General features: G+C 66.6%; 75 protein-coding genes, 2 tRNA genes, 1 pseudogene and 1 riboswitch. Of the genes and pseudogenes, 47 read left to right on the top strand and 31 right to left on the bottom strand.

Annotation, left to right across the window (positions count from 1 at the left end; genetic code table 11):
* Positions 1-31 precede the first annotated feature (31 nt).
* Positions 32-1,396 carry an IS66 family transposase gene (locus GUI70_RS12255; RefSeq protein WP_161882606.1) on the top strand — a complete coding sequence of 455 codons (1,365 nt, stop codon included), beginning with the start codon at positions 32-34 and terminating at the stop codon, positions 1,394-1,396.
* Positions 1,397-1,468: 72 nt separating this feature from the next.
* On the opposite strand, the gene GUI70_RS24010 is transcribed toward GUI70_RS12255, so the two are convergent.
* A complete protein-coding gene (locus GUI70_RS24010; RefSeq protein ID WP_202630468.1) occupies positions 1,469-1,690 on the bottom strand; it encodes a hypothetical protein in 222 nt (73 codons plus the stop codon).
* Positions 1,691-1,760: 70 nt separating this feature from the next.
* On the bottom strand, positions 1,761-2,927 hold the full coding sequence (locus tag GUI70_RS12250; protein WP_161882590.1) for a pyridoxal phosphate-dependent aminotransferase: 1,167 nt from the start codon (positions 2,925-2,927) through the stop codon (positions 1,761-1,763).
* An 80-nt stretch (positions 2,928-3,007) separates the two neighbouring features.
* Between GUI70_RS12250 and GUI70_RS12245 the strand changes: the two genes are divergently transcribed.
* From GUI70_RS12245 to GUI70_RS12185, 14 genes are all read left to right on the top strand, one after another.
* Positions 3,008-4,273 (top strand): tetratricopeptide repeat protein, encoded by a 1,266-nt coding sequence (locus GUI70_RS12245; protein ID WP_161882589.1) that lies wholly within the window; start codon positions 3,008-3,010, stop codon positions 4,271-4,273.
* An 84-nt stretch (positions 4,274-4,357) separates the two neighbouring features.
* Positions 4,358-6,847, top strand: a complete 2,490-nt coding sequence (gene priA / locus GUI70_RS12240; protein ID WP_161882588.1) for a replication restart helicase PriA — start codon at positions 4,358-4,360, stop codon at positions 6,845-6,847.
* Between the two features lie 96 nt (positions 6,848-6,943).
* Positions 6,944-7,396, top strand: coding sequence for a hypothetical protein (locus tag GUI70_RS24340; RefSeq protein ID WP_237724872.1), 453 nt, complete (start codon positions 6,944-6,946; stop codon positions 7,394-7,396).
* Positions 7,393-7,740 (top strand): RNHCP domain-containing protein, encoded by a 348-nt coding sequence (locus tag GUI70_RS24335; RefSeq protein ID WP_237724871.1) that lies wholly within the window; start codon positions 7,393-7,395, stop codon positions 7,738-7,740. Before GUI70_RS24340 ends, GUI70_RS24335 begins: the two co-directional genes overlap by 4 nt.
* Before the next feature lie 55 nt (positions 7,741-7,795).
* The gene (locus GUI70_RS12230; protein WP_161882586.1) at positions 7,796-7,969 is read left to right on the top strand and encodes a hypothetical protein; all 174 of its coding nucleotides are present in this window, start codon (positions 7,796-7,798) and stop codon (positions 7,967-7,969) included.
* Positions 7,970-8,015: 46 nt separating this feature from the next.
* Positions 8,016-8,894, top strand: coding sequence for an MBL fold metallo-hydrolase (locus GUI70_RS12225; RefSeq protein ID WP_161882605.1), 879 nt, complete (start codon positions 8,016-8,018; stop codon positions 8,892-8,894).
* Positions 8,891-10,159: a phosphoribosylamine--glycine ligase gene (purD, locus tag GUI70_RS12220; protein ID WP_161882585.1), complete on the top strand. Its 1,269-nt coding sequence runs from the start codon at positions 8,891-8,893 to the stop codon at positions 10,157-10,159. The genes GUI70_RS12225 and purD overlap by 4 nt, the downstream gene beginning before the upstream one ends.
* A 74-nt stretch (positions 10,160-10,233) precedes the next feature.
* Positions 10,234-10,315: transfer RNA gene (locus tag GUI70_RS12215), tRNA-Leu, on the top strand.
* A 24-nt stretch (positions 10,316-10,339) separates the two neighbouring features.
* Positions 10,340-10,570 carry a preprotein translocase subunit SecG gene (gene secG, locus GUI70_RS12210; protein WP_161882584.1) on the top strand — a complete coding sequence of 77 codons (231 nt, stop codon included), beginning with the start codon at positions 10,340-10,342 and terminating at the stop codon, positions 10,568-10,570.
* 302 nt (positions 10,571-10,872) lie between these two features.
* Positions 10,873-12,654, top strand: coding sequence for an ABC transporter substrate-binding protein (locus GUI70_RS12205; RefSeq protein WP_161882583.1), 1,782 nt, complete (start codon positions 10,873-10,875; stop codon positions 12,652-12,654).
* A 169-nt stretch (positions 12,655-12,823) separates the two neighbouring features.
* Entirely contained in the window at positions 12,824-13,804 is a 981-nt protein-coding gene (locus tag GUI70_RS12200) for an ABC transporter permease (RefSeq protein ID WP_161882582.1), read from the top strand.
* Positions 13,805-13,811: 7 nt separating this feature from the next.
* Entirely contained in the window at positions 13,812-14,948 is a 1,137-nt protein-coding gene (locus GUI70_RS12195) for an ABC transporter permease (RefSeq protein WP_161882581.1), read from the top strand.
* 143 nt (positions 14,949-15,091) lie between these two features.
* Positions 15,092-16,204 (top strand): ABC transporter ATP-binding protein, encoded by a 1,113-nt coding sequence (locus tag GUI70_RS12190; RefSeq protein WP_161882580.1) that lies wholly within the window; start codon positions 15,092-15,094, stop codon positions 16,202-16,204.
* Positions 16,205-16,233: 29 nt separating this feature from the next.
* A complete protein-coding gene (locus GUI70_RS12185) occupies positions 16,234-17,229 on the top strand; it encodes an ABC transporter ATP-binding protein (RefSeq protein ID WP_272952873.1) in 996 nt (331 codons plus the stop codon).
* Positions 17,230-17,288: 59 nt separating this feature from the next.
* Here the strand turns inward: GUI70_RS12185 and GUI70_RS12180 are convergent, their stop codons facing one another.
* Together GUI70_RS12180 and GUI70_RS12175 are read right to left on the bottom strand one after the other, a co-directional pair.
* Positions 17,289-20,048: a valine--tRNA ligase gene (locus tag GUI70_RS12180; protein ID WP_161882579.1), complete on the bottom strand. Its 2,760-nt coding sequence runs from the start codon at positions 20,046-20,048 to the stop codon at positions 17,289-17,291.
* 35 nt (positions 20,049-20,083) lie between these two features.
* Entirely contained in the window at positions 20,084-20,491 is a 408-nt protein-coding gene (locus tag GUI70_RS12175) for an NUDIX domain-containing protein (RefSeq protein WP_161882578.1), read from the bottom strand.
* A 538-nt stretch (positions 20,492-21,029) separates the two neighbouring features.
* On the opposite strand from GUI70_RS12175, the gene GUI70_RS12170 reads away from it, so the two are divergent.
* Positions 21,030-23,834 (top strand): M16 family metallopeptidase, encoded by a 2,805-nt coding sequence (locus GUI70_RS12170; RefSeq protein WP_161882577.1) that lies wholly within the window; start codon positions 21,030-21,032, stop codon positions 23,832-23,834.
* A 208-nt stretch (positions 23,835-24,042) separates the two neighbouring features.
* Here the strand turns inward: GUI70_RS12170 and GUI70_RS12165 are convergent, their stop codons facing one another.
* From GUI70_RS12165 to GUI70_RS12145, 5 genes are all read right to left on the bottom strand, one after another.
* Positions 24,043-24,855, bottom strand: coding sequence for a hypothetical protein (locus GUI70_RS12165; RefSeq protein ID WP_161882576.1), 813 nt, complete (start codon positions 24,853-24,855; stop codon positions 24,043-24,045).
* Between the two features lie 18 nt (positions 24,856-24,873).
* The gene (locus GUI70_RS12160; RefSeq protein ID WP_161882575.1) at positions 24,874-25,401 is read right to left on the bottom strand and encodes a MogA/MoaB family molybdenum cofactor biosynthesis protein; all 528 of its coding nucleotides are present in this window, start codon (positions 25,399-25,401) and stop codon (positions 24,874-24,876) included.
* Positions 25,402-25,468: 67 nt separating this feature from the next.
* Complete coding sequence (locus GUI70_RS12155; RefSeq protein ID WP_237724870.1) at positions 25,469-26,341, bottom strand: DciA family protein; 873 nt, start codon at positions 26,339-26,341, stop codon at positions 25,469-25,471.
* Entirely contained in the window at positions 26,338-27,408 is a 1,071-nt protein-coding gene (recF, locus tag GUI70_RS12150) for a DNA replication/repair protein RecF (RefSeq protein ID WP_161882574.1), read from the bottom strand. Before recF ends, GUI70_RS12155 begins: the two co-directional genes overlap by 4 nt.
* 229 nt (positions 27,409-27,637) lie before the next feature.
* A tRNA-Arg gene (locus GUI70_RS12145) sits at positions 27,638-27,714 on the bottom strand.
* A gap of 75 nt (positions 27,715-27,789) precedes the next feature.
* Here GUI70_RS12145 and GUI70_RS12140 point away from each other — a divergent pair.
* From GUI70_RS12140 to GUI70_RS12120, 5 genes are all read left to right on the top strand, one after another.
* The gene (locus tag GUI70_RS12140) at positions 27,790-29,673 is read left to right on the top strand and encodes a peptidylprolyl isomerase (RefSeq protein WP_237724869.1); all 1,884 of its coding nucleotides are present in this window, start codon (positions 27,790-27,792) and stop codon (positions 29,671-29,673) included.
* A gap of 123 nt (positions 29,674-29,796) precedes the next feature.
* The gene (locus GUI70_RS12135) at positions 29,797-32,781 is read left to right on the top strand and encodes a GAF domain-containing sensor histidine kinase (RefSeq protein WP_161882572.1); all 2,985 of its coding nucleotides are present in this window, start codon (positions 29,797-29,799) and stop codon (positions 32,779-32,781) included.
* A gap of 257 nt (positions 32,782-33,038) precedes the next feature.
* A complete protein-coding gene (gene gyrA / locus GUI70_RS12130; protein ID WP_161882571.1) occupies positions 33,039-35,501 on the top strand; it encodes a DNA gyrase subunit A in 2,463 nt (820 codons plus the stop codon).
* Positions 35,502-35,844: 343 nt separating this feature from the next.
* Complete coding sequence (locus tag GUI70_RS12125) at positions 35,845-36,444, top strand: helix-turn-helix domain-containing protein (protein ID WP_143719945.1); 600 nt, start codon at positions 35,845-35,847, stop codon at positions 36,442-36,444.
* Between the two features lie 106 nt (positions 36,445-36,550).
* Positions 36,551-36,877 (top strand): HNH endonuclease, encoded by a 327-nt coding sequence (locus GUI70_RS12120; RefSeq protein WP_161882570.1) that lies wholly within the window; start codon positions 36,551-36,553, stop codon positions 36,875-36,877.
* On the opposite strand, the gene GUI70_RS12115 is transcribed toward GUI70_RS12120, so the two are convergent.
* The 3 genes from GUI70_RS12115 to GUI70_RS12105 form a co-directional block, all read right to left on the bottom strand.
* A complete protein-coding gene (locus tag GUI70_RS12115; RefSeq protein ID WP_161882569.1) occupies positions 36,874-37,950 on the bottom strand; it encodes a quinone-dependent dihydroorotate dehydrogenase in 1,077 nt (358 codons plus the stop codon). The two genes, GUI70_RS12120 and GUI70_RS12115, sit on opposite strands and share 4 nt — an antisense overlap.
* Before the next feature lie 107 nt (positions 37,951-38,057).
* Positions 38,058-38,513: an RrF2 family transcriptional regulator gene (locus GUI70_RS12110; protein WP_161882568.1), complete on the bottom strand. Its 456-nt coding sequence runs from the start codon at positions 38,511-38,513 to the stop codon at positions 38,058-38,060.
* 67 nt (positions 38,514-38,580) lie between these two features.
* Positions 38,581-41,595 carry a (Fe-S)-binding protein gene (locus GUI70_RS12105; protein WP_161882567.1) on the bottom strand — a complete coding sequence of 1,005 codons (3,015 nt, stop codon included), beginning with the start codon at positions 41,593-41,595 and terminating at the stop codon, positions 38,581-38,583.
* A gap of 226 nt (positions 41,596-41,821) precedes the next feature.
* On the opposite strand from GUI70_RS12105, the gene GUI70_RS12100 reads away from it, so the two are divergent.
* Both GUI70_RS12100 and GUI70_RS12095 read left to right on the top strand, forming a co-directional pair.
* A complete protein-coding gene (locus GUI70_RS12100; RefSeq protein WP_161882566.1) occupies positions 41,822-42,829 on the top strand; it encodes an ATP-binding protein in 1,008 nt (335 codons plus the stop codon).
* A 1-nt stretch (position 42,830) separates the two neighbouring features.
* Positions 42,831-43,943 (top strand): vWA domain-containing protein, encoded by a 1,113-nt coding sequence (locus tag GUI70_RS12095; protein ID WP_161882565.1) that lies wholly within the window; start codon positions 42,831-42,833, stop codon positions 43,941-43,943.
* On the opposite strand, the gene GUI70_RS12090 is transcribed toward GUI70_RS12095, so the two are convergent.
* Complete coding sequence (locus GUI70_RS12090; protein ID WP_237724868.1) at positions 43,944-44,486, bottom strand: HAD family hydrolase; 543 nt, start codon at positions 44,484-44,486, stop codon at positions 43,944-43,946.
* Positions 44,487-44,544: 58 nt separating this feature from the next.
* Between GUI70_RS12090 and GUI70_RS12085 the strand changes: the two genes are divergently transcribed.
* Positions 44,545-45,978, top strand: a complete 1,434-nt coding sequence (locus GUI70_RS12085; RefSeq protein WP_161882564.1) for a hypothetical protein — start codon at positions 44,545-44,547, stop codon at positions 45,976-45,978.
* A 136-nt stretch (positions 45,979-46,114) separates the two neighbouring features.
* Here GUI70_RS12085 and GUI70_RS12080 read toward each other — a convergent pair whose 3' ends face one another.
* Positions 46,115-49,510 carry a CHASE domain-containing protein gene (locus tag GUI70_RS12080; RefSeq protein ID WP_161882563.1) on the bottom strand — a complete coding sequence of 1,132 codons (3,396 nt, stop codon included), beginning with the start codon at positions 49,508-49,510 and terminating at the stop codon, positions 46,115-46,117.
* On the bottom strand, positions 49,507-50,406 hold the full coding sequence (aroE, locus tag GUI70_RS12075; RefSeq protein ID WP_161882562.1) for a shikimate dehydrogenase: 900 nt from the start codon (positions 50,404-50,406) through the stop codon (positions 49,507-49,509). Before aroE ends, GUI70_RS12080 begins: the two co-directional genes overlap by 4 nt.
* Before the next feature lie 369 nt (positions 50,407-50,775).
* Here aroE and GUI70_RS12070 point away from each other — a divergent pair, with 369 nt between their 5' ends.
* The 5 genes from GUI70_RS12070 (at position 50,776) to GUI70_RS12050 (ending at position 55,825) form a co-directional block, all read left to right on the top strand.
* On the top strand, positions 50,776-51,807 hold the full coding sequence (locus tag GUI70_RS12070) for a PhoH family protein (protein ID WP_237724867.1): 1,032 nt from the start codon (positions 50,776-50,778) through the stop codon (positions 51,805-51,807).
* Between the two features lie 192 nt (positions 51,808-51,999).
* Complete coding sequence (locus tag GUI70_RS12065) at positions 52,000-52,176, top strand: hypothetical protein (protein ID WP_161882560.1); 177 nt, start codon at positions 52,000-52,002, stop codon at positions 52,174-52,176.
* A 144-nt stretch (positions 52,177-52,320) separates the two neighbouring features.
* Positions 52,321-53,712 carry a DUF4129 domain-containing protein gene (locus tag GUI70_RS12060; protein WP_161882559.1) on the top strand — a complete coding sequence of 464 codons (1,392 nt, stop codon included), beginning with the start codon at positions 52,321-52,323 and terminating at the stop codon, positions 53,710-53,712.
* Positions 53,709-54,692, top strand: coding sequence for an AAA family ATPase (locus tag GUI70_RS12055; protein WP_161882558.1), 984 nt, complete (start codon positions 53,709-53,711; stop codon positions 54,690-54,692). The genes GUI70_RS12060 and GUI70_RS12055 overlap by 4 nt, the downstream gene beginning before the upstream one ends.
* Entirely contained in the window at positions 54,689-55,825 is a 1,137-nt protein-coding gene (locus GUI70_RS12050; protein ID WP_237724866.1) for a DUF58 domain-containing protein, read from the top strand. The genes GUI70_RS12055 and GUI70_RS12050 overlap by 4 nt, the downstream gene beginning before the upstream one ends.
* A gap of 20 nt (positions 55,826-55,845) precedes the next feature.
* Here GUI70_RS12050 and GUI70_RS12045 read toward each other — a convergent pair whose 3' ends face one another.
* Complete coding sequence (locus GUI70_RS12045; protein WP_161882557.1) at positions 55,846-56,865, bottom strand: 3'(2'),5'-bisphosphate nucleotidase CysQ; 1,020 nt, start codon at positions 56,863-56,865, stop codon at positions 55,846-55,848.
* 199 nt (positions 56,866-57,064) lie between these two features.
* On the opposite strand from GUI70_RS12045, the gene aspS reads away from it, so the two are divergent.
* Together aspS and GUI70_RS12035 are read left to right on the top strand one after the other, a co-directional pair.
* Positions 57,065-58,399: an aspartate--tRNA(Asn) ligase gene (gene aspS, locus GUI70_RS12040; protein WP_161882556.1), complete on the top strand. Its 1,335-nt coding sequence runs from the start codon at positions 57,065-57,067 to the stop codon at positions 58,397-58,399.
* Between the two features lie 153 nt (positions 58,400-58,552).
* Entirely contained in the window at positions 58,553-58,948 is a 396-nt protein-coding gene (locus GUI70_RS12035) for a hypothetical protein (protein WP_161882555.1), read from the top strand.
* A gap of 23 nt (positions 58,949-58,971) precedes the next feature.
* Here GUI70_RS12035 and GUI70_RS12030 read toward each other — a convergent pair whose 3' ends face one another.
* The 4 genes from GUI70_RS12030 to GUI70_RS12015 form a co-directional block, all read right to left on the bottom strand.
* On the bottom strand, positions 58,972-60,573 hold the full coding sequence (locus tag GUI70_RS12030; protein ID WP_161882554.1) for an aminotransferase class V-fold PLP-dependent enzyme: 1,602 nt from the start codon (positions 60,571-60,573) through the stop codon (positions 58,972-58,974).
* A gap of 68 nt (positions 60,574-60,641) precedes the next feature.
* Entirely contained in the window at positions 60,642-62,099 is a 1,458-nt protein-coding gene (locus GUI70_RS12025; protein ID WP_161882553.1) for a hypothetical protein, read from the bottom strand.
* Positions 62,096-63,724, bottom strand: a complete 1,629-nt coding sequence (locus tag GUI70_RS12020) for a DUF3492 domain-containing protein (RefSeq protein ID WP_161882552.1) — start codon at positions 63,722-63,724, stop codon at positions 62,096-62,098. Before GUI70_RS12020 ends, GUI70_RS12025 begins: the two co-directional genes overlap by 4 nt.
* Before the next feature lie 183 nt (positions 63,725-63,907).
* A complete protein-coding gene (locus tag GUI70_RS12015) occupies positions 63,908-64,471 on the bottom strand; it encodes a DoxX family protein (protein ID WP_237724865.1) in 564 nt (187 codons plus the stop codon).
* Positions 64,472-64,676: 205 nt separating this feature from the next.
* On the opposite strand from GUI70_RS12015, the gene truB reads away from it, so the two are divergent.
* Positions 64,677-65,612 carry a tRNA pseudouridine(55) synthase TruB gene (gene truB / locus GUI70_RS12010; RefSeq protein ID WP_161882550.1) on the top strand — a complete coding sequence of 312 codons (936 nt, stop codon included), beginning with the start codon at positions 64,677-64,679 and terminating at the stop codon, positions 65,610-65,612.
* Positions 65,613-65,709: 97 nt separating this feature from the next.
* Here truB and GUI70_RS12005 read toward each other — a convergent pair whose 3' ends face one another.
* The 3 genes from GUI70_RS12005 to GUI70_RS11995 are packed head-to-tail and all read right to left on the bottom strand — an operon-like array spanning position 65,710 to position 67,285.
* Positions 65,710-66,444, bottom strand: coding sequence for an anti-sigma factor (locus tag GUI70_RS12005; RefSeq protein ID WP_161882549.1), 735 nt, complete (start codon positions 66,442-66,444; stop codon positions 65,710-65,712).
* On the bottom strand, positions 66,434-67,018 hold the full coding sequence (locus tag GUI70_RS12000) for an RNA polymerase sigma factor (RefSeq protein ID WP_237724864.1): 585 nt from the start codon (positions 67,016-67,018) through the stop codon (positions 66,434-66,436). The genes GUI70_RS12005 and GUI70_RS12000 overlap by 11 nt, the downstream gene beginning before the upstream one ends.
* Positions 67,019-67,024: 6 nt before the next feature.
* Positions 67,025-67,285, bottom strand: a complete 261-nt coding sequence (locus GUI70_RS11995) for a hypothetical protein (RefSeq protein ID WP_161882548.1) — start codon at positions 67,283-67,285, stop codon at positions 67,025-67,027.
* Between the two features lie 368 nt (positions 67,286-67,653).
* Between GUI70_RS11995 and GUI70_RS11990 the strand changes: the two genes are divergently transcribed.
* Positions 67,654-68,058: a hypothetical protein gene (locus tag GUI70_RS11990; RefSeq protein WP_161882547.1), complete on the top strand. Its 405-nt coding sequence runs from the start codon at positions 67,654-67,656 to the stop codon at positions 68,056-68,058.
* Positions 68,055-68,297 carry a hypothetical protein gene (locus tag GUI70_RS11985; RefSeq protein ID WP_161882546.1) on the top strand — a complete coding sequence of 81 codons (243 nt, stop codon included), beginning with the start codon at positions 68,055-68,057 and terminating at the stop codon, positions 68,295-68,297. The genes GUI70_RS11990 and GUI70_RS11985 overlap by 4 nt, the downstream gene beginning before the upstream one ends.
* A gap of 55 nt (positions 68,298-68,352) precedes the next feature.
* Here GUI70_RS11985 and GUI70_RS11980 read toward each other — a convergent pair whose 3' ends face one another.
* Positions 68,353-69,006, bottom strand: coding sequence for a pyroglutamyl-peptidase I family protein (locus tag GUI70_RS11980; protein WP_161882545.1), 654 nt, complete (start codon positions 69,004-69,006; stop codon positions 68,353-68,355).
* 78 nt (positions 69,007-69,084) lie between these two features.
* On the opposite strand from GUI70_RS11980, the gene GUI70_RS11975 reads away from it, so the two are divergent.
* The 4 genes from GUI70_RS11975 to GUI70_RS11960 all read left to right on the top strand — a co-directional run bounded on the left by GUI70_RS11975 (position 69,085) and on the right by GUI70_RS11960 (position 72,513).
* The gene (locus GUI70_RS11975) at positions 69,085-69,900 is read left to right on the top strand and encodes a DNA-formamidopyrimidine glycosylase (RefSeq protein ID WP_161882544.1); all 816 of its coding nucleotides are present in this window, start codon (positions 69,085-69,087) and stop codon (positions 69,898-69,900) included.
* Between the two features lie 9 nt (positions 69,901-69,909).
* Positions 69,910-70,563, top strand: a complete 654-nt coding sequence (pdxH, locus tag GUI70_RS11970; RefSeq protein ID WP_161882543.1) for a pyridoxamine 5'-phosphate oxidase — start codon at positions 69,910-69,912, stop codon at positions 70,561-70,563.
* 60 nt (positions 70,564-70,623) lie between these two features.
* Positions 70,624-71,151 (top strand): NfeD family protein, encoded by a 528-nt coding sequence (locus GUI70_RS11965; protein WP_161882542.1) that lies wholly within the window; start codon positions 70,624-70,626, stop codon positions 71,149-71,151.
* A gap of 69 nt (positions 71,152-71,220) precedes the next feature.
* Positions 71,221-72,513: a flotillin family protein gene (locus GUI70_RS11960; protein WP_161882541.1), complete on the top strand. Its 1,293-nt coding sequence runs from the start codon at positions 71,221-71,223 to the stop codon at positions 72,511-72,513.
* Between the two features lie 54 nt (positions 72,514-72,567).
* On the opposite strand, the gene dinB is transcribed toward GUI70_RS11960, so the two are convergent.
* On the bottom strand, positions 72,568-73,620 hold the full coding sequence (dinB, locus tag GUI70_RS11955) for a DNA polymerase IV (RefSeq protein WP_237724863.1): 1,053 nt from the start codon (positions 73,618-73,620) through the stop codon (positions 72,568-72,570).
* A 174-nt stretch (positions 73,621-73,794) separates the two neighbouring features.
* On the opposite strand from dinB, the gene GUI70_RS11950 reads away from it, so the two are divergent.
* Together GUI70_RS11950 and GUI70_RS11945 are read left to right on the top strand one after the other, a co-directional pair.
* Complete coding sequence (locus GUI70_RS11950) at positions 73,795-74,130, top strand: hypothetical protein (RefSeq protein WP_161882540.1); 336 nt, start codon at positions 73,795-73,797, stop codon at positions 74,128-74,130.
* 152 nt (positions 74,131-74,282) lie between these two features.
* Positions 74,283-75,302 carry an NADP-dependent oxidoreductase gene (locus GUI70_RS11945; RefSeq protein ID WP_161882539.1) on the top strand — a complete coding sequence of 340 codons (1,020 nt, stop codon included), beginning with the start codon at positions 74,283-74,285 and terminating at the stop codon, positions 75,300-75,302.
* 237 nt (positions 75,303-75,539) lie between these two features.
* Here GUI70_RS11945 and GUI70_RS11940 read toward each other — a convergent pair whose 3' ends face one another.
* Positions 75,540-75,821, bottom strand: coding sequence for a hypothetical protein (locus GUI70_RS11940; RefSeq protein WP_161882538.1), 282 nt, complete (start codon positions 75,819-75,821; stop codon positions 75,540-75,542).
* 112 nt (positions 75,822-75,933) lie between these two features.
* Between GUI70_RS11940 and GUI70_RS25005 the strand changes: the two genes are divergently transcribed.
* Positions 75,934-76,068 carry a hypothetical protein gene (locus GUI70_RS25005; protein WP_272952872.1) on the top strand — a complete coding sequence of 45 codons (135 nt, stop codon included), beginning with the start codon at positions 75,934-75,936 and terminating at the stop codon, positions 76,066-76,068.
* 214 nt (positions 76,069-76,282) lie between these two features.
* On the opposite strand, the gene GUI70_RS11935 is transcribed toward GUI70_RS25005, so the two are convergent.
* Together GUI70_RS11935 and GUI70_RS11930 are read right to left on the bottom strand one after the other, a co-directional pair.
* Positions 76,283-77,137 (bottom strand): C1 family peptidase, encoded by an 855-nt coding sequence (locus GUI70_RS11935; protein WP_161882537.1) that lies wholly within the window; start codon positions 77,135-77,137, stop codon positions 76,283-76,285.
* A 102-nt stretch (positions 77,138-77,239) separates the two neighbouring features.
* Positions 77,240-77,467, bottom strand: a complete 228-nt coding sequence (locus GUI70_RS11930; RefSeq protein WP_161882536.1) for a hypothetical protein — start codon at positions 77,465-77,467, stop codon at positions 77,240-77,242.
* A gap of 232 nt (positions 77,468-77,699) precedes the next feature.
* On the opposite strand from GUI70_RS11930, the pseudogene GUI70_RS11925 reads away from it, so the two are divergent.
* A pseudogene (locus tag GUI70_RS11925) lies at positions 77,700-78,539 on the top strand (IS5 family transposase).
* On the opposite strand, the gene GUI70_RS11920 reads toward GUI70_RS11925, so the two are convergent.
* Positions 78,491-79,048 (bottom strand): hypothetical protein, encoded by a 558-nt coding sequence (locus GUI70_RS11920; protein WP_161882535.1) that lies wholly within the window; start codon positions 79,046-79,048, stop codon positions 78,491-78,493. The pseudogene GUI70_RS11925 and the gene GUI70_RS11920 overlap by 49 nt on opposite strands.
* Before the next feature lie 264 nt (positions 79,049-79,312).
* Between GUI70_RS11920 and GUI70_RS11915 the strand changes: the two genes are divergently transcribed.
* The 4 genes from GUI70_RS11915 to GUI70_RS11900 all read left to right on the top strand — a co-directional run bounded on the left by GUI70_RS11915 (position 79,313) and on the right by GUI70_RS11900 (position 83,301).
* Positions 79,313-79,936 carry an outer membrane beta-barrel protein gene (locus tag GUI70_RS11915; protein ID WP_161882534.1) on the top strand — a complete coding sequence of 208 codons (624 nt, stop codon included), beginning with the start codon at positions 79,313-79,315 and terminating at the stop codon, positions 79,934-79,936.
* A 346-nt stretch (positions 79,937-80,282) separates the two neighbouring features.
* The gene (locus GUI70_RS11910; protein ID WP_161882533.1) at positions 80,283-80,654 is read left to right on the top strand and encodes a hypothetical protein; all 372 of its coding nucleotides are present in this window, start codon (positions 80,283-80,285) and stop codon (positions 80,652-80,654) included.
* Between the two features lie 112 nt (positions 80,655-80,766).
* Positions 80,767-80,896: riboswitch (SAM riboswitch) on the top strand.
* Between the two features lie 99 nt (positions 80,897-80,995).
* A complete protein-coding gene (locus tag GUI70_RS11905; RefSeq protein WP_161882532.1) occupies positions 80,996-82,315 on the top strand; it encodes an O-acetylhomoserine aminocarboxypropyltransferase/cysteine synthase family protein in 1,320 nt (439 codons plus the stop codon).
* The gene (locus GUI70_RS11900) at positions 82,312-83,301 is read left to right on the top strand and encodes a homoserine O-acetyltransferase family protein (protein WP_202630467.1); all 990 of its coding nucleotides are present in this window, start codon (positions 82,312-82,314) and stop codon (positions 83,299-83,301) included. Before GUI70_RS11905 ends, GUI70_RS11900 begins: the two co-directional genes overlap by 4 nt.
* A gap of 21 nt (positions 83,302-83,322) precedes the next feature.
* Here the strand turns inward: GUI70_RS11900 and GUI70_RS11895 are convergent, their stop codons facing one another.
* Positions 83,323-83,988 carry a DUF402 domain-containing protein gene (locus GUI70_RS11895; RefSeq protein ID WP_161882531.1) on the bottom strand — a complete coding sequence of 222 codons (666 nt, stop codon included), beginning with the start codon at positions 83,986-83,988 and terminating at the stop codon, positions 83,323-83,325.
* 316 nt (positions 83,989-84,304) lie between these two features.
* Here GUI70_RS11895 and GUI70_RS11890 point away from each other — a divergent pair, with 316 nt between their 5' ends.
* Positions 84,305-84,634 carry a hypothetical protein gene (locus GUI70_RS11890; RefSeq protein WP_161882530.1) on the top strand — a complete coding sequence of 110 codons (330 nt, stop codon included), beginning with the start codon at positions 84,305-84,307 and terminating at the stop codon, positions 84,632-84,634.
* A gap of 87 nt (positions 84,635-84,721) precedes the next feature.
* Here the strand turns inward: GUI70_RS11890 and GUI70_RS11885 are convergent, their stop codons facing one another.
* A complete protein-coding gene (locus tag GUI70_RS11885; protein ID WP_438503487.1) occupies positions 84,722-87,334 on the bottom strand; it encodes a U32 family peptidase in 2,613 nt (870 codons plus the stop codon).
* Positions 87,335-87,527: the final 193 nt, after the last annotated feature.

The following is an 87,527-nucleotide window of genomic DNA, read 5'->3' as shown; positions in this document are numbered from 1 at the left end:
GGCGACGTTCTTCGAGTTGAGCTCGGGTGAGGTGCGATGGGAGCCAACGGTCAGTCATCCAATCATTCTACCGTCGTTCACTTCAGCCGAGATCAATAACCAGTTGATCGTACAGAATAAAGCGCTCCAGGCTGAAAATGCCCGGCTCAAGAAGCGCATTGAAGAGCTGGAACGACGTGCCCGCAAGTACGCTGCTCCCTTCAGCCGGGAGACACACACCGCTGATCCCAAACCACCAGGACGGCGGCCTGGTGAGGGCCTGTTCGCACACAAGGCCCCACCCAGGCCGCAACAGGTCACTGCAACCGTGCAGGTCGACATGCCGAACACTTGTCCCCGTTGTGGGTTCACGGGACCGTTGATCTTCACCCGTCACGACAAGGCCTGGGTCACGGAACTCACTCCCCAGAATGCTGTGCCGGTCACTGAATACCACGTGCCCGTCCTGAAAGCCGATCAGGTCGGGAGGGCGGCCCATCGCCTCGGGCCGGTCTTACATGCGACCCTTCAGACCCTACATCAAGAGGTGGGCCTGCCTGTCCGCCGGATTGGTCGGGTCATGAACCTCCTGGGCGGCATCCAGGTCACGCAAAGTGCGATCACGCAAGCCGCACAGCGACTTGCTGCCGACGGCGGCCTCCTGGGCGCTCACGTCGGTACGCTGCAGGTTCAGGTGCAACAGGCTCCGTTCGTGCATCACGACGACACCGGCTGGCGGATTGGCACCCAGAACGCCTGGGTGAGCACGTTCCGCAGCGTAGACACCGTGGTGTTCCGCGCGAACCTGCGGCACACGAACGTGGAACTCCGGGAAGGTCTGGGACAGAACTTTATGGGTGTGCTGATCTGTGACCGCTTCTCGTCATACGACAGCCACTTCCTGGATGGGGTCAAGCAGCAGAAGTGTCTGGCGCACCTGATTCGCAATGCGGATGAAGTCGCCGCTGGGGAGCAGGGTCGCCTAGGGCGCGGTGAATTGTACGGACAGCGGGTGGCACAGATCTTCCGGGATGGCATCCGACTGCACCGAAACGTGACCATGGGCGTGTGTACCCGGGAGGAGTACGTGCAGCAGGGTGAGTCCCTCACCCTGCGCCTGGACGCCCTGCTCAACCGTGCACCGCTGAAGTCGAAAGCGAACGAGCGACTCCGGCTGGGCATCTTGAAGCAGGACGTGCTGGAGCGGTTGTGGCGATTCCTCAAGGACCCGGACATTCCCCCGACGAACAACGCGGCGGAACGGAGCCTGCGGACGGTGGTGATGGTGAGGAAGGTCTCGCAATGCAGCAAGAACGCGGTTGGAGCGCAGACGTACATGCGCATTAAGTCCACAGTGGAGACTGCACGGTTGCGCGGTCAGGACCCTGTCGTAGCTCTGACCAGTCTCAACCGTTAATCACAGACAATCAAACTTCCACCTGCGTTACGTAAAAGTGGAAGCCGGTTTTTGCGTGAAGAAAGCGACGGCTCAGGCCGCCTGAACCCGTGCCAGCACTGCGCCCTCGGCACTCTGCACCACGAACTGGCCCTGCGCCCTCGCCTCAGCCCATTTCAGCAGCTCCAGCAGATCGTCGGACTCGCGCAGCACGTCATTCTGGCCGCTGCCGTCCCACAGCAGACGGTACGCTCTGGCCTCGGCGGGCGCTTCCCAGCGCACTCCACCGTCTTCTTTGGTAAAGGCTCTCGACATGTTGTCAGTATAGTGCTGACAAGTTGACCTCAGGGTAAGAAAGCAGTGTCCAGGACTTCATGAAGGCGGTTCAGCGGCTGTCCAGCAGCATCTTGAGGCGCTCCAGCACTTCCTCGATCTTCTCCAGGCTGGTGGCGTAACTCAGCCGCACCCGGCCCGGTGCGGCGAAGTCGGTGCCCGGTACGACGGCCACCCGCGCCTCATCCAGAATCAGCCGGGCGGCTTCCAGCTCATCGGCACGAATCGGCGTGCTGTCGGTCAGCACATAAAACGCCCCCTGCGGGGTGGGCGTTTCCAGACCCAACCCGTTGAGGCCCGCCACGATGCGGTCACGGCGCTGCCGGAAGGCGGCCCGGCTGCGCTCAATAAAGGCGGAACTGTCGGTGATGGCGGCCACCGCCGCCCACTGGGCGATGCTGTTGGCGTTGCTGGTGCTCTGGCCCTGAATGGCGTTCATGGCCTTGATCAGCGGCAGTGGCCCCGCCGCGTAGCCGATGCGCCAGCCGGTCATGGCATAGGCCTTGCTGGCTCCGTTGACGGTCAGGGTGCGCTCCGGGGCGAAGCGGGCGATGCTGGTCTGCTCGGCGTCATAGACGATGTGTTCGTACATCTCGTCGGTGATGATCAGCAGGTCTTTTTCCTGGGCGAGAGCGGCCACGGCGCGCAGGGTACTTTCCGGAAACACCGCTCCGGTCGGGTTGCCGGGGCTGTTGAGCATGATGATCTTGGTGCGCGGGGTGATGGCCGCCCGCAACACGTCCACGTCGAGCTGGTAACCACTTTCCGGCGTGGTCGACACGGCCACCGGCACGCCGCCCGCGAAAGACACCATCTCGGGATAGCTGACCCAGTAGGGCGAAGGAATCAGCACCTCGTCGCCGGGGTCGAGCAGGGCGAACAGGGCGTTGAACAGCGCCTGCTTGCCGCCGCTGGTGACGGTCACGGCGTCGGGGGGATACGTCAGAGCGTTCTCGCGCTGCAATTTGGCGGCAATCGCTTCGCGCAACTCGGGAATGCCGTTGACGGCCGTGTAGCGGGTCTTCCCGGCGTCGAGCGCGGCCTTGGCGGCCATGATCACGTGCGGCGGGGTGTCGAAGTCGGGTTCCCCCACCGCCATCGAGATGATGTCCACGCCTGCCCGCTGGAGTTCGAGCGCCCGCGAACTGACCGCCACGGTAGACGAGGGCTTGAGGCTGCGGACCTTCTGGGAGAGTGTCAGGCTCAGCGAGGTGGTCATGCAGGCATCATAAAGCGCCGGGCGCACCGTTCACGCTTTCTTCACGCCCGGTGGGCGAAAACTCCGTATGATGCACAGCGATGCCCAACCGCAACAGCAAGAGGGTCGCCGGGCGGACAGCGCGCTCGGCTGATTTTGAAGTCGCTTCTCACCGGCCAGCCGCTCATCCCCGCACCCGCTCCGGCGCGGCCCTGCTGCTGGCCCTGACCCTGGGCTGGAGCGCAGCCCAGACGGCGGCTCCGGCCCCGCTGCCGGCGACCCCGCCCGCCGCTCCGGTGACGACTCCGGTTGCCCCGGCCAAACCCAGGCCGCCCGCCACCAATTATGTGGCGCTGGGGGTGCTCTACTACGACCAGGGCGACTTCAGCAACGCCTACCTGTCCTTCCGCGCCGCCGCCGAGGCCGACCCGATGAACAGCGAGGCGCTGCTGGGCCTGGGCCGCACTCAGTCACGCCTGCGCCTCTATGTTCCGGCGCTCGACACCCTCAAGAAATTGGTGGCGCAGGACCCGCGCAACGTCAGCGGCTACCTGGCGCTGGCCCAGGCGTATCAGGCGCAGTACGTCGGCACTTCTGACCGCAGCACCATCCCCGGCACCCTTGACGCCGCCCTCAAGGTGCTTGACGCCGCCGAGGTGGCCACGCGCGGCGGCGACAGCGACAAGCTCGACCTCAACCTCTCCAAGATCTACAACGAGCGCGGCTCGCTCTACCGCCTCCAGCAGCAAACCACCAAGGCCATCGACGCCTTCAAGCAGGCCAACACACTCAATCCCGACAATGGGGTCATCCTCTACAACATCGGTGACATGTACTACGCCAGCGGCAACATCCCCGAGGCCCTCAACAATCTGCAACTGGCAGTCGTTGCCGATCCCAGTGATCCGTTCAACCGGGCGTACTACGCCAAGCTGCTGGCCCTCAGCGGCAACTTCAGCGCCGCCAAGTCCGAGGCGGCCCAGGCGGCCCGCTTCGCACCGAAAAATCCCTACGCGGTGGGGCAGTACGGGGTCGTGTCGTACCTCGCCAAGGATGCCAAGACCGCCCGCACACAACTGGTGGCCTCGATTCAGCTCGACCCGCTGCGCTACCCGGAGTTCTACTACTACATGGGCCGCCTGGAACTCGACCAGGGCAACCTCAAGGAAGCGCGCAGCAACCTCACCAAGTCGGTGGCGCTGGCCAGCACCAATCCTGAATACCTGTATTACCTGGGGCTGTCGTACGAGCGCTCCAGCGGCAGCGCCTCGCCGGACCGGCTGCGGGCGCTCGACTCATACACCCGCGCCGCCAAACTCGCCCCCGGCTACCAGCTGGCGCTCGACGGTCTCAAGCGCCTGAAGTAAATTTTCCTGCTGACGCTGTGCTGACGGTGGCCCCGGCCTGCGCCACAGACCCCAGCGGGCAGGGCGGGGCATACTTCGTCTCGCATGTCTGCCGCCGCCTCTGCCTCCTCGCCTGCCGTCTGGTCGGTGGCGTTGCCGCTGCCGCTGCCTGCCTACGACTTCGCTGCGCCGCACGGCTTTGCGGGCGACGCGCTGGGGCGTCGGGTACTCATTCCCTGGCGCGGGGATCTGGCGCTGGGCGTGGTGGTGGGCGCGAGCGCGGGCAGCGGTCACAAGCTGCGCGAGGTGGCGGGAGTACTCGACGACTCGGCCTGGGTGGGGCGCGGCTTTCTGGCGGGGGCCGAGAGCCTCAGCGCCTTATCGCGCGTGCCGCTGGGCCTGCTGCTCTCCGACTTGCTGGGGGTGGGGCTGGGTCCGCGCTACAGCCACCAGGTGCGCGCCGTGCAGGACGCCGACCTGAGCATGTTTGCCCACCACACCCCGACCTCGGCCTGGGCCGACGCCAGCACCTTTTCTCCGGTGCTGCTCGACGCCGTGCGCGAACAGGGTCTGCTCGACGAGGCGTTTGCCCTCACGCCGCGCCTGGCAACCTTGTACCAGGCGCGGCCCTGGGCACAGGTGCCGGAAGACCAGCGCCGCCAGACCGCCTGGCAAGCCGCAGCTTCCGGCGCCGCGGCGCTGACGGCCCGGCAGCACGCCGCCTGGGTGTGGCTGCATGAGCACGGCCCGGTGCTGGGCCTGGGCGACTGGGCGCGGCAAGCTGGGGTGGGCGGCAGCGTGGTCACGGCGGTGGTGCAGCGCGGCTGGGCCGAGGCCGTCCAGATAGACGCCGCGCCGCCGTCCGCCTGGACGGTCCTCAAAGAAGCCGGGCCGTTCGAGACGCAGAGCGCCTGGGCACAGGCCGCCGGGGTTCCGGCCAGCCACGTCGCCACGCTGCTGGCCCGCCGCTGGGCCGACAGCATCGAGGTACTGGCCCCGCCGCCTGCCCTGCCCGCGCCAGCAGCGCCGCCCCGCGCTGTGCCGGATGATCTGCCGGAAGAGCTGATCTGGCGGCTGCACGGCGGCCGGGACCGTGAGCGCTTCGCCAAGCTGGCTGCCCGCCTGCGCCGCCGCCTGGAACTGGGGCGCAGCGTGCTGGTCATTGCCCCCGACGCCGCCACGCTGCGCCGCGCCTGGGAGGCGCTGAGCGGGCTGGCGGCAGACACCGGCACCCAGGCCGCAGCGTTTTCGGGCGCGCTCAGCGAGGTGCAGCGCGAACACGTCTGGCAGCTGATCCAGTCTGGAGAAGCGCGGCTGATCATCGGCTCGGCCCTGGCGCTGACAGCCCCGGTGGATGATCTGGCCCTGATTGTGGTGCTGGAGGAAGCCAGCGACGGCTACAAACTGCTTTCCGGGTCGGGGGTGTTCGTGCCGGATCTGGCCGCCCGGATGGCCCACGCACTCCAGACGCCACTGACCTACGTCGGCGCGGCTCCGGCAGTGGAATCGGTGGCGCATCCCGGCGTGGTACTTAGTGCGCCGCGCAGCCGGGTCCATATCGTGGACTACGCCAACCCGGCGAGTCAGCCCGACCTGGGGCCGCTCAGCAATGTGCAACTGCAACAGTCCGGCGCGGGCTATCCGCTGTCGCACGATCTGGCGAAAGTGCTGCGGCAGGTGGCCGAGCGCGGGCGGCAGGCGGTGCTGCTGGCTCCCCGGCGCGGTTACTCGGCGCTGATCCGCTGTCCCAGCTGCGAGCACACCCCGCAGTGCCGCAACTGCGACATTCCCTTGCGGCTGCACCAGCAGACCCGGCAACTCAGCTGCCACCAGTGCGGCTACCACCAGAGCATTCCCGAGCGCTGCGACGTGTGCGGCGAGGCCATGTGGAGCGCCAGAGGCCCCGGTACCGAGTGGATCGCCGCCGAGGTGAGAACCCTGTTGCCCGGCTGCCCGGTCTACCGCTTCGACAAGGACCAGCAAGACGACCTGACGCCGCTGATGCGGGGCGAGAGCGGGGTGGTGGTCGGCACCCAGGCTTTACTGTCGCAAGACGCGCCGCCCAACCTGGCGCTCATCGGGGTGACGCTGGCTGACACCTGGCTCAACTTATCCGACTTCCGGGCCTCGGAGCGGTACCACCGCCTGCTGCGCCAGCTCGTCACCTGGCATCCCGAGCGTGCTCCGCTGCTGCTGGTGCAGACCTTTCAGGCCGAGCATCCGGCGCTGAGAAGCGTGGCAGATGGCCACGATGCCATCCAGTTTCCCAGCGCCGAGTATGAGCTGCGCCGGGCGCTGGGCTACCCGCCGCACGCCTCGCTGGCCCAGGTGCTCATTACCGCCCGCGAACAGGGCCGCGCCAGCGCCGGGGCCGATGAGGTCGCGCAGTCGCTGTTTGCCGCCGGAGCCACCTCGCAGGAAGTCCTGGGGCCAGCGCCCAGCCCGGTCACGCGGGTCAAAGGACTGTATCCGTACCACCTGATGCTCAGGACGCGCGACGAGGCGCGGCTGGCGGCGCTGCTGGAAGTCCTCAACCGCAGTTGGAAGGTGCGGGTGCGTGTGGACGTGACGCCCCGGGGTGGGCTGGGGGTGTGAGCGGACAGCAAGTCGGGCTGGATAACCGGGCAACGAGACACGGCAACGGGACACTGCGCCGCTGAATTTCGGGAGGCCGTGTGCTTGACTGCTCACATGTCCGGCTCTCCTCCCCCGTGCTCCAGCCGCCAGTCCAGCCGCCCGCCGAACCCGCCGATGGGTGGGCAGACCACCACCCGCGCCGTGCTGCTGATGATTCTGCTCACCGCCGCTGTGCCAGTAGTCGCCAAATGGATTCAGGGCGACTTTCTCCGCTGGTCGACCAACGCCCTGAGCCTGCTGGCCTCGGGCTGGCTGCTGTGGAACGTCGACAGAGGCTCGGTGCTGGCCTGGCGCGTGACCACTTCACTCAGTATCGGCCTGGGCGTGCTGGCGATGCTGGTCGGGCTGGTGGCGGGACAGGGAGCCTGGGGCGGCTGGATCGTGACGCTGGTGGGCCTGCTGTTTGTCGGCTGCGGCCTGCTGCTGGTGGGTGTGCCCGACGTGCGCGCCTACCTCGACAGCCGCTGGGCCACCTGGCGGCGCGGCAAGTCTCGGGGTGGGCCGTGAGCAGCGCCAGCCGCCGCTTCACCGTCTCCGGCACTAACACGGCCTTTCGCTGTGCCCACTGCGGCCTGGACGTGCTGCCGCTGAGCAACGGCTCGGTGCGTAACCACTGCCCGGCCTGCCTGCACAGCCTGCACCTCGACGTGTTTCCTGGTGACCGGGCGTCCGACTGCGGCGGTCTGCTGGAGCCGGTGGAGGTCGAGCAGCACCCCAAAAAAGGCTGGATGATCGTCTACCGCTGCCAGAAATGCGGCCACACCGGGCGCAACAAGGCGGCCCTGGACGATCCCCGGCAACCCGACGACTTCGCGGCGCTGACCGCCCTCTCGGCCCGCCAGCACACTTAGCCCTCGTCAGACAGACCCACGACGCAGTCGCCAGTCGCTTGTTAGACTTCACGGCATGATCTTGTGGGCACTCGTGACTCTCATTTTGTTTTCCGCTCTGCTGCTGGGCCTGGCCGCCTTCGGGCCGCTGCGGGGCACCCCCTCGGCCCGGCCACTCAGCTGGACCGCCAGCCTCCAGGCGGTGCTGGCGCTGGCGCTGGTCGGCGCGCGCCTGACGGGGATGGCTTAAGGTGGCCCCACTGGGCGCGGGCGCGAACCTGATCGACCTCGACTTCATGGGCGTGCCGGGCAGCATCGCCAGCTACGTCTTTGACACCGGCGACGGCCTGGCGCTCGTCGATACCGGCCCCAGCAGCACCCTCCCAGCGCTGGAACGCGGCCTTCAGAAACTGGGCGCAGAGTTGAGCGACGTGCGCCACCTCCTGCTGACCCACATCCATTTTGATCACGCGGGCGCGGCGGGGTCGCTGGCCGCACGCTTGCCGAAAGCCCGCGTCTATGTCCACGAGCGCGGCGCGAAACACCTGAGCCGTCCCGAGCGGCTGATCGCCAGCGCCGCCCAGATCTACGGCGACCAGATGCAGACGCTGTGGGGCGAGATGCAGCCGGTGCCCGCCGATCGCCTGATCGTCTTGCACGGCGGCGAGACGCTGGCCTTCAGCGGCCTGCCGGAAGGTGTGAAGGTGCATTACACGCCGGGGCACGCCGTTCACCACGTGTCGTACCACGCTGGCGACGACCTCTACGTGGGCGACGTGGGCGGGGTGCGCATCGCCCTGCCGCAGAGTCCGCGTCCACCCACCCCACCGCCCGACATCGACTTGAATGCCTGGGCGCAGAGTATCGCCCTGCTGCGCGGCCTCACGGCCCGGCGGCTGCACCTGGCGCATTTCGGCAGCTATGTGCAGAGCGCAGCGCACTGGGACGGCCTGATCGCCAACATCCGGACCGACGCCCAGCGGGTCGGGACCCGGCTGGCGGCGGGCGAGGACCTGGAACACGTCACCCGCACCTTCAGCGCCGAGTTGCGAGCCGACCTCGACGCCGAGGAGTCGGGACTGGCCGACAAGTTCACGCTGGCCTGCCCACCCTGGATGAGCGTGCAGGGCCTGGCGCGGTATTTCCACAAGCAGGGGCAAGGCGGGCAGGCGTGAAGGTACTGGTCGTTGGCGGCGGCGGGCGTGAACACGCCATCGTCGAGGCGCTGGGCCGCGCGCCGAGCGTCACCGAGGTGCTTTGCACGCCCGGCAATCCCGGCATGGCCCGGCAGGCCCGGCTGATACGCGGCGACCAATCGCCTGCCTCGGTGACGGCCCTGGCCCTCGCCGAGCAAGCCGATCTGGTCATTGTCGGCCCCGAAGCGCCGCTGGCCGCCGGAGTCATCGACGCCCTGCAAGGAGCGGGCATTCCCGCCTTCGGCCCCACGCAGGCCGCAGCCCGTATCGAGGGCGACAAGGTCTGGAGCAAGGCGTTCATGCTTCGTCACGGCGTCCCGACAGCTGGCCACCGCAGCTTTGCGGAGCTGGATACGGCGCTGGCGTACGCCGGGAGCCAGCCACTACCGTTGGTCGTCAAGGACGCGGGCCTGCGCGCCGGAAAGGGCGTGACCATCGCCCACACCCACGCCGAGGCGCACGCGGCGCTGCACGCCATCTTCGAGGTGCCGCAGGCCCAGGCCGTCATCGAGGAGTTCATGGTGGGGCAGGAAGTCACGGTGCTGGCCTTCTGTGACGGTGAGCGGGCCGTGATGATGCCGCCCGCCCAGGACCACAAGACCATCTTCGCGGGCGATGTCGGCCCGATGACCGGCGGCATGGGCGTGATCTGCCCTTTTCCTGTCTCGGACGCTGACCTCCGCCGGGTGCAGACCGGGATTCTGGACGTGACCCTGCGCGGGATGCGCCAGGAAGGCTACCCTTATGTCGGCGTGCTGTACGCCGGCCTCATGCTGACCGCCGGGGGGCCAAAGGTGGTGGAATTCAATGCGCGCTTCGGCGATCCCGAGGCCGAGGCGGTGCTGCCGCTGCTGGACAGCGATCTGGCCGAGATTGCCCTGGCCTGCGTACGCAGCGACCTGAGCGCCGACCAGGTCCGTTTTCGCGACGAGGCCAGCGCCGTGATCGTGCTGGCCGCACCCGGCTACCCGGCCCAGCCGCAGACCGGCATCCCGCTGCACCTGCCTACTCCCGGTGCGGGCGAACAAATCTTTCAGGCGGGCACGGCGCTGCACGCCGGGCAGCTGGTGTCCAGCGGGGGCCGGGTGCTGGCGGTGCAGGCCTGTGCACCCACCCTCAACGCCGCGCTGGGCCGGGCTTACCGGCTGGCCGACGCCGCGCTTTTTGCCGGAGCGCAACTTCGGCGCGACATCGGAGCGCGGATCGGGGCCGTGCCGGACCCTGCCCCCGACCCGGTGAGTTGACCTCAGCGTGCGCCGCCTGCTAGCATCACGCTTGCCCTCGCTTCAGTGGCAAAGCTGCAGCGGGTTCACGAGTCGCCGGAGTGGCGGAATGGCAGACGCACTTGACTCAAAATCAAGCGGGAAACCGTGTGGGTTCGACTCCCATCTCCGGCACCACAACGATCCAGAGGAACCCTGATTATGACCGCACTGCTCTCCATCTTTATCGCTCTATTCGCGCTGATCTGCGTTGGACTGGTATTTTTCGTGTTACTGCAAGTGCCCAAGCAGGCCGGGTTGTCGGCTAGCCTGGCCTCAGGCGGTGACCTCTTCGGCGGGCGCGGCGTAGAGGGCGGCCTGATCCGCATTAGCAGTATCCTGGGCGGATTCTTCATGTTGCTGGCCCTGCTGATCAACATTCTCTCCCGCTGAAACGCTGCTCGTCTCACACTTAACGCCTGACCTCTTGATGGGGGTTAGGCTTTTCGTTTGAAACAAAGACAGCGTGTCTGGGTTGGCATAGGCTGTCTGGCTTACTAAAAATAAGCTGTTTGCTTGACCCCGGCAAAAAAGCACGCTTATAGTACGGGCGCTGCCGTCCATTCTAATGCGCCTCCCAAGCCGGAGAAGGCTGACCCTCAGATCACATCTCCGTGCTGAGCATTCTGGACCGAAAGCGATCCTTCCTGATTTTTGATTTTCAAGTCCTGGTTTTTGATCCTCAAGGAGAACGAATGAAGAAAGTACTGATGTTTGCCGCCGCCCTGACGCTTGGAGCCGCCAGCGCCACCCCGTTTGTCCACCCGGCGGACCGCACCGTAAGTAAGCCCAGCGACGTCAAGACAGGCGGTACGCTGAGAATGAATGTCGCGGGCGACTTCGATACCTACAACCCGCTGGTGGCCCAGGGCCGGCCCAACATCCCTGAACTCACCGATGCGGGCGGCCTGCTGGGCGTGGATCCCTACACCTACGAGTACATCCCGTATATGGCCCAGAGCTTTACCCAGTCCAAGGACAACCGCACCTTCACCTTCACGCTGCGCCCCGAACTCAAGTGGAGTGACGGTCAGGCCATCACCGCCGACGACTACATCAGCACCATGAAGATCTACTCGACCGACGAGGAAGCCAACCTCTTCTCGTACTTCACCGATGGCGGCAAGCCGGTGACGTTCAAGAAACTCGGCAACTTGCAGCTGAGCATCACCTTCCCGCGCGCCACGGTGCAGAACCTGGAAACCATTTCCTACATCACCCCGCTGCCGGACCACATCTTCGGCAAGGCGTTCGGGGCGGGCGGTGCGGCAGGCGTCAAGGCGGTGCGCGCGCTGTGGGGACCCGAAACCGACCCCAGCAAGCTGGTCGTCAGCGGTGACTTCAAGGTGGCGAGCTACAAGCGTGGCGAGCGCCTGTCGCTGGTCAAGAACCCCTACTACGGCCAGTGGAACAAGGACAGCGCGGGCCGGCCCGTCCCTTACATGGACGGCATTCAGTACAGCGTCGTGAAGGATCTCAACGCCCAGCTCGCGCAGTTCCTGGCGGGCAACGTCGATCTGTTCGCGCCGAGCAACCGCGACCAGCTCGCCCAGATCGTGGCGGCCAAGAACGGCGGCAAGCTCAACGTGGACGTGCTGGCCAACGCCGGACCGCAGGGCAGCGTGGACTACATGTACTTCAACTTTAACAAGAGCAGCGATCCGTTCAAGCAGACGCTCTTTCGCAATCCCAAGTTCCGCCAAGCCATGAGCGAACTGATCAACAAGCCCCAGATGATCGATCAGGTGCTGGGCGGCCTGGGCGTCGCAGCCTGGACCAGCGTCTACCCGCTCTATAGCGAGTGGGTGGCTCCCAACGTGGACAAGTACAAGTACAACGTCGCCGACGCCAACAAGAAACTCGACGAGCTCGGCTTCAAGAAGCGCGGCGCGGACGGTATCCGGGTGGACAGCAAGGGCAACCGCCTGAGCTTTACCCTGCTGACCAACTCGGAGAACAACCGCCGCCAGCAGATGGCCCAGATCTTCTCCGACGAGGCCAAGAAAGCCGGCGTGGAAGTCAAGACCAACTTCATTCCCTTCAACCAGGCGCTTGAAGTCATCTACCCCACCAACGGCGGGTCCACCACCGACCGCAAGTTCGACGCGGCCATCACCGGCCTCAACGGCGGCGGCTTCATCAACCCGGTGGGCGTGGCCTCGATCTTCGAGTGCGGCGGCGACCTCAACGGCTACAACCAGTCCAAGCAGTGCATCGCGCCCTGGGAAACCCAGCAACTCAACCTCTTTTACAAGAGCACGGCCGAGTTCGATCAGGCCAAGCGCAAGGCCATCTCCAACCAAATTCAGCAGCTCCAGGTCGAGAACCAGGGCCTGATCTACCTATTGAGCCAGAACGCCCACTACGTCTGGGATACCCGCGTGCAGGGCGAGTCCCCCAAGAAGATCGCCACCCCGCTGTGGGCCAGCCTCTACTTCGGTGTGCGCGACCTCGACCTGACCTGGCTGAGCAAGTAACCCGCCTTCCCCCGCGCCCAAGCATCTGAGCGCCGCGCGAGATCCCCCGCTGGGTCTCGCGCACTTTATTGAACTCCGCCTTTGATATCCGTGCCGGGCACAGCGCCCTTGCAGGCTTCAGGTCAACTGGCCCAGGAACACGTCTCTTCCAACTCCGCGAGGTGCCCGCTTGCTTCCCTTCTTGTTCCGGCGACTGCTTCAGTTCATTCCTACCTTCCTGATCTCGACCCTGGTGCTGTTTTTCGTCGTGCAGGCGGCTCCCGGCGATTTCCTGACCCAGCTGTCGCAAAACCCGCGTGTCACGCCCGAGAAACTCGCGCAGCTCAAGATCAACTACTCACTCGACCAGTCCGAGTGGGTTCAGTACATTCGCTGGCTGACCAACCTCCTTAAAGGCAACCTGGGCATTTCGTTTGCCGCCAACCAGCCGGTCTGGGATCTGGTCGCTCCCAGGCTGTGGAACAGCTTGATTCTTGTAATCATCTCGACGGTCCTGACCTACGCCATCGGGCTGCTGATCGGGATTTACGGTGCGCTGCGGCCCTACAGCGTGCCTGACCGGATCATCTCGGTGCTGGCTTATTTCGGGCTGGGCATTCCCTCGTTTTTCTTTGGGCTGCTGGTCATCTACGGCCTAGTGGTGCTCAAGCAGAACACCGGCTGGGACGTGCCGATTACCGGCAAGAGCAGCGGGGCGCTGCAGAACGCCGGATTTTTCCGCAACGGCTGGGACGTGTTCCTGCACGCGCTGGCTCCCAGCATCGTGCTGGCGCTGCGCTCGATTTCCAGCGAAAGCCGCTTTATTCGCGGTCAGATGCTGGAGGTGATGGGGCAAGACTACATCCGCACGGCGCGTGCCAAGGGCCTGAACGACAGCATCGTGACCTACAAGCACGCCTTCCGGAATGCCTCTTTGCCGCTGGTAGCCACCCTGGGTAGCCTACTCCCGTTCCTGATTGGCGGTGCGGGCTTCGTCGAGGTGGTGTTCGCCTGGCCGGGGCTGACGCCGCTGCTGCTCGATTCGCTGGGCAATCAGGATCTGTACGTCATCGTGAGTACGGCGGCCCTCACTTCGCTGCTCTACATCATCGGCAACATCCTGGCTGACATTCTTCTCGCGGCGGTCGATCCGCGCATTCGCTACAGCTGAGGCTCGTATGACCACTGCCACTTCCTTGTCTCAATCTGCCGCCGTCAAATCTCAGAGCCTCTACCAGGTGGCGTGGAAGCAGTTTCGCAAACACCCCCTGGCCCGCTTTGGCGTCGTCATTCTGGCGGTGCTGTACCTGCTGGCGATCTTCGCGGGCTTTCTCTCACCGTACTCGCCCACCTCGTACGAAAGTGACAGCAACCGGGTGTCATGGGCCCCGCCCAGCAGCATTCATATCCGCACGGCGGATGGACGCTACACCGCGCCATTTATCTACGGCGTCAAGCGTGAAGTCGACCTGACCACCTTCCGTGACAAGTACACAGAGGATACGGCGCAGGTCTACCCGCTGCGCTGGTTCGTGTCGCGCCCGCAAGCCTCGTACAAACTGCTCGGCTTCATTCCCATGAATGCGCACCTATTTGGCGTAGATGACCCGGCCCGCATCTATTTATGGGGCACCGACAACCTGGGCCGCGATCAGTTTACCCGCGTGCTCTACGGCGGTCAGATCAGCCTCAGCATCGGCCTGGTCGCCACCTTCTTCTCGGTGCTGCTGGGCGTCATCTTCGGCGGCATCGCCGGGTACTACCAGGGCTGGGCCGACGCCTTGATCATGCGCATCGTCGAGGTGCTTTCGGCCATTCCGGAATTGTTCTTGCTGATCACCTTGCGGGCGATCTTCCCCGTCGACGCCAATCCTATTCTAGTACTCTACTTCATTATCGGTATTCTCTCGGTGGTCGGCTGGGGCGGCATTGCCCGCACGGTCCGCAGTCAATTGCTGAGTATCCGCGAACTCGATTATGTGCAGGCGGCCCAGGCGATGGGCGCGTACGACAGCCGGATTATTGGCCGCCACATGCTGCCCAATACCCTCAGCTACCTGATCGTCTCGGTATCGCTGATCATTCCAGGATTCATCTTGGCCGAATCGGGCCTAAGCTTCCTCGGCATCGGGGTGGTGGAGCCCTACGCTTCGTGGGGCAGCCTCATTAAAGTCGCTCAGGACGGCGGTTTCGAGAGCATCACCGGTCGCCCCTGGGTGCTGATTCCCGGCGTGTTCATTTTTCTGGCGGTGTTGGCCTGGCAATTTGTCGGTGACGGCCTGCGCGACGCCTTCGATCCGCGTAAGCGCCAATGAACCTTCAGACAGGGCGGCAACGACGCGCCCTGCCGCTGTCAGGCGCTATGATGCCCGTCATAGCTCACTGCTCCGCTTCGCGCTGAACCGCGCTTTGTCCGTTATTTCCGTTTTGACGTTCACCTTTCTTCCAGGAGCGTTGCATGACCCTGACCAAAGACTCTGCCCTGCCCAACCGCCACGCCGAGACACTGCTCTCGGTGACCAACCTCAAGACCTACTTCTTCACCGACGACGGCGTGGTCAAGTCGGTGGACGGCGTGACCTTTCACCTCGGCAAGGGCGAAACGTTGGCCGTGGTGGGTGAATCCGGGTCCGGCAAGAGTGTCACCAGTCTCAGCGCCATGCGCTTGATTCCCACGCCGCCCGGCAAGATCGTGGAAGGCGAGATGCTGTTTACCGGCAAGGACGGCAAGACCGGCGATCTGGCCAAGATGAGCGAAGCCCAGATGCGCAAGATTCGCGGCAACGACATCTCGATGATCTTTCAGGAACCGATGACGTCCCTCAACCCGGTGTATACCGTGGGTGACCAGATCGCCGAGGCGGTGTCGCTGCACCAGGGCAAGAACCGCAAGGAAGCCATGCTGGCCGCCACCGAGATGCTTCGGTTGGTGGGTATTCCGGCTCCCGAGAAGCGCGTCCACGAATACCCCCACCAGATGTCCGGCGGCATGCGCCAGCGCGTGATGATCGCCATGGCCCTCTCTTGCAATCCGGCGCTCCTGATCGCCGACGAGCCGACCACTGCCCTTGACGTGACGATTCAGGCCCAGATTCTCGATCTGATGCGCAAGCTGCAAAAAGAGATCGGCATGAGCATTCTGTTCATCACCCACAACCTCGGGGTGGTCGCGGAGATGGCCGACAGGGTCGTCGTGATGTACGGCGGGCGGGTGGTCGAGGAAGGCGACGTGGTCGAGATTTTCCAGGCCCCACGCCACCCCTACACCATGGGCCTCCTCAACAGCATTCCGCGCGTGGACCATGCTGCCGAGTACCACGCCGGGCCGGGTCAGAAAAAAGAGCGCCTGGAAGCCATTCCCGGCAACGTGCCCAACCCGCTGAATCTGCCGCCCGGCTGTCCGTTCGAGCCGAGATGCAAGTACGCCATCCCCGAGTGCAGCAAGGCCGTGCCCGCGCTGGAAGACACCGGCGGCGGCCACATGTCGCGCTGCATTCGCTGGAAGGAATTTGAGAATGAGGCCCGGCCTGCCGTCTCGCAGAGCCAGAACGCCATGGGAGAAGCACTGTGACCGCCAATTTCAATACCACCCCTGCCACCGTGCCGGGGGCCGTCGTGTCCGCTGCGCCGCCGCTCCTCAAGGTCCAGAACCTAGAGAAGTACTTCCCGATCCGGGGCGGGCTGCTCTCGCGTGTGGTCGCCAATGTGAAGGCCGTCAACGATGTGTCGTTCGAGCTGGCCAAGGGCGAGGTCGTCGGGCTGGTGGGCGAATCGGGATCAGGCAAGACCACAGCGGGCCGCGCCATCCTGCGCCTCATCGAGCCGACCGGCGGGCAGGTCATCTTCAACGGCACCGACGTGACCAAGCTCAACAAGTCGGACATGCGCGACTACCGCCGCCAGATGCAGATTATTTTCCAGGACCCGTTTGCCAGCCTTAATCCGCGTATGACGGTCTCGGACATCATCGGCGAGGCGCTCGACATTCACAAGCTGCACCAGGGATCGGCGCGCACCGACCGCATCTCCAGTCTGCTTCAGAAGGTGGGACTGCGCCCCGAGCACATGCGCCGCTACCCGCACGAGTTTTCCGGCGGGCAGCGCCAGCGCATCGGCATCGCTCGCGCCCTGGCGGTCGATCCCAGCTTCATCGTGGCCGACGAGCCAGTGTCGGCGCTCGACGTGTCGATTCAGGCGCAGGTCGTCAATCTGATGCAGGACCTTCAGGAAGAACTCGGCCTGACCGTGCTGTTCATCGCCCACGATCTGGCGGTCGTCGAGTACATCTGTGACCGGATCATCGTGATGTACCTGGGGCGCATCATGGAGATCGCCTCGAGCCGCGAACTCAACCGCAACCCCAAGCACCCCTACACAGAGGCGCTGCTGTCGGCGGCCCCGGTGCCGGACCCCACCGTCAAGCGCCAGCGCATCATCCTGGAAGGCGACATTCCCAGCCCGATCAACCCGCCTTCCGGCTGCGTGTTCCGCACCCGCTGCCGCTACGCCATCGATGACTGCGCCAAGATCATCCCGGAGTTGCGCGAGGTGTCGCCGGGTCACTTCAAGGCCTGCATCCGCGACGACGTGCTGTAGTTGCCGAACCAAGAAGCAGGGCCACTCCGAGGTGGGCGGCCCTGCTTCTTGTCTTGCTTCTATTCCTCGAACTGCGCCAGCACCGCCTCCAACCGCTCCTTCTGGGCGCTGAAGTCGGTCACCCGGCGCTTCTCTTCCTCGATGATCTCGGCGGGGGCGCGGGCCACGAAGCTCTCGCTGGCGAGTTTGCCCTGCGCCTGCTTGATCTGCTTGCCGAGTTCGACCAGACGCTTTTGTTGTTTGCCGAGCCAATCGGCACTGTCCACCGTGCCGTCCAGCGGCGCGCGGATAATCACCCCGGCGTCCACCGCGCTGAGGGTACGGCCTTCCAGTGCGTCGACCAGCGTGACGCGGGCGATGCCCTCCACGACGCGGGCATTCTGACGCACCAGTTTGGCGGCCTCGCCCTCCACCGCCACGTGCAGGCGGTCCTGCGGTGACAGACCCAGCTCGTTTTTGAGGACGCGGGCCGCGCTCACGGCGGCGCGCAGGCGGGTGAAGGCCTCGGTGGCCTCCTGGTCTTGCAGCATAGGATTCACATCCGGCCAGGCGTGGACCGCCAGCTGACGGCGGTGGCCGAGCGCCTGATACAGCTCCGAGGTGATGAACGGCATGAACGGATGCAGCAGCTTGAGAATGTGCTCCAGCACCAGCTTGAGGGTTGCCAGCGTGCCGGTATTCTCAGCGCTCATGGCGGGTTTGGCCGCTTCCAGATACCAGTCGCAGTATTCGTCCCAGGTGAAGGCGTAGATCGAGCGGATCGCCGCGCCGAGGTCGAAGGCGTCCAGATGGGCCGTGACTTCCGCCGTCACCGCGTTGAGGCGGCTAATGATCCAGCGGTCGGCCAGGGTCAGCTTCTCTTTGTGCTCGGCCAACGAGAGCAGCAGGTCGCGGCTGCGCGGATTGACGCCCGAGGGCATCTCGGCGGCGGCGCGGATGTACGGCGTCAGCGGGTCGCTCTCGGGCAGGTCGGCCACCACTTCCGATAAGCGCAGGCGCACGAAGCGGGCGGCGTTCCACAGCTTGTTGGCGAAGTTGCGGCCCTGTTCGAAGCGCCGGGCGTCGTGGCGAATGTCCTGCCCGCCGGTCGAGAGGAAGGCGAAGGCGAAGCGCGAGGCGTCCACCCCGTACTGATCGAAGAGTTCGAGCGGATCGAGGCCGTTGCCCTTGCTCTTGGACATCTTCTGGCCCTTGCTGTCGAGGTAGAGGCCATGCAGCATCACCGTATGAAAGGGAGCCTGCTGGGTCAGCCCGTAGGCGGCCATCTGCATCCGGGCCACCCAGAAAAACAGGATGTCGTAGCCGGTGACCAGCACCTGGGTCGGGTAGAACTTGAGGAAGTCCTCGTTGCCCTCGTCAGGCCAGCCGAGCGTGGAAAAGGGCCACAGATTGCTCGAAAACCAGGTGTCGAACACGTCCGGGTCGCGCCGCAGATTCAGGTGGGCGTACTGCGGGTCCTGGTCACAGTCCAGGTCGGGATTTTCGATGCTCGGCACGTAGATGTTGCCCTCGGCGTCGTACCAGGCTGGAATCTGGTGGCCCCACCACAACTGGCGCGAGATGTTCCAGTCGCGGATATTCTCCAGCCAGTCGCGGTTGACCTTGGTGTAGCGCTCCGGGACAAACTGCATCTCGCCTTTGTCCAGGCCCTCCAGCACCTGCTGGGCCAGCGGCTTCACGTTCACGAACCACTGCAAGCTGACGATCGGCTCGACCGGGACCTTGGTGCGTTCGCTGAGGCCGATGGCGGTATCGTGGTCTTTCTCCTCGATCAGATCGCCGCTCTCTGTCAGGGCCTTGACCACTGCTTTTCGGGCGGCGAAGCGTTCCAGGCCGCGAAACGCTTCGGGCACCAGTTCGGAGGTCAGGTTGCCCATCAGGTCGATGACGCTGGGGCGGGAGAGCTTATGCCGCTCGCCGATCTCGAAATCGGTCGGATCGTGCGCGGGGGTGATCTTGAGTGCGCCCACGCCGAAGTCGCGCTCCACGGCGGCGTCGGCAATGATCGGGATCAGTCTATCGGTCAACGGAATGCGCGCCTTCATCCCGATCAGGTGCGAGAAGCGCTCGTCATCGGGGTGAACGGCAATCGCCTGATCGGCAAAGATGGTTTCGGGCCGCACGGTGGCGATCAGGATTTCGCCCGGCTCGCCGTTGCTGGCCGCCGCCGCCGGGTCTTCGAGCTTGTAGCTCAGGGTGGACATCTTGCCCTTGCGGACCTCGCGGTCGATTTCCAGTTCGCTGAGGGTCGTCTGGGCCGCCGGGTCCCAGTTGACGATGCGCTCGCCCCGGTAGGCCAGCCCCTCGTGGTACAGCTTGACGAACTGATGGCGCACCGCCCGGCTCAGGCCCTCATCCATGGTGAAGCGCTCGCGGGTCCAGTCGGCGCTGACACCCAGCCGCCGCAGCTGCTCCAGAATGACGCCGCCGGACTCGGCCTTCCAGTTCCAGACCTTTTCCACGAAGGCCCCTCGGCCCAGGTCGTGACGGCTCACGCCTGCCTCGCGCAGTTGCCGCTCGACCACCACCTGCGTGCTGATTCCGGCGTGGTCCATGCCCGGCAGGTACAGCGCCTCGAAACCTGCCATGCGCTTATAGCGGATCAGGGTGTCGATCAGGGTGTTGTCGAGCGCGTGGCCGAGGTGCAGGTTGCCGGTCACGTTGGGCGGCGGAATGACGATGGTAAACGGTTCGCGGGCACTGGTCGCGTCGGCGCGGAACGGTTCCTCGAACCAGCGTTTGGCCCATCTCGGCTCGGTGGCAGCAGGATCGAACGACTTGGTGAGTTCGGCGGCGGTGTCAGCGGTGGTCTCGGTCATGGGGTCACTCCTGTGAGAAGCAAAGCATCGAAATTTCAGTCTAAATTGAGATGAGACAGCGGTACCCAACGAAAACGAAATCGCTGCCCGTCAGCGGGATGGTCCCAGGTCCCGGGCGAATCGGGCGGAGCCGCGAGGTAAAAGAAATCCCGCCGTTCGTGTTTGGCGTGTTCGGTATTGATCCGGACGGCGCTTCCCAGATAGCGCAGCGGCTTCGGCCCGCCGCGCCCGGTTTCTTCCCTGACTTCCCGACTGGCCGCTTCAAAGGGCGTCTCCCCCACTGCCACGCCGCCCGCCGGAATCTGCGCACCGGAATCGTCGAGTGGAGGGTCAAAGACCAGGAGTTGAGTGCCCTGCGTGACGGAGCAGACGGCTTTCGCGCGCAACTGCTGGCGTTGGGCGTGGGCACGTGCCGGAATGGGTTCTGAAAACAACGTAGCCATGCAAGGTGCTCCTGGGAAAGAGAAAACTGCTGGGCAACAAAAAACGCCCCATCCGCTGAGAGCTGCGGACGAGACGCCGTAAAGGTCGTTTCCCGTGGTACCACCGCGATTCCCACCCATACAGGGCGAGCACTTGAACACGCTGTAACGGGCGCACCCGGAGGAGTCTAATCGAGCCGTCCGAGAACGGTTCTTTCTTCCCTCGTGCTCGCGGGCGACGTTCTCCGGCGGCGTTCCCGGTCTCCTCTCAGTCTAGCGGCGTACCGCTAGAGAGACCTTCCTGTGGGCGCTCACGCACGGGTACTCTTCCCGGTCATCGCAGAGCAAGTATAGCGCGGCCTGGGACGGCGGGAAGTGAAGCAAAGAATCCAGTTTGCTTCGAACATGGCCTGCACATCGTCCGGCGGAAGTCAACAAATCGCTTGCTCGGACTGGCAAGCGGATGCCAAATCTCCTTAAGGCCCAGCAGCCTCGCACAGTCGGTAGAGCGCTTCCCGGCAGCACTGTTTGCGCGCTGAACGCGTGAAATACTCCGCCCATGCCCAACCTCCGCACCGTGACCCTGGCCCTGCTCTTGCTCACGCCCGCAGCCACAGCATTTGCCCAAACTGCCGCGCCCACCGCTGGACAGGCCAACAGCATCCAGACTCTGAACGTCAAGCTCCCGGTGGGCGTCACTTTGGTCAACTCGGCAGAGGGGGTCAGCGAATACCGCCTCGCCAACGGCCTGCGGGTGCTGCTGGCTCCTACCGCGTCCAACGCCCTGCTGACCCTGCATGTCACTTACCTGGTGGGCAGCGTGGATGAGGGCCTCGGCGAGGGCGGCATGGCGCACCTGCTGGAACACATGCTGTTCAAAGGCACGCCCCAGCACCCAGACATTCCCGGCGACCTGCGCGCGCGCGGGGCCAACGCCAACGCCGACACCCACGCCGAGTACACCGATTACCACGCCACCGTCAACGCCACCCAGGACAACCTCGCCTTCCTGACGGCGCTGGAAGCCGACCGGATGGTCAACAGCTTCATCAAACCCGAAGACCTCGCCAGCGAACTGAAAGTGGTCATCAACGAGTTCGACAACGGCGAGAACAACCCCGGCAATCTGCTCTACAAGGCCACCCAGCAGGCCGCCTTCGAATTTCACCCGATTGGCCGCAGCGTCATCGGCAACCGCTCGGAGGTCATCAACGTTCCGGCCAGCCGCCTCAAGACCTTCTACGCCCGGTATTACCAGCCGGACAATGCGGTGGTGACCCTGGCGGGCAACTTCGAACCGGAAGCGGCGCTCGCCAGGATTCAGGCCACCTTCGGCAAGATTCCCAGACCGGACCGCAGCAAAGCGGGCGAGGCGCTGATCGCCGACTACACGGTGGAGCCGCCCCAGAACGGTGAGAAGAAAGTCAGCGTGCGGCGGGTAGGGGCCGCGCCGATCATCATCGACAGTTACCACACGCCCGCAGCCAACAGCCCCGACAACGCCGCGCTGAGCATGCTCTCGTATGTCCTGAGCGAGCAGCCCGACGGACGGCTTTACAGAGCACTGGTGGGCAGCAAACTAGCGGTGGGCGCGGGCATGAGCGTGGACAGCTACAGCGTGCCGGGCCTCAGCAATCTGGTGGTCAATCTGGCGCCCAACGGCAGCGTCGCGGCGGCGCGGGCGGCCTTACAGGGCGTGGTCAACAAGCTGAGCACCAACCCCATCACCGACACCGACGTGGAGCGTATCCGCACCCAGTTGATCGCCGGATTCGACCGCCTGGCCGCCGACCCGGCCGCCACCGCCGAGAACCTGATTCCAGAATTGCCCAGCGGCGACTGGCGCAGCTTCTTCATTCAGCGCGACGCTCTGCTGGCCGTCACGGCGGCGGACGTGAACCGGGTGGCCCAGCTGTATTTCAAGCCCACCAACCTGACGTCAGGGACCTTCTACCCGACGCCCGCGCCGCAAACGGTCACGGTGCCTGCCGCGCCGGACATCACAGCGGCCCTGAACAACTTCAAGCCCCGCGCCGCCCAGGCCCAGGGCGAGAACCTGAACACCGACCCCGCCGCGTTGGAAGCCCGCGTGGAGCGCGTCACGCTGCCCAGCGGCATCAAGGCGGCGTACCTCAAGAAGGCGGTGCAGGGCAACCGGGTCCTGCTGAGCCTGAATGTGGATCTGGGCAACGAGACGACCGAGGCAAGCGTCCGCACCCGCGACGCGGGTGGCTACGTGGCCGCCATGCTGCTGCGCGGCTCTCAGGGGCTGAGCGTGCAACAGCGCCGGGAGGCTCTGGCCAAGCTGAACGCCACCCTGAATATCGGCGGCGATTCGACCGGCCTGAGCGTCAGTCTCTCCGCTCCACCGGAGAATCTGGGCGCCACGCTGGAGATTGCCCGCACGGTGCTGCGCGAGCCACTGTGGCCGCAGAGCGACTTTGAAGACCTCAAGCGCGGCAGACTGACCGGACTGGAAAGCGGGAAAACCGATCCCAATTCTCTGGCCAGCATCGCGCTGGGCCGCGCCTTCATGCCTGCAGATGCCAAGCGCGGTGACCGGCAATACTACCGCAGCCTGGACGAGCGGATCGAAGACCAGCAGGCGCTGACCCTGAACGACGTCAAGGCGGTGTACTCAGGCCTTTGGGGCCTCTCCAGCTCGGCGCAACTGGCCGTGGTGGGGCCGCTGGACAAGGCGGTGGTGGAAAGCAGCCTCGCCAGGTTGCTGGACGGCTTCAAGTCTCCAGTGAGCTACCAGCGCCTGAGCGACCCTCTGGTCACGCCCGCCGCGCAGACGCTGAGCCTCGACGTGCCCGACAAGACTGGAGCGGTGCTGCTGGCCTCACAGAACTTCGCACTCAAAGACACCGATCCCGATTACGCGCCGCTGCTGATCGCCGTGCAGATTCTGGGCGGCGACAGCTTATCCTCGCGGCTGGCGACCCGCGTTCGGCAAAAGGAAGGGCTGAGCTACTCGTCCGGCGCGAGCGTCAGCGCTAGCAGCGAGCAGGCGCTGGCCAGCTTCGACGTGTCGGCCACCGCCTCACCCGCCGACATCGGCAAGGTGCAGACGGCCCTCCAAGAAGAACTCACCCGCGCCCTGGCGGGCGGCTTCACGGCAGACGAGGTGAGCCGGGTGCAGTCGGCCATCAAGCAGGCCACCGCCGCCAACCGCAGCGACGACGGCACTTTGCTGGGCACCCTGCTGAGGCAGACCTACCTGGAGCAGACCTTTGCCAACAGCGCCGAACAGGACGCCCGGTTGCAGACCGTGACGCCCGCTTCGGCGCTGGCTGCGCTGCAAAAGTATGTCAACCCGGCGAAGCTGGTGTTCGTGAAGGCAGGGAGTTTCGGGAAATAAGTTTTTCGGTGAGAGGGAGCTGTCGCTCCGCTCGGGCTGGAGATTCCGGCGTTTCAGCTGGCTGCTTGCGCCGAAGACCTGCCGGGCCAGTCAGGATGAAGAGCAGATGATTTTTTGCAGATCGCAGCAGGTCAGGTCTTCTGTTCCCTCACCCTCCTCTCAAGGGTGAGGGAGCGCCGCAAATATCTCCGACCCACACCCTACAGCCTCAATTCAGAATCCGCTCGCCCAGTTCTTCCGCGCCACCCGGCACCCAGCTGTTGGCCCAGTCGGCGCGAAACAGGTAGGTGGCGTCCTCGCCCTCACGGGCGTACCAGACCCGCACTCCCTCGCCGGGACCACCCGCCATCGGCGACCAGGGGGTGAGGTAGGCAGTTTCGCCCGCGTTCAGGGTGGCCAGCGGCTGACCGTCGGCGCTGCGGGTTCGCAGCCAGGCGTTGCCGCTGGCAGGCGACCATCCGGCCAGGTGCAAGGTCTGACCAGACGTGTTGAGCAACCGGGCAGCATCGACATCCAGCGTGAGTTCGAGGTCAGCCACCGCCGGAAGCTGCGCGCCTTGCCAGCGGCGCAGGAAGGGTTGGACGGGCCGGGATGCAAGCGGCGTCGGCGAGCGGCGCGGGTAGAGTGCGGCGGAAAGGAGGACGGCCAGCCCGTACAGCACGGCTGAGGCCGCCAGCAGCAGCCCGCCCACGCTCTGAAACTGCACCGCCAGCATTACCAGCAGCAGTGCCAGCCCGAGGCCCAGCCAGGCCAGGCCCGTTCCCCGGCGGCCCGGCGCGCTACGCAGCCGCAGCACCGGCCAGTAGGCGGCGATCAGCGCAAAGCCCGCACCCGCACCGAAAAGCGCCGGAACATCGAATACTGGAGCGGCCAGCAGCGCGCCTAGGCCCAGCGGCATCAGCCAGCCCAGCCGGGGCCACAAGCTGCGGCGGGCCGACTGCGCCAGTTGCCACAGCCACGTCAACGCCACGCCGATCAGCACGGCAGCGTAGAGCGGGGTCAGTTGATCGAGGGTGTTCACGGCGCTGCGCTCCCGCCCTTAACCGCGCTGCCCATGCCGGGTCATCTCAAAGACCAGGTGGCCGAGTTCATCTCTTAAGAGGCCTTCCCAGGCGGTCTGCACGGCGTTGAGGCTGCCCGGCAGGGCAAAGATCAGGGTGTGGCCCGCCAGCCCGCCCACTGCCCGCGAGAGCATCGCCGCGCCGCGCACCTCCCCGTAGCTGAGCATCCGGAAGAGTTCACCGAAGCCCGGCATCGGTTTGGTGATCAGCGACTCGACCACCGGAATGGTGACGTCGCGCCCGGTGATGCCGGTGCCGCCAGTCGTGATCAGCACCTCGGCGCCCTCATCATGCCGCCCCCCCATCAGGCGGGTGATGGCCGGGCGAATCTCGGTGGCGTCGTCGCTGACGATGGCCCAGCCGCTGAGGGTGTGGCCTAGGGCAGCAATCTCGCGGCGCAGGTACTGGCCGCTGGTGTCGGTGTCGGGCGTGCGGGTGTCGCTGATGGTCAGCACGGCGGCGCGCACGTTGCCAGGCGCGGCTTGTTGGTGGTCGTCACGGCCCATGCGCGCTACTGTACGCCGCCGCAGGGGGAACGTGGGCGGATTGGAGCACGGTTGACCCGGTTGATGCTCAGCCCACCTCCATCGAACCGGCCCGCAGCACGGCCAGCGCCCGCTCGGGCACAGCCTTCCAGTCGGCCTTGCTCAGCCGGGTGCGGCGGTGGTGCAACTTCAGGTACACCGTCGCCTGCTCTTCCAAGTAAGCCCGGTAGTGCCCGTCATGGCCCGCCTGCACGCATTCGAGCGCCAGACCTTCCAGACGCTCGGCCAGCGCGGCCAGCGCCAGAAAGCGCGCGGCGTCGGCTCCGCTGTGGCCCAGCGTGTCGCTCAGGCCCCCCAGATACGCTGGATCGCGGGCCAGGCGCAGGGATGCGCGCTTCACGTTGGGGTCAGCCAGCGTCAGCTGGCAGGCGCGGCAGGGCTGCTCACGGCTCGGCTCGCCGCACACCGGGCACGGCGCGTAGCCCTGAAGCTCGCGCCAGCGCCGGGCACGGGTCACCGCCTCGGCGGCCTTGAGCGCTGCTTCTCGCAGACTTTCCGGCGCGGCCTGGGCCAGCTGACGGGCGCGGGCACGGTCCGGCGCGGGCAGCGCCTCGGGCAACGGCACGGGGGTGGAGGTATTCAGGCGGCCCACCGAGAAACGCAGCTCGGTCACACTCTGGTCGCCGAGTTTTTCCTGAAGCCGCTTGAGAAAGGCCGGGCGCTGCAAGGTCAGGAAGTGGGCCAGGCTGCTGTCGCGCACCTCGATCATCAGGGTATTGCCCTGCTGACTGCGGGCGCGGGTGAGTCTGGCCAGGTCCACACCCACCACCTCCGGCCACAGCACGATGCTGCGCGCTTTGGCCAGCCCACCCTGCAAGCGGTGCTTGGCGAGGGTGGTGCCCAGCACGTCGCGCAGGCCGCGTGCGCCGCCCAGGCGCGGCCCGCTGCTACGGCGGGTCACGCGCGAACCTGCTCGGCAGCATCTTCCGTTCGGGCATCCAGGAAGCGTCCGGCTTCGGCCCGCAGGCTCTGGGCCGCGCCGGGAGCCTCCTCGGTACCGGTCACGATGGCCTGCGGCACACTGGCAGCCATCGTCAGCAGGAAAGCCCGGCGGGCCGGGTCGAGTTCAGCCGAAAAATCGTCGATGAGGAGCAGCGGCATCTCGCCGAAGCGCTCCTGGAGCAAGTCGAGTTCGGCTTTTCTCAGGCTCAGTGCGATGGTGCGGGCCTCTCCCCGGCTGGCATAGTCGCCTGCCGCGAAGTCTCCCAGCGTCAAGCTCAGGTCGTCGCGGTGCGGCCCGATGACGGTGGAGCCGCGTGCCCGCTCCTCGGCGGCGCGGCGGGCGAAATCGGCCCGGAACGTTTCGGGGGTGGTGGTTTCCGCAAGTTCGAGCCGGAGCGGCTTGGCCGAACCGAGCGCGGCGTTGGCGGCGGCGGCCAGCTCGGCCAGCCGCGATGCGGCGCGGCGGCGTACCTCCATGATCTCGCTGCCGAGCTTGATCAGTGTGTCTTCCCAGATCGGCATGGCCCAGTCTTCTCCGGCCCGCAAAGCGGCGTTGCGCTGCGCCACGGCGCGCTCGTAGCGGGTCAGCTGCTGGGCATAGCGGGCGCTCAGGCGCGAGAGCAGTTCGTCGAGGTAGGCGCGGCGCAGACTCGGCGCGCCGAAAATGAGTTCCGAGTCTTCCGGGCGAATCCAGACGGCGCTGCCGCGCGGCAATTCGAGGCCGCGCACCCGCACCCCATCGGCCTTAAGGGTGCGCCGACCCCGCCCCAGCCCGACTTCCAGCACGCTGAGGCTGCCGCCCTGCAGCAAATCGGCGCGCACGTAGGCTTCCTTCTCACCCTGCAAGACCAGCTGCTCCAATCTCCCCACGTCGCTCAGGCCGGTGAGCGCCAGATAAACCGCTTCCAGCAGGTTGGTCTTGCCCGCACCGTTCGGCCCCCACACCGCGCTGACGCCTGCCGGGAAGTGCAGCGTGGCGGGCGCGAGGTTGCGGTAATTGAGGGTGGTGAGGGTTTGCAGGAGCATGCGGGCATTCTAGCGGGACCGGGGCAAGTCGAACCGGCGGCGGGAGCAAGCGGCCCACCCCCCATCTGCCTCACCTGAGCGTCATATCCGGCAAAAGGCGCGTGCTAGACTTTCGCGCGTGTGCCGGGAAAACAGCGCCGAGTCGCCCAACAACAACTGGCCCAGGAACGGCCCACCCAGGCAACCGAGCGCCAAAAAAACCACGCCGACAAACAACTGGCGTGGTGGGTGGTGCACCCGATAGGACTCGAACCTATGACCTTTGGCTTCGGAGGCCAACACTCTATCCAACTGAGCTACGGGTGCAGAAAAAGCGGGGCAAATGCTTGCCGTGAGGCCGCAAAGCTCAGGTAACTTAGCATGCAGGTAAGGAGGAATCAAGTGAATAAAAAAGTACTCACCAGCGTCCTGCTGGGGTTTCTGGCCGTCTTGCTGGTGGTGGGCCTGATCTATCAGTTCACGCCGAACGTGGGCAGCTTGTTCGGCAGTGCCCAGACCGGCACGCCCGCCATCAAGGTCAACGGCCAGACGATTACCGTGGAAGAATTGCAGGCCCTGCAACGCAGCAACCCGGTGCTGAGCGCCACCACCGAAGGTTCACTCGGCGACGATCTCAAGACCGTGACGGTGGAAAGCCGCATCGAGAACGCGCTGCTCAAGGCCGCCAGCCAGGACCAGGACATCAGCCGCGCAGACGTCAACACCCAGGTGGATCAGGTGCGCAAGAGTAATAACCTGACCGACAACAAGACCTGGGTCGACCGCCTGGCGCAGATCGGCTTTACCGACGCGTCTTACCGCCAGGAAGTCAAGTCACAACTGGCCGTGCAAAAAAAGCAGAAGGCCATCACCGACGCGGCGCGCAAGGCCAGCGCCACCGAGTTGCAGCAGTACTACGATCTCAACAAGGACCAGTTTCAGGACGAGGCGCGCATTGTGGGGCGCGAGATCGTGGTGGCCGATCAGGCCAAAGCCAACGCCCTACTGGCCCAGCTGAAAAGCGGCTCGGACTTTGCGGCGCTGGCATCAAACAACAGCAGCGAATTCAAAAGCCGGGGCGGCGCGCTCGGCCCGGTCACCAATGGCAAGCCCGCCCCCGTGACCCAGGTGACGCTGCCCAGTGAGGTCGGCGCGGCAGCCTTCGCCCTGACCGGCGGCGGCCTGACCGACGTGATCGCCTCGGGCGGCAAGTTCTATATCGTCAAGGTGGAGCAGTTCATTCCGGCGGCCACCAAGCCGTTTGCCAGCGTCAAGACGCAGGTCACCGACAAGGTCAACCAGTTGCTCCAGACCGCCGCCGCCGAGCAGTGGTTCGACGGCCTGCGCAAGAACGCCCAGGTCGAGTACCTGGTGCCTGCCTGGAAGATTCAGAATCCCACTGTCGCAGTGGTGGCGGGCCAGAAGATTCCGTACTCGGACGTGCTCAGCGGCGTGGTCGGCAACCAGCAGTTCGCCGCGCTGCTTCAGCAGGTGCCTGCCGAGCAGGCCGGAAGCATGGTCAACCAGTTTCTCAAGCCCGGCATCACCGACCAGCTCATCGAGCAGTTCGCCGCGCCCAGCATCGTCGCCAGCAACAAGCTGGCCCTGGTCGGCAACCGCGCCAATCTGGCCCAGCAACTGGCGCTCTACGGCTCGCGGGACGTGACCGTCAACGACCAGGACGTGATCAAGAACTACCAAGCCAACATCGCCACCTACTCCACCAAGGCCAGCGCCACCATCAGCGAGGCCGTCTTCACCGACAAGGCCAAGGCCCTGGCCTTCCGGCAAAGCTTTGACGGCAAGAATTTCGTCTCGGCAGCCAGCAAGGCGGGCGGCACCGTTTCGGAGCGCGGCAGCCTGACCCAGGGCGACGCCAAGCTCAACCCAGCGCTGGGTAAGGCCATCTTCGACACCGCCAGCCTGCGCCCCGCCGGAGAGGGCAGCGTCAGCGACGTGATCGAGAACGGCCAGAATTTCAGCGTGGCCTACGTCACCGATCTGGTGCGTGCCAGCGTCAAGCCGCTCAAGGAAGTCGAGTCGGTCATTCGCCCGCAACTGCTGGCCCAGAAGCGCAGCGAGGCGGGGCAGGCGTACCTCAAGGCCCAGATGAAGGGCATCAAGGTGCAAAACGACCTCAGCGCCGTGCTGGCCGCCCAGGACAAGCGCCTGGCCGCCGCGCCCAAGCCTGCGCCGGGCAGCACGGCCACGCCGGGAGCCGCGACGCCGAACAGCACCGCGCCAGCCACCACGACGCCAGCCACCACCCCGCCCGCCAATCCCTGAACCAAAGTTCTCCAATCCTTGAGCTCTGCAATCAAGCCGCCGCCCAGAACGACCGGGCGGCGGCTTTTGAGAGCCGATGTGGCCTGCGCTCGGGGCAAATGCTCTAGGCTGCCAGCTACCGCCATGCTCGACGCCCTCGCTTCTCTCAGTCAGGCCCAGCACGCCAGCGGGTTTTTGCAGCTGCTGACGCAAATCGCCTCGGAGCGCTGCCGGGCGCACGGCGCTCAGGCGCGGCTGGGCGAGGCGCTGGGCGTGCTATGCGCCCACGGACGCGGCCTGGGCCTGAGTGACGGCTCCCTGGCCCGCCAGGCCCTGACGACGGGCCAGCCGCAGCGCAGCGGGATGATCTGTGCCCTGCCGCTGCTGAATGGTTCATTGACCGGCGCTTTATCAACGGGTACTTCACTGGCGGGCGGTTCCGGCGCGGTCCTGGAAATCATCGGCGGCGAGGAAGCGGCCCTGGCCGAGATCGAGGTGGCCCTGCCGCTGCTGACGCTGGCCTTCGAGGGCGCGCTGGCCCGTGAGGCGCGGCGCGGGCGTGGGCGCGTCACCGAGACGCTGACCCAGCTCAACACCCGCATCGGCGGCAGCCTGGATCTGGCCGAAGTGCTGACCGCCACCGCTCACATGGCGGCCCACGCACTGGGCTTCGAGCGGGCGCTGGTGGGGCTGTTCGGGCAGGCGAGCGCGGCGGGCCACCCGGCGGGCGTCGAGCTGGCGAGCGAAGTGTTTACCCACGGCTTTACCGCGCCGTTCAGCGGCGACGTGGGTGTGGGACCGGAGAGCTTCGCGCGGCTGATGGAACGCGGGGAAGTCATCGTCTACGACCATGAGCGCGATCAGGACACGCCGCTGAGCGCCGGGCTGGCCGAGTTCTCACCAATGATCGCCCTGATCGCCCCGCTCAAGGCGCGCGGGAGGCCGCTGGGCATTTTGTACGCCGACGTGCGGGTGCGCCGCCCACTCAGCGAAGGTGACGACGCCCTGCTGCTGGCACTGGCCGAGCAGGCCAGCCTGGCCATCGACAACGCCCGGCGCTACAGCGACGAGACCCGCAAGCGCCACGTGGCCGAGTCGCTGCGCGAGGTGGGCGCGTCACTTTCGCACAGCCTCAATCTGGCCGACATTCTCGCCAGCGTGCTCAGCTACGCCCGCGTGCTGTTCGGGGCCGACGCCTGCGCGGTGCACGAACTCCAGCCGGACGGACGCACGTTGAGCATCCGCAGCGCGGTGGGGCTGTCGAGCGAGTACGTGCTGCGCTCAAGGGCCAGGGTCGGCGCGGGCGTGACCGGGCGGGCCGTCGAAAAAGGCCAACTGGTATTCAGCCACGATGTCAGCCTTGAGGCCCAGGGCGGCGGCTCGCGCTACACCCGGCAACTGCTGGCGGCGGGCAAGTACCCCTACCGGGGCGTGGTGGGGCTCCCGCTCTCGGCGCGCGGCAACGTCTTCGGCGGGCTGAGCCTGTACTACACCGAAGTGCTGCCGCTCGACGCCGAGGAACTGGCCCTCACCGAGGTGTTCGCTGCCCAGGCCGCGCTGGCGATCGAGAATGCCCGGCTCTACGAGGACGAGGTGCGCCGCGAGCGCGAGAGTGCGGTACTACTGAGCGTGGCTTCGCGTTTGCAGTCGCCGATTGCGCCCGGCGCACTCACGGCGGTGGCCCGTGAGCTGACCCTGGCACTGGGAGCCGAGCGCGGCCTGATCGTCACGCTCGGCGGCGGCGAGGACGACCCGGCTGAGGTGGACGAAGCGAACCGGTCACCCGAGCGCATCAGCCCAGGGCGCATCAATCAGATCGCCTGCTACAACCTGCCCGGCGCGCCGGACGCCGCGCAGCTCGGCTGGCTGCTGGCGCAACTGGGCCGGGGACCGCGCCCGCTGACCCGGCGGCATCTGCTCAGCGGCGCGGCCAGCGGTCTCCTCGCGCCGGTCCAGCACCAGGGCAGCTTGCTGGGGCTGTTCTACGCCGACCAGTCGCAAGATGAGGTGCCCGGCGAGCGCAGTCTGCACCTGGCCCGGTCGCTCAGCGATCAGGTGGCCTTATCCCTGAGCCGCGAGAGGCTGCTGAGCGCCCTGGCCCGCGAGGAAGCCCGCTACCGCCTGCTGGCCCACAGCGCCCACGATCTGATCATCGCCGCCGACACGGCGGGCAGCGTGACCTACGCCAACCCCGCCAGCCTGCGTCTGCTGGGGCCGCTGGAAGGCGACAACCTGATGGACCTGATCCGCGCCCCGGCGTTTGTGGACGCCTGGCAGGCCTGCCTGAGCGAGCAGGGCAGCGGAGGACGCTGCGAGGTAACGGTCAACGGCGTCGCGGGCGAGTTGCACCTGGAAATGCGTCTCTCCGCCGTCACCGGCGAGGCGGGGCAGGTGCAGGGGCTGCTGCTGGTGGCGCGCGACCTCAGCGAGTTGCAGACGCTGGCCGAGGAAATCCAGCGCCGGGGCCAGGAACTCGAAGCGGTCTCGGCCCGGCAGGGCGAGTTGCGGCAGTTCCTGTCGCTGTTTACCCAGGCCCAGGAGGAGGAGCGCCGCCGCATCAGCCGCGAACTGCACGACGACACCGCCCAGGTGCTGGTGGCACTGGGCCGCCGGTTGGACCGGCTGGGCCGCAGCCTGAGCGGTGAGAGTCGCCTTCAGGCCGTGGAGATCCGCGAGGACCTCGATGACGCCATTCAGGGCGTGCGCCGCTTTGCGCGCAACCTGCGCCCCAGCGTGCTCGACGACCTGGGGCTGCTGCCCGCGCTGGAATGGCTGGTCTCCCAGGCCTGTACCCCCACCCGCCTGGAAGTGCAGGGAGCCGAACGCCGCCTGAGCACCGCCGCCGAACTCACCCTCTTCCGGGCGGTGCAAGAAGCCCTGAGCAACGTGGACAAGCACGCCGCAGCCGCCAGTGCCGCCGTACGGGTGGTGTACCAGTCCAGCGCGGTGGAGGTCAGTGTCAGTGACGACGGGCGCGGCCTGGACAGCGGCGAGGCCGCGCAACGTGCCCAGGCCGGGCACATGGGTCTGACGGGTCTGCGCGAGCGGGTGGCGCTGGCAGGCGGCGAACTCAGCCTGGACAGCGGAGCGGGGCGGGGCACCCAGGTCCGCTTCGTGCTGCCCGGCTAGCCCTGGCCCTGTTCCCCAATCCGGTCTTTTCGTTTCACCACACAGCCCGTTGGTGCCCCCTCCGGCTGGCCCGAAAATCTGCGCGCCCAGACCCACAAAAGCTCAGTTTTGCGCTATACTGGACAGGTTGCCCGGCAGTCGGCCTATTACGCTCACAGCGTAATATATGCTAGACTCTGCTCACCGCCTGAACGCTTTCAGGTCAGTTCATTTCACCCGCCCGGCCCCGGCTGGACGCGGCTATCCCAGGAGTCACCGTGACTGGAATCCAACCTGTTGACATCACCACCGAAGTCAAGACCAATTTTATCAATTACGCCATGAACGTGATCGTGGACCGGGCGTTGCCGGACGTGCGCGACGGCATGAAGCCGGTGCAGCGCCGCATCATGTACGCCATGCTGCAAGAAGGCCTGCTGAGTAACCACAAGCACGCCAAGTCGGCGGCGGTCGTGGGCGAAGTTATGAAAAAGTACCACCCGCACGGCGACACCTCCATCTACGATGCGATGGTCAGACTCGGGCAGTGGTGGAACATGCGCTACACCCTGGTCGATCCGCAGGGCAACTTCGGCAGCATGGACGGCGATCAGGCGGCGGCCATGCGCTACACCGAAGCGCGCATGACCAAGCTGGCCGAGGAAGTGCTGGCCGATCTGGAAAAAGAAACGGTGCTCTCCAAGCCCAACTACGACGAGACCACCGAGGAACCCAGCGTGCTGCCCGCCGCCTTCCCCAACCTGCTGGTCAACGGGGCCTCGGGCATCGCCGTGGGCATGGCAACCAACATTCCGCCGCACAACCTCACCGAGATCATCAATGGGCTGCTGGCCATCACCGAGAAGCCTGGCGACACTGCCCAGGAAAAGTCGGCGCTGATGAGTCTCGACGAGATGATGAAGCACGTGACCGGCCCGGATTTTCCCACCGGGGGCCGCCTCTCGCAAAGCGGCATCCGTGAGGCTTACCTGACCGGCCACGCGGGCCTCAAGGTGCGCGGCAAGGCCCGCATCGAGGAAAAGAACGGGCGCAACCAGATCATCATTTCCGAGATTCCGTATCAGGTCAACAAGACCAACTTGATCCAGACCATCTCGGCGATGTACAAGGCGGGCAAGATTCCTGACATCTCGGCCCTGCGCGACGAATCCGACCGCAAGGACCCGGTGCGCATCGTCGTGGAACTCAAGCGCGGCGCGATGCCGACGCTGGTGCTCAATCAGCTCTACAAGTACACCCAGCTCCAGACCACTTTCACGGTTATGAACCTCAGCATCGTGGACGGCCAGCCGCGCGTGCTGTCGCTCATCGACACCATGATGTACTTCCTGGCCCACCGCGCCGACGTGGTGACGCGCCGCACCGAGTACGAACTCAAGCAGGCCAAGGCCCGCGCCCACGTCCTGGAAGGTCTGCTCAAGGCCCTCGACCATATCGACGAGGTCATCGCCCTGATCCGGCGCAGCAACACCGGCGCCGAGGCCAGAGACGGGTTGATGCTGCGCTTCGACTTCAGCGAGATTCAGGCCCAGGCGATTCTGGACATGCGCCTGCAACGCCTGACCGGGCTGGAAAGTGGCCGCTTGCAAGCCGAGTACGACGAATTGCAGGCCCTGATTACCCGCCTCTCCAGCATCCTGGGCGACAAGACGCTGCTGTGGCGCGAGATCCGCAAGGAACTGCGCGAGCTGCGCGAGAAGTACGGTGACGAGCGCCGCACGGTGGTCACCCTGCTCGAAGAGGACATCAACAAGGAAGACCTGATCGCCGTCGAGGACATGGTCATCACCATGACGCGGGCCGGCTACCTCAAGCGCACCAACCTAGGGAACTACCGCGAGCAGAAGCGCGGCGGACGCGGCTCGTCGGGCGGCAAGCTGCGTGACGAGGACATCAACACCCGCGTCTTCGTGGGCAGCACCCACGATTACCTGCTGTTCTTCACTGACCAGGGCCGGGTCTTCCACGAGAAGATCTACGATTTGCCGGAAGCGGGCCGCGACGCCAAGGGCAGCCACATCCGCAACCTGCTGCCCAGTTTGCGCGGCGAGGAGAACATCGCCTCGGTGCTGAGCGTCCACAGCTTCGAGGAGCCGGGTTGCTTTGTGTTCGCCACCAAGAACGGCATCATCAAGAAGACACTGATCACCGATTACGGCAACATCACCTCGGCGGGCCTGATCGCCATCAACTTGCAGGCGGACGATGAGCTGATCGGCGTGGGGATCGTGCAAGACGGCGACCACGTGGTGCTGGCGACCCGCAACGGCAAGGCCATGCGCTTCGATTCCTCCGAGGTGCGCGACACGGGCCGCGCCACCCAGGGCGTCATCGGCATCCGGCTGCGTGAGGGCGAGAACGACAAGGTGGTCAGCATGGCGCTAGTCCCGGGCGGCGACGAGGCCAGCGAGTTGCTGGCCGTCAGCGAGTTCGGCCTGGGCAAGCGCACCCCGGTGGGCGACTATCCCGGCAAGGGGCGCGGCGGCATGGGCGTCATCACGCTCGACGTGACCGAGAAGACCGGCGCGCTGGTCACGCTGACCCGCGTGGGCGGTAACGAGGAACTGATGGTGCTAACCCAGAAAGGCACCGTCATCCGCACCCGCGTGGACGACATCCGGGTGACGGGCCGCAACGCCCAGGGCGTCAAGATCATCAACATTCAGGACAAGGACAGCGTCATCAGCGCCTTCTCGATTGCCCGCGAGGACGAACTGTAAAGTTTGAGGAGTGAACATGTAAGAACCATGGGCGGAGGCGGCATGCTTCCGCCCATGATCATGATCAAGTCGGCTTGACTTAGCGAACGCACATGTTCGAGCGGGCCGGGGAAATAGGCCAGCCAGTTCTTCTCATCAAATTCGAGCGCCCAGCGCCGCTTTTTTTGCACGCTTCATAAACAGACAGCCATCGATACGAAGGAGCCTGGGCTGCCCGGTTTGTAGTCTTAGCGCTAATTAAAGATACAAAACTGTTTACAAAATTGTGATGCAGGTATACACTGTGGTCATGGCCAGGATTGACCCGGCTCCCACCCCTCACTCAGCCTCAGGAGGCACAAACATGCTCCTCGAAAAAACCTTTGTTGACACCATCACCTACCGTCCCGGCGTCGTCATCCTCTACCCCGGCAAGTCCGAGATGCTCTACCGCGTCGCCAGCGGCCTGGTTCGCATTCACACTATGGACGACGACGGCAACGGCCTGACCCTGCGCTATGTCAAGCCGGGCCAGTACTTCGGGGAGGAGGCGCTGGCCGGGTCCGACCGTCAGTACTTCGCCGAGGCCGTGACCGACAGCACCGTGGATGTGATCAACCCGGCGCTGATGAGCAACGAGGACAACCTCGAAGTGACCACCCATCTGGTACGCACACTCGAGCGCGCCTACGAGAGCATCTACCGGCTGGTCGGCAAGCGGCTGCGCGCACGCATCGCGGGCGAGTTGCTCGAACTCAAGGACACTGCCCTGGCTTCACAGCTCGACAGCGGCGAAACCATGATCTACGCCACGCACGACGAGCTGGCCGCCGCCGTGGGGAGCGTGCGCGAGACCGTCACCAAGGTCGTCGGCGAACTCAGCCGCGACGGCGTGATCAGCGCGGGCTACGGCAAGATCACCCTGCGCGACGAGAAGGCGCTGGCCCGCATCTCCGCCGAGTAAGTTCCGACTCACTAAAGCCGCTCCCACATCGGGGGCGGTTTTTTTTTGCTTCCGGAAGGGGCAAAACGCTACGATCTCCCCCGCTGGTCTGCGCCATCCTGCCGTGATGGCCCGCCGCCTGCCCCTTTCCAACTGGCCGCCGCCGCCCGCGAGTGAGCCGCGCTGCGGATTGTGCGAGCGGGCCGTGCCGCACCTCACCGAGCATCACTTGATTCCCCGGTCACAGGGACGGCGGCGCGGCGTCAAGGTTCATGAGTTGCCCACCGTGATGCTGTGCGGAGCCTGCCACAAGTTCCTGCACAAGACGTTCAGCAACGCCGAACTCGCTGGAGAGCTGAACTCGGTGGACGCTTTGTTGGAGCAGGAGAGCGTCCAGAACTTTGTGGCCTGGCTGAAAAAGCAGCCCGCAACCAGAAGCGTGAAAGTCCGCTAAGCGTCCACGCCGACGGCTTCGCTGATATGCGTGAACCCGTCGCGGCGCAGCAGCTCCAGCAGCCCGGCATTGATGCGGCGCGGCAGGTCCGGCCCCTCGTAGATCAGCGCGGTGTAGACCTCGACCAGGCTGGCCCCGGCGCGAATCTTGGCGTAGGCGTCCTGGGCCGTGAACACGCCGCCGACACCAACGATCGGCAGCCCTCCCGCCGTCTGACGAAAGGCCCGGCGCACCAGCTCGGTGCTGCGCGCACTCAGGGGCCGTCCGCTGAGGCCACCTGTCTCGGTCCGGTGAGAATGGGTGAGACCGTCGCGGCTCAGCGTCGTGTTGGAGAGGATCAGGCCTGACACTCCCGCCCGCTGCACGGCGTCCAGGCTGGCCTCGAAGTCCGCGTCGCTCAAGTCGGGAGCCAGTTTGACCAGCACCGGCACGGCCCGCAGGGTGCGAACCCACTGCGTTTCGGCTTCATGCAGCACGGCCCGCAGCAGTTCATGCAGCTCGCCCGCGTGTTGCAGCGCCCGCAAGCCCGGCGTGTTGGGACTGCTGACATTGACGACAAACCCATCGGCGACCCCCGCCAGCGCCCGCACCCCGGCCAGGTAGTCGTCTGCCGCCTGCCCGTTGAGCGTGTCCTTGTTCTTACCGATATTGGCCCAGACGGGAACAGCGTGCCGCCCCCGCAGGCGGCCTTCCACCACGTCCAGACCCAGATTGTTGAAGCCCATGCGGTTGATCAGCGCCTCGTCGGGCGGCAGGCGAAACAGGCGGGGCGATTCGTTGCCCGGCTGCGGGCGCGGCGTCACCGTGCCGACCTCCACGAAGCCGAACCCCAGGTTCGAGAACACGCCCAGCGCCTCGGCGTTCTTGTCCAGACCCGCCGCCAGACCGAGCGGCGAGGCGAAGGAGGATCCCCAGAGTTGCTGGCTGAGCTGCGCGGAAATGGGGCGGGTCAGCGAGCCGAGCAGTGCAGGCACACCGGGGAGCTGCCCGGCCAGCGCGCAGGCGGTCATGGTCAGGTGGTGGGCCTGCTCGGCATCGAGGCGAAAGAGCAGGGGCTTAAGGCGAGCGTACATGGCAAGCAGGATAGACGACAGCGCGGCCTGGCAGGTGTCAGGATAAGCGCAGAAAGGGCCATACTTCGAGCAGCGCAGCCCTTAGTTATCTGATGATTTGAAATGCTTTACAAATGACTTGGCATCGGCTCGAACTGCACGAGCTGACCGTGCCTGGCCTGGGCTTCTTCGGCCATCAGGTCGGCCAGGCTGGCGCTGCCCAGCACCCCACGAATAGCCGTGTCCACCCGCCGCCACAGCCCCTCAGTTGAGCAGGTACCGGTGCGATCACAACTGTGATCGTCCTCGATGCAGGCCACCGGCGCGATGCTGCCCTCCATCGCCACAACCACGTCCCAGGCGTTGATCTGCTGCGGTGGGCGCGAGAGGACGTAACCCCCGTGTGCGCCACGCACACTGCGGATAAACCCGGCGCGGCGCAGATTCGAGGCGATCTGCTCAAGGTAGTGCTGGCTGATACCCTGGCGCTCCGAGACATCCTTGAGCGGCACCGCCGCGCCGGGACGCTGGCCGATGTCGATCAGGGCACGCAGCCCGTACTGAGCCTTGGTTGAAACCCACATGAAAAGAGTCTATCCCCAAAACCCGTACAGGTAATGTGGATTTCGGTGGGTTGACCTGAGCCAGCGTTCATTCCGGGTCCGCATTCTTCTTCGGCGTCCACTTCTTGCGGCCCGTCACAGAAGGAGCCTGAGCGTCATCGGCTGGCACTGATTCGGCCCGAATCGGCTCGGCAGCGGCTGGGGCGGTCACTTCATCGGTGGCCCGCGTTCCGGCCCTGGGTGCCCACTTGGGGCGGGTCGCCGGAGCCGGATGTGAGACTTGAACAGGTTCGGGCAAATGGGGCTGAGTTGGCGCAGGCACTTCAGGTTGAGTCTGGACTGGCGCTGACGCCTTGACCGCGCCCGGCTTCCACTTCGGGCGCTCGGACGGCTCAAGAGCAGAGACAGGAGCCTCAGCGGATGCGGGAACGGCGGTAGCTTCAGCTTTCGGTGGGCCCGGCTTCCACTTGGGGCGTTCAACAGGTTCACTCTGAGCGGGAGCCGCCTGAAGAGCTGTCTCCTGCACTGGCGCAGCACTCACGTCGTCCTGGACGGCAACCTTGCCCCACTTCTTGCGGGCCGGGGCAGGTTCAGGGCTGGTTTGATTTAGGTTGGGCTGCCCCGAGCGGGCTGGCTCCGCAGCACTGGCTTCAGCTTCCTGAGCCACCATCTCGGCGCTCACATCATCGGACTTGCCCCATTTCTTGCGGGCGGGCACAGGAGCTTCAGCCAGCACTTCCGGCGCATTCGGCGCAGCGCTCACGTCGTCTTTCTGGCCCCACTTCTTGCGCGGCTGGGCAGAGACTTCCGGCACTGGCCCCGTCTCCGGCTGCGCGTTTATCACTGAGGCGCTCGTCTCCCCCACCACGTTCGGGGGCGCATCGGCACTGATCTCGCCGTGCCCGGCGGCCACAGGTTGCTCGGCAATCGGGACGCTGACCCCTTCCGTCTGCTCCAGCGGGCTGGCGGTGGAGACCGGTCCAGTCGGCTCGGTCCACTCGCCGCTGGCGCGCTGCACACTTTCCAGCAGCAGCTCGGCCACATCTTTCACAATGATCTGGTCCTGGGCCTGCATGGTGGGCGTGGAGTTGAGCATCGACTTGCAAAACGGACAGCCCACTGCCAGCACCTTGCCCTCTTTGGCCGCAGCGGTGGCATTGTCCAAGCGGGCCTGAATCTCCTCGAAGCGGTTGTCGGAGATGCGCCCGTCGCCCTCCTCCTCCTCCTTCCAGAACTGCGCGCCGCCCGCCCCGCAGCAAAACGAGTTCTCGCGGTTGCGTTCCAGCTCCAGAATCTCCAGGCCCATGCTCTGAATGACGTTGCGCGGGGCGTCGTATACGCCGTTGTGGCGACCCAGGTAGCAGGGATCGTGGTAGGTCACCGACACATCCAGCGGCCCCGGCTGGAGTTGCCCACCCGCCACCAGCGTTTCGAGGTAGGTGGTGTGGTGCATGGTCTGGTAGTGGCCGCCGAGTTGCGGGTACTCGTTGCCGATGATGTTCATGCAGTGCGGGCAGGTCGCCACAATCAGCTTGGGACGCACCTGATTGAGCGTCTCGATGTTCTCCTGGGCCAGCGTCTGGTACAGAAACTCGTTTCCGGCACGGCGGGCGCTGTCGCCGGTGCAAGCTTCCTTCTTGCCGAGCACGGCGTAATTGACCCCCGCCTTGTCGAGGAGTTGCACGAAGCTGCGGGCCACCTTCTGTGCGCTGGGATCGTAGCTGGCCGCGCAGCCCACCCAGTAGATGATGTCGGGTTCGGGGTTCTCGTCGATGGTGGGCACTTTCAGACCGTCGGCCCACTCGAATCGCTTGTCACGCGAGAGGCCCCAGGGGTTTTGCGCCCGCTCCATGCCCCGGAAGGCCGACTGAAGCTGCGGCGGGAACTCGCCCGCGACCATCACCTGCTGACGGCGAATGTCGATGATGTCGAGCATCTGCTCGTCCTGGACCGGGCAGACCTGCATGCACGCGCCGCAGGTCGTGCAGGCCCACACTGCCTCCTCGCTGATAGCAAACTCCAGCAGGGGGTGCGTGGTGATGGCCCCGGTCTCGAACGGTGCGGCCTTCAGTGTGAAGGGGCTGGGGCGCGAGGCGATGACGTTCAGCTCCATGCGCTTGTTGATCTCCAGCGCGGCGGGCGACAGCGCCTTGCCGGTGGCGCTGGCCGGGCACACGTCCTGACAGCGGTTGCACTGGATGCAGGCGTAGGCGTCGAGCAGCCGGGGCCATTCCAGGTCTTCGAGCTTTTCCACGCCGAGCTTGGGCTCGTCGGCTTCCATCGCCGCTTCCAGCCCTTTCATCGGCGGCAGCGTGCCGGAGTTGACCGGACGCTTGAAGGTGTAGTTCAGCGGGGCCATGAAGATGTGAACGTGCTTGGTGTAGGGAAAATAGGCCAGGAACGCCAGCACCGAGCCGAGCGCGCCCCAGTAGCCGAAGACGCGCCAGTCGTAGAGCGCCGACTCGGACGCGCCGCCGAAGAAGAGATGGCCGATCAAGGTGGAGAACGGCTGAAAGACGTCGCTGCCCGCTCCTCTCGATTCCAGTTCCAGCTTGGCGGCCTGTCCAATGGCGCGGCTGCCGACGTGAAACAGGATAAACCCACTGACGATCAGCGAATCGCGCAGGATGTAGTTCTGCTTGACGAGTGGGTGCAGCAGGCTCTTGCCGTTGAAGCGGAAGTCGCGCCTGGACGGCGAAAACAGGCGGCGAATCACCAGCGCCACGACGCCCACCAGCACCAGGAAACTCAGCACGTCGGCCAGCAGGTTGTACACCGCCCCCAGCGGCGAGGCCGACGTGATGGCGAATGGCAGGTAGCCTTCCAGTCCGTCAACCAGATTAACCAGCACGTAATACGTGAAGCCATAGAAGATGAAGGCGTGCAGGATGCTGATGGTGGTGCGGCGGCGAAAGGTGCGCTCCTGGGTTAGCGAGGACACCAGGGCCGAGCCGAGCCGAGAGCCCAGCATGTCAAAGCGGGATTCACTGGCAGGCGCGCCCCGGCGAATCCGCAGATACAGGCGGTAAAAGCCCCACAGGCCCAGGCCGCCGAAAACGAGCGCAAACACGAAAAAGAGAATCTTGGAACTGAGCGGCAGCACGGGAAACCTCCGGGAGCGAGACGGGAATTTGAACTGGGTCTAACGAGTCTGGAGCGCAGTATACGCAGCCGCGCAGCACGAATTGGGCGTTGAAGACAGGATAGCGGGGGCGCGGCGGTTCTTTGCCCAAAGCACCCCGCCTCGCCTTTGCGGGAACGTCCAGACGCTAGGCTCGTATGTATCTGGCGGCCCCGAGCGCTGAGGCCGCACCCCGGAGGAAACCCCCTTGAGCCTGACCCCTGTCGAACTGCAACGCTATCTCTCCGCCCTCGTCGACCAGAACCTGCCCTTATCGACCATGATCTGGGGACCGCCGGGGGTGGGCAAATCCAGCATCGTGGCGCAGATCGCCGCCGCCAACGAACTGGAATTCGTGGACGTGCGACTCTCGCAGCTCGCCCCCACCGATCTGCGCGGCCTGCCGGTGGCCGAACACGGCATCTCGCGCTGGTATCCGCCGGAATTTCTGCCCACCGGGGGCCGGGGGATTCTCTTTCTCGACGAGGTCAACATGGCCCCGCCCACCATGCAGGGCATGGCCCAGCAGCTCATTCTGGACAGGAAAGTGGGCAGCTACGAACTGCCGCCGCACTGGTTCGTCTGGGCAGCGGGCAACCGCAAGGAAGACCGCGCCAGCGTGTTCGACATGCCCGCGCCGCTGGCCAACCGCTTCTTGCACCTGACAGTCCGCAGCGACTTTGACTCGTGGCGCAGCTACGCGCTGGGCCGGGACCTGCACGAGCAGATCATCGCCTTCCTGACCTTCCGGCCCGAACTGCTGCACCGCCTCGACCCGACGCAACCCGCCTGGCCGAGTCCCCGCGCCTGGGAGATGGCCTCGGCCCTGTGGCGCAGCGGCCTGGACGTGGCCCCGGCCATCGGCGAGGCAGCAGGCGCGGAGTTCGTGGCCTTCGTGCGCCTCTACGAGCAGCTTCCCGATTTGGGCGACGTGCTCGACGGCGGCGGGCTGGGTCTGCGGCTGCCGCCCGAGCCGAGCGTGCGCTACGCGGCGGTGGTGGGGCTGGCGGCGCGGGCCAGAGACGCGGCGCAGGCCTACAACGCCTTCCGCTGGCTGGCGAACGGCGCGGGGCCGGAGTGGCTGCAACTCTACGTGGCGACGCTGGTGAGCAAGTTTCAGGCGCAGGGCCACCTGGCCGATCTGGTCGAGCTGATGCAGCGCGACCCCGAGCTGGCCGGACTGGTGGGCAGCGCGGCGGAACTGGCGGAAGCCTGAGATGACCCGGCCCGACCCCACCTTCGAGCGCCTCGTTTCCGGCTCGCGGCTCAGGCTGCGCGGCAAGAGCGCCTTCTTCGCCACGCTGCTGCTGCACGCCGACATCGTGCCGAGCCACGAGGTGCTGCTGGCTGGAACCGACGGCGAGCGGGTGTACGTCAACCCCGAGAACGCGGCCACCTTATCCGCCGACAGCTTCGACGGCCTGCTCCTGCACGAGGTGCTGCACGCGGCCCTCTCGCATGTGCCCCGGCGCGGCCCGCGCGAGAAGCAGAAGTGGAACCGCGCCGCCAACCTGATCGTCAACGGCATGGTGGCGCAGGCGGGTCTGCCGGTGCCGCCCGACGCCGCCCGCGACGAGCATCTGGAGCAGCTCAGCGTGGAGGAGGTCTACGTTTCGCTGGGCGAGAGCGAGGGTGACGACGGCGACAGCGACCTGATGGACGGGCCACCGGGCGACGTGCCGCCGAAGGGCGAAAAATCCGGCGACGTCAAGCGGCAATGGGACCAGGCGCTGGCGCAGGCCCGCAGCGTGGAGGCCATGACCGGCAAGGGCGACGACCCCCTCGGCATGCACCGCGAACTCCGGCGGCTGGAGAGTGCGCGGCTCGACTGGAGATCACAGCTGTGGCGGTTCCTGGCGCGGACCCCAGTGGATTTCGGCGGCTTCGACCGGCGTTTTGTCGGGCGCGGGCTGTATCTGGAAGCGCTCGACGACGAGAGCCTGCGCGCCCTGATCGCGGTGGACACCTCCGGCAGCGTGGACGACGACGCGGTTCGGGCGCTCATCAGCGAGGTGCAGGGCGTGCTGGGCGCGTATCCGCATGTGCAGGCCACCCTCTACTACGCCGACACCGAGGCGTACGGCCCTTTTGAACTGCGTCCCGGCGACGAGATTCCCCCTCCCCAGGGCGGCGGCGGCACCGATTTTAAGCCCGTCTTTCTGGCCGCCGAAACCGCCGAGCCGGACGTGATTCTCTACCTCACCGACGGGTACGGCGACTTTCCGGCGCAGGCTCCTCGCGCTCCGACGCTGTGGGTGGTGCCGCCGGGCGGGCTGGAGGACAGCGGCTTTCCATTCGGGGATGTGCTGAGACTCGAAGACGGCCAGTAGTTATCCTTTCGAGCGCCAGCCGCGCTTTTCCAGTCGGCGCAGGTCCGGTTCGCCGGCGATGGACAGCAGGTACGGCGCGAGCCGCCGCAACTCGTCGTCGCCTTCTTCGCCGCGCCACTCGCTGACCCGCACCAGATGGCCGTAGCCGCAGGCGTAGTTCTCGGCCCAGTCATCGACCACCAGAATCCGCTCGGGTGGGTAGCACTCACGAATCCAGCGGGCCTTGAACTTGCGGGCGGGCTTGCAGAAGCTGTAGCCGCCTTCCGCATTGCGGCGAAAGGTGCAGCGCTCCCGGTGCCACAAGAAGAAAGCGCTCGCAGGGAGGTCGAAGCCGGTGGCGGTCCGAAGTTCGGCCAGCCCTTCGAGCATCCAGTCCTCGGTGGCCGCCGTCCAGATAGCCAGATCGTAGGCCGTGGACACCGCCGTCAGAAACTCGGCCAGATGTGGGCGCAGCAGCAACGTCAGGCCGCCCGGCACCTGGACACCGTGCCAGAGGGTTTCGTCCAGATCGAGGACCAGCAATGGGCGGGTGGGGAGGCTCAAGATGCGAGCAGTCTAGCCCTCCCGTTCCGGTGGCCTGCCCTGCTCTAGAATGCCCGGCATGACCGCCGAACCCGCCCACGCCACGCCTGCGGGCCGCCTGCCCAGCTCGGAGGCCGCGCTGGAAGCGGCGGGCCAGCCACGTGCGCTCGCCGGGGAACTGGTGACCCTGGCCGCCCACCCGGACACGCGGGTCCGCGCCGCCGTGGCCGCCCACCCCAACACGCCGCCGCACCTGCTGGGCCTGCTCTCGGAGCGCTTCGCCGCCGAGGTGCTGCATAACCCGGCCCTGACCCTGCTACGACTGGCGCGCCCGCACCTGCTCTCCGAGTTTCCCGATGTGGGCGTAGCCGCACTAGCAGCCCTACCGGACGCCCCGGACTGGGTGCTGGACGCGGCCCTGCGTCATGAGAGTGTGAACGCAGTGCTGGCGGTGGCGCGCCGGCCACAGCTCAGCGAGGCGCGCATTCGGATGCTCTCGGAAAGCGGGCTGTGGCAGGTGCGCGAGGCCGCCGCCCAACGTCCCGACCTGCCGCCGGATCTGCTCGGCAAGCTCGCCAGCGACGACGACTACGATGTCCGCAAGGCGGTGGCGCTTAGAGACGACGTGCCGGAAGGCCTGCTCAGCGGTCTGGTGCGCGATTCGCACAGCCTGGTCCGGGCGCACGTGGCCCGCCGATTGGATTTGCCGCTGGCGCTGATCGCGCGGCTGGCAGGCGACACCGACTCGGACGTGCTCTCGGTGCTGGCCCGCCGCCTTGATCTGCCGCCCGCACTGCGCGAGCAACTGATGAACAGTGACGATGTCAGCGTGCGGGCCGCCACGCTGCAAGCCTGGGCCGTGCCGCAAGACTGGCTGCGCCGCGCCGAGCAGGACCCCGACCCGGACGTGCGTGCCGCCCTGGCCCGCCGCCCCAACCTGGGGCCGGACACCTTGCTGCGCCTCTCACACGACGAGGCCGAACCGGTGCGCCGGGCACTCCTGGAGCGCGACGATTTGCCCGACGAGGCGGTGGTGCGGCTCGCCCACGCGCCCGAGCAGGACATTCGGCTGCACGTCGCCAGCGCCCTCAATCTGCCCGGCGCGGCGCTGGACGTGCTGATGACCGACGAGGACGCCGCCGTGCGGACGGTGCTGGCGGTGCGGCCCGATCTGGGCGAGGTGCGCCTCCTCAAGCTCACCGAAGACCCCAACGCCGAGGTGCGCCGCGCCACCGCCCTGGGCCAGCAGTCGGCTCCCAGCGTGCTGGCACGGCTGTGCAGCGATACCAACGCCGGGGTACGCCGCGCCGCCGCCCTGCACCCGGCCCTGACCCCGGAGCAGCTGAGCCGCCTGGCTGCCGACCCCGATGCGGGCGTGCGCCTGAGTGTGGCCTCGCGCCCGGAGCTGGGTGAAGCGTTTCGCGACCAGCTCCGCCGCGATCCCGACCCGGTGGTAGCGCAGGCAGCCGGGCGCAGCGACCAGCAGGCAGCCCAGCATTTTCTGCACCCCTGATCCTGATTTCGATCAGTAACGCCGCCACTTGCCAGACAAAGGCGAACGCGGCTTTATGCCCGTAAACACGCAGAGTTCTGCACTGGCGCTTCCCGAATGGCCTGCCCGCTCGGCCTGAGAGCAGCCCGAGTGGTTATCAGTCCTCGGCTGTCCTCTCCACACCGGAGGCGACGGCCTGAATCCGATCCTGCTCGGTAGGCTGCGCTGCCGCTGCGCCTGAGTTCTCTGGCGAGCGCGGCAGGGCCACGTAAAAGGTCGCGCCCTCGCCCAGGCGGCTCTCGGCCCAGACGCTGCCGCCGTGGCGCAGCACGATGCGCCGGACATTGGCCAGCCCGATGCCGCTGCCCTCGAACTCATCAGCGCGGTGCAGGCGCTGGAAGACCCCGAACAGCTTATCGGCGTAGAGCGGATCGAAGCCCACCCCGTTGTCGCGCACTTCCAGGGTCGTCTGGGTATCGGTTTGGACGGCCCGCAAGCGCACGGTGGGTTGCTCGGCCTTGGCGCTGTACTTCACGGCGTTGCCGAGCAAGTTGAGCAGCACCTGCCGGAGCAGCGAGGCGTCGCCGCGCACCTGGGGCAAGTCGCCCACGTCCCAGCGCGCTTCGCGGCCCGGCGAGCTGAGCTGGAGTTCGGCGATGACCTCGGCCACCAGCCCACTGAGCGCCACCTGACCCTGGCGCATTTCCTGGCGGCCCATCCGCGAGAATTCGAGCAGGTCGTCGATCAGCTGGCCCATCCGCGAGGCCGCGTCACCGATGATGCCCATGTAACGCTGCCCACGCGGACCGAGCGTGCTGCCCGCATCCTTCTGGAGCAGATCGGAAAACCCGACGATGTGGCGCAGCGGCGTGCGCAGATCGTGCGAGACGCTGTAGCTGAAGGCTTCGAGTTCGCGGTTGGCTTCCTCGAGTTCGGTGGTGCGCTGGGCCACCCGCTCCTCCAGGGAAGCATTGAGTTCGCGCAGTTCTTCCTGGGCCTCGCGCACCCGCCGCGAGAGCTGGGCGCTTTCCAGGGCCACGCTCAGGCGGCTGGCGAGTTCCTGGGCGAGTTCCAGGTCGCGGTCACGGATTTTTTGCCGGAAGCCCAGCGCCAGCAGCATGGCCTCGTTGCCGCCCTGAAGCCGCTTGCCGCCCAGCGGGATCAGCAGCAGGCCCGAGAGGTTACTTTCGAGCAGCGCCTCGCCCTCGACGATCACCGGGTCGGTGCTGGTCAGCGCCTGCTGCGCGCCTGCCCGCACGTCGGCGTGTGAAAGCAGCAGCACCTCGCGCACATGCCCGCGCACCTGACTGATCGGGGAGGCCAGCTGGCCCGAGGCGTACTTGATCCACAAGGCCGAGAGCGACGTGAAGCGCTCGTTCATCAAGCTGAGCGCCGCGCGCAGGCCCGGCACGCCGCTGTCCGGCAGCCTGCCCTCGCCGCCGATGAGCTGCCCGCTGATGGCCGCCAGCAGCCGCGAACTCCACTCGGCGTACACCTGATCGTCGATGTCGGTGCTGGTGCCCACCCATTCGAGCAGTTGGCCCTGTCCGCCGTGAATGGCGACGCTGCGGGTCACGAAGGTGTGGTAGACGCCGCCCGCGCCCAGCAGACGGTGTTCGAACTCGAACAGCTCGTGGCTGGCCAGCGCCTGCGCCCAGCGGCGGCTGAATTCCGGGCGGTCGTCCGGGTGCAGGGCGTCCAGAAAGCTGTCGGTGGCGCGTTCGTCGCCCACGTAGTCGTGCCAGCGGCGGTTGAAATAGGTCGGCTGACCCTGGGCATCGGTCAGCCACACGATCTGCGGCATGCCTTCCAAGACCCCCCGGTAGCGTTCCTCGTTGTGCAGGGCCAGCCGCTCGGCTTGCAGGCGGTCATGCACGTCGCTGACCGAGAAGACCCACTCACTGACCTGCCCGCCCGCATCTAGAATCGGCGCGCCCACCAGCACGAAGTAGCGGTAGGCGGCGGCCACCTGGAGTCTCAACTCCAGCACCATCGTCTGCGCGCCGTTGACCGACGCCTGCCAAGCGCGTTCCAGGGCCGGGCGGTCCTCGGGGTGCAGCACGTCGCGGATCATCGCCTCGCCGAAGGTCTGCTGGTACTTGACGTTGCGGTAGGCCACCTCGTCGCCGTTGCTGGTCACCCACAGCGGGTACGGCACCGCTTCCAGCACGCCCTGGTAGCGCCGCTCCCCGGCCTTGAGGGCACGCTCGGCGTCAATGCGCTCGGTGATGTCGTGAATGACTTCCAGACTGCCGATGACCTCGCCGCGCTCGTTTCTGACGGCACTGCGCTGCATCTCGCCGTAGAAGCGCTGGCCACTGCGGCGGCAGTACACGGTCGTGACCCGCTCCAGGGTGCTGCTGCGGTCCACCCGACCGTCGGCGTGCAGCACAGCGACGCTCTGGCCGCGCAACTCGTGGGGCGCGTAGCCGAACTGGGCTTCCAGGGCGTCGTTGGCGTAGAGCACCAGATTGTTGGTGTCGGTAAAGACGGCGGTGTCGTGCATCGAGCGGAAGATCGCCTCGAACTCGGCCCGCGCCCGCTCCAGGCTGGCGCGCGACAGGGCCAGCGAGCGGCTGACGTCCTCGGCACGCAGCCGGGCGCGCACCTGGGCCTGAAACAGCAGGGCGGCGAAGCTGCCAGCCAGCAGGCCGGCCAGCAGGACCAGCCAGGGCGCGGCGACCGCCCAGTCACGCCCGAAACTGGCGGGCGCGGCGTGCGTTACGGTCCAGGTGCGCCCCGCCACCGCGATGCGGGAAGTGTGCTGAAAAGGCGCGCCGGGCGTGACGCTGCCGTAAAGCGGTAAGGCGCCGTCACGGATCTGGAGTTCGAGGGTGAGGTTGGTGGCCCGGCGTTGATCGCTGCGTAAGCTGGTCACCAGCTCGCTGAGGCGCACCGGGATATAGACGAACCCGTAGAGCGACCCGCCGCGTGGCACCGGCAGAAACAGTATGACAGCAGGCTGGGCCGGACCCCCCAGATCGTTGACGAGTTGCAGCGGCGCGGTGGCGACCGCCTCATTCAGGCGGCGGGCCTCGTCGATGGCGGCTCGGCGCAGCGGCTCACTGTACATGTCAAAGCCCAGCGGCGCGGGGATGCGGCTGGGCGGCTCGGAGAACGTCACCGGCACCTGATTGCCCACCGAGCGCGGATGCACTGTGAAGTCCGGTACACTTCTGCGCTGATCCTGAACGTAAGTGGCCAGCAGGCCAGGCGGCACCCAGCGGGCAAAGCCCAGCGTGCGCGCGCCGGGCAGGCGTTGCGGCAGATCGAGGTCCTTGACATAGCGTCCGAAGGTGGCACGGTCGATGTCGGCTCCGGTACTCCACAGTGCCCGCGTGGAGATCATTACGTTGACGTAGCTGTCGAGCCGCCGCGTCAGGCTGGCGTCGAAGGTCGCGACCTCGCGCTGAAAGCGGGCGCGCTGCTGCTCGGCCACGAAGTAGCCCACCAACATCGCCAGAAACGCCGAGAGCAGCAGCACCAACAGCAGGACCGCCAGCGGCGTGATCCGCAGGGCCAGCCGGTACTGGGGCAGCTGAGGAGCACTCACAGTGTCGGCGTTCCCCGCTTCAGCTCAGCGCCGTCCAGCTCAACTGGGCCCACTTCCTTCTGGCCCACACCATGCTGGCGCAGGGCCTCTACAAACACCTCGACGCCGACCTGACAGCCGGTCCAGGCGACGAACGCCAGGCGTGCCTGCTGGGCCAGCATGCCCAGGCCGTTCTCGGCGCGCAGGCCTGCCGCGCGGGCTTCGCGCATCAAGCGGGTCTCGCCGGGCTTGTAGACCATGTCGTAGACGAGCGCGGTGGGCAGCAGGGCAGCGAAGTCGAATTCCGGCAGCGGCGTCTGGGCCGGGTCGTTCAGGCCCGCGCTGGAGGCGTTGACGATCAGGGCCACCTGCGACCAGGGCACGCTGGCCCGGTCCAGCGCCTCACCGCCCAGCGCCGCCGTGAGCGCGCGCGCCCGCGCCAGGGTCCGGTTGACCACGAACACCTGCCGCTCCTGAAGTCGCAGGGCGTACACCGCCGCCCGCGCCGCGCCGCCCGCGCCCAGCACCACGGTGGGGCCGCCCGGATCGCCCGCTTCCCTGAGCGCTGCGGCCAGACCCGGCGCGTCGGTGTTGTCGCCGCGCAGGTGGCCACCCTGATGGATGATGGTGTTGATGGCCCCGATGGCCCGCGCCGCGCCGCTGAGCGAGTCCATATGCGCCAGCGCCGTTTCCTTGTGGGGAATGGTCAGATTCGCGCCCAGCACGCCCGGCGCTCTCAGCCCGGCGATGGCCGCGCCCAGTTCGGCAGGCGGCACCCGGCGGGCCTGGTACACACCCGGCAGGCGGCAGGCGGCGAAGGCCGCGTTGTGCATCACCGGCGACAGGGTGTGCGACACAGGATCGGCAAACAGGTAGGTCTGCGCTGAGCGACCTGCCACGCTGTCTTCCTCACTCATCACAGCTCCCAGTCTAGCCGCTTACGGCAATCCGGCGTAGGCCACCCGACGCATGGCATTGCTTCACCCTGCCGTCAGAATTCTGGGGGAGTGCAGAGAAGGCAAGACCCGAGCCACAGAAATGTAGATCAGCGCACGGCCCCAAACGCGGCGGCGACGGAAAATGGCAGGCATCAGAAACGCCGCCCTGCCGACTGCCCCCCGCCGCGCACCGGGGGGAGCTTTGCCGTCTGGCCGCCTTGCGCTCTGGCAACTGCTCATCTGGCCATCTTGTCGTCTGGGTGCGCTTCGTTTCTGAGATCTTTCATCCAGTCTTTCCCTCTGCCCTTTCCCCGCCGCTCGGCTTTCCCGTTGCTAACAGGAGCGATTTTGAACGAACAGACCCTGATCACCGCCCAGATTCACCTCAACTCGCCCGAGGAAGCCCTGAACTTGCTCGGGACCAGCGACGCCAATCTGCGCCGGATGCGCGAACGCACGCCTGCACGCCTCACCGCACGTGGCGACACCATCAGTGTCAGCGGTCAGGACGCGCTTCAGGTGGCGGCGGCCGAGCGAATGGTCAAAGACGCGCTTGACCTGGTGCGCGGCGGGCACGAGCTGACCCCCGAAGCGGTAGACCGCATCGCCAACCTGGGCGGCGAGGGCCGCAGCCTGGCCGCCGAGACCAGCAGCGCGCCGAGCCTGCCCAGGGGCATCAAGCCCAAGACGCCGGGCCAGAAAGCGTACCTCGAAAAAGTCGACAGGAGTGACATCACCTTCGGTATCGGTCCGGCGGGCACCGGCAAGACCTACCTGGCTGTGGCGATGGCGGTCAATGCGCTCAAGGCCAAGAAGGTCAAGCGCATCATCCTGACCCGGCCCGCCGTGGAAGCGGGAGAAAAGCTGGGCTTCTTGCCGGGCGACCTCCAGGCCAAGATCGATCCGTACCTGCGGCCGCTCTACGATGCCCTCTACGACATGCTCGATCAGGAGAAGTTCGAATCGTACCTGACCAGCGGCGTGATCGAGGTGGCCCCGCTGGCGTTCATGCGGGGACGGACGCTCAACGACGCCTTCGTCATTCTCGACGAGGCCCAGAACACCACCGGCGAGCAGATGAAGATGTTCCTGACGCGCATGGGCTTTTCCAGCAAGGTGGTCGTGACCGGCGACGTGACCCAGATCGATTTGCCGCGGCACGTGACCAGCGGCCTGGCGATCTCCAAGCGGATTCTGAGCCAGATCGAGGGCATCGCCTGGCACGAATTTACCGATGTGGACGTGGTGCGCCACCCCCTGGTCGGCAAGATCATCCGGGCCTATGAGCAGGCCGAGAACGCCGAGCAGGACAAGCGGGCGGCGCGCCGGGGCGACCTCCAGAGCCTGCCGGAAAACGAAAGGGATATCCCGCAGGGCTGAGACTTTGCTCCGACTGCCCCCGCCCCGCGCGGGGGTGTTTTGCGGTCTGGCTCCAATTCCGCCAAACCGCATGGGTTGATCCTCACTCCGTATGAGCGCTCCCGTGCGGCTGCCTAAACGTCCGGTCAAGGCAGGTGAGGTGGCCCAAACAACTGCCCAGACGCTAGGCTGCGGCGCAGGAGGGACCTTCCCATGACCGACAACCACGGCATCAATTCCGACGCCCCCAAACCGCAGGACCTGCCCGAAGCCCCCGAGAGCGCCCGGAAAAAGGGCCTGGACGCCCACGACGTCGAGGTGATGGGCAGCATGATCACCTCCGATCCGCCCAGCAGCAACATGGGCGAGAGTCAGGAAAACGAGGGCTGAGCCGCTGCTCGCCGAGCGCAGCACTGGAGCGTCCGGGGTCACTCGGGCGCTTCCTTTTGTATGTTGAGCGCGCCGGGCAGCAAACTGCGCTGACGGGCACACTCGACCGGCAACTTCGGCGGCCTGGACAGCATACTGACAGTGATGCCGATACGACCGCTGTTGCTCGCCGGTCTGCCCTGGACCGCGCTGGGCTGGCAACCCTGGTGGTTGTGCCTCCTGCAAAGCCTAGCGGTAGCCCTGGGTGTGGGCCGCTGGAAAGGCGGCGTACCGGCAGGCGTTCTGGCGCTGAGCTTGTTGCTGCTGGCCCTGCTGGCCGCACTGTCCCACTTCCCCGATTTAAAAAGCGCGGCCTTGATGTTCGTGGTGACCGGGCCACTCTCGCTGCTGCTGGCGCTCAGTACAGGCGCAGTCCGAGACGGAAGGCGCTGGGCGCTGGCGCTCCCGGCAGGCCTATTGCTGCTCGCACCCAGCGGGCTGGGACTGCTGGGGCTACTGCTCGGCGCACTGGGCCTGGGCGGCCCGGACGGGTCGGCAGATTCGGGACTCAGGGCGCAAGGCGGGCCGCGTCCGGGCGGCTTACCTCTGGGTTGGTTACGGCAGGGCTGGCCCGTTTTGCTGGGCGTCGCAGCGCTTGTGCTGGTGTTCGCCCTGCTGCCCAGGCCCACGCTGCCGCACCTGGACCGGACCCCGATCGACGTGGTGCAGCGGGTGCCCGCGCCGCCAGCGTCGGTGCGCCCGGCTGCCGGAATAAAAGCGGCGCAGCGGCCCGCCTCCAGAACTGCCCCAGCTCTCCGACCAGACCGCAGCTTGCAGGCCCTGCTCGACGCGGCCAGCCTGCCGCTGCTGGGCGTGGCCGCACTGTGCTCGGCGCTGCTGTGGCGACTGCGGCGGGTTAAGGGCCAGCCGCTGAACTGGTGGGCGCTGCTGCCCACGCTGGGCGTGCTGGCGGCGGCAGGCCTGTTTGTGCTGGGCCTGCTCCTTCAGCCGGAGCAGCTTTACCGGGTGGTGGGCCAGATCGTCGAGCCGGCAGCGAAGCAGGCGGCCCGAACGGGCGGCGGCAGCGAGCGGCAGACCGCACACCTGCCCCTCTCGCTGCCACCCTGGCTGATCTGGACGGTGGCGGGGCTGAGTTTACTCCTGCTGCTGCTGGCCGCCTGGGCCGTGCTGCGGCTCAAGGAACTGCCGGAAGACGACACCGAAGGCCCAGCCTTGACCAGCGCTCCGGACGGCCCGCTGGACGCGCCAACGGGCCGGGTGCGGGCTGCCTACGCCGCCACCCTGCGCCTGCTGGCCCGGCACGGCCTGAATCGCCTGGAGAGCGAGACGCCCGCCGAACTGCTGGGCCGTGCTGCCGTTCGCTGGCCGGGGGCTGCCGCGCCGCTCTCGCAACTGACCAGCGCCTACACGCCGGTGCGTTACGGTCAGGTTGCCGACGACACCCAGGCCGAGGCTGCCGAGCACAGCGCCGCCGAGGTGCAGTCGCTGCTTGACGCCTCCCCCGTTCCCGACTTCCCCCTGCCGAGGCACCCATGACTGAACTTGCTCAACCGTCCGATCTGCAAGCCTGGGCCGAGCGCCTGGAAAGCAACGTGGCCCGCGTGCTGGTGGGCAAGCAGCGCGTCACCCGGCTGGCCCTGGCCGCCGCGCTCGCGGGCGGTCACCTGCTGCTTGAAGACGCGCCCGGCACCGGCAAGACCATGCTGGCGCGCGCGCTGGCGGCCTCGCTGGGCCTCGGCTTCAAGCGGGTGCAGTTCACGCCCGATTTGCTGCCTAGCGACGTGACTGGCGTGAGCGTTTACCGTGGAGGCGAATTCAGCTTCGTGCCGGGACCGATCTTCACCGGGGTACTGCTGGCCGACGAGATCAACCGCGCCACGCCCAAGACCCAGTCGGCCCTGCTCGAAGCCATGGGCGAGGGCCAGGTCACCGAGTCGGGCGTGACGCACCGCCTCCCGCAGCCTTTCTTCGTGATGGCCACCCAGAACCCAGTGGAGTTCGAGGGCACCTACCGATTGCCGGAAGCGCAACTTGACCGCTTTGTGATGCGCCTCTCGGTGGGCTACCCGGCATTGGAAGACGAGGTGGCGCTGCTGGCCCGCCTTCAGGAACGTCACCCCATCGACACCCTGGAGGCGGTGGGCACGCCCGGGGAGCTCCTGGCTGCCCGCGCCGCCGCCCGCCGCATCTACGTAGACGAGACGATCCGGCGCTACATCGCTTCGCTCACAGCGGCCACCCGCGCCCACCCGCAGGTGCTGCTCGGCGGCGGGCCGCGCGCCAGTCTGGCGATGCAGGGGGTGGCCCAGGCGCTGGCTGCTCTGGCGGGACGAAATTACGTGTTGCCCGACGACGTGAAATCGGTGGCTCCCTTCGTGCTGGCCCACCGCCTGAGCCTGGGCACCGAGGCGCGGCTACTGGGCCTGAGCGACACGCAGGTGGTGGGTGAAGTGCTGGCCAGCGTGCCGGTGCCAGCGGAAACCCTGCCCACCGAGGCCATCCCCGCCCGCCCGTGATCTTCGATCCCTGGACCCTGACCTGGCTCGCCGCCCTGCTAGCCCTGCTGGGCCTGATCTGGGCCGCCTACCGCCTACCGCCCGACCTGCAACTGAGCCGCGAGGTGCCGCCAGCGGGCTTCGTGGGTCGCCAGTTGCCCTACCGCGTCACCGCCCGGCTGCGCTCACGGCTGCCGACGCGCTACGTCATCGAGGACGCGCCGCCGCTGCGGATCATCCCGGACCGGCACCTGCGCTGGGGCGGCTGGCTGTGGCAGTCGGGCGAGGCACAGCTCAGCGACGAACTGAACCTCAACACGCGCGGCGAATACCACTGGCCCGAGACGGTGCTGCGCTGGGCCGATCCGTTCGGGCTGTTCTGGCGCAGCACCCGGCTCCGCTTCCCGACCCGGCTTGAGGTGTATCCCGGCGTTCACGGGTTGCGGCTGCCCGATCTGCTGCGCCCGCTGCTCTCGGAGGGTGCGCTCAGCCGCACCCTGGGCTTGGACGACCCGCTGAGCCTGCGCGGGGCGCGGCCTTACGTGCCGGGCGACCCGCCGGGTCGGATTCACTGGCGGCTCTCGGCCCGCACCGGTGAGCTGACCGTACGTGAGCTGGAGCGCACCGCCAGCAGCCGCCTGCTGCTTTACCTCGATTCGCGCGGCGACGAGGTCTTCATCGAGAGCGCCGTGCGGCTGGCGGCCAGCTTGATTCAGGAAGCACTCAAGCTTGACTTGCCGGTCTCACTGAGCACGCCCGGCGGCGCGACACCTTCAGGCCGCACCCCCCAGGCACTGCGGGCAGCCCTCTCGCGGCTGGCGACCTTGCAGTGCCGCCCGGCCAGCGATCCACTGCCGAACCTGGCCGCCGACATCAGCCTTCAGGCGGCAGGCAGCAACCTGATCATGCTGACCCAGCGCGCGCCCGCCGACGTGCTGGGGGCGGCGCTGCGGGCCAGAACCCGCGCCAAACGGGTGGTCATCGTGGCGATGCCGGAAGGTTTTTACCTGGAGCCCGGCGAGTCGCCGCGCCGCCAGTGGGCGGGATTGCCCGACAGCGTGCGAGAGCTGGAAAAAAAGGCGGGCGTACTGGCCGACGCCGGGGTGCTGGTGTTCGTGCTGCGCGGCAACCAGAGTGTGCTGCGACTGGCGTGAGCAAGCCGGGTTTCAGAGCGCTAAGCGCCTTGCAGCGGTCCATACGCCCGCGTCAGATCGCGGGTGAGCACACCGAGGTGCAGGGCGTCGCCTTCCGAGCGCCGCACCCGCAAGTTGTCGTCCAGCAGCACCAGGGCCACCACCTGGCCCGCCGCGTGGCGGATGTGCAGGTGCTTTTCGCCGCGCAGCCGCTCCTGCTCGGCCTGGTCCAGCAGCGCCCATGCCTCGTCAGTGTCGGTGAGTCCGAGCTGCTGCTCCGGAATGGCCAGGCGAAACAGTTCATTTTCCAGCCAGGCCACCACGTCGGGGCGGCCCCCGATCAGGCCCTGGCGAATGGCGGGTTCAGGGGAGTTGAGGGCAATCTTGCCGCCGCCGCGCCGCGTCACCTGACCACCCGCCGCCTGGACGAGCGCCATGCCCGCCGCGATGTCCCACTCGCTTCTGGGCGACATGGTAAACGTCGCGTCGGCCTCGCCCGCCGCGATCAGGGCCAGCTTGAGGGCGATGCTGCCGGAAGGAAGCATCTGCGGCAGCGGGTAGCGGTGCAGTTCGCGTTTATGTTCGGTATCCGAGACGGCGATCAGGAATTCAGCGGGCGGGCGGGCGCTGAAGCCCACCGGTTCGCCGTTCCGGGTCAGGCCCTCCCCCACCACCCCACTGTAAAGGGCCTGCCGGGCGGGCGCGTTCACCACCCCCAGCACCGCTTCGCCGCCTACCCCCAGGCCGATGCTGACCGCGAAATCGGGCGTGCCGTCCACGTACTCTGAGGTGCCGTCAATCGGGTCAATGATCCAGACGCGATGTTTCCCAAGCCGCTCAGCGGTGTCGGTGAGTTCTTCCGACAGAATGCCGTCGTCTGGGAAGGCAGCCCGCAGTCCAGCCACGATCAGTTCGGACGCCTCGGTATCGGCCACCGTCACCGGGTCGTCCTTGGAGGTCTTGTAATCCACCTTGAATCCGGCGGCGCGGTGCTCAAGCAGGAGTGCTCCGGCCTGGCGGGCGAGGTCTTCGGCGGTCTGGCGCTCGTGGGTGTAGGTCATGCTGCGCAGCATACCCACTCCCCTAGCCTTGCGGCTTGCTTGTGGCCGCCGCGCGCCGCTACACTACCCCTCAATGTGCGGCTTCCTGCGTTTTGCCGACAATCTGGATAACGATCCCCGCTAGGGGACGCCCTCAAGTTTGACCGCGCCCCCGACTTCACTCCGGAGTCGGGCTTTTTTTGAGCCACCAGGAGAGAACATGACGGTCCCAACCCAGCCAGCCCAGACCCAGCCGCACCTTCCCCGCACCTTTACCCGCGACCTCGCCCAGCATGACGGCCAGACTGTCCGCTTGCAGGGCTTCGTCCACGCCCGGCGTGACCTCGGCGGGGTGCAGTTCGTGGTGCTGCGCGACAAATCCGGCGTGGCCCAGTGCGTCGGCTCGGGCCTGCATCTGCCCCTGCCCGAGAGCAGCGTGGAGATTACCGGCACCGTCAAGGCCCACAAGAAAGCGCCGGGCGGCTTCGAGGTGCAGGTCGAGACCATGAAGGTGCTGTCGGCAGCGACCCAGGCCTCCCCCTTGGAAATTCCCAAGATGGAGTGGAACGTCAACCCCGAGACCATGCTGGACTACCGCTACGTGTCGGTGCGCGGTCTGCGTGAACGGGCGGCGCTGAAGGTCCAGGGTGAGATCGTCTACGCCTTTCACACCTACCTGCGCAGCCAGGGCTTTACCGAGATCAGCACGCCCAAGATCGTTTCGGCGGGCGCGGAGGGCGGCGCGAACCTGTTCAAGCTCGACTACTTCGGTGAGCAGGCGTACCTGGCGCAGAGTCCGCAGCTCTACAAACAGATCATGGTGGGCGTCTTCGAGCGCGTCTATGAGGTGGCGCCGGTGTACCGCGCCGAGGAGCACGCCACCAGCCGCCACCTCAACGAGTACCTGTCGCTCGACGTGGAGATGGGCTTCATCGACGACGAGGAAGACGTGATGAACCTCGAAAACGGCTTCATGACTTACGCGATGGAGCGCCTGAAGGAAAGCTGCGCCGCCGAGTTCGAGCTGCTGGGCGCGAGTATTCCCGAGGTGCCGGATTACATTCCGCGCATCACGCTGATGGACGCCCGGAAACTGGTCACCGAAAAGTACGGTCATTCGGTGGGCGGCAAGGACCTCGACCCGGAAGCTGAGCGGCTGCTGTGTCAGCACTTCGCCGAAACCGAGAAGAGCGACTTCGTGTTCGTGACCAAGTACCCGCGCGCGGCCCGACCCTTTTATACCCACGCTGACCACCAAGAGGACGGCAGCCTCAACCCCGACTTGACACGCGGCTTCGATCTGCTGTTCCGGGGCATCGAGATCACGTCAGGCGGCCAGCGCATCCACGAATACCAGATGCTGATGGAATCCATCGATGCCTACAAGATGAACCGGGAGGCCATGAGTGGCTACTCGGAAGTCTTCAAGTACGGCATGCCCCCGCACGGCGGCTTCGCCATCGGGGCCGAGCGTCTGACGGCCAAGCTGCTGGGCATCGCCAATGTCCGCTACGCCCGTGCCTTCCCGCGCGACCGCAACCGCCTGACTCCCTGAGGATTAATCAGTTTGGAGCGATTCCGCCACTGTAAGAGAATTTTAAGGCTGAACTGCTTATTCTGAGCGAACTTTCAAGACGTGGGTGGTTGCTGGGCGCTTTGCCGCCTCCGCTTCCCCCTTGACATGGATTCGCATCCCGAAGGAGCGGTTATGAAGCGGTATCTCTACAGCCTTACATTTCTTCTGACGAGCCTCACCCCTGCGGCAGCCGCATCGAATTCAAATATGAACCCCGATATTCTGATTAATATTCAGGTCAGCCCTGCAGAAGCTGCCTGCAGCAAAATCCGCATACGCCTCTGGGAAGAAAACAAGCAGATTCTGGACGTTTATGTATCACCAGACGGGAAAAACAAGTTTATGCTCGGTAAGGTGTTGCCGAAACTCACAAAAGGTGACAATTACCGGGTCGTCTCGGAATGTCTGGACCTCAAGAAGAGCGGCTTCTCCAATTCCGGGGGCCTGAACTTCGTCTACGATGGTCGCCCCCTGATTTTCAACTTCACCAGCAGCAGCTACACCATCAGCCGGGGGAGTGTGCATTAAGAGATCAACCCCATCGAGCCCGGTCAGTACCTGAAAAACACCAGTTCGCCCGGCACCTGGGCCGGAATCACCCTCGCGGTGGGCGCGCTCAGCGAGTGGGCCAGGTCGCGTGCCTCAGCCAGATACACCGCGTAAGGCACCTCGCCCGCCTGCCGCGCCGGAGCTGGGAGACCGAACAGGCCCGGCAGCGGCTGGTCCGCCGGGTGAGTCCAGGTGCCGGTGTGCCAGTCCACCTCGTAGAGCGGCAAGAAGCGCTCACCGTGGTCGGCCACGAATTCCAGAGCGTCAAGCAGGAAGGCGAACTCTGCCTCGCTGGTCCAGGGCGCGAAGTTCAGCCGGGTCCAGCCGGGCTTGAGACCGTCGAAACCACCCATGACGCACGACAGGTAGCGCTCGCTGGTGGCGTCGTCGATGTCGAGCAGCGCGTGGCCGTAGGGACCGGCGCAGGCGCAGCCGCCGCGCGACTGGATGCCGAACAGATCGTTGAGCAGCCGCACCACGAATCGGGGATGCAGCACGGCCCCGTCGCCGCTGCGAACCAGAAACGACAGCACCGCCAGTCTCGGCTCGTCGAGGTTGCCCAGCAGGCGAATGCTGGCGTGGCCGCGCAGCCGGGTGATGGCGCGGCCAATCAGATCGTGCTCACGTGCCTGAATGGCCCCGGTGCCCAGACGTTCCTTGGCCTTGAACGCCAGCGCCGCCCGGATCTTGCCGAGAATGGCAGGAGTTCCAGCGTCCTCACGCGCCTCCACGTCGGTCACGAAGCGGTGGGTGGTGCGGCTGACATAACTGACTGTGCCGCCGCCCGCCGTGGTGGGCGCGCCCGCCGGGTAGAGGTGGGTCTGAAAGCACAGCAGACCCGGCGTGCCGGGGCCGCCCGCGAATTTGTGCGGGCTGAGAAACACTGCGTCGTAGCCGTCGGGGCATCCGGGGCGCATGTCGATCGGCACGTAGGGGGCGCAGGCGGCGAAGTCGAAGAAGGCCAGCGCACCCTGGGCGTGCAGCAGCCGGGCCAGGGTACGGGTGTCGGTCAGGTGGCCGGTGACATTGCTGGCGGCGCTGAACGAGCCGATCTTGCGCCGGTTCCGGTACTCGGGGGCCTTGAGCAGCACCCGCAGGGCCTCCAAGTCGATGCCGCCCCGGGGACACAGCGGCACTTCCACGACCTCGGCCAGACTCTCGCGCCAGGTGACCTCGTTACTGTGGTGCTCGTAAGGCCCGACGAACACCACCGGGCGCTCTGCGAGTGGAGTCACCTGCCGCAGCCGCTCCAGCAGGGCCGGGGGCGCGGCCAGTCCCAGAATCTCCTGCAGGCGCTTGACCGCTGCCGTGCTGCCCGACCCGCACCACAGCAGGGTGCAGCTCTCGTCGGCGCCGAGCTGGGTCTTGACGTACTCACAAGCGTCGTGCGCCAGCCGGGAGGTGATGGCCCCGGTGGCCGAGTCCTCGGTGTGGGTGTTGGCATACAGCGGCAGCACCCGCTCGGTCAGAAAGGTTTCGCTGGAATGCAGGGCACGCCCCGAGGCGACGTGGTCGGCGTAGGTCACGCGGCGGGTACCGAAGGGCGTTTGAATCACCGCGTCCTGGCCGATCAGATCACTGCGAAATTCCGCGAAGGGGTCCATCTGTGTAGTGTAGGCTTCCTGCTCGGAGCGTCAAAGGATCGGGGCCGCCGCTGGCCCGCGTTGATCCTTCAGCGGTAGGTCGTGAGATCACTCAGGGCGTCATCACTCAGCAAGGTCAGGGTGAGGACCAGTAGCAGCAGCGGCAGCCACCAACTCGCCAGGGGCGCGGCCAGCAGCCCCGCGCAAAGCAGCCACAGCCGGGTCAGGCGCGGCCTCTGGCGGGGGTGCCGGGCCAGCCAGGTACTTTGCAGCAGGGCCACGCTCAGCAGCGCGCCGCCACAGGCGCGGCCCAGGGCACCCGGCGCGGCTCCCCCGAGGCCGAACCACTCGAAGCCCGTCCATCCGGAGCCGGGCCATCCGAGAGAAGTCCAGCCCAGTTGCGCCGCTGCCGACCCTGCCGCCACAGCGACCAGCAGCGCGGCAGGCACGCCCAGCACCGGCCAGCGGGCCGCTCGCAGCAGCCGCGCCGGGGCGTGGGGCTGCCCGGCCAGACGGCGCAGGTGCGCCTGCATCCACCAAGCCAGCGCTTCGAGGAGGCCCAGCGAAAGCAGCGCCCACAGCAGCGCTGCCGCGCCTACCCGCCAGGTCAGGACCGCCAGCGCCAGCCCCGAGGCCCAGCCATCGCCCGGCCGGCTGGCCCCGGTCCAGACAGCGCCAGACCGATCACCATCAGGGTCGGTAGGGCTGGGTTCAGCGCCGGGCCGCCCGGCTGCACCCACAGCGGTGACCACCAGTCCCAGCAACACGGCCACCGCCAGCGCTGCGCTCCATCCGTCCGGCGCGCTGCGGCGCAGCCCTTCGCCGATCAGCAGCGCGCTGCCGAAGACCAGCGCCGCCACCCGCCACCTCCCGAGCGCCAGCAGCAGGCCCGCCGCCGTCAGGGTCAGTCCGTAGAGGCCACCCAGCAGCGCGCCCAGACCGGCGGAGCGCCACAGCTCCACCGTTTCCGAATGCGGCGTGCTCGCCGCGCCCAGTGATGCGGCCAGACCCAGCGCCGTGAGTGCGCCTGCCAGCGCACCCAGCACTGCGCCCAGCCGCAGCCGGGGCCACCGTTGCCCGGCACCCGGACCCCACGTCAGCGGTCCCCAGGTCAGCAGCCCCCAGGCCACTGCCGCCGCCGCGCACACGGCCGCCTCGGCCTCGGGCACGCCCAGCCCGCGTGCGCTGCTTAGGGCCGCCAGACCGATCAGGACCAGCATCGGCCCGCGCCACAGCCGCCGCCAGGGCAGCTTGATCGGCGCGGCGACAACCGGACGCGGCCCACCGGTCTTGAGGGCATAGAGCCGCGCGGCCACCTCGAACACGTCGCCCAGGTCGTGCTCGCGCAGCCAGTCGTCGGTGTGGCCGCTCTCTTCGAGCCGGGCCGCCAGTTCCTCGGGGTCGGCGGCCTGGCGGCGCTCCAGGCGCAACTGCCGGGCGAGTTGACGCGGCACGCCCGGCGACGTGGGCGGGCCACTCAGCGGTGCTGGCGGCGGGCCGGGGAGCGGTGCGTCCAGGGTATCGTTGCGGCGCTGACCCAGGCTCACGGCTCGTCTCCGAATTCGAAATCGCCGGGACTGAACTCCCCGACGGGGTTGCCAGCATCAGCGCGGACCGCCTCATTTTTGAGCGTCTCTTCAGTCAGCACCCGGGCGTAGAGCTGCCGGTGCAGTTGTACCCAGGCGTCGGCACTGAACAGGGCCGCGCGCTGCCGCCCCACCTCGGCCAGTTGCCGCCGCAGCGCCGCATCCCCGAGCAGCCGCAGCAGGTGACGGGCCAGCGCCAGCAGATCGTTGGGCGCACTCAATAGCCCCGCCGCACCCAGCACGTCGGGCACACCGCCCACCCGCACAGCGGCCACTGCCCGGCCCAGCGTCATGGCGTCCAGCAGCGCAGCGGGGACTTCCTCGGTGCTGCCGCTGAGCACCACCACCTGCGCCGAGCGGTAGATCTCGGCGCGGTCCGCGGCGCTGTGGTCGGACGGCAGGACCTCGAAGGCGACGCAGCTGCCCAGCCGCAAGCTGACGATCAGCGCCTGACAGCGCGCCAGGTCGTCGGCGTGGCCCACGGCCTGTGCACACAAGCGCAACCGCGCCTCGGGCCGCCGCCGCCGCACCAGATCGAAGGCCCGCAGCAGGGTTTCGAGATTGGCACCCGGCCCCACCTCGCCGCACCAGACCACCACCGCCCCGGTGGGTTCGGGAAACACCGGCTGACTGAGCCAGTCCGGGCGGCTCAGGCGCAGGCCACCGCTGCGCAGGGTGATCTGCGCAGGCGACGCGCCCAACTGCACCTGCCAGCGCCGCACCCGCTCGGACCCGGCGATGAGTGCGCTGGCCCGCCGGTATACGGTGTGGGCCAGCCGCCGCTCGAAACGCAGCCGCATGATCCTGATATTCGCCGTCTCGGCGCGGTTACTTTTCAGACGGTCTTCTTTCAAATAGTGCTCCCGCAGCGCGATCTGCGGCTCACTCAGCACGAACGGCGTGGCATTGCGCCACCATCCGTGCAGCGCCGCCAGCCCCGGCGCGCCGCCACCCACCGCGTGTGCCAGGTTGGCGGCTGGCGGCTGGGCTTCGAGCGGGCGCAGTGCCCGGCACAGCCACCCACACAGCGCCAGCGCCTCGGTCACGCCCGGTTCGCTCAGCCTGGAAGGGTAAGGGCGCGGAGCATCCAGCAACGCATCCGCTGCGGGCTGGAGCGCCCCCCGCCAGGCGTCCAGCACCCGGCGGGCCGCTGAATCGCTTTGCAGCAGCGGCGACAGCGGACGGCCATTGCCCAGATTGCTCAGCGCTGCCAGGGCAGCCTCAAATGTGCTGCCGGATGCTTCTGACACCGGGTCCGGTGCAGCCAGAACCGTCACCAGGTCAGCCAGGGCCGTCTCGAACCGCTCCCGGCGTGCCCCCGCCGCCCGCCGGTCGGCTGCCGGAAGCGGCAGGGGCACGCTAAAGCTGACCGTGCTGGGCCACTGCGCCGTACCGAGCCGCCCCGCCGCCGCCGGGTCCAAGCCTTCAATCTGGAAGCGCGATTCGGGCAGGCCGCCGACCAGCGCCCGAAACCAGGAGTCTTCCCCACTCAGCTCCGCCAGCGCCTCGGTGTAAATGGCCAGATACGGGCGGCTGGCGGTCTGCACCACCCAACGCCGCGCGGCGGCAGCCAGAACCGGCGTCATGGCGCAGCCCCCGGTGCCTCCCCAAATGTGAAAAATTCGACCTGACCCATTAGCGCTATCTTCCCACGTTTCACATCCTTCTTGAAGTGGTGTCGCCGGAGTGCGGCAGGCGAACAGGCGTCCGACGGGGAGCCTAAACGCCTGTGGTGAGGGCTGCGGTAGGAAGACGGGTGGGGCCGGGGTTCAGGGATCGCGGTGGAAGCGGCGGCGAAAGCGCTGGTTGAGAGTTTGTAGGTGCTCGGCCACCGCCAGCGCTTTGGTGTCGTGGATGATATGGCCGCCGCGCGAGGCTGCCCCGATCACTAGGCCCGCCGACACCAGCACCAGATTCTTGATGATGTACTGGCCTTCCAGTGTCGGCACCAGCGGAAACACGTTGAAGGTCTCGTGCCGGAAAAACAGCAGCGGCAGAAAGGTTCCGGCCATCTGCGCCATCAAGAGCAGCAGGGTCAGCCGCAGGAATCTGCCCGAGAGCAACCCCACTCCGATGGCGCATTCCCAGGTTGCCAGCAGCGGCAAGCTGACGGCGGGCGAAATCAGCCCGAAGCTCAGCACCGAGATGGTGTGGGTGGCCAGTTCCTGCGCCACGCTGACACCGGGAAAGAACTTCAGCACCCCGAACCAGAAAAACACCACACCCAGCGATAGCCGCAGCAAAGTGATGCCGTACCGCGCCCACCAGCTGATCATCCGGTCTTCGATCACAATAAATTTCCAGGCCAATTTGCTGGGAACAGCCAGATTCACAGAGGAATTCATTTGTTCTGGCGCAAAGTTGGTGTCCAGGCTTCCTCTGGTACGTTTGACGCGGTTCATATTGGACCTCCGGAGTTTTTCTTGCTTCTGCGAGATGTTCTCTTTTCTGTTCTCTTACCTCTATATAAGCAGCTGGGCCGTCTTTAGATGTGACCTGCTGATTTCGAGCGGCGGACCGTGTGCTAGCCTGACCCGCATGCCGGTGTACGTCGTCGACAAACCGCTGAACCTGACCTCGCACGATGTGGTCAGCCGGGCGCGGCGGGCGCTCCAGACCCGGCAGGTGGGCCACACCGGCACCCTCGACCCACTGGCCAGTGGCGTGCTGGTGCTGTGCGTGGGCGACTCCACCAAGCTGGTGCAGTTCATGGAGCGCGATAGCAAGGACTATCTGGCGTTCATCAGTCTGGGCGCGGCCACCCCGACGCTCGACGCCGAAGGACCGGTGGCCGAGAGCGCCCCGGTGCCGGACTTCAGCGCCGAGCAGGTGCGCTCGGTCCTCTCGGCCTTCGTCGGCCCGCAGCAACAGGTGCCGCCGCAGTACAGCGCCCTGCAAGTCGGCGGCGTGCGGGCCTACGCGGCGGCCCGGGCCGGGGGGCAACTCGATTTACCGGCCCGCGCCGTCACCATTCACGAACTGACGTTGCTCGGCCAGTACGCCGACCTCAGCACCGCGCCGCACAGCTTCGCCCCGGATGCGGACGGACGCTGGGCCGGGAGCGAGACTGGCCTGAATCTCAGCCTGCCGCCCGCGCTGGGCGACTTTCCCACGCTACTGGTGTGGGCGCGGGTGGGCAGCGGCACTTACCTGCGTTCGCTGGCCCGCGACGTGGGCGCGGCACTGGGCGTTCCGGCGCACCTCTCGGGGCTGATCCGCACCCGTGCGGGCCACTTCGGCCTGGCGCAAGCGACCCCGCTCGACCGGCTCGGTGAAGCAGCGGGCCTGTCTGACCTGAGCGCGCTGTCGCTGCCGATCATTGAAGCCGCGCCCGAACTGGCCGTGCAGCTGCGCCAGGGCAAGCGGCCCGCCGATGCCCGCCAGGGCCGCTTCGTGGTGCTGCTCGGCGGTCAACTCGTCGCGGTGGTCGACGGTGACGGCGAACGCCTGACTGTGGTCCGGGCCTGGGCCTAGCGCCGACACAGCAGCCAGAGAGTCCAGGGAGATCGTTGCCCCTGGACTCTCTGGGTGGATGAGGCCTTTGTTGTCTCTGGAGCCACAGAATTTCGGCTTACAGGGTCTGGGCCAGAATCGGCGTGGTCGTCGGCTGCGGGCTGCCGCTGGGCGGCTCCACGCTGACGGCCAGAGTCACCGGCCCGCTCAGCGGCGCGCTCAGAAAGCTGCGACCCTTGAACACGCCCAGCGAGGCGGGGGCCTTGCCGACCACCTGCCAGGCCTGGTATGCCCGGCCCTGCGGCGCGTCGGCCACCAGCAGCACGAAGGCGCGGCCATCCTTGAGGCGCACCGCCGTGCCCAGCGACTGACCTCCCTGGGTCGTCAGCGGCGTGCTGACCGCACCCGGCTGGGTCTGGTACTCGGCCAGTTGCCGCTCCGGGGTGCTGCTCAGGCGCGGCAGAATCAATACGGCGGCCACGGCGGCGACCAGCGCCACGGCCACCAGCCAGCCGAGGTACGGCGAGCGGGTTGGCGCGGTCAACGGCAGGTTGGCCGCAACAGGCGCGGCAGGCGGCACGGGCGAGGACTGAACAAGCGGAGTCTGAGCGGGCTCTGATTGCTCCCGGTCGGCGCGCACCCGCTCGAGCAGGCGCTCAGCGCTGCCCACAGGCACCGGAGCCGGGTCGGCCAGGGCGGCCAGAGTGTCTTGCAGGGCGCGCAACTCGGCTTGCCAGAGCGGCTCAGAGGTCAGGCGGCGCTCGACGCTGGCCGCTTGCGCGCCGTCCAGCAACCCGAACGCGTAGAGACTGAGCTGTTCTTGCCACTCGGTTGATTCGGATTCATTCGGCATCGTGCTGACCTCCTTCGGAAGAATTGGGAGAACGGGGTGAGGTGCTCATGGCCGGGGCCACCGAGGTCTCCAGGTGAACGCGCATCTGGGCGAGTGCCCGGCGCAGGTAGGTTTTGATGCTGCCCAGTGGCAGGCCGGTTCGTTCTTTGAGTTCGCTGTGCGAAAAGCCCTGATAAAAAGCCAACACCACCAGGGTCTTTTCCGGTTCGCCGAGAATGTCCACCGCCCGCTGGGCGATCACCTGCTCGATCCGGTCCGGCGCGCTGGTCGGCGCGTCCCACTCTTCGAGGTCCAGACCCGTCTCGGGGCGGTCTCGCAGCGCCTGAAGCATGCGGTTGTGGGCAATCGTCACCAGCCAGGTCTTGACGCTGGCCCGGGCCGGATCAAAGCGGGCAGCGGCTTTCCAGGCATTGAAGAAAGCGTCTTGCACACAGGTTTCCACATCGTCTTGCTGACGCAGCATCCGGCGACCCAGGCCGTACAGATAAGGTGCGTAGCGCCCGTAGAGGGTACTCAGGGCGGCTTCGTCGCCTCCGGCCATCCGGTTCATCAGGACTTCATCAGTATCTTCCACGCTCCTTTAAGCTACCACCTCGCCTCCTTTGAAAATGCGGTTGGTGGGTTTGTCTGCTGTGACCGGGCGCGGCGGCTTCGCCCGCGCCTGACCCGCTGGAGCGCGAAAATCCACCGGATCGGGGGCCTCGATTTCGGCAGGTGATTTCAGAGAATCCGCCAGTTCACGCGGCCGCAACCGCCACCGCCGGACCCTCAAACCCACGCTGACCAGACCCACCATGCAAAGTCCACCGAGCGCCGACACCACGCACCACACTTGAGTCATAACGGGGTTTGTCCTTTGCGCAGATGACAGATGCGCCAAGACCGCTGACAGCTCAGGGTCCGAAACCAGGAAGTCGAAAGGAAGGGTCAGGCGAGGCCCCTTGAAGAGCTGACCTCGCCTGCTGCCGAGTGCCCAGGGGGGTGGGCGACTCAACAGGTTTTAAGCATGCTGGACTGATTTGGATGTGGAGCCCACGCAGAGAATGTCAAGGGGGATGGACCAAAGGCGAAGCAGGCCGCCGCAGGAGAGCCGGAGACGGCACGTTTCCATTTTTAGTCTGTCCTGAAGTTCGGTCTCCGCTGAATGGACCAAACCCACCGGGGCATCTGTTCTGTCAGCGCTCTAGACCTGACCGCTACACTGGACCCATGAAGAGTGCCGCGCCCCGCCTGCTGGCCGCCCTGGTGGCGGGCCTGGCAAGTGCCCTGATCATGTACGCCGTCTTCCTATCGGACGGTCGGCCCTTTCCGTACCACCACCGCGTGCCGGACACCGAACTGGCCTACAAAATGATTCCGCTGGAACTTCTGACAGGCCTGCTGATGGGAGGGCTGGTCTCCTGGCTGTTCGGGCGGCGTCAGGCCAGCGCGCCGCGCGCCGACGTGCAGGAGCGGATGCTCTACCGCTTCGCGCACCGCCAGGGCGGGGTCTTTACCCTGCCTGAACTCGAAACCCGCTCGCCGCTGAGCGCCGCGCAGGCCCGGCAGGTGGTAAAGGACTTGCTGGACGCAGGCCGCCTGGTCCGTGAAGGCGACACCTACCGCCTGAGATGAACCGCGCGCCCGACGCCCTGTTCGATCTGGCCGTCAACCGGGCCGCCAACAGCCTGCGCGGCCTGCCCGCTGCCGGGCGAGAAGCGGCCCTCGGCGAGTGGCACGCCCGCACCCGCTTTGCCCGCCGGGTGGCGCTGGGCGAGGTGGTGCGCTGTCTGGCGGCCCGGCCCCCCGGCGAGTGGCACTGGGCCGGGGGACCGGGAGGCAGCTGGCAAGCCGGGAAGGCGGCTTTTCCGTGAATATTGGGCCGCTCGCGGCGCTTGATCGGTGCGCTGCGCAGCACTGCCTGAACGCTTATACCCCAGGGGCCTGCTTCTCCCCTTGCGCCGATTCAAGCTGGCCTGCCAGCACGTCCAGCGCCAGTCCGATGCCCCGGTTGATCTCCTGCTGCGGCAGATACGGCAGCGGAGGCTTGCCGGGCGGCTGGGCCAGCGCCAGCGACTCGTCGGCGGGCACGTGGAGAAAGCCGCAGGGCACGCTGGGGCCGAGTTGATGGCGGGCCAGATACATGGCCTGGTTGCACAGGTACAGGCCCGCCGTGTCGCTGACATAGCCCGGCACCCCCGCTGCCTGCCAAGTCCCCAGGATGGCCCGCAGCGGCAGCGTGCTGAGGTAGGCGTCCGGACCACCGGGACAGAGTTCGGCGTCCTGAAACGACGCGCCCGCGTTGTCGGGAATGCGGAAATCGAGAACGTTGAGCGCCGCCCGCTCCAGGCTGAGTTGCACCCGACCCGCCGCCAGCCCGCTCAACAGTACGGCCTGGGGTTGAAGTCGCCGCAGCACCTCTTCCAGCACCCCCGGCATGCGGGCAGCGTCGACCGGCAGCGCCTGGGTCAGCACCTGCGCACCCGCAATCCGCTGACCCTCAAAGGCCGAGAGCGCGGTCAGGGTCGGGTTGCTGGGATGGTCGCCAAAAGCCTCGAAGCCGGTGAGCAGGATGCGGTTCATGGCCCGAGTCTAGCCGCGTGCCTTGAGCCGGGGCCAGCAGGCACGGTTGAGAGCACTTCCCGGCGCTAGCCTGAAGGCATGCCCGAACTGCCGGAAGTCGAGACCACCCGCCGCAAGATCGAGCCGCTGCTCTTGGGCCGCACCCTGACGCGCATCGAACACGACGCGCCGCACAAGTATACCGACACGCACAGAGCCGAGGGGCGCACCGTGACCGGCATCGGGCGGCGCGGCAAGTATCTGCTGCTGCAACTCGCCGCCGCCGACGCGACTGAGGATGATCTGGAGCTGCTCGTTCACCTGGGCATGACCGGCGGCTTCCGGCTGGAAGCGGGGCCGCATACTCGCGTGACCCTGCACACTGACCAGGGCGCAATTTATTTCAACGACGCCCGGCGCTTCGGCAAGGTGGCGGTGGTCCGCAAAGGCGAGTACGTCGCCTTCCCCACCCTGCACCAGATGGGGCCGGAGCCGCTCTCAGAGGCGTTCAAGGAAGGCGACTTCGTGAAGGCGGCGGCCAGCGCGGGGGCCGTCAAGCCCTGGCTGCTGTCGCAAAAGCCGGTGTCGGGCGTGGGCAACATCTACGCCGACGAGAGCTTGTGGACGAGCCGCCTGCACCCCGCGCAGACGCGGCTCAAGCCTGCCGAGGCGCGCCGTCTCTATGCAGCCATCCGCGAGGTGATGACGGCGGCGGTGGCGGCGGGCGGCAGCACCCTGGGCGACGGCACCTACCGCCAGCACGACGGCGAGGCCGGGGCTTTTCAGGTCCATCACCACGCCTACGCCCGCGCCGGGGAGCCGTGCGAGCGCTGCGGCACCCCCATCGCCAAGATCGTGCTGGCCCAGCGCGGAACGCATTTTTGCCCCAATTGTCAGCCCCTCAAGCCGCGCTAACGTAGCGCCATGAGCGATTCACCCGATCTCACCGCCCTGCGCGTCTCGTACACCCAGGGCGAACTGCGCCGCACAAACCTCGCGGACGATCCACTCACCCAGTTTCAGGGCTGGTTCGAGGCCGCCCAGCACGGCCAGGTGCGCGAACCCTACGCCCTGAGCCTGGCCACCGCCGACGCTCAGGGGCGGCCCAGCGTCCGCACAGTGCTGCTGCGCGGCGCAGACGAGCGCGGCCTGACCTTCTACACCAACTACGGGTCTCACAAGGGCCACGACCTGGCCGCCAACCCCCAGGCCGAGCTGCTGTTCTTCTGGCCCGATCTGGAGCGGCAGGTGCGGGTTTACGGAGCGGTCGAGCGGGTCGGCGCAGCCGAATCGGACACCTACTTTCACAAGCGCCCCCGCGAATCGCAGCTCGCCGCCCACGCCAGCGACCCGCAGAGCGCGCCGATCGAGAGCCGTGCAGCGCTGGAAGCCAAGCTCAGCGCCCTGGAAGCCCAGTATCCGGAAGGCCAGACGGTGCCCAGACCCGACTTCTGGGGCGGCTACCGAGTAGCACCGCAGGAGTGGGAATTCTGGCAGGGACGAGCGAACCGGATGCACGACCGCTTCGTGTACCGCCGGGCCGGAGAGGGCTGGACAACCGAGCGGCTGATGCCCTGAGCGCCGCCTGCACCCGCAACTTCTGAGCCGCTGACCCCGTACCTGCTTTCAGGAGGCGTCATGCTGATGCTGTATCTGTTTTGCTTCATCGTGGGCGGCGGCCTGCTGGCCTTCTCGGTCATCGGCGGCCACGACCATGATCCCAGCGGCGCGGGGGCCGATCACGGTCCGGACACCCACGGCGCGGACAGCTGGGCGAGCTACTTCTCGCTGCGGGCCGCCGTCAGCTTCGCGGCCTTCTTCGGGCTGGGCGGACTGGCGGCGCGTGGGCTGGGCCTCGGCGGGCTGGCTCAACTGGGATTTGCGCTGATCTGCGGGCTGCTGGTCGGCGCGTTCGCGGCGGTGGCGCTGCGGCTGGCGCGCACGCGCGGCGAGACGGCCACCCAGGCCCTGGCCCTGACGGGCCGCACCGGCAAGGTGACGGTGGCCCCGGTGGGCGGGCAGCCCGGCAAGATCGAGCTGATCGTGGCAGGCCAGACCGAGCAGCTCCTGGCACGCAGCGGCGACCCCCTGCACCCCGGCGACCGGGTCATCGTCATCGGCGTGGACGGCGGCCTGCTGGACGTGAAAGCCTGGGAAGGCAGCTGACGCCGCCCGGTCCTGATCTTCCTCTCGCCCAGCGTTGACCCGCCTCCATCCTTCTTTTCGAGGTTCACCATGACTGGAACCGTTGTTCTCGCCCTGATCGTCTTGTTCGGCATCTTCGTCGTGCTGCTGATGATCCGCTCTCTATTGATCATCGTGCCGCCCAACAAGGTCGTGGTCATCTCAGGCCGCTCGCGCACCACCCAGGAAGGCGACTCGGTGGGCTACCGGGTCATTCGCGGCGGGCGGGCCTTCCGCATTCCGCTGCTCGAAAAAGTCGCCTGGATGGACCTGACGACCATTCCACTCGATCTGCGCGTCGAGAACGCCTACTCCAAGGGCGGCATTCCGCTGACCATCCATGCGGTTGCCAACGTCAAGATCAACGCCCACGAGCCGCAGCTCTCCAATGCCATCGAGCGCTTTCTCGATACCGACCGCAAGCAGCTCACCAATATCGTGCGCGACACCCTGGAAGGCAATTTGCGCGGCGTGGTCGCCACCCTCACACCCGAGGAAATCAACCAGGACCGCCTACGGTTTGCCGAGGGGTTAATCGGCGAGGCCGAGCACGACCTGGGCAATCTGGGCATCAAGCTCGACACCCTGAAGATTCAGAACGTCTCAGACGCCTCGGGCTACCTCGACAGCATTGGCCGCCGCCAGACCGCCGACGTGCTCAAGGAAGCCCGCGTGGCCGAGGCCGAGCGCGACGCAGAGGCGACCCAGGCTGAGGCCCAGGCCCGCCAGCGTGCCCAGGTGGCCCAGGCCATCAGCTCGCAGGCGGTGCTCGAACAGCAGAACATGCTGCGGATCCGCACCGCCGAACTCGGCGCGGTGGCCGCCTCGAAGGAAAACGAGGCCAGCGTCACTGCCGAGCGTGCCCGCGTGGTGGCCGAGCAGCAGCTCGAGCAGGAGCGCGTCATTCTGAACGCCAAGCGCTACGAGGCCGACGTGGTGGCTCCCGCCCGTGCCCAGCGCGAGGCCCGGCTGCTCGAAGCCCAGGCCGCCGCCGCACCGATCATCGAGGAGGGCCGCGCCAAGGCCGAGGCGGTGCGGCTGATGACCGAGGCGTTCCGACAAGCGGGGAGCGAGGGCGAGCGGGCCTACATCCTCAATATGCTGCCCGGCATCGTCTCCGAGTTTGCCGAGGCGGTGCGCGGCATGCAGATTGATAAGATCACGGTGCTGGATTCGGGGTCGGGCCAGGCCACCCGCAGCGCCATCGGGACGCTGCCCGGCAATATCGTGTCGCTGATCGAGCAGGTCGAGAACGCCACCGGGGTCAACCTGCTCAGCGCCCTGACCCTGCGCGCCGCGCCCATGACCGTGCCGGGCACACCGGTCAGCTCGGCCAACGACTGACGAAAAGGCGGGTGAGCGGGGGCAAAGGCCCACTTCAGCCCCCGCCCCAGTCTTTTACGGCCCGAACAGTGGCGGCTGCGCCCCGGACGCGGGCGCGGCGGGCTGGTTGTGAACGCTGAGGCCCAGCAGCCGCACCGGGCGTCCAGAGAGCAGTTCCGGCGTCAGCAATTGGCGGGCCAGGGGCAGCAATCTTACCAGGTCAATCAGTGGCTCGGGGCTGGTCAGGCGGCGGGTCAGGATCATGCGGTTCGCGAACTTGACTTTCAGCACCAGGCTGCGCCCCCGGTACTCGGCACGCGTCAGGCGCGGCGTCAGCAGTTCGATCAGCCCCGGCAGGGCGGCCTGCACCTCGGCGAAGCGCGTCAAGTCGTCCTCGAAGGTGCGCTCCACGCCCACGCTTCGGCGCTCCCGGTCCGGATTGACGGCGCGCTCGTCAATGCCGTGGCTGATCCGGTGAAAGTGTGCGCCCTGCGCGCCGAACCAGCGGGTCAGGTCAGCCAGCGACTGACGCCTGAGGTCGGCCCCGGTAAAGAGCTGGCGGTCGTGCATCCTCCCGCGCGTGGCCGGGCCGACCCCGTGGAAGGCCTCCACCGGCAACCCCGCGATCAGGGCGTGCGCCTCCTCGGGGCGGATCACCGTCAGGCCATCCGGCTTGTGCATGTCGGAGGCGAGCTTGGCCAGAAACTTGTTGAAGCTGACCCCGGCGGAAGCGCTGAGACCGATTTCGCGCCGGATGTCGGCCTTGATCGCCTGAGCGATGCGGGTGCCGGAGGGGTGCTGGCTCACGTCCAGATACGCCTCGTCGAGCGAGAGCGGCTCAACCAGATGGGTGTAGCGCAAGAACACTGCCCGGATGAGGTCCGATACCTGCTTGTACACGTCCATCCGGGGCGGAACAAGGAGCAGGTGTGGGCATTTTTGCAGGGCCAGGCTGGTGGGCATGGCGCTACGGACGCCGTAGGCGCGGGCCTCGTAGCTGGCAGTCAACACCACGCCGCGCCTGCTCTGGTGCGCCACCGCGACGGCCTGGCCGCTTAGGCTCGGCTGATCGCGCACCTCGACGCTGGCGTAGAAGGCGTCCATGTCGATGTGAACGATCCGCCGCACACCGCCATGATGGCGCTTGGCCCGGACGGGCCGCAAGGCAGCCGATCCGAGTAGAGGAACCCAGGCACAGGAAGGCCATCTCGTAGCCAGAGATTCAAGTTGAGCGCGGAAGTTTGAGATAAAGTCCACTATGGACAACCGAACACCGCCTGACCGAGCTGCCCAGGAGCATTCATGTTGCCGCTGACGGCCGACCTGCTGTTGCTGGCGCTGATCAGCTTACTGCTCTCGGTCAGCGCCCGCCGACTGCACTACCGCGACGCCCCCTACCTCCTTTCCCGGCGGTGGATTCTGCGCGGCAGCTTGAGCCTCCTTCTTCACGGCGCAGTCCTCGTCTGCATCTGGCTGATGCTGCTGGAACTGTACTCGGCGGCGTGGTGGGCCGCTGTCGCAGCGGGCAGCCTCCCGGTGGCGCTGGCCCTTCGCTACGCTATTCAGGTGATGAACAGCCCGCGCAAGGTAGTCGAGCGTAACAAACGCGAGTGGAAAGGTCCCGAACTCGTGCCCTGAGCGCAACCGGGACGGCATTCTGCTGCAGTGAACCGCCGGGGCCTGCCAATACCGTTCGGGCGGGTGGGGCCATCCAGAAACCGAGCAGCCCGACACTTCAAACCGTAGCCTAATTCACAGTTGAGCGGACAGTGGGGCGGCCCAATACCGGCATGACTTCTATCCAGCGCACCATTTCTCGCGAGATTCAACTGGCCGCCCGTCCCCAGGGTGCACCGAAAGACAGCGACTTCGCGCTCATCGAGAACGAACTCGGTCAGCCGGAGAGCGGTGAGGTGCTGGTGCGCAACCTTTACCTGACGGTCGATCCCTACATGCGCGGCCGCATGAACGACGTCAAGTCGTACACCCCGCCCTTCGCACTGAACGAAACCATGACTGGCGGCGCGGTGGGCGAGGTGCTGGCCTCGGGCGCAGACGACCTCAAGGTGGGCGATCTGGTGCTGCACGACCGGGGCTGGCGCACCCACGCGCTGCTGCCCGCTCAGGCGGCGCGCAAGCTCGACGTGCAGGCCGGTGTCTCACCCAGCGCCTATCTGGGTGTTCTGGGCATGCCGGGCCTGACCGCCTACGCCGGGCTGCTGGAGGTTGCCGCCTTCAAGCCGGGTGACGTGGTGTTCGTATCGGGCGCGGCGGGCGCGGTGGGCAGCGCCGCAGGTCAGATCGCCCGGCTTAAGGGGGCCGGGCGGGTCATCGGCAGCGCCGGATCGCCGGAGAAGGTGGCGCACCTGACCGGCGCACTGGGCTTTGACGCCGCCTTCGACTACAAAGACGCTCCGGTGCTCAGGCAGCTGCGCGAGGCCGCGCCGAACGGCATCGACGTGTACTTCGACAACGTGGGCGGCGAGCATCTGGAAGCGGCCCTGAGCAGCTTCAACACCTTCGGACGCGCGGCGCTGTGCGGGGCCATCAGCCAGTACAACGCGGCTCAGCCGGTGAGCGGCCCGCGCAACCTGGCGTTGGCCATCGGCAAGCAATTGACGCTCAAAAGCTTTATCGTCGGCAGCTATAGCCACCTGTTCGGGGCGTTCGTGCAGGAGGTCGGCGGCTGGATCGCGTCTGGCGAACTGCACCACGACGAGACCGTCGTCGAAGGCATTGAGAACACGCCGGGGGCCTTCATGGGCCTGCTCAACGGCCAGAACACTGGCAAGATGGTGGTCAGACTGTAAAGCGGCCAGCAGCATCAGTCCAGGCACCCTCCACCGAGGGCGATTCAGAAACCGGCTGATGGCTGCAGGTGACTCGGTCATACAAGCTGCCGGGAACAGACGCAAGCAGCACCTGGATACTTCCCAGGTGCTGCTTGCGTTGAAAGTATTCGCCAAAGAAGAAGCGCTTTCTCGACCGGGCAGGCCGTGGGGAGGATGGAGGCCTGAGCCGAGAGCACGCCCAGTCCTCCCTGGCCATCAGCCGATCACGGCCTGAATCACCGCCACCGTCCCGCTGGCCGATCCCTGGGCCGCACCGTTGGTGTAAGTGGCGGTCACGGTATACGTCCCGATCGCCATATCGATCTTGGGAGCGCAGCCGGTGGCGGTGTAGGTGTGGGCGGTGCTCACCGCTTTCCACACCAGCGTGGCACACGACGCCGAGACATTGTCGAGCGTCACCGATCCGGCAAAATTGACAATCGCGCTGGAAGCGTAGGTCCTGACGCTGTAGGGCAAGGTGGGCGCGGTGATTTTCACTGACACCTTGGGGGTGGGCGGAGCCGGAGCCTGCGCCACCATGATCGCCACCGACTTGGTGTCGGTGCGGCCATCGTAGGTCAGCTTGGCCGTCAGGGTGCGCGGACCGGACGTGGCGAAGCTGACGCTGGGCGAGCAGGCTATCCAGGGGCCTTCGGTGCTGTTGCTGCTGGTTCAGATGGTCGGCGCGCAGTCGATGGCCTGGTCGTTGCCCTGGCCGCCCAGGAACTGCACTGCCGAGGCCTGAAGTTGGGTGGGCGTCTTGAGCGGCAGGGTCGACCGGGCGTCGGATAGAGCAGGGTCAGCAGCGGGTAGCCGCCGTCATACACCGTGAGGCTGAGCTGGCCGGGGTTGCCGTCTGAGTCCTTGGCCGAAACGGTGATTGTGTCGTTCGCACCGCTGGCCGCCAGGTTCAGATTGACGCTGCTGCCAGTTCCAACTTGCCCGAGTTTGGAAGAGGTCTACACCACACTGCTTGAGCAGCAGTTCTGGCCGTCGGTCTGGTCGGCCACGCGGGCGGTGAAGGTCTTGGGCTTCTGGAAGTTGAAGTAGACGGGAAACTGAATGCCGCCGGAAAAGCTGATCGGCGCGGTGAGGCTGACCTGCGGGCCGCTGCTGCCGCCGCCCTGCACGACCTCGGTGTTCCACTTGGCCGATCGGGTGGAGGGCATGTTGAGCCGCGAGAGATCGGAGAAGTACTTGGTGACGTAGTCCACCGGCAGGTAGTAGTACCCGGCGTCACCCGCGCCGCAACCCCAGGAATTCTTGATAATGAAGTAGCCGCCGCCCGATCCTGCAGGAGCATTGGGCAGGCGCTGGGCCAGCCGGGCGTTCGAGATGTAGCCGGTCATCAGCACGACGTGGCCGCGGCGCCCGCCGGTTTTGCTGAAGTTGGTCACGAAACCGCCGGTCGCCCCGGCACTGTCCCAGCCCTTGTAGACGCCGAACGAGGCCAGCAGCGGCTGACCGTTGGCGAGCAGCGCCCGCAGGGTATTGACCGGAAAGTGGTTGCGGCGGTTGTGGGCCGAGGAGCCGGACCAGAGGTTGTGCCAGACGGTGGTGCTGCCGACCACGCCGCCCCCCACATTGTTGACGGTGTAGTATCCGCAAAAGGTACCCAGAATCGGCACGGTGGTGCAGTAGCGTGGGCTTTCGTGGGGCGTCTTGGAGCAGTAGCCGCTGTAGTTGGAGCAGGGATTGGCGTACGAGGCGGCGGTTCCGGCCACGCCCGAATCGAAGGCGGTGCTGGGCCGGCCGTAGGCCTGATTGTAGGTCCAGGCTCCCTCGCCCGGCACCTTGTCGTTGTGGCTGAGCATGTTCTGGAGGGCCGACTCGGCGCTGTAGCCGTCCCAGAAATCGCTGGGATCGTAGTTACGCTTGTTCTTGTTGACCAGGTACTGCTCGCTGAGGTTGAGCGTCTAGCCATTGACGACCAGTTCGCGGCTTTCGAGGCCGGCGACGGCGGCAAAGCCCCAGCGCATGCCCTGCTGCTTGATGGGCGTGGTGAAGCGCTTCTGGGGCCACCAGAAGTTGCTGGTGATGCCGCTGGCCGAAGGCGTGCAGGTGCCCGCCGTGTCCACGCCGTTGCCAGGTCCCGATCCGGCCTGCGGCGTCAGCGTCTGGGCCCCGATCCCGCCGAGGTTCATGCAGCTCCAGGCGGGTGTTGTCGAGGTTCTCGACACTGGCGAGCAGATCGTCCAGGCTGTCGAGCGCGTCGGTCACCTCGCCGACCGACTTGCCGCTCAGGCTGCCCGGCGCAGCGGCCCGGCGCTGAATGTCCACTGGCGAGGCGTCGTAGGCGGCCTGGTAAGTCGCGAGCGCGTTGTCGGCGCTAAAGTGCGTTTTGAAAGTCCAGAGGATGCGGCTGTAGGCTGATGAATGACGCGCCGGACGTACAGCAGTGATTTGAGCGATGAGGAATGGGCCGTGCCGGAACCCCTCTTACCGCAGCCATGCCAAACAGGGCGACCGCGAATGTGGTCGCTCCGCGACATTTTGGATGGGATGTTCTATGTTCTGCGGGGAGGGAATGCTTGGCGACTGATGCCACATGATCTTCCACCCTGGGAAACGGTTTATGGATATCACCGGAACTGGCGTATTGCTGGGCGGTGGGAACAACGCCATACGACCTTGCGAGAACGGGTCCGTGTGGCGCTGGGTCGTGATCCCACGCCAAGCGCGGCCATCATTGATCGCCAATCAGTGCGGACCACCGAGGCCGGTGGTTCTCGAGGCGACGACGGCGGCAAGAAGGTCAGCGGTCGCAAACGTCACGTGCTCGTCGATACCTTGGGGTTGGTGATGGGTGTCGTGGTCCACGAAGCGGACATTCAGGACTGCGCTGGCGCGGTCCTCCTGTTTGATAAGGTGCGGAATGTGTTTCCTCCTATGCAGCACGTGTGGGCAGACGCAGGCTATACCGGAAAGCTGATCGCCGCAGTCAAGCAGGTCATGGGATGGACGGTAGAGATCGTCAAGCACCCCTGGTCTGGAAACCTCTGGACCTGGGTGGAGAAAGGGCAACCTGCACCCGTGATTGAAAAACCAGTTGGCTTCGTCATGCTGAAGCGGCGCTGGATTGTTAAGCGCACCTTCGCTTGGTGAGGGAAATCCAGACGAATGAGTCGGGGCTTTGAAGCACTCCCCGCGACATCGGAGAACCTCGTCTACCAAGTCATGATTCGCCTGATGGTCCGCCGTTTAGCAGCGTTTTGAATCCCACTAGAGCGAGTTTCAAAACGCACTTTACTGGCCTGCTTGTAGGTTTCGACAATCTGGCGCATCCGGCTCTGCTTGCCCAGAGTGATGGTGTTGAAGGTGGTGCCGTCGTTGTTGGACACGGTGATGATGTAGTCGCCGCCGGGCGTCTGCGGCAGATCGGGCGTCTCGCTCAGCAGCGCGTCCACATCGGGGCTGCGCTGGTCCAGGGGAATGGCGTTCAGAAACGCCTGATCCCGAGCGTACTGGTCGCGCCACTGCTTTTCCTGTCCAGCCAAGTCTTGGGCGCTGACCAGTTGCAGCGCCCCACTCTTGACTTTGACCGCGAACTCGTCTTGCGCCAGCAGGGTGGCGTCGTCCGGCACGCTGCCCGGCCAGGCGTTGGCCGCCGTGAACAGCGACGTGTCGCCCGGCGGCGGTTCGGGAGTGACACTTCCCTTGGAGCAGCCCACCAGCACGGCGCTCAGCAAAAAGACTACGGCGACTACGGCAAATGGATGTTTCATCATTCCCCTTTGAAGCCTGCGGCTCTTCTGTGCTCCTCGCCCGTTGCCCCACCCTCCTCGTCCAAACGCTTTCCCCCGGCCCTGTGCAGCCTGCTCCCTGATCGGGCGGGAGCACTTTGCCCCGGAGCGTAGAGAGGGGGCGTCAAAGACCTGTCAAAACTCCCCCTGCCGAAACAGGCTGCCAGCAGCGCGGCGCCCCGGACTGTGAAGACCACCTCAGCCTGTTTTCAGCACGGCGCTCGGCAGGTGGGCCAGGGTAGCGGTATGCACGCCGTCCGCTCGTCGCTGACGCTGGTTGCCCTCAGCCTCGCGGCTGCCGCCAGCGCCCAGCCAGTCAGCACCCCACCCGACACTGCCCAGCCGTTTGCCTCGCCCGGTGCCGCTTTCAGTTCGCCGTTTCTGAGCACGGTCGAGGTTGGCCTGACCGGGGGCTACGCGGCGGGCGGCAGCATTCAGGTCACGGTCAGCCGCGCCGATCTGCTGGGGCCGCTCGGCGTGCGCCTGAGCCTGGGGCGCAGCGGCAGCGACCCATCACCGGTCGGCGGGCAGCAGGCGCACCTGACCCTGCTCACCTACGGCCTGGACGCCACCTACAATTTCGGCCAGCCGGTGCCGGGCGTGGCGACCAGTGTCTACGGCGGGCCGCGCTACGGGCAACTTATCCTGCGCCCAGACGGTTCCGGCGACCCGAGCAACGAAGCAAACGCTGGCGCGCTGGGTCTGGGCGTGGGCGCACAGGTCGGCTACCTGCTCACCAATGCCTTCAGCTTCATTGCCGAACTGGGCCTGGATCAGTACCTCGGCACTGCCAAGGCGGTGAGTCAAGCCGCTCCGGAGCGCCCCGGCACGGTGTTCAAGGCGCTGCTGGGCGTCAAGTACCGCTTCTGATCCCGACGCCGATAAAACTCGTCTCTGGACACCGGTTTCATCTGACTCAGCGGGCAGGCGGGTCTAGGAACGAGAGGAAAAGTAGAACATCCTTCCAGACGAGGAGAATGCGAATCGGCTTCCCTACCCATCCGAACAGACCCTGCCCAAGCGCGCCTACATGGCTGAGACACCCATTCCAGCGGCGCGGTCTATCCACCGAGCTGCGCGGTAGGTCCGCCCGGCGGGCCCGACGTCTCCTCGCAGGGCAGCGAACGTCCCTGATTTCCCCGGCGGCGAGCGCTTACCATGAGTCCGGTTTTCCCGCCTCTGCACTTCAAATCCCCCGTCCCCACAGGAGTCCGTCATGAACACTGCCATCCCCATTCTCCGCTGGATCATTCGCATCGCCGGTCTCGTCGCCCTGGGCCTGGGTCTGACCTTCTGGAGTGGCAGCGGCTACGGCCTGCTGAGCGCCCACCAGGGGCTGGGGTATCTGGTGTCCATCGCCCTGTTGCTGATGGCCGTCCTCGGCTTCGGGCAGCGCGTCTCTCCGGGGCTGCTCATCCTGGCCATCATCTGGAGCCTGGTCGTGCCGGGCGTCGGCAGCTCGCAGCTCAAGATGCTGCCCGGCGACCTGCACTGGGTTATTCAGGTGTTTCACCTGCTGCTGGGCGTCGGGGCCATCGGCCTGGGCGAGGCGATCGCGGGCCGGGCACAACGGGCACGCGTCGCCTGAAGAGTGGATTCTTCCGCCCGGTTGACCCCTCCGCCCCCACACGCTAAGATGCCCGACGTTCCTGACCACCCGGCAGCCCTGACTTCGTGCAGATTGCCCGGCGGCGAGAACACTCTTATCCAGAGCGCCCGAGAGACATGGCTCATTGATCGGCGCAGCAACCGGCCCTCATCACGGCAACGGTGCTCTCCATACCCCCCAGCGCAGCGTTAACGATAACGGCGCGGCGGGAACGATAAGGGCAGGGCTCCTAGCGTACAGCGCTTCCCTCCCTCCAGTCAGGCGAGGGGCTTTTTGTTGGCCCCGGCGAAACTCTTCAGACCCACCCGGAGGTCGACACCATGACGAACACCCAGCGCTTCGAGACCCTGCAAGTTCACGCCGGACAGAAACCCGACCCCGCTACCGGCGCTCAGGCCGTGCCGATCTACAACACCAACAGTTACGTCTTCGAGTCGGCGGAGCACGCCGCCAAACTGTTCGGCTTGCAGGCTTTCGGCAACATCTACTCGCGCATCATGAACCCCACCACCGACGTGTTCGAGCAGCGCATCGCCGCGCTGGAAGGCGGGGTGGGCGCGCTGGCCGTCGCCAGTGGGCATGCCGCGCAGTTTCTGGCGATTACCACGCTGGCCCAAGCCGGGGACAACATCGTCAGCACGCCGAACCTCTACGGCGGCACCGTCAACCAGTTCAAGGTGACGCTCTCGCGGCTGGGCATCGAGGTGCGCTTCACGTCGAGCCAGGAAACCCCCGAGGAATTTGCCGCCTTGATCGACGACAAGACCCGTGCCGTGTATCTGGAGACCATCGGCAATCCGGCGCTCAACGTCCCCGACTTTGAACCGATTGCCGCCGCCGCGCACGCCCAGGGCGTGGCCGTGATCGTGGACAACACCTTCGGGGCGGGCGGGTACTTCTGCCAGCCGCTAAAGCACGGCGCAGACATTCTGGTCGAGAGCGCGTCCAAGTGGATCGGCGGGCACGGCAACGGCATCGGCGGCGTCATCGTGGACGGCGGCCACTTCGACTGGGGCAACGGGCGCTACCCGCTGATGACCGAAGCCAGCCCCAGCTACCACGGCCTGAACTTCTGGGAAGCCTTCGGTGAGGGCAATGCGCTGGGCCTCCCCAACCTGGCCTTCATCCTGCGCGCCCGCACCGAGGGCCTGCGTGACCTGGGGCCGACGCTCGCACCGCAGCAGGCCTGGAACTTCATTCAGGGCCTAGAAACCCTGTCGCTGCGCGGCGAGCGCCACGCTCAGAACACCTTGAGCCTGGCCCGCTGGCTTCAGGAGCAGCCGGAAGTCAGCCAGGTGACCTATCCGGGCCTGGAGGCGCACCCCCACTTCGAGCGGGCCAAAAAGTACCTGCCGCGCGGCGGGGGCGGGGTACTGACCTTCGAGCTGAAGGGGGGCCGGGCAGCCGGAGAAGCCTTCATCGAACGGGTCAAGCTGGCGCAGCACGTCGCCAACGTGGGCGATACCAAAACCCTGGTCATCCACCCGGCCAGCACCACCCACTCGCAGCTCGACGAGGGTGCGCAGACCTTGGCGGGCGTGACCCCCGGCCTGGTGCGGGTGTCGGTGGGCATCGAGCACTTTGAGGACATCAAGGAGGACTTCGCCCAGGCCCTCGTCCGTGTGCCGGAGCCGGTGTGACGGCGGCGGCAGCGGTGGCCCCCACTGCCGCCCCGCCGCCGGGCGAAGCGCCGCAGCGATGTTCGGTGGTCCTGTTTCGCACGGCCCCGCTGCTGCTCGACAGTGGGCAGGTCGTCAGCGACGTGCGGGTGGCCTACCACAGCTACGGCACTCCCAGCCGCGAGGCCGTGCTGGTGCTGCACGCCCTGACCGGCGACAGCGCCGTGCATCAGTGGTGGCCGGGGCTGTTCGGCGCGGGCAAGGCGCTCGATCCGGCGCGCGACTTCATTGTGTGTAGCAACGTGCTGGGGGGCTGTGCGGGCACCAGCGGCCCCACTGAGCTGGGCACGGATGAGCTGTCCTTGCGTGACATGGTGCGCCTTCAGCGCGAACTGCTGCGTCACCTCGGCGTGGAGCGCGTCAGCGTGGTAGGCGGCAGCATGGGCGGCATGCAGGCGTATGCCTGGCTGAATACTTTTCCCGATCTGGTGACCAAGGCAGTCATCATCGGCGCTCCGGCGCGGCACTCGCCCTGGGCCACCGGGCTGAACACCGCCGCCCGCAGCGCCATTCGGGCGGCCCCCGGCGGCGCGGGGCTGCAAGTCGCCCGCCAGATCGCCATGCTGAGTTACCGCAGTCCGCAGAGCTTTGCCCAGACCCAGGCCGGGCCGAGTGCGCGCCGGGTGGGGCAGGCGGCCATCAGCACCTACCTCGAGTACCAGGGGCAGAAACTGGCCGACCGCTTTTGCGAGCGCAGCTATCTGGCGCTCACCAATGCGATGGACCGCTTTCAGCTGACCGACGCCGAGCTGAAGCTGATGCAGACGCCCACGCTGGTGGTGGGCATTTCCAGCGACCAGCTCTATCCGGCCTGGGAAGTGCGCGAGCAGGCCGGGCGACTGCCCCGGGCGACCTACTGGGAACTGGAGAGTCCACATGGCCACGACGCCTTTCTGATGGACGCCTCGGTGCTGGAGGAGCGGGTCCAGGCGTTTCTGGAACGTTGAGCGCCGCCAGACAAAGCGGGCTCAGCCCTGGCCTACCAACGTTCTGCCCAGCTCCCAGCTCCTGTCCGCCTCGAGCTGGTCTGCTGCGCTCCAACCTGCTCTGTCCTGGTCAATCCACTTTAGATGCACGCCCTGGGCTGCCAGATACGCCTGAAGATCGTGGCCATGTTCGGCCAGCCCGCGTAGAAGCGCCTGGGCCTGGGCTCGCACGGCGCTTGCCTGCGTGGCGCTGAGATACCCGGCCTGCACCGCCGCCAGAAATTCGTCCTCATCGATCAGTTCGGCGCGTGTGCCCTCCCAGACCAGCACGTCCAGGTAGTGATCGGTCAGGGTCCAGACACCGCCCGACTCGCTGATGGTCGCCAGATCGATGTAGTAATCGTGCTCACGCGGCCCGTGAAACTCGTAGCGGCAGATTTGCAGCCCCAGCGCAGGCAGCAGGTGGGCCTGCCAGGCGCGGATGCGCGGGTGGGCCTTGAAGGGGCGAACCACCGCCAGCCCCGCCGCATGCACCTCGTAGCGCTCGACGGCCCGGATTCCGGTATTGGTGTGATGTTCGCGCCGGGCGAGGTCGTGGCGCTCGACTTTGGGGGGCTTGGGTGGAGCAGAGTCGATCAAATCTACAGCTTGCCTGGCGGGTGCGCCCGCGTCCGGATGGTGGGTTCTCGGCGGCGCGTCAATCGGCATGACCCACACTACAGGTCACCCTCAAGGCCACGTGACCCGGCAGGGCAAAGCTGTGTAGACCTCCAGCCAACCATGAACAATTCGGCGTCGTAACACCGCAGCACCGTTGGCGGGCAAAGTGAAGATCGGCTCTGGTGAGCGCCACGCTCAGATAAAGCTGCGATGGAATTCTTTCGTCCCTCGCGGGAGGCTCGGTCAGCATAACGGCATGAACAAGACCTTGCTACTTTTACTGACCTGTGGCCTGATAGCGGGCTGCACTCCCAGATCCAAAACCACCACCGATACGACTACGACTGACACCAGCAGCACGCACTTGACCGCTCCCAACTCGGCTGTTCCCGGCACAGCGGACACAAACGACAGCAACCTAGCCAACGGCGACACCGCCTGCACCAGCCGACATGGCGACGGCCTGGAAGGCACCCTCAGCGCCTTTGACGGGGCCGCCAAGACTACGACCCTCGACGAGGATGACAAGAACTACGTCGTCAACGTTAGCGACAACACGGTGTACGAGGGCGTGGACAACGTGGCCAGCACCGCCGACGAGTTCTGGGGCACCAACCGCACAGGCCAGAAGCTCGCCATAGAGGGCCGCATCACCGAAGGCACCCTGTCGGCCGATAAGATCACCTTGCAGTAAGCACTTCACCAAAAAAGGCCAACACCACCTGACTTGCTCGGTGGTGTTGGCCTTTGGGTGTGCTTGCTCTTCGTCCTGTCTCTCTGTTCAGAGAACCGGCAGTGCCAGCAGTCCGGCGAAGGCGTCGGGCGCAGGCAGACCAGCCCCGAAGTCGCCTGGCACGTAGAAGCTGCCCTCGGTGCTGCCGGGGCCGACGGCGGCCAGTTGCCCGGCCAGTTCAGCCGCGCTGAGACGGCCCGCGAAGAAGGCGCGGTGGGCAGCGACGACCTGCGCGACCTCGGCGGCGCTCTCATGGACGAATTCGAGGCGGAAGTCGCGCAGACCCCCGGAAAGCCAGTCCCCGAGGTGCGCCGCCCCGCTCTGGGCACGACCCTCGAACACGGTGTTGCGGCAGCCCACGTCGGCCATCACCGGATGCAGATGACCGCGCTCGTCGCGCAGGGCCAGTTGATGCGTCTCGCACGGGTGACCGCAGTTGGTGTAGTCGGTGCCGCTGCTCAGGAAGCGGCAGAACACGCAGTGCTCGGTGTGAAAGACCGGCAGGTGGCCGTAGGCGATCACCTCGAGCTTCTCCGGTCCCACCAGCCCGGCCAGATCGCTGATCTGCTCGGCGTTGAGGTCGTGGGTGGGCGTGACCCGCTCCAGGCCCAGCGCCAGCAGCGCGCGGGTGCTCAGGGCGTTGGCGGCGTTCAAGCTGAAGTCGCCCACCAGAGCAGGCCGGTTCGGAGCGTCCTGCAAGCCTTCCAGCAAGCCGCCGGAGCGCACCAGCAGCTCGGCCCCCAGTGACAGCAGGAATTTCTCGAGGTTCTGCTCAGTGGGCTTGAGAATACGCGGACTGGCGACCCGCACCGCGATCCCGGCTTCCCGCACCTGCTCCACGCTGGGTTTGAGACCGTAGAGTTCGAGGTAATCGAGCGTGATGCTCCCCGGCCGCGCCGCGATGGCCGCTTCGAGCTGCGCCGGGGTGCGGACCAGCAGGTGCAGGCGCGGCCCACGGCTGACCGCACTACTGGACGCAGCACCGCTGCTGATGTCCAGCAGGGGGTTGGCGCGGCGCTCCGGCACTTGCCCGCGCAACTCGCTGAGGCAGGCCGTGGCCTCGCGGCGCAGGGCGTTCAGGGCACTGACTGGCAAGAAGCCCGCGCCGGTCAGCTCCACCGTCAGTTCGCTCAGGTGGTGCGGGGTGCTGCCCAGCTTGCCGAGCTGTTCGCGCAGCGTCGCCTCGTCCAGCGCCCGGTTTCTGGCTTCCGAGAGCACCGTCTCACCCGTCACGGTAACCTGGCGGCCCACTTCGTCGGTGAGCGTCAGGCGGGGCCTCTCCCCCACCCGGCCCACGAAATGCATCGCCAGCGGGCGGGTATACAGCGGATCGGCGCTTTCGAGTAGCGGACGCACACGGGCGTCCAGGGCCGGGTCGTGGGTTCGCCACACCCAGTCGCCAGGGCGCACCCGCTCGGGGTTGACGGCTCCCTTGGCAAAGCGCAGCTCGATGTCCTGCCCAGCGCTCAGCACCTCCATCGGTTGCCCGGCCTGCCCGCTGCTATTCTTGCCGCCAACACTCCAGCCACCGTAGAGAAAGCCGCCCTCCTCGCGGCCCTCGGGGGCACGCCAGTTGGCCGCATCAAATACCAAGCCGTCGCCGGGCTTGAGGGCCTCGCTCAGCGACACGACCACCCCACGCGGCGTCAGTGCCTTCACGGTGCCGACCCGCACGCCCCGGTGGCGCGGTGCGCGGCCCCGCACGACGGTCTGGTGGTTGGTTCCGGCCATGAAGTGCGGCCCCAGACCCCGTGAATAGACCTGCGCCAGATCCTGCTCCTGCTGCGGCGTGACGCTCAGTGGCAGCCCGGCCCAGGCCTCGTCCACGGCCTGACGGTAAGCGGCAGTGGTGAGCGCCACGAATTCGGCGTCCTTGTAGCGGCCCTCGATCTTGAGGCAATGCACCCCGATCTTGACGAGTTCCGGCACCTGATGCAGCGCGTAGAGGTCACCTGGCGAGAGCAGGTAGCGGGCGTCACCGAGATCGCGGCGCACGCCGTCGACGAACAGGTCGTAGGGCAAACGGCAGGCCTGGGCGCACTGGCCCCGGTTGGCGCTGCGCCCGCCCCAGGCCTCGCTCGAAAAGCACTGCCCCGAGTAGCTTACGCACAGCGCCCCGTGAACGAAGGTTTCCAGCTCGACATCCGTCGCGGCGCGAATGCGGGCGATGTCAGTGAGGCTCAACTCGCGGCCCAGCACCACCCGGCTGGCCCCGAAGCGGCGGGCGAGTTGCGCGCCCTCGGCGGAGGTGATGCTCATCTGGGTGGAGCCGTGAATCGGCAAATCCGGCACCACCTCGGCGGCCAGCCGCGCCACGCCCAAATCCTGCACGATGATGGCGTCGACCCCACAGGCGGAGAGGTGGAGCAGTTGCGCCTCGGCGGCCCGCAGCTCGCGGTCGAAGACCAGCACGTTGAAGGTGACGTAGCCCTTGACGCCGCGCTCGTGCAAAAAGCGCATGATCTCGGGCAGTTCCTCATTGTCAAAGCCCACCTTGGCGCGGGCATGAAACGCCTCCACCCCGAAGAACACCGCGTCGGCCCCGGCCTCCACGGCGGCACGCAATTGCGGCCAGCCGCCCACTGGACTCATGACCTCGGGCTTGAAGCGAGCAGGCGGCGGGCTGGGGTCGGTGGTGCTGGACTCGGCGAGGCTGGGCATAACGAACCAGTGTAGCGGGCCGGGCCGGGCCGCAGGGTGAGCCAGGACGGAAAAGCCCCACCCTGACCGCTTGCGAGACGGTGGCCTTTCAAATGCCAGGCGTTCGGCGTTGACTGGGCGATGCGGCGGCCAAAAATACAGACTTAAATAAATCGCCGTAGTATGAATCGTTTCGTTTGAAACTTTAAAAAGA

Source organism: Deinococcus alpinitundrae, from assembly GCF_009982895.1.
GTDB lineage: Bacteria > Deinococcota > Deinococci > Deinococcales > Deinococcaceae > Deinococcus > Deinococcus alpinitundrae.
Note: the sequence above shows the minus strand (reverse complement) of the source record. Positions and strands in the feature narration are given on the sequence as shown.

Coding starts and splice junctions, on each gene's coding strand:
- GUI70_RS12045 (WP_161882557.1), bottom strand. CDS start 56,865: ATGACCTACACCCACGAGCGCCAGACCGCCGAAGACCTCGCCCGCCAG.
- GUI70_RS12230 (WP_161882586.1), top strand. CDS start 7,796: ATGATCTTGTGGGCACTCGTGACTCTCATTTTGTTTTCCGCTCTGCTG.
- GUI70_RS12115 (WP_161882569.1), bottom strand. CDS start 37,950: ATGTACGCTCGCCTTAAGCCCCTGCTCTTTCGCCTCGATGCCGAGCAG.
- GUI70_RS11935 (WP_161882537.1), bottom strand. CDS start 77,137: ATGCTCAGCCACAACGACAAGGTGCCGGGCGAGGGAGCCTGGACCTAC.
- pdxH (WP_161882543.1), top strand. CDS start 69,910: ATGAGCGATTCACCCGATCTCACCGCCCTGCGCGTCTCGTACACCCAG.
- recF (WP_161882574.1), bottom strand. CDS start 27,408: ATGCTCCTGCAAACCCTCACCACCCTCAATTACCGCAACCTCGCGCCC.
- aroE (WP_161882562.1), bottom strand. CDS start 50,406: ATGAGTGAGGAAGACAGCGTGGCAGGTCGCTCAGCGCAGACCTACCTG.
- GUI70_RS11995 (WP_161882548.1), bottom strand. CDS start 67,285: ATGACTCAAGTGTGGTGCGTGGTGTCGGCGCTCGGTGGACTTTGCATG.
- GUI70_RS12065 (WP_161882560.1), top strand. CDS start 52,000: ATGACCGACAACCACGGCATCAATTCCGACGCCCCCAAACCGCAGGAC.
- GUI70_RS12120 (WP_161882570.1), top strand. CDS start 36,551: ATGGCCCGCCGCCTGCCCCTTTCCAACTGGCCGCCGCCGCCCGCGAGT.
- GUI70_RS11990 (WP_161882547.1), top strand. CDS start 67,654: ATGAAGAGTGCCGCGCCCCGCCTGCTGGCCGCCCTGGTGGCGGGCCTG.
- GUI70_RS11885 (WP_438503487.1), bottom strand. CDS start 87,334: ATGCCCAGCCTCGCCGAGTCCAGCACCACCGACCCCAGCCCGCCGCCT.
- GUI70_RS11895 (WP_161882531.1), bottom strand. CDS start 83,988: ATGCCGATTGACGCGCCGCCGAGAACCCACCATCCGGACGCGGGCGCA.
- GUI70_RS12190 (WP_161882580.1), top strand. CDS start 15,092: ATGACCCTGACCAAAGACTCTGCCCTGCCCAACCGCCACGCCGAGACA.
- GUI70_RS12175 (WP_161882578.1), bottom strand. CDS start 20,491: ATGGCTACGTTGTTTTCAGAACCCATTCCGGCACGTGCCCACGCCCAA.
- truB (WP_161882550.1), top strand. CDS start 64,677: ATGCCGGTGTACGTCGTCGACAAACCGCTGAACCTGACCTCGCACGAT.
- GUI70_RS12225 (WP_161882605.1), top strand. CDS start 8,016: ATGGGCGTGCCGGGCAGCATCGCCAGCTACGTCTTTGACACCGGCGAC.
- GUI70_RS12195 (WP_161882581.1), top strand. CDS start 13,812: ATGACCACTGCCACTTCCTTGTCTCAATCTGCCGCCGTCAAATCTCAG.
- GUI70_RS12035 (WP_161882555.1), top strand. CDS start 58,553: ATGAAGCGGTATCTCTACAGCCTTACATTTCTTCTGACGAGCCTCACC.
- GUI70_RS11930 (WP_161882536.1), bottom strand. CDS start 77,467: ATGAACCTCGGCGGGATCGGGGCCCAGACGCTGACGCCGCAGGCCGGA.
- GUI70_RS12245 (WP_161882589.1), top strand. CDS start 3,008: ATGCCCAACCGCAACAGCAAGAGGGTCGCCGGGCGGACAGCGCGCTCG.
- GUI70_RS12055 (WP_161882558.1), top strand. CDS start 53,709: ATGACTGAACTTGCTCAACCGTCCGATCTGCAAGCCTGGGCCGAGCGC.
- GUI70_RS12135 (WP_161882572.1), top strand. CDS start 29,797: ATGCTCGACGCCCTCGCTTCTCTCAGTCAGGCCCAGCACGCCAGCGGG.
- GUI70_RS12060 (WP_161882559.1), top strand. CDS start 52,321: ATGCCGATACGACCGCTGTTGCTCGCCGGTCTGCCCTGGACCGCGCTG.
- GUI70_RS11980 (WP_161882545.1), bottom strand. CDS start 69,006: ATGAACCGCATCCTGCTCACCGGCTTCGAGGCTTTTGGCGACCATCCC.
- GUI70_RS12170 (WP_161882577.1), top strand. CDS start 21,030: ATGCCCAACCTCCGCACCGTGACCCTGGCCCTGCTCTTGCTCACGCCC.
- GUI70_RS11905 (WP_161882532.1), top strand. CDS start 80,996: ATGACGAACACCCAGCGCTTCGAGACCCTGCAAGTTCACGCCGGACAG.
- GUI70_RS12160 (WP_161882575.1), bottom strand. CDS start 25,401: ATGGGCCGTGACGACCACCAACAAGCCGCGCCTGGCAACGTGCGCGCC.
- GUI70_RS11950 (WP_161882540.1), top strand. CDS start 73,795: ATGTTGCCGCTGACGGCCGACCTGCTGTTGCTGGCGCTGATCAGCTTA.
- secG (WP_161882584.1), top strand. CDS start 10,340: ATGACCGCACTGCTCTCCATCTTTATCGCTCTATTCGCGCTGATCTGC.
- priA (WP_161882588.1), top strand. CDS start 4,358: ATGTCTGCCGCCGCCTCTGCCTCCTCGCCTGCCGTCTGGTCGGTGGCG.
- GUI70_RS24340 (WP_237724872.1), top strand. CDS start 6,944: ATGTCCGGCTCTCCTCCCCCGTGCTCCAGCCGCCAGTCCAGCCGCCCG.
- GUI70_RS12250 (WP_161882590.1), bottom strand. CDS start 2,927: ATGACCACCTCGCTGAGCCTGACACTCTCCCAGAAGGTCCGCAGCCTC.
- GUI70_RS11910 (WP_161882533.1), top strand. CDS start 80,283: ATGAACACTGCCATCCCCATTCTCCGCTGGATCATTCGCATCGCCGGT.
- GUI70_RS12085 (WP_161882564.1), top strand. CDS start 44,545: ATGACCGCCGAACCCGCCCACGCCACGCCTGCGGGCCGCCTGCCCAGC.
- GUI70_RS12205 (WP_161882583.1), top strand. CDS start 10,873: ATGAAGAAAGTACTGATGTTTGCCGCCGCCCTGACGCTTGGAGCCGCC.
- GUI70_RS11915 (WP_161882534.1), top strand. CDS start 79,313: ATGCACGCCGTCCGCTCGTCGCTGACGCTGGTTGCCCTCAGCCTCGCG.
- GUI70_RS24010 (WP_202630468.1), bottom strand. CDS start 1,690: ATGTCGAGAGCCTTTACCAAAGAAGACGGTGGAGTGCGCTGGGAAGCG.
- GUI70_RS11960 (WP_161882541.1), top strand. CDS start 71,221: ATGACTGGAACCGTTGTTCTCGCCCTGATCGTCTTGTTCGGCATCTTC.
- GUI70_RS11975 (WP_161882544.1), top strand. CDS start 69,085: ATGCCCGAACTGCCGGAAGTCGAGACCACCCGCCGCAAGATCGAGCCG.
- GUI70_RS11920 (WP_161882535.1), bottom strand. CDS start 79,048: ATGAAACATCCATTTGCCGTAGTCGCCGTAGTCTTTTTGCTGAGCGCC.
- aspS (WP_161882556.1), top strand. CDS start 57,065: ATGACGGTCCCAACCCAGCCAGCCCAGACCCAGCCGCACCTTCCCCGC.
- GUI70_RS12005 (WP_161882549.1), bottom strand. CDS start 66,444: ATGCCGAATGAATCCGAATCAACCGAGTGGCAAGAACAGCTCAGTCTC.
- GUI70_RS11945 (WP_161882539.1), top strand. CDS start 74,283: ATGACTTCTATCCAGCGCACCATTTCTCGCGAGATTCAACTGGCCGCC.
- GUI70_RS12180 (WP_161882579.1), bottom strand. CDS start 20,048: ATGACCGAGACCACCGCTGACACCGCCGCCGAACTCACCAAGTCGTTC.
- GUI70_RS12030 (WP_161882554.1), bottom strand. CDS start 60,573: ATGGACCCCTTCGCGGAATTTCGCAGTGATCTGATCGGCCAGGACGCG.
- GUI70_RS11985 (WP_161882546.1), top strand. CDS start 68,055: ATGAACCGCGCGCCCGACGCCCTGTTCGATCTGGCCGTCAACCGGGCC.
- GUI70_RS12095 (WP_161882565.1), top strand. CDS start 42,831: ATGACCCGGCCCGACCCCACCTTCGAGCGCCTCGTTTCCGGCTCGCGG.
- GUI70_RS12125 (WP_143719945.1), top strand. CDS start 35,845: ATGCTCCTCGAAAAAACCTTTGTTGACACCATCACCTACCGTCCCGGC.
- GUI70_RS12110 (WP_161882568.1), bottom strand. CDS start 38,513: ATGTGGGTTTCAACCAAGGCTCAGTACGGGCTGCGTGCCCTGATCGAC.
- GUI70_RS11965 (WP_161882542.1), top strand. CDS start 70,624: ATGCTGATGCTGTATCTGTTTTGCTTCATCGTGGGCGGCGGCCTGCTG.
- GUI70_RS12020 (WP_161882552.1), bottom strand. CDS start 63,724: ATGACGCCGGTTCTGGCTGCCGCCGCGCGGCGTTGGGTGGTGCAGACC.